At 67.3% G+C, this 115343-nt stretch carries 103 protein-coding genes (1 of these 103 cut by a window edge); 35 read left to right on the plus strand and 68 right to left on the minus strand.

What is annotated here, in order from left to right:
• Positions 1-77: 77 nt before the first annotated feature.
• Complete coding sequence (gene cfa, locus J0A90_RS03575) at positions 78-1229, plus strand: cyclopropane fatty acyl phospholipid synthase (protein ID WP_207037095.1); 1152 nt, start codon at positions 78-80, stop codon at positions 1227-1229.
• A gap of 89 nt (positions 1230-1318) precedes the next feature.
• Here the strand turns inward: cfa and J0A90_RS03580 are convergent, their stop codons facing one another.
• The 7 genes from J0A90_RS03580 to J0A90_RS03610 form a co-directional block, all read right to left on the minus strand.
• Positions 1319-6217 (minus strand): hypothetical protein, encoded by a 4899-nt coding sequence (locus J0A90_RS03580; protein WP_207037094.1) that lies wholly within the window; start codon positions 6215-6217, stop codon positions 1319-1321.
• Entirely contained in the window at positions 6214-7218 is a 1005-nt protein-coding gene (locus J0A90_RS03585) for a hypothetical protein (protein WP_233076470.1), read from the minus strand. Before J0A90_RS03585 ends, J0A90_RS03580 begins: the two co-directional genes overlap by 4 nt.
• 2 nt (positions 7219-7220) lie before the next feature.
• Positions 7221-8633, minus strand: a complete 1413-nt coding sequence (locus J0A90_RS03590; protein ID WP_207037093.1) for a hypothetical protein — start codon at positions 8631-8633, stop codon at positions 7221-7223.
• 247 nt (positions 8634-8880) lie between these two features.
• Positions 8881-9516: a glutathione S-transferase family protein gene (locus tag J0A90_RS03595; protein ID WP_207037092.1), complete on the minus strand. Its 636-nt coding sequence runs from the start codon at positions 9514-9516 to the stop codon at positions 8881-8883.
• Positions 9517-9552: 36 nt separating this feature from the next.
• Positions 9553-10251, minus strand: coding sequence for a YafY family protein (locus J0A90_RS03600; protein ID WP_207037091.1), 699 nt, complete (start codon positions 10249-10251; stop codon positions 9553-9555).
• A gap of 29 nt (positions 10252-10280) precedes the next feature.
• Positions 10281-11966 carry a SulP family inorganic anion transporter gene (locus J0A90_RS03605; protein WP_207037090.1) on the minus strand — a complete coding sequence of 562 codons (1686 nt, stop codon included), beginning with the start codon at positions 11964-11966 and terminating at the stop codon, positions 10281-10283.
• A gap of 210 nt (positions 11967-12176) precedes the next feature.
• The gene (locus J0A90_RS03610; RefSeq protein ID WP_207037089.1) at positions 12177-12437 is read right to left on the minus strand and encodes a helix-turn-helix domain-containing protein; all 261 of its coding nucleotides are present in this window, start codon (positions 12435-12437) and stop codon (positions 12177-12179) included.
• Between the two features lie 245 nt (positions 12438-12682).
• Here J0A90_RS03610 and J0A90_RS03615 point away from each other — a divergent pair, with 245 nt between their 5' ends.
• A complete protein-coding gene (locus J0A90_RS03615) occupies positions 12683-13669 on the plus strand; it encodes an aldo/keto reductase (protein WP_207037088.1) in 987 nt (328 codons plus the stop codon).
• Positions 13670-13881: 212 nt separating this feature from the next.
• Positions 13882-15072 carry an amino acid aminotransferase gene (locus J0A90_RS03620; RefSeq protein ID WP_207037087.1) on the plus strand — a complete coding sequence of 397 codons (1191 nt, stop codon included), beginning with the start codon at positions 13882-13884 and terminating at the stop codon, positions 15070-15072.
• A 119-nt stretch (positions 15073-15191) separates the two neighbouring features.
• On the opposite strand, the gene J0A90_RS03625 is transcribed toward J0A90_RS03620, so the two are convergent.
• A complete protein-coding gene (locus tag J0A90_RS03625; RefSeq protein ID WP_207037086.1) occupies positions 15192-15641 on the minus strand; it encodes a hypothetical protein in 450 nt (149 codons plus the stop codon).
• 113 nt (positions 15642-15754) lie between these two features.
• The gene (dkgB, locus tag J0A90_RS03630) at positions 15755-16567 is read right to left on the minus strand and encodes a 2,5-didehydrogluconate reductase DkgB (protein WP_207037085.1); all 813 of its coding nucleotides are present in this window, start codon (positions 16565-16567) and stop codon (positions 15755-15757) included.
• A 126-nt stretch (positions 16568-16693) separates the two neighbouring features.
• Between dkgB and J0A90_RS03635 the strand changes: the two genes are divergently transcribed.
• Positions 16694-17815 carry an NAD(P)/FAD-dependent oxidoreductase gene (locus J0A90_RS03635; RefSeq protein ID WP_207037083.1) on the plus strand — a complete coding sequence of 374 codons (1122 nt, stop codon included), beginning with the start codon at positions 16694-16696 and terminating at the stop codon, positions 17813-17815.
• 134 nt (positions 17816-17949) lie between these two features.
• Here J0A90_RS03635 and J0A90_RS03640 read toward each other — a convergent pair whose 3' ends face one another.
• The 17 genes from J0A90_RS03640 to leuC form a co-directional block, all read right to left on the minus strand.
• Positions 17950-18531, minus strand: a complete 582-nt coding sequence (locus J0A90_RS03640; RefSeq protein ID WP_035470334.1) for a YceI family protein — start codon at positions 18529-18531, stop codon at positions 17950-17952.
• 63 nt (positions 18532-18594) lie between these two features.
• A complete protein-coding gene (locus tag J0A90_RS03645) occupies positions 18595-19149 on the minus strand; it encodes a cytochrome b (protein ID WP_207037081.1) in 555 nt (184 codons plus the stop codon).
• A 152-nt stretch (positions 19150-19301) separates the two neighbouring features.
• On the minus strand, positions 19302-20504 hold the full coding sequence (locus tag J0A90_RS03650) for an O-succinylhomoserine sulfhydrylase (RefSeq protein WP_207037078.1): 1203 nt from the start codon (positions 20502-20504) through the stop codon (positions 19302-19304).
• A 69-nt stretch (positions 20505-20573) separates the two neighbouring features.
• Positions 20574-22103 (minus strand): amidophosphoribosyltransferase, encoded by a 1530-nt coding sequence (purF, locus tag J0A90_RS03655; RefSeq protein WP_233076474.1) that lies wholly within the window; start codon positions 22101-22103, stop codon positions 20574-20576.
• 28 nt (positions 22104-22131) lie between these two features.
• Positions 22132-22743: a CvpA family protein gene (locus J0A90_RS03660; protein ID WP_207037077.1), complete on the minus strand. Its 612-nt coding sequence runs from the start codon at positions 22741-22743 to the stop codon at positions 22132-22134.
• A complete protein-coding gene (locus J0A90_RS03665) occupies positions 22743-23474 on the minus strand; it encodes an SPOR domain-containing protein (RefSeq protein WP_207037075.1) in 732 nt (243 codons plus the stop codon). Before J0A90_RS03665 ends, J0A90_RS03660 begins: the two co-directional genes overlap by 1 nt.
• A gap of 84 nt (positions 23475-23558) precedes the next feature.
• The gene (locus tag J0A90_RS03670; protein WP_207037073.1) at positions 23559-24827 is read right to left on the minus strand and encodes a folylpolyglutamate synthase/dihydrofolate synthase family protein; all 1269 of its coding nucleotides are present in this window, start codon (positions 24825-24827) and stop codon (positions 23559-23561) included.
• 1 nt (position 24828) lies between these two features.
• Complete coding sequence (accD, locus tag J0A90_RS03675; protein ID WP_207037071.1) at positions 24829-25758, minus strand: acetyl-CoA carboxylase, carboxyltransferase subunit beta; 930 nt, start codon at positions 25756-25758, stop codon at positions 24829-24831.
• Positions 25759-25864: 106 nt separating this feature from the next.
• Positions 25865-26692, minus strand: coding sequence for a tryptophan synthase subunit alpha (gene trpA, locus J0A90_RS03680; RefSeq protein ID WP_207037069.1), 828 nt, complete (start codon positions 26690-26692; stop codon positions 25865-25867).
• A 14-nt stretch (positions 26693-26706) separates the two neighbouring features.
• Positions 26707-27978, minus strand: coding sequence for a tryptophan synthase subunit beta (trpB, locus tag J0A90_RS03685; protein WP_207037068.1), 1272 nt, complete (start codon positions 27976-27978; stop codon positions 26707-26709).
• The gene (locus J0A90_RS03690; RefSeq protein WP_207037066.1) at positions 27932-28597 is read right to left on the minus strand and encodes a phosphoribosylanthranilate isomerase; all 666 of its coding nucleotides are present in this window, start codon (positions 28595-28597) and stop codon (positions 27932-27934) included. Before J0A90_RS03690 ends, trpB begins: the two co-directional genes overlap by 47 nt.
• Positions 28598-28661: 64 nt before the next feature.
• Positions 28662-29630, minus strand: coding sequence for a tRNA pseudouridine(38-40) synthase TruA (truA, locus tag J0A90_RS03695; protein WP_207037064.1), 969 nt, complete (start codon positions 29628-29630; stop codon positions 28662-28664).
• 23 nt (positions 29631-29653) lie between these two features.
• Entirely contained in the window at positions 29654-32542 is a 2889-nt protein-coding gene (locus J0A90_RS03700; protein ID WP_207037061.1) for a FimV/HubP family polar landmark protein, read from the minus strand.
• Between the two features lie 200 nt (positions 32543-32742).
• The gene (asd, locus tag J0A90_RS03705) at positions 32743-33858 is read right to left on the minus strand and encodes an aspartate-semialdehyde dehydrogenase (protein ID WP_207037060.1); all 1116 of its coding nucleotides are present in this window, start codon (positions 33856-33858) and stop codon (positions 32743-32745) included.
• A gap of 223 nt (positions 33859-34081) precedes the next feature.
• Positions 34082-35161: a 3-isopropylmalate dehydrogenase gene (leuB, locus tag J0A90_RS03710; RefSeq protein WP_207037059.1), complete on the minus strand. Its 1080-nt coding sequence runs from the start codon at positions 35159-35161 to the stop codon at positions 34082-34084.
• Positions 35162-35215: 54 nt separating this feature from the next.
• On the minus strand, positions 35216-35860 hold the full coding sequence (leuD, locus tag J0A90_RS03715; RefSeq protein WP_207037058.1) for a 3-isopropylmalate dehydratase small subunit: 645 nt from the start codon (positions 35858-35860) through the stop codon (positions 35216-35218).
• Positions 35861-35891: 31 nt separating this feature from the next.
• Positions 35892-37352, minus strand: a complete 1461-nt coding sequence (leuC, locus tag J0A90_RS03720) for a 3-isopropylmalate dehydratase large subunit (RefSeq protein WP_207037057.1) — start codon at positions 37350-37352, stop codon at positions 35892-35894.
• 200 nt (positions 37353-37552) lie between these two features.
• Here leuC and J0A90_RS03725 point away from each other — a divergent pair, with 200 nt between their 5' ends.
• Both J0A90_RS03725 and J0A90_RS03730 read left to right on the plus strand, forming a co-directional pair.
• Complete coding sequence (locus tag J0A90_RS03725; protein ID WP_207037056.1) at positions 37553-38452, plus strand: LysR family transcriptional regulator; 900 nt, start codon at positions 37553-37555, stop codon at positions 38450-38452.
• A gap of 38 nt (positions 38453-38490) precedes the next feature.
• The gene (locus J0A90_RS03730) at positions 38491-39948 is read left to right on the plus strand and encodes a hypothetical protein (RefSeq protein ID WP_207037055.1); all 1458 of its coding nucleotides are present in this window, start codon (positions 38491-38493) and stop codon (positions 39946-39948) included.
• A 167-nt stretch (positions 39949-40115) separates the two neighbouring features.
• On the opposite strand, the gene aroC is transcribed toward J0A90_RS03730, so the two are convergent.
• Complete coding sequence (gene aroC / locus J0A90_RS03735; RefSeq protein WP_207037054.1) at positions 40116-41207, minus strand: chorismate synthase; 1092 nt, start codon at positions 41205-41207, stop codon at positions 40116-40118.
• 38 nt (positions 41208-41245) lie between these two features.
• The gene (gene prmB, locus J0A90_RS03740; RefSeq protein WP_207037053.1) at positions 41246-42193 is read right to left on the minus strand and encodes a 50S ribosomal protein L3 N(5)-glutamine methyltransferase; all 948 of its coding nucleotides are present in this window, start codon (positions 42191-42193) and stop codon (positions 41246-41248) included.
• 188 nt (positions 42194-42381) lie between these two features.
• Between prmB and J0A90_RS03745 the strand changes: the two genes are divergently transcribed.
• The gene (locus J0A90_RS03745; RefSeq protein ID WP_207037052.1) at positions 42382-42978 is read left to right on the plus strand and encodes a Smr/MutS family protein; all 597 of its coding nucleotides are present in this window, start codon (positions 42382-42384) and stop codon (positions 42976-42978) included.
• A gap of 101 nt (positions 42979-43079) precedes the next feature.
• On the opposite strand, the gene J0A90_RS03750 is transcribed toward J0A90_RS03745, so the two are convergent.
• The 3 genes from J0A90_RS03750 to J0A90_RS03760 all read right to left on the minus strand — a co-directional run bounded on the left by J0A90_RS03750 (position 43080) and on the right by J0A90_RS03760 (position 46022).
• Positions 43080-44153 carry a patatin-like phospholipase family protein gene (locus J0A90_RS03750; protein ID WP_207037050.1) on the minus strand — a complete coding sequence of 358 codons (1074 nt, stop codon included), beginning with the start codon at positions 44151-44153 and terminating at the stop codon, positions 43080-43082.
• A 169-nt stretch (positions 44154-44322) separates the two neighbouring features.
• The gene (locus J0A90_RS03755; RefSeq protein ID WP_207037049.1) at positions 44323-45228 is read right to left on the minus strand and encodes an alpha/beta hydrolase; all 906 of its coding nucleotides are present in this window, start codon (positions 45226-45228) and stop codon (positions 44323-44325) included.
• On the minus strand, positions 45219-46022 hold the full coding sequence (locus tag J0A90_RS03760; protein ID WP_207037047.1) for an alpha/beta fold hydrolase: 804 nt from the start codon (positions 46020-46022) through the stop codon (positions 45219-45221). The genes J0A90_RS03755 and J0A90_RS03760 overlap by 10 nt, the downstream gene beginning before the upstream one ends.
• 300 nt (positions 46023-46322) lie before the next feature.
• Between J0A90_RS03760 and J0A90_RS03765 the strand changes: the two genes are divergently transcribed.
• Positions 46323-47270: an AEC family transporter gene (locus tag J0A90_RS03765; RefSeq protein WP_207037045.1), complete on the plus strand. Its 948-nt coding sequence runs from the start codon at positions 46323-46325 to the stop codon at positions 47268-47270.
• A gap of 193 nt (positions 47271-47463) precedes the next feature.
• Here J0A90_RS03765 and J0A90_RS03770 read toward each other — a convergent pair whose 3' ends face one another.
• The 17 genes from J0A90_RS03770 to J0A90_RS03850 all read right to left on the minus strand — a co-directional run bounded on the left by J0A90_RS03770 (position 47464) and on the right by J0A90_RS03850 (position 68693).
• The gene (locus J0A90_RS03770; protein ID WP_207037043.1) at positions 47464-48207 is read right to left on the minus strand and encodes a FadR/GntR family transcriptional regulator; all 744 of its coding nucleotides are present in this window, start codon (positions 48205-48207) and stop codon (positions 47464-47466) included.
• A 126-nt stretch (positions 48208-48333) separates the two neighbouring features.
• A complete protein-coding gene (locus J0A90_RS03775; RefSeq protein ID WP_207037041.1) occupies positions 48334-49134 on the minus strand; it encodes an NAD(P)-dependent oxidoreductase in 801 nt (266 codons plus the stop codon).
• Positions 49135-49194: 60 nt separating this feature from the next.
• Positions 49195-50475 carry a TRAP transporter large permease gene (locus tag J0A90_RS03780; protein WP_207037038.1) on the minus strand — a complete coding sequence of 427 codons (1281 nt, stop codon included), beginning with the start codon at positions 50473-50475 and terminating at the stop codon, positions 49195-49197.
• 2 nt (positions 50476-50477) lie between these two features.
• Positions 50478-50996 carry a TRAP transporter small permease gene (locus J0A90_RS03785; protein ID WP_207037037.1) on the minus strand — a complete coding sequence of 173 codons (519 nt, stop codon included), beginning with the start codon at positions 50994-50996 and terminating at the stop codon, positions 50478-50480.
• Between the two features lie 77 nt (positions 50997-51073).
• On the minus strand, positions 51074-52075 hold the full coding sequence (locus J0A90_RS03790) for a TRAP transporter substrate-binding protein (RefSeq protein ID WP_207037034.1): 1002 nt from the start codon (positions 52073-52075) through the stop codon (positions 51074-51076).
• 213 nt (positions 52076-52288) lie between these two features.
• On the minus strand, positions 52289-54238 hold the full coding sequence (locus tag J0A90_RS03795; RefSeq protein ID WP_207037033.1) for a GGDEF domain-containing protein: 1950 nt from the start codon (positions 54236-54238) through the stop codon (positions 52289-52291).
• A gap of 219 nt (positions 54239-54457) precedes the next feature.
• Positions 54458-55786, minus strand: a complete 1329-nt coding sequence (locus J0A90_RS03800; protein ID WP_207037031.1) for an enolase C-terminal domain-like protein — start codon at positions 55784-55786, stop codon at positions 54458-54460.
• 59 nt (positions 55787-55845) lie between these two features.
• Complete coding sequence (locus J0A90_RS03805) at positions 55846-56976, minus strand: mandelate racemase/muconate lactonizing enzyme family protein (protein ID WP_285950007.1); 1131 nt, start codon at positions 56974-56976, stop codon at positions 55846-55848.
• A gap of 317 nt (positions 56977-57293) precedes the next feature.
• Positions 57294-58325: a LacI family DNA-binding transcriptional regulator gene (locus tag J0A90_RS03810; protein ID WP_207037029.1), complete on the minus strand. Its 1032-nt coding sequence runs from the start codon at positions 58323-58325 to the stop codon at positions 57294-57296.
• A gap of 15 nt (positions 58326-58340) precedes the next feature.
• Positions 58341-58814 (minus strand): phosphohistidine phosphatase SixA, encoded by a 474-nt coding sequence (gene sixA / locus J0A90_RS03815; protein WP_207037028.1) that lies wholly within the window; start codon positions 58812-58814, stop codon positions 58341-58343.
• Positions 58811-59908, minus strand: a complete 1098-nt coding sequence (locus J0A90_RS03820) for an NAD(P)H-dependent glycerol-3-phosphate dehydrogenase (protein ID WP_233076475.1) — start codon at positions 59906-59908, stop codon at positions 58811-58813. The genes sixA and J0A90_RS03820 overlap by 4 nt, the downstream gene beginning before the upstream one ends.
• Positions 59909-60019: 111 nt before the next feature.
• Complete coding sequence (locus J0A90_RS03825; protein WP_207037026.1) at positions 60020-61462, minus strand: NAD(P)(+) transhydrogenase (Re/Si-specific) subunit beta; 1443 nt, start codon at positions 61460-61462, stop codon at positions 60020-60022.
• A gap of 16 nt (positions 61463-61478) precedes the next feature.
• Positions 61479-63050 carry a Re/Si-specific NAD(P)(+) transhydrogenase subunit alpha gene (locus J0A90_RS03830; protein ID WP_207037024.1) on the minus strand — a complete coding sequence of 524 codons (1572 nt, stop codon included), beginning with the start codon at positions 63048-63050 and terminating at the stop codon, positions 61479-61481.
• 566 nt (positions 63051-63616) lie between these two features.
• A complete protein-coding gene (locus J0A90_RS03835; RefSeq protein WP_207037022.1) occupies positions 63617-65077 on the minus strand; it encodes a YdiU family protein in 1461 nt (486 codons plus the stop codon).
• A 204-nt stretch (positions 65078-65281) separates the two neighbouring features.
• The gene (locus tag J0A90_RS03840; RefSeq protein ID WP_233076476.1) at positions 65282-66148 is read right to left on the minus strand and encodes a glucosaminidase domain-containing protein; all 867 of its coding nucleotides are present in this window, start codon (positions 66146-66148) and stop codon (positions 65282-65284) included.
• A gap of 187 nt (positions 66149-66335) precedes the next feature.
• Complete coding sequence (htpG, locus tag J0A90_RS03845) at positions 66336-68234, minus strand: molecular chaperone HtpG (RefSeq protein ID WP_207037020.1); 1899 nt, start codon at positions 68232-68234, stop codon at positions 66336-66338.
• A 114-nt stretch (positions 68235-68348) separates the two neighbouring features.
• Positions 68349-68693 carry a YkvA family protein gene (locus J0A90_RS03850; RefSeq protein WP_207037018.1) on the minus strand — a complete coding sequence of 115 codons (345 nt, stop codon included), beginning with the start codon at positions 68691-68693 and terminating at the stop codon, positions 68349-68351.
• A 192-nt stretch (positions 68694-68885) separates the two neighbouring features.
• On the opposite strand from J0A90_RS03850, the gene J0A90_RS03855 reads away from it, so the two are divergent.
• Positions 68886-70865 carry a transglycosylase SLT domain-containing protein gene (locus J0A90_RS03855; protein ID WP_207037015.1) on the plus strand — a complete coding sequence of 660 codons (1980 nt, stop codon included), beginning with the start codon at positions 68886-68888 and terminating at the stop codon, positions 70863-70865.
• 117 nt (positions 70866-70982) lie between these two features.
• On the opposite strand, the gene J0A90_RS03860 is transcribed toward J0A90_RS03855, so the two are convergent.
• Positions 70983-71561, minus strand: coding sequence for an exopolysaccharide biosynthesis protein (locus J0A90_RS03860; protein WP_207037014.1), 579 nt, complete (start codon positions 71559-71561; stop codon positions 70983-70985).
• 98 nt (positions 71562-71659) lie between these two features.
• On the minus strand, positions 71660-72076 hold the full coding sequence (locus tag J0A90_RS03865; protein ID WP_035471070.1) for a TM2 domain-containing protein: 417 nt from the start codon (positions 72074-72076) through the stop codon (positions 71660-71662).
• Positions 72077-72606: 530 nt separating this feature from the next.
• On the opposite strand from J0A90_RS03865, the gene J0A90_RS03870 reads away from it, so the two are divergent.
• Positions 72607-72813: a cold-shock protein gene (locus J0A90_RS03870; RefSeq protein WP_035471072.1), complete on the plus strand. Its 207-nt coding sequence runs from the start codon at positions 72607-72609 to the stop codon at positions 72811-72813.
• Positions 72814-72948: 135 nt separating this feature from the next.
• Here the strand turns inward: J0A90_RS03870 and J0A90_RS03875 are convergent, their stop codons facing one another.
• From J0A90_RS03875 to J0A90_RS03890, 4 genes are all read right to left on the minus strand, one after another.
• Positions 72949-73389, minus strand: coding sequence for a nucleoside deaminase (locus tag J0A90_RS03875; RefSeq protein ID WP_207037013.1), 441 nt, complete (start codon positions 73387-73389; stop codon positions 72949-72951).
• A gap of 225 nt (positions 73390-73614) precedes the next feature.
• On the minus strand, positions 73615-74535 hold the full coding sequence (gene yegS / locus J0A90_RS03880; RefSeq protein WP_207037012.1) for a lipid kinase YegS: 921 nt from the start codon (positions 74533-74535) through the stop codon (positions 73615-73617).
• Between the two features lie 141 nt (positions 74536-74676).
• Positions 74677-75843: a multidrug effflux MFS transporter gene (locus J0A90_RS03885; RefSeq protein ID WP_207037011.1), complete on the minus strand. Its 1167-nt coding sequence runs from the start codon at positions 75841-75843 to the stop codon at positions 74677-74679.
• A 109-nt stretch (positions 75844-75952) separates the two neighbouring features.
• Entirely contained in the window at positions 75953-76156 is a 204-nt protein-coding gene (locus J0A90_RS03890; RefSeq protein WP_207037010.1) for an MgtC/SapB family protein, read from the minus strand.
• Positions 76157-76296: 140 nt separating this feature from the next.
• Here J0A90_RS03890 and J0A90_RS03895 point away from each other — a divergent pair, with 140 nt between their 5' ends.
• From J0A90_RS03895 to J0A90_RS03905, 3 genes are all read left to right on the plus strand, one after another.
• Positions 76297-77145, plus strand: a complete 849-nt coding sequence (locus tag J0A90_RS03895) for a formate/nitrite transporter family protein (RefSeq protein WP_233076477.1) — start codon at positions 76297-76299, stop codon at positions 77143-77145.
• 140 nt (positions 77146-77285) lie between these two features.
• Positions 77286-77963: a hypothetical protein gene (locus tag J0A90_RS03900; RefSeq protein WP_207037009.1), complete on the plus strand. Its 678-nt coding sequence runs from the start codon at positions 77286-77288 to the stop codon at positions 77961-77963.
• Positions 77964-77986: 23 nt separating this feature from the next.
• Positions 77987-78535, plus strand: a complete 549-nt coding sequence (locus tag J0A90_RS03905) for a FlgO family outer membrane protein (RefSeq protein WP_207037008.1) — start codon at positions 77987-77989, stop codon at positions 78533-78535.
• Between the two features lie 88 nt (positions 78536-78623).
• On the opposite strand, the gene J0A90_RS03910 is transcribed toward J0A90_RS03905, so the two are convergent.
• Positions 78624-80330, minus strand: coding sequence for a 2-isopropylmalate synthase (locus J0A90_RS03910; protein WP_207037007.1), 1707 nt, complete (start codon positions 80328-80330; stop codon positions 78624-78626).
• 256 nt (positions 80331-80586) lie between these two features.
• On the opposite strand from J0A90_RS03910, the gene J0A90_RS03915 reads away from it, so the two are divergent.
• The 4 genes from J0A90_RS03915 to J0A90_RS03930 all read left to right on the plus strand — a co-directional run bounded on the left by J0A90_RS03915 (position 80587) and on the right by J0A90_RS03930 (position 84006).
• Positions 80587-81072 (plus strand): Lrp/AsnC family transcriptional regulator, encoded by a 486-nt coding sequence (locus J0A90_RS03915; RefSeq protein WP_207037003.1) that lies wholly within the window; start codon positions 80587-80589, stop codon positions 81070-81072.
• A 156-nt stretch (positions 81073-81228) separates the two neighbouring features.
• On the plus strand, positions 81229-81744 hold the full coding sequence (locus tag J0A90_RS03920; RefSeq protein ID WP_207037001.1) for an invasion associated locus B family protein: 516 nt from the start codon (positions 81229-81231) through the stop codon (positions 81742-81744).
• 439 nt (positions 81745-82183) lie between these two features.
• Positions 82184-83152, plus strand: coding sequence for a tripartite tricarboxylate transporter substrate binding protein (locus tag J0A90_RS03925; protein WP_207036999.1), 969 nt, complete (start codon positions 82184-82186; stop codon positions 83150-83152).
• Positions 83153-83208: 56 nt separating this feature from the next.
• Positions 83209-84006 (plus strand): HpcH/HpaI aldolase/citrate lyase family protein, encoded by a 798-nt coding sequence (locus tag J0A90_RS03930; RefSeq protein ID WP_207036997.1) that lies wholly within the window; start codon positions 83209-83211, stop codon positions 84004-84006.
• Positions 84007-84114: 108 nt separating this feature from the next.
• Here the strand turns inward: J0A90_RS03930 and J0A90_RS03935 are convergent, their stop codons facing one another.
• Positions 84115-84390, minus strand: a complete 276-nt coding sequence (locus J0A90_RS03935) for a DUF1127 domain-containing protein (protein ID WP_207036995.1) — start codon at positions 84388-84390, stop codon at positions 84115-84117.
• Positions 84391-84914: 524 nt separating this feature from the next.
• Positions 84915-85118 carry a putative motility protein gene (locus J0A90_RS03940; RefSeq protein ID WP_035471105.1) on the minus strand — a complete coding sequence of 68 codons (204 nt, stop codon included), beginning with the start codon at positions 85116-85118 and terminating at the stop codon, positions 84915-84917.
• Positions 85119-85259: 141 nt separating this feature from the next.
• On the opposite strand from J0A90_RS03940, the gene J0A90_RS03945 reads away from it, so the two are divergent.
• The 4 genes from J0A90_RS03945 to aldA all read left to right on the plus strand — a co-directional run bounded on the left by J0A90_RS03945 (position 85260) and on the right by aldA (position 88857).
• Entirely contained in the window at positions 85260-85919 is a 660-nt protein-coding gene (locus tag J0A90_RS03945; RefSeq protein WP_207036993.1) for a hypothetical protein, read from the plus strand.
• 81 nt (positions 85920-86000) lie between these two features.
• A complete protein-coding gene (gene nfo / locus J0A90_RS03950; protein ID WP_207036991.1) occupies positions 86001-86849 on the plus strand; it encodes a deoxyribonuclease IV in 849 nt (282 codons plus the stop codon).
• Between the two features lie 90 nt (positions 86850-86939).
• Positions 86940-87227 carry a hypothetical protein gene (locus tag J0A90_RS03955; protein WP_207036989.1) on the plus strand — a complete coding sequence of 96 codons (288 nt, stop codon included), beginning with the start codon at positions 86940-86942 and terminating at the stop codon, positions 87225-87227.
• A 154-nt stretch (positions 87228-87381) separates the two neighbouring features.
• A complete protein-coding gene (gene aldA / locus J0A90_RS03960) occupies positions 87382-88857 on the plus strand; it encodes an aldehyde dehydrogenase (RefSeq protein WP_233076478.1) in 1476 nt (491 codons plus the stop codon).
• A 123-nt stretch (positions 88858-88980) separates the two neighbouring features.
• Here the strand turns inward: aldA and pepN are convergent, their stop codons facing one another.
• The 4 genes from pepN to J0A90_RS03980 form a co-directional block, all read right to left on the minus strand.
• The gene (pepN, locus tag J0A90_RS03965; protein ID WP_207036988.1) at positions 88981-91632 is read right to left on the minus strand and encodes an aminopeptidase N; all 2652 of its coding nucleotides are present in this window, start codon (positions 91630-91632) and stop codon (positions 88981-88983) included.
• A 382-nt stretch (positions 91633-92014) separates the two neighbouring features.
• Positions 92015-92428, minus strand: a complete 414-nt coding sequence (locus J0A90_RS03970; RefSeq protein ID WP_370635719.1) for a YbaN family protein — start codon at positions 92426-92428, stop codon at positions 92015-92017.
• A 207-nt stretch (positions 92429-92635) separates the two neighbouring features.
• Positions 92636-93121, minus strand: coding sequence for a YajQ family cyclic di-GMP-binding protein (locus tag J0A90_RS03975; RefSeq protein WP_207036986.1), 486 nt, complete (start codon positions 93119-93121; stop codon positions 92636-92638).
• 49 nt (positions 93122-93170) lie between these two features.
• Positions 93171-93653, minus strand: coding sequence for an N-acetyltransferase (locus tag J0A90_RS03980; protein ID WP_207036985.1), 483 nt, complete (start codon positions 93651-93653; stop codon positions 93171-93173).
• 230 nt (positions 93654-93883) lie between these two features.
• Between J0A90_RS03980 and J0A90_RS03985 the strand changes: the two genes are divergently transcribed.
• The gene (locus J0A90_RS03985) at positions 93884-95374 is read left to right on the plus strand and encodes a RimK family protein (protein WP_207036984.1); all 1491 of its coding nucleotides are present in this window, start codon (positions 93884-93886) and stop codon (positions 95372-95374) included.
• Between the two features lie 71 nt (positions 95375-95445).
• Here the strand turns inward: J0A90_RS03985 and J0A90_RS03990 are convergent, their stop codons facing one another.
• The 5 genes from J0A90_RS03990 to J0A90_RS04010 all read right to left on the minus strand — a co-directional run bounded on the left by J0A90_RS03990 (position 95446) and on the right by J0A90_RS04010 (position 99819).
• Positions 95446-96306: a DUF2797 domain-containing protein gene (locus tag J0A90_RS03990; protein WP_051895686.1), complete on the minus strand. Its 861-nt coding sequence runs from the start codon at positions 96304-96306 to the stop codon at positions 95446-95448.
• Positions 96294-96560, minus strand: a complete 267-nt coding sequence (locus J0A90_RS03995; protein ID WP_207036983.1) for a YeaC family protein — start codon at positions 96558-96560, stop codon at positions 96294-96296. Before J0A90_RS03995 ends, J0A90_RS03990 begins: the two co-directional genes overlap by 13 nt.
• A 94-nt stretch (positions 96561-96654) precedes the next feature.
• On the minus strand, positions 96655-97509 hold the full coding sequence (locus tag J0A90_RS04000) for a rhomboid family intramembrane serine protease (RefSeq protein ID WP_207036982.1): 855 nt from the start codon (positions 97507-97509) through the stop codon (positions 96655-96657).
• 449 nt (positions 97510-97958) lie between these two features.
• Entirely contained in the window at positions 97959-98936 is a 978-nt protein-coding gene (locus tag J0A90_RS04005; RefSeq protein WP_207036975.1) for a metallophosphoesterase, read from the minus strand.
• A 1-nt stretch (position 98937) separates the two neighbouring features.
• Positions 98938-99819, minus strand: coding sequence for an NAD(+) kinase (locus J0A90_RS04010; protein ID WP_207036974.1), 882 nt, complete (start codon positions 99817-99819; stop codon positions 98938-98940).
• Positions 99820-100167: 348 nt separating this feature from the next.
• Between J0A90_RS04010 and J0A90_RS04015 the strand changes: the two genes are divergently transcribed.
• From J0A90_RS04015 to J0A90_RS04050, 8 genes are all read left to right on the plus strand, one after another.
• Positions 100168-100533 carry a hypothetical protein gene (locus J0A90_RS04015; protein WP_207036973.1) on the plus strand — a complete coding sequence of 122 codons (366 nt, stop codon included), beginning with the start codon at positions 100168-100170 and terminating at the stop codon, positions 100531-100533.
• A gap of 11 nt (positions 100534-100544) precedes the next feature.
• Entirely contained in the window at positions 100545-102641 is a 2097-nt protein-coding gene (locus J0A90_RS04020; RefSeq protein ID WP_207036972.1) for a pyrroloquinoline quinone-dependent dehydrogenase, read from the plus strand.
• 395 nt (positions 102642-103036) lie between these two features.
• The gene (locus tag J0A90_RS04025; protein WP_207036971.1) at positions 103037-104329 is read left to right on the plus strand and encodes a DUF3100 domain-containing protein; all 1293 of its coding nucleotides are present in this window, start codon (positions 103037-103039) and stop codon (positions 104327-104329) included.
• A gap of 88 nt (positions 104330-104417) precedes the next feature.
• Positions 104418-105578, plus strand: coding sequence for an amidohydrolase (locus J0A90_RS04030; RefSeq protein ID WP_207036969.1), 1161 nt, complete (start codon positions 104418-104420; stop codon positions 105576-105578).
• 61 nt (positions 105579-105639) lie between these two features.
• Positions 105640-106569 (plus strand): NAD(P)-dependent oxidoreductase, encoded by a 930-nt coding sequence (locus J0A90_RS04035; RefSeq protein WP_370635760.1) that lies wholly within the window; start codon positions 105640-105642, stop codon positions 106567-106569.
• On the plus strand, positions 106566-108125 hold the full coding sequence (locus J0A90_RS04040) for an aldehyde dehydrogenase (protein WP_207036965.1): 1560 nt from the start codon (positions 106566-106568) through the stop codon (positions 108123-108125). Before J0A90_RS04035 ends, J0A90_RS04040 begins: the two co-directional genes overlap by 4 nt.
• Positions 108126-108294: 169 nt before the next feature.
• Positions 108295-109470: an aminotransferase class V-fold PLP-dependent enzyme gene (locus J0A90_RS04045; RefSeq protein WP_207036963.1), complete on the plus strand. Its 1176-nt coding sequence runs from the start codon at positions 108295-108297 to the stop codon at positions 109468-109470.
• Between the two features lie 85 nt (positions 109471-109555).
• Positions 109556-110428 (plus strand): VOC family protein, encoded by an 873-nt coding sequence (locus J0A90_RS04050; RefSeq protein ID WP_207036961.1) that lies wholly within the window; start codon positions 109556-109558, stop codon positions 110426-110428.
• A 34-nt stretch (positions 110429-110462) separates the two neighbouring features.
• Here J0A90_RS04050 and J0A90_RS04055 read toward each other — a convergent pair whose 3' ends face one another.
• Positions 110463-111386 (minus strand): LysR family transcriptional regulator, encoded by a 924-nt coding sequence (locus J0A90_RS04055; RefSeq protein WP_207036959.1) that lies wholly within the window; start codon positions 111384-111386, stop codon positions 110463-110465.
• A 266-nt stretch (positions 111387-111652) separates the two neighbouring features.
• On the opposite strand from J0A90_RS04055, the gene J0A90_RS04060 reads away from it, so the two are divergent.
• The 4 genes from J0A90_RS04060 to J0A90_RS04075 are packed head-to-tail and all read left to right on the plus strand — an operon-like array spanning position 111653 to position 114446.
• Positions 111653-111976, plus strand: coding sequence for an antibiotic biosynthesis monooxygenase (locus J0A90_RS04060; protein ID WP_207036957.1), 324 nt, complete (start codon positions 111653-111655; stop codon positions 111974-111976).
• Between the two features lie 23 nt (positions 111977-111999).
• Positions 112000-112656, plus strand: a complete 657-nt coding sequence (locus J0A90_RS04065; protein WP_233076479.1) for a cell wall hydrolase — start codon at positions 112000-112002, stop codon at positions 112654-112656.
• Between the two features lie 31 nt (positions 112657-112687).
• Complete coding sequence (epsC, locus tag J0A90_RS04070; RefSeq protein WP_207036955.1) at positions 112688-113434, plus strand: serine O-acetyltransferase EpsC; 747 nt, start codon at positions 112688-112690, stop codon at positions 113432-113434.
• Complete coding sequence (locus J0A90_RS04075) at positions 113418-114446, plus strand: DUF1853 family protein (protein WP_207036953.1); 1029 nt, start codon at positions 113418-113420, stop codon at positions 114444-114446. The genes epsC and J0A90_RS04075 overlap by 17 nt, the downstream gene beginning before the upstream one ends.
• On the opposite strand, the gene J0A90_RS04080 is transcribed toward J0A90_RS04075, so the two are convergent.
• A complete protein-coding gene (locus J0A90_RS04080; protein WP_207036951.1) occupies positions 114385-115272 on the minus strand; it encodes an EamA family transporter in 888 nt (295 codons plus the stop codon). The genes J0A90_RS04075 and J0A90_RS04080 overlap by 62 nt on opposite strands.
• Before the next feature lie 17 nt (positions 115273-115289).
• On the opposite strand from J0A90_RS04080, the gene J0A90_RS04085 reads away from it, so the two are divergent.
• Positions 115290-115343, plus strand: partial view of a DUF6314 family protein gene (locus J0A90_RS04085; protein ID WP_207036948.1) — the 5' end (the start) only. The gene runs 414 nt beyond the window's last position; the window shows 54 of its 468 coding nt (coding positions 1-54); the start codon lies at positions 115290-115292; its stop codon lies beyond the right edge, outside the window.

The following is a 115343-nucleotide window of genomic DNA, read 5'->3' on the forward strand; positions in this document are numbered from 1 at the left end:
TCGGCTTTCATCGCATGTACGCCCAGGCATTGCCGTGCGGCCGGGGGAGCGCCACGCGCCCCATGCGAGGAACGACGATGATCAGTAATTCACCCATGGCCCCCGTGGCCCTACCCGATACCCGCGCCCGCCACACCATCGAGAAGATGCTGGAAGGCTCCGGCGTCACCCTCAACGGCAGCCAGCCCTGGGACATTCGCGTCCACCACCCCGATCTGTTCGCGCGTATCGTGCGTCAGGGCTCGATCGGCTTCGGCGAAGCCTACATGGATGGCTGGTGGGAGTGCGAACGCATCGACGAGATGATGCACCGCCTGCTGCGCCACGGGCTCGGCGGCGCCGCCCACACCCCCGCCGGGCGGCTGCTCTACCGCCTGCGTTCGAGCTTCATGAACCTGCAGAGCAAGGCACGCGCCTATATCGTCGGCCGCGAACACTACGACCTCGGCAACGACCTGTTCACGCGCATGCTCGACGCCACCCTGTGCTACTCCTGCGCCTACTGGAAACAGGCGACCACGCTGCACCAGGCCCAAGTCGCCAAGCTCGACCTTGCCTGCCGCAAGCTGGCACTGGAACCGGGCATGCGGGTGCTCGACATCGGCTGCGGCTGGGGCAGTTTTGCCGAGCACGCCGCGCGCCACTATGGTGTCGAGGTGACCGGCATCACCATCTCCGAGGAGCAGGCCAAGCTGGCCCGCGAGCGCTGCGCGACGCTGCCGGTGGAGATTCTGCTGGAGGATTACCGCGATCTCGACGGCGAATTCGACCGCATCGTCTCGATCGGCATGTTCGAGCACGTCGGCCAGCGCAACTACGCCACCTATTTCGACACCGTCACCCACCTGCTCAAGCCGGGCGGGCTATTCATGCTGCACACCATCGGCTCCAACACCAACGAGGTGAGCGCCGACCCCTGGATCAACAAGTACATCTTCCCCAACGGCGTGCTGCCCTCGGTGCAGCAGATCAGTGATGCCAGCGAGGGCAAGCTGGTGATGGAGGATTGGCAGAACTTCGGCCCGGATTACGACACCACCCTGATGGCGTGGCAGGAGAACCTGCTTCGCCACTGGCACGAGATCGCCGATCGCTACAGCGAGCGCGTCAAGCGCATGTTCCTCTACTATCTGGGCGCCTGCGCCGGGGCCTTCCGCGCCCGCGAGCTGCAGCTGTGGCAGGTGGTGTTCTCGCACGCGCGCCAGGGGCGCTACGACGCTCCGCGTTGAGCTGAACCAGGTGCTGAACTGAGCGCCGCGCTGAGCTGGGCCCTGCGCGGCCTCTCGCCGAGGCCACGCAGCGCTTAGGCCACCCGGCGCTATTCGGCAGTCGCCGGGGTAACGTGGATGCCGAACAGGCTCGCCTCGCCGCTGCCGCGCCCGGTCTCCTCGGGCGCGACCTGACGCCCGTCGCGCACGATGACGTGGCCGCCCTGCCCCTGCTGACCGCCGATCACACTGCCCACCAGATAGGTGGGGAAGATGCTCGGGTCGTTCTCGTAGTTGGGGTTGTGGATCAGCCCGATCATCTGGAAGCGCCCGCGGGTGTTGCGCAGCGACTCCAGCGAGTCCTGGATCAGACGCCGGTGGGAGAGCTTGGAGAACAGCCCGTCGAGCAGAATCACGCTCTCGCGGCTGGCCCGGGCGCGGCGCTTGTGGCTTCCCGGCAGTTCGCGCAGCTCGCGCTCGATGGCGAACTCCGAGAGCTTGACCAGCCACATCAGCGATACCGCCTCGCGCTGCCCTTCCGACATGTCCTCGTTGAGCGAGAACAGCCGTCCGTGCGGGCGGATCGCATCGTGCTTGATGCGGATGCTCACCGCCTGGAACAGCCCTCGATAGATGCGCCGGCGAATCTGCCGGGTCAGCTCGTCGTCGCGCCCGCCCTTGTTCTGAGCAGCCTCGCCGGACTGCTCCAGACGCCGGCGCTGCACCGCCAGGTGGGCGTCGATATCCGCCAGCAGCTGCTGGATCAGCTCGCGCACGGCGTCGTCGGCGATCAGCGCCGCCTTGACCTCGAAGTAGGCGCCGCCGTCGCTCGAGCGGCTCGCCACCCGCTTGAGGATCTCGAGATTGCCGGCGGCATCGATGATGATCGAACTCAGGCGCTCGACCAGCGTGTCCTCGATCTGCTCGCGTGAGGCGTGCAGCCGGGTAACCCGGGTGCGGTGCTCGTCGAGCTGGCCCTGGAGCTGACGATGGAGCCCGCGCAGCGACTCCAGTGCCTCGTGGCTGACGCCCTCCAGGGTGCCCAGACGCGCGCGCTCGGACTCGTTGAACAGCCGGCTGGCGCTGGCCGCTTCCAGTGACAGCGCCAGCGCCTTCTCGCGCGCGCCGACATCGCGGGCCTGGCGCTCGCGGTTGCGCGCGCGCTCGCCCAGATTGAGCCCGCCCAGGCCATCGAGCAGGGTCTGCTGACAGGTCTCGAACGCCGCCGGGTCGAAGGCATCGCTATCGTCCGGGTCGAGTGAGGCGTGCGCCCAGCGCCGCCAGTCGGCCAGGGCGGCATCGAGGCATTCGGCTTCGGCGTGGTCCTGCGGCCAGCCGGCGCCGGGGTCGGCCAGGGCGCGCTCGGCCCAGCCCTCGGGCAGTTGGCGCAGCACCTCGAGCCAGGCCACGGCGAGCTGGTCGGTGATATTGAGCGCCTGCTGATGGCGTGCCAGGCGGCTCTCCAGCGCCTCCTGCTCGCGGCCGTTGTGGCGGCGTTTGTCGCGGGTCTCCTTGAGCGTCTGCTTGAGCCGCCCAATATCGCGCTCCAGGGTGCGGTTGCCGCCCTTCTCGTCGCGCACGTCGAGGAAGGCACGGATGCGCCCGAAATCGAAGTCGGCGCGCCGGCTGGCAGCGGTCAGAGCGACCTGCAGCGCCGCCTCGCGCTGCTCGGCCTGCTGCATGAAGGCCGGGCCGTCCTCGGCGACGAAGTCCGCCAGGCGGCGCAGGCGCTCGCGCTCGCCGTCGGCGAACAGCTGGCGCAGCTGCTCGCGGTGGCTGTCGCGGCGCGCGTCCAGCGCCTCGCTCTCCAGCGTCAGCTCGGCCAGGGTCTCCTCGAGCTCGGCCGCCTCCTCGGCCACCGCAGCGAGGCTGGCGTCGATCTCCTCCAAACGCTCGACGCCGCCGGCACTGGCGAAGCGCTCCGCTGCCAGCCAGCCTTCGCCGTGGGTCTCGAACTCCCGCGCCAGACGTTCGCGCTCGGGGGCGTGCTCGGCCAGGCGCTGCTCGACCTGGGCGCGCGCCTGGCGCGCCGCGGCGAGCGCTGCCTCGCCCCCCTCTTCGAGGAAGCGCTGGTAGTCGTCGATCGCCTTCAGCGCGGCCTCGCCGAGGCGCGGCGTCAGCGCCTCCTGGTCGGCGAGGAGGCGAGCCTGGCGCTCCTCCAGGGCCGCCAGTTCCACCGCTGCCTCGCGGCTCACGGCCTCGGCTGCGCGCAGCGCCAGAGCGAAGCGTTCGCCGTGCGGGTCGAGACGCTCGATCTCGGCGCCCAATGCCGCCAGGCGCTGGCGGTCGATCTCGAGACGCTGCTGGGTCTCGTCGCGCAGCGCAGTGAGATAGGCCGGGTCGAGCGCGGCCTTGACCGCCAGCGTCTCCACGCCCTGGATCGCCCCCAGCGGCAGCTCGCCGCGGGCCAGCGTGGCACGCAGCCGCTCGCCTTCGAGCACAGGCACCCCGCAGCCCCCATCGATCAGGCACTGCGCCGCCTCGCGCGCCGCGTCCTCGCCCTCGACCACCGGCGCGAACAGCTGCCCCGCGGCCTGGGCCAGCCAGTCGCGACGCACCTGGGTGTCGGCCTCGGCCGCGGCCAGCACCTCGTGCAGCGGGCGGAAGGCGATCTCGCGCGCCTCGAGCAGGCGCTGCGCGTCGCTCTCGGCCGCCAGCCGCGCCAGCGGGTCGCCGCTCAGGCTCTGCAGATAGCGCTCGCGGGCGTCGATCGCCTCTTCGAGCCCTTCACGCTCGCGCAGCAGCCGCGGATAGCGCGCCTTGGCATCCTTGAGCCACGCCTCCGGCGACTGCTCGCTGCAGTCGCCGAAGTCCGCCTGCGCCTGCACCAGACGTTCGAGCTCGCCGCGCTGCTGGCTCAGTTCGTGCAGCCGGTCCTGACACTCCCGCGACTGGCGATAAAGGATGTCGCGCAGATGTACCGGCGCGGCGTCGGCATGCCAGTGGCGGTAGCGCTCGGCGGCATCTTCCAACGGCGCCAGGCGTTCGAGACGCGCGTCGAGATCCGCCAGCTCGCGCCGCGCATCGGCCAGGATCTGCTCGTGCTCGCTCAGCGCCGCGCGCCGCGCGTCCCAGAAGCCGATCGCCGAGTGCGCCGGCCACTGTTCATTGAACGCCTGCCACGCCTGACGTCCGGCGGCCAGCGGCGCCAGTTCGCCCTCTAGGCGCTGGCGCTGCTCGCGCCGCGCCTGCAGCGCTTCACGGGCCCGTTCACGCTGCGCGTTGAGATTGGCGGCCTGGGCGTCCCACTCCCCTAGTTCCGCTTCCAGCGTCTCCTGACGCTCCTGTTTGAGGGCCAGCACCGCGTCCGGCGTGGCGTCGGGATGTTCGCGTTCGAAATCCGCGTACCACTGCGCCGGCTGCTTGAGCTCGCCCATGCGCCCGAGGTGCTCGGCATGCTCGCGGCGCGCCTGTTCCAGCGCCTCGCCGGCGGCCTCGCGGGTCGCCTCGGGGGTCTCCAGCTCGGCTTCGCTGAACAGCCCCTCGGCAAGCGCCTGGGTGTAGACGCTCTGGTTGTCGATAAAGTCGCGCTGACGCGACTCCAGCTGCTCGCGCTCCTGCTCCAGGCGCTCCAGCGACTCGTCGAGCTGCTCGGCGTCCAGACGCAGCGAGCGGCGATATTCGCGGTCGGCGATCACCTCTTCACGGAAGCGGTTGCCGTCCAGGCCCTCGAACGCCTCGGCGGCCTCGTCGAGCACGCCCAGGGCGCGGTAACGCGCGGCGTCATCGGCGAAGGCGTGGCTGTCGGCGAGCCAGGCGCGCGCCTGATCGAAGGCGACATGGCCGATGTCGCGGGCCACGATCCAGCTCGCCTGGGGCAGATGCACCAGGCGGCGGTGGGTGTCGACCCGCGCCCCGCGCTCGGAGAGCGCCAGGCGCACATTGCGCTCGGCCTGGCGGCTCAGCTTGGCCAGCAGCCAGGTGGAGACCCGCGGGCGCTCGGTGTCGCCGATCGCCCAGGCCAGCCCGCTCGCCGCCTCGGCGACGCCGTCTCCCAGCGTCTCGGCATCCTCGCGCTGGCCCGGCAGCCCCGGCAGCGGCGCCAACGCCTGGCCGCCGAGCAGCCGCTCGGCCTCGAGCAGCGAGGCGTCCAGCGCGGCCAGCTGGCGCCGTGACTCGAGCAGGCTCTCGCCCTCTTCGTTGAGGGTGGCGAGCCGCTCGACCTTGTCGTCGGCGCGCTGCTGGTCGCTCTCGGCCTCGGCCAGGCGGTGGCGCAGCTCGGTGATGCGGGTGCCGGAGTTGAGGATGACGTCCTCGATCAGCTCCTCTTCCTCGTCGGTCTCGCCGCGGGTGGCCCCGGAGAGAATCTGCGGCGCCAGCACTTCATAGAAGAATGCCTGATCGGCCTTCTCGCCAGCCCGCGGCTTGATCGCGTTGAAGATCTGGCTCTTGTCGGCCCCGCCCTCCTTCTGGAACGCCGCCAGCTGGGCCAGCTCGCGCCGCGAGATGTGCACCCCGACCGCCTCCAGCCACTCTTCGCGGTTGGTGGCACGGGTGACCCCGTGGGCACGCATCAGGCTCTGGAAATCGGCATTGGCGTAGAGCGCCAGCTTGCCGTCACGGGTGATATGGTGCACCGGCACGTCGGAGAGCTGACCCGGGTAGTGGTAGAACACTAGGCCGCTGCCATCGCTGTAGCCGTACATGCCGAAGACGAAGGTCTCGCCGGCGACCTCTTCGCCGGCCACCGCGAGCATGTCGTCCTGCTGGGTGCTGCCCTGCTGGGCGCGGAACTCGACCCGCAGATGGGTCCAGCTGCGCGCTTCACCGGCGACCTTGGAGGGCGAGCACTTGCGCCGCGTGCGCGTGAGCAGCTGGCGGTCGCGCGAGAGCATGCCGATCAACGCCTCGGCCATGGTGGTCTTGCCGAAACCGTTCTCCATGCTGATCGCGCTCGACTGCCCGCGCAGATCGATCAGCAGGTGGCGCATCTTGGCTTCCCACGGCGAGGCGATATCACCGTGCTTGTTGAGCAGGTTGGCGATCTCGATGCGGTGAATGACGCTCATTGACGCGGCTCCTCGTCTTCCTGGTCACCGGGGGCCTTGTCTTGAGGCCCGGCGGCTGCGGCCTCGTCTTCCGCGGCGATGGGCTCGTCCACCGCCCTGGCGTTGGCCTCGCTCTCTTCAACGGCGCCGGGCCGGGCTTCAGCGGAATCGGGCTGTACTTCAGCGGCATTGGGCTGGGCTTCAGCGGCGCTCGGTTGAGCGACCGCTTCGGCCTCAGGCGCCTCTGCCGTCGCCAGCAAGCGCTCGCCGTCGCTACCCTCGGCGGCGGTCAGTTCGATCAGATGGGTCAGGTGGTGGACGCCGATCTGCTCGGCCTCGAGCGCCCCCAGCAGCGTCTGCTGCCACACGTCCTCGTCGCCGGACTCGCGCACCAGGTCGAGATGCCCGGCGCGTACCAGCAGATCGATGAACGCCTTGACCCGGCGCGGGATATCCTCGCCGCGCTCGTCAAGCAGCACCCGGCTGTTCTCCGGGGCGCTCTCGCCCAGCCCGCGCAGGATCTCGAGCTGATCGCGTACCAGCTCGACCAGCTCACGGGTGACGAAAGTCGCCTCCTGATAGCGGCTGACATCGGAGAGCGCGCGGTTGAGTCGGGTGTAGATCAGGGTGTGCAGCAGCAGCCACAGCTGCAGATACCACAGCGCCAGCTCGGCACGGCTCTCCTGGCGCAGCTTGAGCGCCTCGAACACCGCATCGCGGGTATAGAGCGGCGGCTGCTCCAGCTCAGGGTCCGGCAGCAGCGCGAAGAAGCGCGAGCCCGGCGCGATACCGGGATAGTCACCGGCCTCGAACACCTTGAGGCGCATGCCCTGGCCGGCGAGAAAGTCGCGCAGTGCCTCGCGCTCGCTCTCCTGGGCGTCGTCGATCAGCGCGCAGACATCACGCTCGGAGAGCTGGCCCTCGCGCGCGGCGCGCCGCTTGCGGCCACCGCTGGGGACGCGCTCGGCGGTGCGATAGCGCAGCAGGTAGGCGACCACTTCGCCCATTTCCATCATGTTCATAGTCAAACGTCCTGGTCTGGCAGCGTCGTCTCGCGTACGCGCAGCGACGGTGTGACGGCGCCTTCGATCCGGCGCCCGTCGGGCAATTCGATGGCGAAGGGCGTGTCGTCGATCCCCACGCTGAGCTGGTCGTCGAGCAGTTGGGTATCGACGAAGGTGTTGAGCAGCTGGGGCAGACAGTCGAGCGCTTCGTCGTCGAAGCGGTGCCAGCCCTCACGCAACGCCTCGGGCAGCGACAGCGGCGCCTGGCGCAGACGCTGGCGCAGCGCCGGGCCGCGCGCCTTGAGATAGCGCGCCAGCAGCGGATCGGCCCCGGGCCGGTCGCCGGCCTCGTCGAACACCAGCGCGGCACCGCTGCGCTCGGCGCGGCGGGTCTCCACCAGCGGCAGCAGCGTCTCCACCCGGGGCATCGCCACCTGCGTGCCCAGCGGCATCATGCGCGCCACTACCGCGTCCTGCAGGCGCTGCGGCGGCGGCGCCAGCAGCAGGCGCTGGGCCAGCCCGGCGAAGTCGATCACGCCCATCGACTGGATGCGCCCCTCGGCGATGTCGGAAAGCAGCTCGGAGAGGCGCCGCGACAGGTTCTCGATGGCGTTGAGCACGCGCCCGATCGCCCCCGAGAGCATGCGCAGGTCCCACTCCGTCTCCTGCTGCTCGGCCCAGTGGGCGAAGTGCTCGGCGACGCCAGGAGCGGCGAGCTGGGCGCGGGCACTCAGCAGGGTGTTCTGGATCGTGCTCAGGGCGTTGTGGTAGTGGCGCTCGTTCTCCTCCAGCGCCGCCAGCTTGCCCTCGTGGGTGGGGTTCTCGCGCACCCGGCGCAGCTCCTGGGTCAGCGCACGGATCGCCATCAGGATCTGCTGGGTGATATCGGGCACCCGGGCATAGTCACCCCGTGACAGCGCCGCCACCACCTTGGCCGCGTCATACTCGGAATAGAGCAGATCCTCGACCTGACTGGCCAGGGTCACCGCCTGGCGCCCACTCGGGGTGAGACGCACCTGGCCGGTCTGACCCTGCTTCTCGATCAGCGCGGTGCGCTTGGTACTGCGCACACTGCGCTCGCCCGGGGCCAGATCGTCGCCGGCGGGCCCGGCCTGCCACTCGCGATAGTGGATCTCGCTGGGGGTGGCGAGCAGATTGATCACGAAACTCAGATCGTCCGCCGGCAGCGACGGGTACTCGCCGCGCAGATGCGACAGGCAGCGGCGCTGGGTGACGAAAGCGCTGTTGGTGGCGAAATCCACCTCGAGCAGGTAGTCGAGCAGCAGGCAGCCCAGGTCGAGCCAGTAGCCGTCACGCAGGCCGCGCCGCTGCTCCTGGGTGACCTGGACAAAGGGCGAACCCGGCTCGTGGGCACTGTCATGCAGATCGAGCAGCCGCGTCGTCGCGACCAGCAGCTTGTTCCAGGCGGTCATGTCGACTCCAGACAGGAAAAACCGCACCCGCCCATGGCGCTGCCGCGGGTGCTCGTGAAGCGCCGCATTATGCCAAGGTTACGGTTTCAGGTCATGACGATCCGGGTAACGGTGCGCTTACCGACTCGACGCGCGCCGCCCCTGCTGATCGCCGCCGCAGGCGGGTGACTCCGCCTAGCCGAGGTGATGGACGCTATGCCGCCAGGCCTGTCGGGAGCGGGGCCACTGAGACAGTAGCCCCGCATCTCTACAGGGCTGTCGGGTCAGACGCGGCCATCAACTCGGCAATTCTCGCCTCGGCCCGCTTTTTGGCGGGACGCTCCAGCAGCGGGGCGACGTAGGCGTAGAATTCCGGCCGACGCGGAATCGCGTCGAACGTCATCCCGAAGTCGAGCAACGACACCAGATAGACGTCCGCCGCACTGAAGCGCTCACCCGCGACAAAGGCGCGTCCGGCCAACCAGCCTGCCAGTACGTCATAGGTCATCTCGAACGACCCGTAGCCAGACTGTCGCTGCATCTCGGGGGTATCGGCTTTCCAGCCGACGGCATGGTCGGACATGGCCGGTTCAGCACAGGCAGCGGTAAAGAAAAGCCAGCGGTAATAGTCGCCACGCGCAGCCGATATCGGCGCCAGGCCAGCCTCGGGGAAGGCGTCAGCCAGATAGGCGCAGATCGCCGCCGCTTCGGTGACCACGACACTGCCGTGACGAATGGCGGGCACCTTGCCCATGGGATTGATGGCCAGGTAATCGGGCGCTTTCATGGTGGCGCCGAAACTCAGCACTCGGGTCTCGTAAGGCTGGCCGACTTCCTCCAGCATCCATTGCACCGTATTACCGCGTGACTGGGGGTTGGTGTAGAAGATCAATTCCGGGCTCATGGTGTTCTCCTGGCGTCTGGTGGGTGTCAGGAGACTCTAGCGCTCACCACTGTCAGTTTTTGTCAGTAGGGTTTTGCGCCACTCCTTCATCATCTGGTGACGGCGCCTGGGGGTTCTCTCGGGCAATATGCTGGCCCCGAGGATGCGATCGATGCGGAAGTGACGATAGGCATTACGCAGCTCACACCAAGCGGTCAGCACCCGGATCGAATCGAAGAAACCCACGTTCACCGGCCACACGATCCGTTCTGTCCTCGCCCCTGTCTGGTCGGTGTAATCCAGAGACAGTTTGCGCTCCTCGTTCAGAGCCTGACGAATCAGGGGCAGGTCTTCCCGCGTCGAGGGCTCCCAGTTGGGGACGATAACCAGGGCATCGTCCTCGAAACGATGGCGCAATGCCGCGGGCAGAACCGCTTCGATCTTGGCCATGGCCTCCCGCGCCGCCAGCCCCATGGGCCCGTCGGTACGCTCTCCGGCCCATTTGAGGCCCAGCGCCAGCGCTTCGATCTCCTCGGCCGAGAACATCAGCGGCGGCAGCAGGAAGCCGGGATTGAGCACATAGCCCACGCCCGCCTCACCGTCGATCGACGCGCCTTGCTGGCGCAGACTGGCGATATCTCGATAGAGTGTACGCACGCTGACACCGGTCGCCTCGGCCAACACGCTGGCGCTCACCGGGCGACGATGACGACGCAATACCTGCAACAGGTCGAACAGACGTTCGGAACGGGACATATCATCACCCAGGATGGACAAGCGTGCCGTCAGCCGCGCAGCTTCTTCACCGCTGCTTCGATGGACCGTTCATAGCGCACCAGCGGTGGCCGCACGCCGTTGGCGAACAGTACCCGGCGCATGTCACTGCGGGTGCCGGTCAGGGCGATGCGGATACCGGCACGGCGCGAGGCGCTGAGTACGCCCTCCAGGGTACGGGCGGCGCTGACATCGATGAAGGGCACCTGGCTGAAATCGAGAATCAGCCCGCGGTGGCGATCGGACACCCGCGAAAGGATCGACTCGATCGAGGTGGCGGCGCCGAAGAACCAGGCGCCGGAGAGCCGATAGACCACCAGCTCGGGATCGGCAGGCGAAAGCCCCGGGTCATGGTAGTCCAGGCTCGCGTCGGCCACGTCCTCCGGCACCCAGGGCATCTGCGCCGCCCCCACGCTGTGCGACATGCGCTGGATGAACAGCAGCGCACCGAGCAGCGTGCCGGCCAGAATTCCCTCGGTCAGGTCGCGGAAGACGGTCAGCAACAGCGTGATCAGCAGCACCGCGGCATCCCCCCGCGACGCCCGCAGCAGGCTGGCGAAAGCGTGCTTCTCGACCATGTTCCAGGCCACCACCGCCAGCACCCCGGCCAGGCTCGCCAGCGGGATGTAGTTCAGCAGCGGCGCCGCCACCAGAATGAACAGCAGCAGCAACAGCGCATGCAGCATACCGGCAATCGGGCTTACCGCGCCGGCGCGCACGTTGGTGGCCGTGCGCGCGATGGTGCCAGTGACACAGATACCGCCGAACAGCGCCGAGGCGATATTTGCCGCGCCCTGCGCCACCAGCTCGCAGTTGGCGCGATGACGCCGCCCGCTCATGCCATCCGCCACCACCGCCGAGAGCAGCGACTCGATCGCCCCCAACAGCGTGAAGGCCACGGCGCTGGGCAGCACCTCTATCAGCTGGTGCCAGGAGAGTGCCGGCAGCGACGGCATCGGCAGCGTTTGCGGAATCCCGCCGAAGGCGGAACCGATGGTCGCCACCGGTAGATCCAGCAGCGTCGCCGCCACCGCCGACACCGCGATCGCCACCAGCATACCCGGCCAGCGCGGTCGCCAGCGTTTGACCACGACGATGCTCGCGATGGTCGCCAGTGCCAGTGCCAGCGTGGTCGGGCTGGCCGTGGGCAGCGCCTGCCAGATCGCCGGTAGCTTCTCCAGCAGCGGGCCGGGCTCTTGCCCGGCGAAGGTCAGCCCCAGCAACGGCTTGAGCTGGCTGGCGAAGATGATCAGCGCGATCCCGGCGGTAAAACCGACCGTGACCGGATAGGGAATCAGGCGAATCAGACTGCCCAGCCGCAGCCAGCCGATCATCGCCAGCATCACCCCGGACAGCAGCGTGGCCAGCAGCAGCCCGGCCATGCCATGCGCCTGCACGGTCGCCGCCACCAGCACGATGAACGCGCCCGCCGGCCCGCCGATCTGAAAGCGGCTGCCACCCAGCAGCGAGACCACGAAGCCACCGACGATCGAGGTGTAGAGCCCCTGAGCGGGAGAGGCGCCGGAAGCCATCGCAATGGCCATCGATAGCGGCAGCGCGACGACGGCCACGGTCAGCCCGGCAACCAGGTCGGCGCGCAGCTTGGCGAGCCCGTACCCTTCACGCAGTACGGTCACCAGCTTGGGGGTAAAGAGCGCCGCGAAACCCGGCGCCTTGGCGGTGCGGACATGCTTCATGGTGGGCGAGGCCTCTAGCGTCGAGCGTGGAAGGTGATATCGGCGGGATCAGGCGCTGTCTGAAAAGTCGACGAGCGAAGGCCAGGCAAGGCAAGGCAAGGCAAGGCAAGGCAAAAATCGGCGAAAACGCGGAGTTTACGGGGTGTAAATGAGCATTTTGAGTCGATTTTTAACGCCGCATGGGTGAGCGCAGTACTTTTCAGACAGTGCCTAGGGCCCGCCGGGCGCGGTCTTGAGACGCACACCGCGCCCGCTGGCCTGGCTGATCGCCTCATCGCCGATCAGCTCGACACCGGCACGCTCCAGCGCCTCCACCACCTTCGTCAGGCTACCGATGACGCCGCGCACGGTGCCGGGGCTGGCTTCCATGCGCTGGATGGTGGGTACCGAAACGCCCGCCAGCGCCGCCAGGGCACGCTGATCGATGCCCAGCAGGGCGCGGGCGGCACGCATTTGAGGACCGGTGATCATTGCACGCTCCACCCATTGAGACTTGATACGCACTCAGTCTAAAGCATCGATAGTCGTTTCTAAATATCTTTACTGATATCTCAGATATCAGAATAGACTTTTTTTTCACTACCTATCGGGTGATCCCTCGTCCCCTGAGGCTCCGCGTTAGTCAGGCCTTGCGCTATGCGCTAGGTAGGTCTTGCACCACGCGCTATCCGCTGGCTGCTAAGTTGGAAGGCGTACACGCATTCGGGAGCCCCATCATGCAATATCGTCGTCTCGGCCAGACCGGCCTCAAGGTCTCTCCACTGTGTCTCGGCACCATGACCTACGGCACGCCACGCTGGCGCGACTGGGTGCTCGACGAGGCCCAGAGCCGGCCCTTCATCCAGCAGGCGCTGGAGGCCGGAATCAACTTCTTCGATACCGCCGACATGTACTCCGACGGCGAGTCCGAGCGCGTGGTGGGCAAGGCGCTCAACGACTTCGCCCGGCGCGAGGAGGTCGTGGTGGCGACCAAGGTCTACAACCCCACCGGCAACCGCTCGCCCAACGAACGCGGGCTCTCGCGCAAGCATGTTCACCACGCCATCGATGCTTCGCTCGGCCGGCTGGGGATGGAGTACGTCGATCTCTACCAGACCCACCGCTGGGACTACGACACCCCCATCGAGGAGACCATGGAAGCGCTGCACGAGGTGGTCAAGGCGGGCAAGGCGCGCTATATCGGCGCCTCCAGCATGCACGCCTGGCAGTTCGCCAAGGCCCAGCACGTCGCCGAGCGCAACGGCTGGACGCGCTTCGTCACCATGCAGCCGATGGTCAATCTGATCTACCGCGAGGAGGAGCGCGAGATGCTGCCGCTGTGCCGCGACCAGGGCGTGGGCGTGATCCCCTGGAGCCCGCTGGCGCGCGGCATTCTCGCCGGCAGCAAGGCGGTGGGCAGCGAGGGCAGTACCACCCGTGCGCGCAGCGACGAGCAGATGCGCGCCTGGAACCTGGGCCAGGATCGAGACGCCCCGGTGATCGAGGCGCTGGGCCAGGTGGCCGCGAAGCGTAACCTATCGCCGGCCCAGGTCGCCCTGGCGTGGCTGTTGCAGAAACCCGGTATCACCGCGCCGATCGTCGGCGCCAGCAAGGCGCATCATCTCGATCAGGCGCTGGGGGCACTCGATATCACCCTGAGCGAGGACGAGATCGCCTCTCTGGAGGCGCCCTACGTGCCCCACGAGGTGGTCGGCTTCAGCTGAGCCGAGCTCAGCGCTCGCCGCCTTGTCGGCAGCGGCGGCTGCGAGTCTCGCGGCAGCGCCAGCGAGTGGCGCGGGCGCAGGCGCGGTGGCATCATGAAACCAGGCGGTCCGCGAGGCCGCCGATCCACCGCTGAATTTGTACGATACGCCAGGCCGGTTACACCACCGGCCTATCACCATGGCCGCCAGAATCGACGAGGTAGTGCACGCCAATGTTTGAGAAGATCGAGCGCGTTCCCGGGGATGCCATTCTCGGGTTGATCGAAGCCTACAACCAGGATAGCAATCCGCAGAAGGTCGATCTCGGCGTCGGCGTCTATCGCGATGCCCACGGCCATACGCCGATCATGCGCGCCGTGAAGCAGGCCGAGGCGTATCTGCTGGAGCACGAGCAGACCAAGAGCTATATCGGCTCGCACGGCGATCCGCGCTACGGCAAGGTGCTGCTGCCACTGGTGCTGGGCGCCGACTCCCCCGTGCTGGCGGCCGATCGTGCCAGCGCCACGCAATCGCCGGGCGGTACCGGCGCGCTGCGGCTGGCGGCGGACTTCATCAAGTCGAACCTGCCGGGCAAGCGCATCTGGCTCTCCGACCCCACCTGGCCCAACCACCTGGGCATCTTCGACGCCGCCGGCATCGAGATGCGCAAGTACCCCTATGTCAGCGCCGACAACCGCCTCGACTTCGACGCCATGCTGGCGACGCTCAAGGAGGTGCCGCAGGGTGACGTGGTGCTGCTGCACGCCTGCTGTCACAACCCCTCGGGCTTCGATCTCGACCGCGAGCAGTGGCAGCAGGTGCTGGAAGTGGTCAAGTCGCGCGGCCTGCTGCCGCTGGTGGACTTCGCCTACCAGGGCTTCGGCGAGGGGCTGGAAGCGGACGCCTACGGCGTGCGGCTGATGGCCGAGAACCTCGACGAGGTGCTGATCACCAGCTCCTGCTCGAAGAACTTCGGCCTCTACCGCGAACGCACCGGCTGCCTGATCGTGATCGCCAAGAATGCCGAGCAGATGCAGAACGTACGCTCGCAGATGGCGATCGTGGCGCGCGAGAACTACTCCAACCCGCCCTCCCACGGTGCCGCCGTGGTCACCGAGATTCTCGAGTCGGCGGAGCTGGCGCGGGTATGGCGCGAGGAGTTGACCGAGATGTGCGACCGTATCAACGGCCTGCGCAGCGATCTGGTCGCCGCGCTTGCGCCCTACGGTCTCGACAAGCGCTTCGCCCACGTCGCGGCTCAGCGCGGCATGTTCTCCTACACCGGGCTGAGTGCCGAGCAGGTCAAGCGCCTGCGCGACGAGTTCAGCATCTACATGGTCGGCTCCGGTCGCGCCAACGTGGCCGGCTTCACCAGCGAGAACCTGCCCTACGTGGCCAAGGCGATCGCCGCCGTGGTCGACTGACGGAGCCGAGACAGCAGCGGTACCGAAAGCGCATCAACGCAGAACGCCCGGCCACTGGCCGGGCGTTTTCGTTTTGCGTTATCGGTATGGAAACCAAGATACGGTAAGCGCGCGCCGGGTCACTCGGTGGGCGCGAGGGTATCCGAGCCCATCGCTTCGCGGAAGCGCTGATGGGTAATGCCGCCGGCCTCGGGGTCGGCGAGCCGCTCGAACAGCGCCTGCTGATTGGCGCTGACCGCTTCGTCACGGTCGATGACGCCATCATTGTCGACGTCGAGCTGGTCGAAGCTCAGCGCATTGGGGCGCTGATCCACCGGTGTCTGGGCGCCGCCGTCGGTAAAGGCGGCGTTGTCGCGCCCCACGCCGCCGGATTTCTCGATCGACTCACGGTCCACTTGGGACGCATTGGCCGGCGGCTGCGGCTGGCCGCTGTCGGCCTTCACCCTCAGGCTCGAGTCATCGCCGCCATCGGCGCTGTCGGCCGTCTGTGCCAGGGCCGGCAGCGCACTGCCCGCGGCGAGCAAGCCGATACCCAGACCCAGGGCCCAGGGACGTGTCCAAGAACGCATGGCAGATCCTCTCAAGACGATGTCCTGTTGAGACCTCTGCCGAGCAAAAAAATTCGCGCAGCGTCCCCCTCGGACCCGGCGGCCCGAGGGGGTCGATACTATCTGAGGCGGGCTTACTCGTCCCAGTCAGGGGCAAAATCAGGATCGGCAATACGCTCACCGCGGTCGAGACTATCGATCTCGGCGATCTCGGCGTCGCTCAAGCGAATCTCCAGCGCCTCGAGATTGGCCTTCTGGTGTTCTGGCTTGGTCGACGACGGAATGACGATGATATCCCGGGCGGCGACCCAGGCCAGAGCGATCTGCGCCGGGGTCACCGCATGGCGCTCGGCGATGCGCTGGAGCACGTCATTGTCCATCACCCGGCCCACCGCCAGCGGCATGTAGGCGGTCACCTCGAGCCCCTTGGCCTGACAGTGCTCGACCAGCGCACGGTTGGCCAGAAACGGATGCACCTCGATCTGATTGGTCACCAGATGCTCGCCGCCGGGCAGCGCCAGGGCCTGGTCGATCTGCGCGATGGTGAAGTTGGACACCCCGATATGCCGGGTCAGGCCGCGCTGGCGACAGGCGTCGAGCGCGCCCAGATAGTCCGCCATGGGCACCTTGTCTTCTGGCGAAGGCCAGTGGATCAGGGCCAGATCGACCTGATCGAGACCAAACGCTTCGAGACTCTGTTCCAGGCTGGCGGTGAGCGCCGCCGGCTCGAGCTGATCCCACCAGATCTTGGTGGTGATGAAGAGCTCGTCGCGGGGAATCCCGCTCTGGCGCACCGCCTTGCCCACCGCCGCCTCATTGCCATACATCTGGGCGCTGTCGAGATGGCGGTAACCGAGGTCGAGCGCCGAGGTCACCGAGTCGATGACCGCCTGCTCCTTGAGACGATAGGTTCCCAGACCCGGCTGCGGCAGAAGATGACGTGACATGAAGCTACTCCTCGAATCGTGCGGGGGGTAAGAAAACCAGCGAAAAGCGGTGCCCGCCTCGCCCGCATTCGGGCACCGTGCCTGACCATGCTAGACTCAAGTTCGGTTTTCTGCCCGGATCGAGGCATGTCAGACGCCACGCCCTCCTCTCCTCGCCAGCAGCTGCTTCTCGTCGGCAATGGCGATGCCCACCTGCATGTCGCCAGCCACGCGCGCGAGCTGGCGCAGGCGGGTATCGACGTCACCCTGATCACGCCAGAGCCGTTCGCTTTCGCCGACTGGCTGGGCGGCATGCTCGGCGGCGAGTGGCAGCTCGACGACGTGCGCCTGCCGGCGGCACGCATCGCCGCCCACGGCGCCACCCATGTCGCCGCCAGCGTGGTCGCCGCCGACCGCGGCAACCGCCGGGTGACCCTGGATGACGGCCAGCGCCTCGACTACGACTGGCTGTCGATCGATCTGCCCGCGGTGGTCGACGCCCAGGCCATTCCCGGCTTCTACACCGCCCAGGGCGTCTACGGCGCCAGCGCCGATTCTCTCTGGGCGCTGCGCCAGCAGCTCGAGAGCGAACTGGCCGACCCCGCCCGGCGTCTGCCCAATGTCGCGGTGCTGGGCGGCGGTGCCCTGGGGGTGGAGCTGGCGGCCAACCTGCTCGCGCTGGGAGAGCGCTACGGTCGCCCACTGCCGGTGGCGCTGATCGGCAACGAGCGCCAGCCGCTGCCCGATGCCTGCCGCCGCGCCAATCGCTGGCTGACCCGGCGCCTGCAGCGGCGTGGCCTGCGCCTCGAGCTGGTGGCCACGGCCGCGCGCTACGAGCGCGACAGCCTGATCCTCGACGACGGTACCGCCGTCGACGCCGACCTGCTGCTGGTGGTCGAGGCGCTGCGTCCGCCGCCGGCGTTCGCGGTCTTCGGGCTGGCCCATGACGCCCAGGGCCGGGTGGAGGTCGATCCGCGCCAGCGCAGCCGCGAAGATCCGCGGGTGTTCGTCAACCAGGCCAGCGCCCCCGGCGAGCCCTCCCGGCGCGCCACCCGCGAGCGCGGCGCCAACCTGCTCGCGGCACTGCTGGCGCTGGGCGAGGCCCCCACCCAGGCGCGGCCCCATGCCAGCCAGTGGAAGGCACTCAATCTGGGCGATCTGCGCGATATCGCCTGGCGCGGCTCGCTGTGGTGCCGCGGGCGTTGGGTACGCCGGCTCAAGCATCGCCGCGACCGCCGCGAGGTGGCGCGCTATCTGGACGACGCCTGACCCGATCACGTCCACGCCGGCGCTCGCGCCGACATCCAAGGAGATTGCCGCACAAAAACGCGACCCCGGCACCAGGCCGGGGTCGCGTCAGCGAACGGCCACCGCGCGCCAGCGCGGTGGTCTCGGGTCATCGCTTACTGACGGATGCCTTCGAGTACCACGTAGAGATCCACGCTGCGCATCGGCTCCGGGAACTTGCTCATGTCGATATCGAAGTCGGCCAGGTTGAGCGTGGTGGTCGCCTCGAAGCCCTGGCGATAGCCGCCCCACGGATCGTCGCCGCCGCCGATATGATCGACGTCGAAGGTCACTTCACGCGTCACCCCGTGCAGGGTCAGCTCCCCGGTCATCTCCCCTTCTTCGCCATCGTCATCGATCTGAAAGCCGGTGGACTTGAAGCTGGCCTGCGGATACTTGCCGGCATCGAGGAAGTCGCCGCTCAGGATGTGCTTGTCACGCTCGGCGTGATTGCTGTCGAGGCTGTCGACGTCGACCTTGACCTCAACGCTGGACTGCTCGGGCGCCTCGGGGTCGTAGCTGAAATCGCCACTGAACTGCTTGAAGTCCCCCAGAATATAGGAGTAGCCGAGGTGGCTGATCTTGAACTGGATGAAGGCGTGCTGGCCTTCGCTGTCGATCTTGTAGTCGGCGGCCTGGGCCTGAGCCAGCGGTAGCGCGGCAGCGACCAGGGCGGCCAGGGCAGTCTTCTTCAGCAACATACGAGAGTCCTCGAGGATTGGGCTCTTGGGGGTGGAGTGAGCGCCGGTGGCGGCCAGCACTCAGCGACGCCGCGCGGCGCGCGTCGTCAGCATTCGGGTCAAGGTGTCCTGACGGTCGAACCAGTGGTGCTTGAGCGCGGCCAGGGTATGGCCAACGGCGAGAATCACCAGCGCCCAGGCAGCGTACCAGTGCACCTTCCCCGCCACCACCGCCTGATCCGGCAGCCCCGACACCAGCGCCGGCACGCTGAACCAGCCGAACACGCTGATGCCTTGACCCTCGGCGGTGGAGATCAGATAGCCCGAGAACAGCACCACGAACAGCAGCAGATAGAGTAGCCCATGGCCGGCATGGGCGGCACGCCGCTCGAGCGCACCGCCGTGGGCGCGCGGGGTGGGCTGGGTCAGGCGCCACGCCACCCGCGCAAGGCTCGCGGCCAGCAGCAGGATACCGATCGATTTATGCCACCACGGCGCCAGATGGTACCAGGTGTCATAGTAGCCCAGGCCGGTCATCCACCAGCCCAGCGCGAACAGGCCGAGCACCGCCAGCGCGCTGAGCCAGTGCAGCGCGATGCTGATCCTGCCCCAACCGCTGTGAGAATTGCGCCACATCGCTCTGCCCCCGGTCCACGTTTCGCCTCAGCATACGGGGAATGACGCACGCCGACAGCCAGAGCCGGGGAAAACGATTGATGACGAAAAGGAAATGATAGATACGAAAAAGCCCGCCGTAGCGGGCTTTTCGGTCAACTACCCCGGCTGACTTACGCCAAGGTATCCAGGCCTCGGGCCAGGTCAGCCTGCAGGTCTTCCAGCGTCTCCAGCCCCACCGCCAGGCGGATCAGCCCGTCACTGATGCCCGCGGAGGCGCGCTGGGCATCGCTCAGACGGCCGTGAGTGGTGGTCCCCGGATGGGTGATGGTGGTCTTGACGTCACCCAGGTTGCCGGTGATCGACATCACCCGGGTGTGGTCGATCACATGCCAGGCGGCCTCGCGCCCGCCCGCGATCTCGACCCCCATGACCGCGCCGAAGCCGAGCTGCTGACGCTGGGCCAGGGCGTGCTGGGGATGGCTGGCGAGACCGCTATAGTGGACCCGCGCCACCGCCGGCTGCTGCTCCAGCCACTCGGCCAGGGCCTGGGCATTGCGACTGTGGGCGTGCATGCGCAGGCTCAGCGTCTCCAGCCCCTTGAGGAAGATCCAGGCGTTGAACGGGCTCATGCACGGGCCGCAGGTGCGCACCACACCGAACAGCTGCTCCAGCTCCTGGTTGCGGCCGACCACGGCACCGCCGATCGCCCGCCCCTGCCCATCGAGATACTTGGTCGCCGAGTGGATCACCAGATCCGCGCCCAGCGCCAGCGGACGCTGCAGCGCCGGAGTCAGGAAACAGTTGTCGATCGCCAGCCAGGCCCCGTGGCGGTGGGCCAGCTCGGCCAGCTGGGCGATGTCGACCAGCTCGTTGAGCGGATTGGAGGGCGTCTCGGCGAACAGCAGCTTGGTCTTGGGCGTGATCGCCGCTTCCCAGCCGGCGAGATCGTTGAGCTCCACATAACGCGGCACCACACCGAACTTGGCCAGGTACTTGTCGAACAACGCAATGGTCGAGCCGAATACCGAGCGCGACACGATCACCTCGTCGCCGGCCTGCAGCAGTGCCAACACGGTCGAGAGGATCGCCGCCATGCCCGAGCTGGTGGCAACGCAGCGCTCACCGCCCTCGAGCGCCGCCAGGCGCTGTTCGAAGTTGCGCACGGTGGGGTTGGTGAAGCGCGAATAGACGTTGCCGGGCTCCTCGCCCTTGAACTTGCGCGCGGCCTCGGCGGCGCTGCCATAGACGAAGCTGGAGGTGGGGAAGATCGGCTCGCCGTGCTCCTGCTCATGGGTGCGTTCATGGCCGGCACGGATCGCCAGGGTCTCGAGGCCGAGCGAGAGGTCGTCGTCCGGGGCGTCATCTAAGGGCATGCGGGTACACTCCTGAATATCGTCTAGGTCCAGACTGAGGCGGCCCCGCCGGTGGCGGGGCGCACCGGTTCAGTCGTCCGAGCTGTCGTTGTGCAGGTCGACCACCGCATTGACACGCTCGCGGCTCTCCTTGGCCGCATCGCTGCGAGCGGCCTCGAGCGCGGCGAGATAGGCCTGGTCGATATCGCCGGTGACGTAGCTGCCGTCGAACACCGAGCAGTCGAAGTCGTCGAGGGCCGGGTTGACCTCGCGGCAGGCCGCCTTGAGATCCTCCAGATCCTGATAGATCAGGCGGTCGGCGCCGATCAGCTCACCCACCTCGGCGTCGCTGCGGCCATGGGCGATCAGCTCGGAGGCCACCGGCATGTCGATGCCGTAGACGTTGGGGTAGCGCACCGCGGGGGCGGCAGAGGCGAAGTAGACCTTGTTGGCGCCGGCGTCCCGAGCCATCTGGATGATCTGCTTGCAGGTGGTGCCGCGCACGATCGAGTCGTCCACCAGCAGCACGTTCTTGCCGGCGAACTCGCTGCCGATGGCGTTGAGCTTCTGGCGCACCGACTTCTTGCGCTGGGTCTGCCCCGGCATGATGAAGGTACGGCCGATGTAGTGGTTCTTCATGAACCCTTCCCGGAAGGTCACCCCGATGTGCTGCGCAAGCTCCAGCGCGGTAGTGCGCGAGGTGTCGGGGATCGGGATCACCACGTCGATGTCGTGCTCCGGCCATTCGCGCTGGATACGGTCGCCGAGCTTGCGCCCCATCTGCATACGAGTGCCGTAGACGTAGGCACCGTCGAGCTTGGAATCCGGGCGCGCCAGATAGACGTGCTCGAAGATGCACGAGGTCAGCCGGGGGCGATCGGCGCACTGCTGGGTGTGCACATTCTTGTGCATGTCGACGAAGATCGCCTCGCCCGGTGCCAGATCGCGCACCAGCTCGAAGCCGCTGACATCCAGCGCCACCGACTCGGAGGCGATCATCACCTCCTGACCCGGGCGCCCTTCGGCGTCGACGCCCTCGCGGGTGCCGTAGACCACCGGGCGGATACCGTGGGGGTCGCGGAAGGCGACCAGCCCGAAGCCGCTGATGATGGCGACCGCGGCGTAGCCGCCGCGGCAGCGCCGATGCACCCGGCGCACCGCATCGAAGATATCCTCGGGGGTGAGGTAGAGCCCCTGCTTGCCCAGCTCGTGGGCGAACACGTTGAGCAGCACCTCGGAGTCGGAACTGGTGTTGATGTGGCGCAGATCGGAGGAGAACAGCTCCTGCTTGAGCTGGTCGGAGTTGGTCAGGTTGCCGTTGTGCGCCAGGGTGATGCCGTAGGGCGAGTTGACGTAGAACGGCTGCGACTCCGCCTCGCTCGCCGAGCCCGCCGTGGGATAGCGCACGTGGCCGATCCCCAGATTGCCCTGGAGACGCTTCATGTGGCGAGTGTGGAAGACATCCCGCACCAGCCCGTTGTTCTTGCGCAGCAGAAACCGACCGTCATCCCAGGTCATCATGCCGGCGGCGTCCTGTCCGCGGTGTTGTAAAACCGTCAGCGCGTCATAGATCGACTGATTGACCGCTTCATTGGCCATGAGGCCCACGATACCGCACATGCCGCCTTACCTCGCTTGATTGCGCCCCTCAGGGCGCCGGTTGCGCGGCCGGCGCGCCACCCGGAGGTGGCACGGCGCGGCCGCTCTGCTCGACTGTCGAAGTCGTCGTACCGGGCAGCGTCAGTGGCAGACGCCGCATGGCGTCCTCCGCCTGCGACGCATCCACGTTCCAGCCCTCGAGCTGAACCACCGCCCAGGCCCGCAGCGATTCGAACGCCGGGCGCAGCTGGGCCTGCTGCCAGGCGCTCAGCTGAGCCAGAGGGGTCAGCCCGATCACCACGGTGGCGATCACCAGGATCGCCGCCCCCCGGGCCAGGCCGAAGCAGGCCCCGGCGACCCGGTTGAAAAAACCCATCCCGACCCACTCGATCGCCGCGTTGAGCAGGCGGATGACGAAGCCACACACCATCACCACGACGAAGATCACCAGGACGAAGCCGAGGACCAGGCGCGCGTCCGGGTGTGAGATGTAGGGTTCGAGCATCTCCCCCAGCGGCTGGGCGAAGACCCGCGCCGCGAGCAGTGCAACGATCCACGCCCCCAGGCCCAGCGCCTCGCGTACCAGGCCGCGCATGAAACCTGCCAGCATCGAGATCGTCAATACCAGCAGGAAGGCGTAGTCGAGCCAGGTGAGAGTCATCAGCTACCCGGTTTGCGAATCAAGAGTCCCGACAGGTTGGCGGACTGCTTGAGTTCGGCGCGCGCCTTCTCGCCCGCCTCCGAGGAGGCGAAGGGCCCGACGTAGACCGAGGTCAGGTTGTTGTCGCGCGGCTGCGAATAGGCGGCGAAGCCCTGCGCCTTGAGCTTGGCCGCGAGCCGCGTGGCATTGTCCTTCTGGCCGAAACTGCCGACCTGCACCACCCAGCCGCCATCCTTGCTGGCGGCAGTGCGCGCAGGCGTGCTGGGCGCCGGTTCGGGCTTGGCCGGGGCCGGCTTGGCGGCCGGCGCCTGGCGCTCGGCCGGCTGGCTGGTGTCCGACTGCGCCAGCTCGGCGATCGGGTCGGTGCGCGGCTGGGTCGCCTGCGAGCCACCGCCCGTGGTGGCCGCGCCGCTGCCGCCGCTCTGGCCGGTGTCCGCCGACTGCCCGAAGCTGTCGTCGTCGCCTCCGCCTAGCTGGGCACGGGTATCGGGCTCGGGCACCGCGCCGGTGTCGCCGCTGCTGTCGCGCTGAGCCACCGAAGCGGGTGGCTGCGGGGCCTCGATGATGCGCTGGCGCGCCTCTCCCCCATCCACCGGCTGCTCGATCACCATCACCGGCTCCGGGCCCTGCTGACGCGGCTCGGGGTCGTCGAACAGCATCGGCACGAAGATCGCGCCCAGCGCCACCAGAATGACCGCACCACTGATCCGTTCACGCCATCCGTACTTCATGAGACCTCCTCAAGCGGGCCTGTTCGAACCCCGGTCATCCATTGGCCGGGGCGATGAAAAATGCCGATCCGGTACACCGCGCCCTCAGTCGACCGCCGTCAGCGCGCCGAGGGCTTCGGCCACGGTCAGGAAGGAGCCGCATACCAGCACCTCCTCGTCGGCGTCGAGCCGCTCACGCAGCCACGCTACGCCGGCCGCCGGCGAGTCGCAACGGGCCAGCAGCGGCGCCCCGGCGGCCTCGATCGCCTCCCCCAGCTTGGCCGCCGAGCGCCCGCGCGGGCCGTCGAGCCCGACCGCGACCCAGGCGTCGACCGCCGGGCCGAGCGCCGCGATCAGCGCTTCGGCGTCCTTGTCGCCGAGCACGCCGAGCAGCCCGATGCGCCGCGTCGGTCGCGGGCGCGCCGCCAACCGCTCGGCCACATAGGCCGCCGCGTGGGGGTTGTGCGCCACATCGAGACACCAGTTGCCCAGCCACTGTAGACGCCCGGGCAGCGATACCGTGGCGAGCGCTTCGCGCACGGCATCGCCCAGCGCGGTGACGCCGAGCAGCGTCAGTACCTGCAGCGCCACCGCGGCATTGTCCAGCGGCAGGCCCGGGTCGGGCAAGCTATCGAACTCATAGCGCTGGCCCTCGGCGTCACTGCCCTGCCACTGCCAGCCGCCATCGCGTGCCTCGGGCGCGAACGCCTGGCCCAGCCAGTAGGCCGGCGCTGCCAGCGCCTCGAGGCGCGCCGAGACGCTGGCGGGGAGCTGGCGACTGCCGAGCACCGCCGGGCGCCCCTGACGCAGGATGCCGGCCTTCTCGAAGCCGATCCCCTCGAGATCGTCACCCAGGAAGTCGGCGTGGTCGTGGGCGATGGTGGTGATCACCGCGATATCGGGGTCGACCACATTGACCGCGTCGAGGCGCCCGCCCAGCCCGACCTCCAGGATCGCCAGCTGCGGCTGGCGCTCGGCGATCGCCCACAGCGCCGCCAGGGTGCCGGCCTCGAAGTAGGTGAGACTCACCGCCTCACCCGCCAGGCGTGCGGCCTCGACCCGCTCGAAGCCCGCGACCAGCAGCGTATCATCGGCCGGCTCGCCGTCGAGACGCAGGCGCTCGTTGTAGCGCAGCAGATGGGGAGAGGTGTAGCAGGCGGTGGAGAGGCCGTGGCACGCTGCAAGGCGTTCGAGCAGCGCCACCGTCGAGCCCTTGCCGTTGGTGCCGGCCACGGTGACCACCTGCCCCGCCAAAGGCCGCTCGTTCAGCCCCAGGCGCGCCGCCACCTCAGCGACCCGTTCGAGGCCGAGTTCGATGGCGACGGGATGCTGGCGCTCGAGTCGCGCCAGCCATGCATCCAGCGCCGCGGACATCTCAGCGCGACGCCTGGGAGGCGTCGGCCCCGTCCGGCAGCGGCGAGAAGTCCGCCCCGGCCTCATCACCCAGCGACGGCTGGTGGGTCAGGATACGCAGCACGTTGCCCAGCCGCGCCCGCAGCTCGGGGCGCGCGACGATCATGTCGACGGTGCCGTGCTCGAGCAGGAACTCGCTGCGCTGGAACCCTTCCGGCAGCTTCTCGCGCACGGTCTGCTCGATCACCCGCGGGCCGGCGAAGCCGATCAGCGCATTGGGTTCGGCTACGTTGAGATCACCGAGCATCGCCAGCGACGCCGAGACACCGCCGAACACCGGATCGGTCAGCACCGAGATATAGGGCACCCCGGCCTGCTTGAGCTTCTCCAGCGCGGCGGACGTCTTGGCCATCTGCATCAGCGAGAACAGCGCCTCCTGCATGCGCGCGCCGCCGGAAGCGGCGAAGCACACCAGCGGGATCTCCTGTTCCAGCGCCAGGCTCGCCGCGCGCACGAACTTCTCGCCGACGATCGCGCCCATGGAACCGCCCATGAACGAGAACTCGAACGCCACCGCGACCACCGGCAGGCCGTCGAGGGTGCCGCGCATGGCGATCAGGGCGTCGTTCTCGTCGGTCTCCTTCTGCGCCGCCGAGAGGCGATCCTTGTACTTCTTCGAATCGCGGAACTTGAGCCGGTCGCTCGGCTGCAGGTCGGCGGCGATCTCCTCGCGCCCTTCGGCATCGAGGAACCAGTTGAGCCGCTTGCGTGCCGTGAGTCGCAGGTGGTGCTGGCACTTGGGGCAGACGTTCTGGTGTTTCTCCAGCTCGGGGAGATAGAGCACCGAATCGCAACTCGGGCACTTGCGCCACAGGCCGTCGGGCACGCTGGCGCGGCGGTCGTTACGCTGGGTGCGGCTCATCGACGGGACGATCTTGTCTAGCCAGCTCATGTCGGGAGAGATTCCATCAGTTTAAGGAAACGGGTCCGCGCCGGCGGTCAGCCACACGCCGGCGCGACACGGAAAGCGCAGATGATACCAGAATGCCCTGCGCAGCTCAGGCGCGCGCGTCGCGATCCAGCGCCTCGCGCATCTCGCCGAGGATCTCGCGCAGCGCCTGCGGGATCGTCTCGGGGGTATCGGCGCGCTCGGCGATACGTCCGACCAGGGCGCTGCCGACGATGACCCCGTCGGCCACGCGACCGATGGCCGCCGCAGTGGCGCCGTCACGGATGCCGAAGCCGACGCACAGCGGCAGCTCGGTGAGCGCACGCAGGCTCGCCAGCTGCGATCCCACAGCCTCGGCATCGAGGGTCGCCGCGCCGGTGACGCCCTTGAGCGACACATAGTAGAGATAGCCCTGGCCGTGGTGACAGATCGTCGTCGCGCGCTGCTCGGAGGTGGTCGGCGCGAGCAGGAAGATCGACTGCAGACCGTGGTCGGCGAACAGCGCCGCGTTGTCGCCCATCTCCTCCGGCGGCATGTCGACCGCGAGCACGCCGTCGACGCCGGCATCCCGAGCCTGACGCGCGAAGGCCGCATAGCCCATGCGCTCGATCGGGTTGAGGTAGCCCATCAGCACCACCGGGGTCTCGCTATCGCGTTCACGGAACGCCGCCACCATCTCCAGCACGTGGCTCAGCCGGGTGCCGTGGACGAGCGCGCGCTCGCACGCCTTCTGGATCACCGGGCCGTCGGCCATGGGGTCGGAGAACGGTACGCCCAGCTCGATCACATCGGCGCCCGCCTCGACGCAGGCGTGCATGAAATCGACGGTGTGCGCCGGGGCCGGGTCACCGGCGGTGATATAGGGAATCAGCGCCTTGCGCCCCGCTGCCTTGAGCGCGGCGAAGCGCCGGTCGATACGATTCGCGTGTTGGTTCATGTCGGTCCCCGCCGTCAGAATTCGATGCCGTCGATCTTGGCCACGGTATGGATGTCCTTGTCACCGCGCCCGGAGAGGTTGACCACGATGTGCTTGTCCTGCGGCAGGCTGGCGGCCAGCTTCTTGGCGTGGGCCAGCGCGTGGGCCGACTCCAGCGCCGGCATGATGCCCTCGACCCGGGTCAGCTCACGGAAGGCGGCGAGCACCTCGTGGTCGTCGGCGGCAACGTATTCGACCCGCCCGACATCCTTCCACAGCGCGTGCTCCGGGCCCACGCCGGGGTAGTCCAGACCCGCCGAGACCGAGTGGGTATCGGCGATCTGACCGCCCTCGTCGGACATCAGATAGGTGCGGTTGCCGTGCAGCACGCCGCGCGGCGCGTTGGCGGTCAGCGGCGCAGCGTGGCGGCCGGTGGCGAGGCCATCGCCGCCGGCTTCGACGCCGTACATGGCAACCTCCTCGTCCTCGACGAAGGGATAGAACAGGCCCATGGCGTTGGAGCCGCCGCCGACGCAGGCGACCAGCGCATCCGGCAAGCGCCCGATCTGCTCCAGCGACTGGCGCCGCGCTTCGCGACCGGCCACGGCGTTGAAGTCACGCACCAGCATCGGATACGGATGCGGACCCGCCACGGTGCCGATGATGTAGAAGGTGTTGTCGACGTTGGTGACCCAGTCGCGCAGGGCCTCGTTCATGGCGTCCTTGAGCGTGCGCGAGCCGGACTCCACCGGCACCACCTTGGCCCCGAGCAGGCGCATGCGGTAGACGTTGAGCTTCTGACGCTCCACGTCCTCCGCGCCCATGTAGACCTCGCACTCGAGCCCCAGACGCGCGGCCACGGTGGCGGTGGCGACACCGTGCTGGCCGGCACCGGTCTCGGCGATCACCCGCGGCTTGCCCGAGCGCTTGGCCAGCAGCGCCTGGCCGATGGTGTTGTTCACCTTGTGCGCGCCGGTATGGTTGAGATCCTCGCGCTTGAGCCAGATCTGGGCACCGCCGATCTCGCGCGACCAGCGCTCGGCATGATAGAGCGGCGACGGCCGGCCCACGTAGTGGGTCAGGTCACGGTCGAACTCGGCCTGGAAGTCGGGGTCGTGCTTGAGGCTCGCATAGATCTTGTCGAGCTCTTCCAGCGCGAAACTCAGCGTCTCGGAGACGAAACGCCCGCCGTAAGGGCCGAAGTGGCCGCTCGCATCGGGCAGTTGCGTCAGGTCAGAAAATCGGCTCACGAGTGGACCCTCATGGTGTCGCTGCGTGGATGATGGTCGCGCCGGCGGCGCGGACATGCTGGCAGAAGGCTTGCATGCGCTCGGCATCCTTGATGCCGTGGCACGCTGCGCCGGTATTCGAGCGCGCCTCGACGCCACCGGAAACGTCGACCGCATAGGGCGCGACGCGGGCGATGGCGGTGGCGACGTTGTCCGGCGTCAGACCACCGGCAAGGATAACAGGTTTGCCCAGATCACCGGGAATGCGCGACCAGTCGAAGGTCTCGCCGGTGCCCCCCGGCACCCCGGGGCGGTAGGCGTCGAGTAGCAGCGCGCCGGCGCCGGCATAGCGCTGGGCAGCTCGCCTCAGATCGAGGTCGTCGCGCATGCGCAGCGCCTTGATCCAGGGCTTGGCGAAGCGCGCGCAAAAACCCGGCGACTCATCGCCATGGAACTGCAGCAGGTCGAGATAAGGCAGTGCCGCCTCGACGCTGGCCGCGTCGGCATCGACGAACAGCCCCACCCGGGTGACGAAGGGCGCCACCTCGGCGCTGAGCGCGGCCAGCCGCGAGGCATCGATGGCACGGGCACTGCCCGCCCACAGTACGAAGCCCAGAGCGTCGGCGCCGCAGGCCACGGCGGCGTGGATATCCTCGCGCCGAGTCATGCCGCAGATCTTGATTCTCACCTGACTCATGGGGTCGTCTCTTCTGGGACATGGCACGCCGCGTGGCCGGCGTGGTGGCTGTCGGCCGCGCTCTTCACGAGGCAGACTCGGCTGCACGAGCATCGGGATGGGTATCGACCACGTTCCCCTCGGCGTCGATCCACTTCGGCCATACCCGCCGCCGGCGCATCAGCGGCGTGTCGGGAATCAGGTCGCGGTCGCCGGTCCAGTCGCCGCGGAACGCCAGCATCTGCGGGCCCAGCGGCTCCTCGGGCAGGGCGAAGCGCTCGTCGAAGCGCACATCGACGAAGTGCAGCCCGCAGGCCGGCGCGGTGACGTTGCCCAGGGTGCGGTCCTTGAGCGCCAGCAGCTCGGCGGGATAGGACTCGGGCTGTTCGCCGCGCCCCACCGCCACCAGCACCCCGGCGATATTGCGGATCATATGGTGCAGGAAGGCGTTGGCCTGCACATCGATCACCACCAGGGTGCCGTAGCGACACACCTCGATGGCATGCAGATGGCGGATCGGCGTCTTCGACTGGCAACCCGCCGCGCGGTAGCTGGAGAAGTCGTGCTCGCCCACCAGCACCTGGGCGGCCCGATGCATGCGCTCGGCATCCAGCGGCTCGCGACACCAGGTGGCGTGGTGGCGCTCCATCACCGGGCGTGTCGGCTGATTGAGGATGACGTAGCGATAGCGCCGGGCCAGCGCCGAGAAACGGGCATGGAAATCATCGCTCACCGGCACCAGCCAGCGTACCGCGATATCTCGTGGCAGGGTGGCGTTGGCGCCGAACAGCCACGCTTTCTGGGTACGCGGCGTGGGCGCGTCGAAGTGCACGATCTGGCGCGTGGCATGCACGCCGCTGTCGGTGCGGCCACTGCACAGCACCTTGACCGGCGCCGCGGCGATCCGCGACAGCGCGGCCTCCAGGGTGCCCTGAACCGACTCGGCGTGGCTCAGCCGCTGCCAGCCGCAGTAGCGGGTGCCGTCATACTCCACGCCGAGGGCCAGGCGGCCGCTCAGCGCCTGGGTATCGTCCTGCCGGGTAAAAAACGCCATCGAGACCTGCAACGCGGGAAAACTTAGGGCCGACCATTATCCCGATGCACCGGCTCGAATTCCACCTCCTCGACCTCCCAGCCGACGGGTATTCCACGCTGCAGCGAGGTATCCCCCGGGGCAACGCGATGTCGGGGCGTCTCCTTTTCGCTCGACGAGTGTCCGGGCACGGTATGTTCCCCGGACGTAATACCGGGAGATGTCTTGTCGGGAGATGTCGTGTCGGAAGACCTATTGGCGGAAGACGAGTTTCCAGAGGACGTGCTCTCGAACGACGCGCTCTCGGAGAACGTATTGTGCGTAGACGTCTCCCCGGCGGCCGGGCTTGCAGGTGCGCTGCCGCGAGCGAATACGCCGTCGGGGGCGGCCGTACCACTCGGTGAAGGCACCTCGGCGGGCGCCGGCTCCCCCAGCGGACGCCAGGTTTGCGCATCGAGATCGAGCGGTGGCAGCTCGATCTCGGGAGAGTCGTCACGCGTCGGAGCGGATGGCGTCGGTGTCGCCTCATCGAACTCCAGCGTCGGCGGCTGGTAGTCGATACGCCACGCCTGCGGCGCCAGGTCATCGCCCAGGGCCAGCGCCGCGCTATCTCGCGCAGCGGGCAGAGGATTCTCGCCGCGCTCGGCAGCAGATCGATCTGCCGTGACTGGCGATCCCGCCCCCAGCGTTTCCGTGGACACCTCGAAGTCGTGCGGCAGGGGTTCGAGTGCCAGCGTCGGCGCGGCATCGCCCGGCGGCTCGCTATCTTCTGCGCCGCAGCCCTCAGAGCCAGATGGCGCCGACACGCTACCGGTGGACGCCGAATCGGAGGAAGGCGTCTTCTCGGGCGCGGATGGCACGTCAGGCGCAGGCGTGGTGTCGGACAAGGACGGCGCTTCAGATAAGGACGGCGCTTCCGGCGAGGCCACGGTGTCGGGCGGTGATGATTGAGGCAGGGGTGACTGGGGCAAGGGCGACGTCTCGCCCCCCAGCGCAGCGTCGAACAGCGCATCTACATCCTCGACCCGCGCCAGCGAGAGCGCTTCCTCGTCCTCCGCCAGCAGATTGGCCGCGGCAGTGTCGGCTGCCGCGGCCTGCGCGTGATCGGTGGCCACCGCCCAGCTCTCATCGATATGGCGGGCACGGTAGTCGGCGGCCAGCGCTTCCGCGGTGCGCCGCTGCTCGCGGCTGGCGCTGTCGTCGAACTCGGCCAGCACCTGCTCCATGGCCTCGATCTCATGCAGCTCGCCGAGCGCGCGAATCAGGCTCAGCCGATGGCGCGGATCCTGCTCCAGCCGCGGTTCGAGCCACTCGCGGGCAGCGGCAAAGCGGCCATAGGCGATATAGATATCCGCCTGACTGATCGCCGCGGCGCCCGTCTCGGTCTCGGCGGTGTCCCGCTGCGCGCCGCGGCGCTTCCCGCCGCGCTTGATGCACGCCAGCAACTTACCCGGCACCCGGCGGCGGAGTTCGCCCGAGGTTTCGACGTGCGTCTCGGGCGGGTGGCCTTGCACCTCGGCCTCGCCAGTGTGCGCTGCCTGGACGCGGGCGCGGCGACGCTGCCACAGCAGGGCCCACAGCAGGCCGAGTATCGCCAGCGCGCCGAGCAGCGGCGCCCAGGACACGACACGCTGCCATAGGCTCGTTGCGGCCGCGCTGGCGTTCGGCGCCGGGGACACGGGAGACGTCGAGGATGCCGACGGGGTCAACGGTGTGGACTTGGCCAGCGATGTCGCCGCCGCAGACGATGAGGCGACATCCTCAGCCGCCGCCTCGCCAGCCGTTGGCGTCGACCCCGACGCCGCGCCGCCATCATTCGCGGTAGACGCCTCGGTGGCTGTCCCAGCCGAAGTCGATGACGTCGAGGTCGAGGTCGAGGTCGATGAGGTCGGCGTCGATGAAGCCGGGGCCGAGGAAGCCGAGGCATCGCCGCTCGATCCCGCCAACCCCTTGGCCGCCACCATGGCCGCCTCGCCCACGTCAGCACTCGCGTCGCGCGCCAGCGCCTCGCCCGCCTCGAGCGGCGTGGCGCGTGCGGCGAGCGTCGCCCGCAGCTGATCACGCTGGCGCTGAAGATCGGCGATGGTCGCCTGCTGCCGCTGGGTCTGCTGGGTCAGCGCGGCGACCTGGCGCGCCAGCGCCTCAGTGTCATCCGATCCTGGCGCCCGCGCCGGACGCTGCTGCCCCACCCTCTCAGACCCTGCCGGCGATCCGGGGTCCATGTCGGTCGCCGCCTCACGCAGCGCGCGAAGCGCCTGCGGGGCCTGATCGGCCAGCGCCGCGACCGTGTCCGCCGGCGGCACGTCGAGACGCACGCCGGCACGCAGGCGGTCGAGATTCCCGTCCACAAAGGCACCGCGATTGGCGCGATAGAGCGCCAGCATGGCCGCCTCAAGGGAGACACCCCGATGCGGCGGCAACGCGGCCGCCAGGGTCGAGAGCGTGGCACCGGGCGCGACCGTCAGCGTCTGCGGCCAAGCGGCGGCGCGACTCCCCGCAGACGAAGCGCCGGCAGCCGCCGGCGGCGGCCGTGTCGCGGCATAGTCGGGAGGGTCGAAAAGCAGCGACACGTCGCGCTGCCACTGCCCTTGGGGCCAGCTCACGGTCAGCAGCAGATCGAGGTAGGGTTCGCGCACGCGCTGGTCACTGTCGAGCACAATGGCGAGCCCGCCATCACGCTTCACGACCCGCGCGCTGATGCCATCGCCGAGAGCGTCCGGCGTCAGCCCGGCACGCCGGTAGGCCGCCGCGTCGGCCAGCGTCACCGTTACCTGGGCGGGCTCCAGCTTGGCGCTCGCGGTCAGCGGCAGCACCGCATGCAGCGGCCGATTGAGCGGTGATACCGTCAGCGGCTCCCCGATGCCCAGGGCGTGTACTCGAGTAGCCAGCAGCAGCCCGCAACCGCCGATGAAGAGCGTGACCCATGACCGCATGCTGTCTCCGCCTGCACGATGGTTTCAAAGAGAAGTGTTCGCCTGCATGATCGGCCAGCGCCACACAATCTTTAACATCGCGTTACGCGAAAACAACGCAACCCGCCAACCCAGATTCTCCTGCGCGCGAACGCAAGAGCCCCACCGGCGCGGGCGCCGGCGGGGCTCTTGGGTCGGCTGACGCGTGTCAGCGCATCGGTTCAGGCGTGTTCGCGCACGATCCGCAGCATGCGCTTGAGCGGCTCGGCAGCCCCCCACAGCAGCTGGTCGCCGACGCTGAAGGCGGTCAGATACTCGCCGCCCATGGCGAGCTTGCGCAGGCGCCCCACCGGGATGGTCAGCGTGCCGCTGATCGCCGCCGGCGTAAGCTGCTCGATGGTCTGGTCCTTGTCATTGGGCACGACCTTGACCCACTCGTTGTGCTTGGCCAGACGGTCTTCAATCTCGTCGAGCGGTACGTCCTGGCGCAGCTTGATGGTGAACGCCTGGCTGTGCGAACGCATGGCGCCGATCCGCACGCAGAGGCCGTCGATCGGAATCGGCTGACTGCCGGTGGCGAGGATCTTGTTGGTCTCCACGCCGCCCTTCCACTCTTCCTTGCTCTGCCCGTTCTCCATCGCCTTGTCGATCCACGGCAGCAGGCTGCCGGCGAGCGGCGCGCCGAAGTTGTCGGTGGGGAAGGCGCTGCTGCGCAGGGTCGCGGTGACCTCGCGGTCGATGTCCAGAATCGCGCTGGAGGGGGTCGCCAGCTCCTGGGCCACGGCACCGTTGAGCGCCCCCATCTGGGCCAGCAGCTCGCGCATGTGCTTGGCGCCGGAGCCGGAGGCCGCCTGATAGGTCATGGAGGTCATCCACTCGACCATATTGGCTTCGAACAGCCCGCCCAGCCCCATCAGCATCAGGCTGACGGTACAGTTGCCACCGACGAAGGTGCGGGTGCCCTTGGCCAGTTGGGCGTCGATCACGTGGCGGTTGACCGGATCGAGCACGATGACCGAATCGTCGGCCATGCGCAGGGTGCTGGCGGCGTCGATCCAGTAGCCCTTCCAGCCCGCTTGGCGCAGCGGCTGGTAGACGGCGGTGGTGTAGTCACCGCCCTGGCAGGTCACGATCACGTCCATCGCCTTGAGTTCGGCGATATCGTTGGCGTCCTTGAGTGCCGGCACGTCCATGCCGATGTCCGGCCCCGGCTGCCCGGTCTGGGAGGTGGAGAAGAACACCGGCTCGAGACCGGCGAAATCGTTGTCATCCAGCATGCGCTGCATCAGCACGGAACCGACCATACCGCGCCAGCCGACGAATCCGACTTTCAACATAGATTGGTTACCCCGAAGGCGGAGGGAGCCACGACCGACCACGGCGGTTATTCCCCGGCCGGCACGGCTCCGCTTCCATGAACGTCTGCCATGACGCGCGTCACGGCCCCCCTCAAAAGAGTCTCAGTCTAGCAGCCCGCCGGGCTCGGCGCCGATCCGCCGCAGGCGCCAAGCGCCTGAAGGCGACGACCGTGCCTGCGCGCGGGCCGCAGGCGCGGTGGCATCAAGCGTTGGCGAACGCGGCCACCACGGCATCACCCATCTCCACGGTGGAGACCTGGCGGGTACCGGGATAGGCGATGTCGGCGGTGCGCAGGCCGGCATCCAGCACCTGCCCCACCGCGCGCTCGATGCGCTCGGCCAGCGCGCTCTCGCCGAGCGAGTAGCGCAGCATCATCGCCACCGACAGAATCGTCGCCAGCGGATTGGCCAGCCCTTGACCGGCGATGTCCGGCGCGCTGCCGTGGCACGGCTCGTACATGCCCTGCTGGCGCTCGTTGAGCGACGCCGAGGGCAGCATGCCGATGGAGCCGGTGAGCATCGCCGCGGCGTCGGAGAGAATGTCGCCGAACATGTTGCCGGTGACCACCACGTCGAACTGCTTGGGCGCGCGCACCAGCTGCATGGCGGCGTTGTCGACGTACATGTGCGACAGCTCGACGTCGGGATACTCGCGTGCCAAGCGGTTCATCACCTCACGCCACAGAATGGTGACCTCGAGCACGTTGGCCTTGTCCACCGAGCAGAGCTTGCCGCCGCGCTTGTGCGCCATCTCGAAGGCGACCCGGCCGATGCGCTCGATCTCCGACTCCGAGTAGACGTAGGTGTTATAGCCCACGCGCTCGCCGTTGCGCGTCTCGATGCCCCGCGGCTGACCGAAGTAGATCCCCCCGGTCAGCTCGCGCACGATCATGATGTCGAGCCCGGAGACCACCTCGGGCTTCAGCGTCGAGGCCTCGGCCAGCTGCGGGTAGAGCAGCGCCGGGCGCAGATTGGCGAACAGGTTGAGGTTCTTGCGCAGCCCCAGCAGGCCCTTTTCGGGACGCTTGGAGAGATCTTCCAGCGTATCCCACTTGGGCCCACCCACTGCGCCCAGCAGAATAGCGTCGGCGGCCTTGGCCTTGGCCAGGGTCGACTCGGGCAGCGGATGCCCTTCGGCGTCGTAACCCGCGCCACCGACCAGCCCCTCATCGAGCTCGGCATCGAGCCCGGCAGCCCGGCAGGCGTCGAGCACCTTGACCGCTTCGGCGGTGATTTCCGGCCCGATACCGTCACCGGGCAATACCAGAATCTTCTTGCTCATGCGTAATCCTTGAAAACCCGCCTGGAGAGCGGTGTCGATGCGGGTGTCAGTCAATCAAGCGTCGCGAAACAGCCACGGCTGCGCCTGGCGATGACGCTGTTCGAAGTCGCGGATCGACCCCGCCTGTTCCAGCGTCAGACCGATGTCGTCGAGCCCTTCCAACAGGCAGTGCTTGCGGAACGGATCGACCTCGAAGGTGATCGTTTCGCCGCTCGGCGTGGTCAGCTGCTGGCGTTCGAGATCGACGTCGAGGCGATAGCCTTCGCTTGCTTCGGTCTCCTGAAACAGGCGCTCGACGGTCTCCTCGTCGAGGGTGATCAGCAGGATGCCGTTCTTGAACGAGTTGTTGTAGAAGATATCGGCGAAGCTGGGCGCGATCACCACGCGGAAGCCGAAGTCGTCCAGGGCCCAGGGGGCGTGCTCACGCGAGCTGCCGCAGCCGAAGTTGCGCCGCGCCAGCAGCACCTGGGCACCGCGGTAGCGTGGCTGGTTGAGAACGAAATCGGGGTTGAGCGGACGGCTGGAGACGTCCTGGCCCGGATAGCCCTCGTCGAGATAGCGCAGCTCGTCGAACAGGTTGGGGCCGAAGCCGGTACGCTTGATCGACTTCAGGAACTGCTTGGGAATGATCAGGTCGGTATCGACGTTGGCCCGATCGAGCGGCGCCACCAGTCCCTGCAAGTGTTCGAATTTCTTCATCGTCGTCACTCCTCGTGATTGGGGCCGGGTCTCAGGCGCTGAGCGCGTCGTCACGATCCCGCGCGCTGCCGGGGTCGTAATCGCGCACGTCGACGAAGTGCCCTTCGATGGCGGCAGCGGCGGCCATCGCCGGGCTCACCAGATGGGTGCGCCCGCCGTAGCCCTGGCGCCCCTCGAAGTTGCGGTTCGAGGTCGAGGCGCAGCGCTCGCCGGCGCCCAGCTTGTCGGCGTTCATCGCCAGGCACATGGAGCAGCCCGGCTCGCGCCACTCGAAGCCGGCCTCGATGAAGATCTTGTCGAGCCCCTCGGCTTCGGCCAGACGCTTCACCAGACCGGAGCCCGGCACCACCATGGCGAGCTGGACGTTGTCGGCGACCTTGCGCCCCTTGGCCACCTTGGCCGCTTCGCGCAGATCCTCGATACGCGAGTTGGTACAGGAGCCGATGAACACCTTGTCGAGGCGGATATCGGTGATCTTCTGGCCCGCCTCGAGCCCCATGTACTCGAGCGCGCGCTGCATGCCTCGCGCCACCGTCTCGTCGTCGGCGGTGGCCGGGTCGGGCACCTCGGCGGAGACGTTGACCACCATCTCCGGGCTGGTGCCCCAGGTCACCTGCGGCTCGATGGCGGCGGCGTCGAGCTCGACCACCTTGTCGAAATGGGCGTCGGCGTCGGAGACCAGCTCACGCCATGCCGCGACCGCCGCCGGCCACTGCTCGGCGCTGGGGGCGAAGGGGCGCCCTCGCAGGTACTCGATGGTGTGGTCATCCACCGCCACCAGGCCGACCCGGGCACCGGCCTCGATCGCCATGTTGCAGATGGTCATGCGGCCTTCCATCGACAGCTCGCGAATCGCACTGCCGGCGAACTCGATGGCGTAGCCGGTACCGCCGGCGGTGCCGATACGGCCGATGATCGCCAGCACGATATCCTTGGCGGTAACGCCGAGCCCCAGCTGGCCCTCGACGCGCACCTGCATGTTCTTCATCTTCTGCGCGATCAGGCACTGGGTGGCGAGCACGTGCTCGACCTCGGAGGTGCCGATACCGTGGGAGAGCGCGGCGAAGGCGCCGTGGGTGGCGGTGTGCGAGTCGCCGCAGACCACGGTCATGCCGGGGAGCGTGGCGCCCTGCTCCGGCCCAACCACGTGGACGATGCCCTGACGCTCGTCATTGATGCGGAACTCCTCGATATCGAAGCTCTCGCAGTTGGCATCCAGGGTCTCGACCTGGATGCGCGAGACGTCATCGACGATCCCGGCGTTGCCGGCGCTGCGCTCCTTGGTCGTGGTCGGCACGTTGTGGTCCGGCGTGGCCAGGTTGGCGTCACGGCGCCACGGCTTGCGCCCGGCCAGACGCAGCCCCTCGAACGCCTGCGGCGAGGTGACCTCGTGCAGCAGATGACGGTCGATGTAGATCAACGCCGAGCCGTCGTCGCGGCTGGTCACCAGATGCTGCGCCCACAGCTTGTCGTAGAGCGTTTGGCCTGCCATGTCTCGATCTCCTCCGTCGCCCGTCTCGACGCGGTTGCGCGACGCTGTCGGTATGCCGCGAGCGACCCGGCCACGGGCCGCTCGGGGTTGGGAGAGCCAAGATACGCCCGAGCCATGCATAAAAGCAATTCATCTTGATTATGCTTTGAATTCCACACCAGAATAGATGCATTCACCAGCCGCATCGCGAGGGCCACACCATGGACACCCAGAGCCTGCAGGCCTTCATCGCCGTTGCCGACACCGCCTCTTTCTCGCTGGCCGGCGAGCGTCTGCACCTGACCCAGCCGGCGATCAGCAAGCGCATCGCCGCGCTCGAGGCGCAGACCGACGCCAAGCTGTTCGACCGTATCAATCGCCGCGTCAGCCTCACCGAGGCCGGCCGCCTGCTGCTGCCGCAGGCGCGCCGGATCCTGCAGCTGGTCGAGGAGAGCCGGCGCCAGCTGCACGACCTCAGCGGGCAGGTCGCCGGCAGTCTGACCCTGGCCACCAGCCACCATGTCGGTCTGCACCGCCTGCCGCCGGTGCTCAAGGCCTACACCCGGCGCTACCCGGGGGTCGATCTCGATCTGCGCTTCCTCGACTCCGAGCAGGCCTATCAGGGCGTGGTCTCGGGGGCGATCGAACTGGCGGTGGTGACCCTGGCACCACGCCCCAACCCGCAGGTGGAGTCGGTACCGGTATGGACCGACCACCTGCGCTTCGTCGCCGCCCCCGAGCACCCGCTGGCCGGGGCCGGTCGCGTCTCGCTCGGCGAGTTGGCCAGCCATCCGGCGGTGCTGCCCGGCCCGCTCACCTTCACCCGTGACATCGTGGTCGATGCCTTCTCCCAAGCCGGCCTCGCGATCAGCGTGGCGCTCTCCACCAACTATCTGGAGACGCTCAAGATGATGGCGGGCATCGGGCTGGGCTGGAGCGTGCTGCCGGAAAGCATGATCGACGCCGAGGTGACAGTGCTGGCCGTCGACCACCCGCCGCTGGTGCGCCGTCTGGGCTATCTGGTGCATCGCGAACGCACCCTCTCCAACGCCGGCCGCGCCATGCTCGCCCAGCTCGAGGCGGCGCGCCCCGACCTCGCCGAGGCGCCCGATCACACCTAAGCTTCAGCGGACCGAGCGAGACACGAGGAGCACACGACATGGCCGCGTCAGCGTCATCCGCGCCCCGCAGCGGCGTGCGAGAGCCGGAGCAGGCAAGCCGTGATGACAGCGCGAGCGAGCGCGAATCCAGCCGCCCGCCGCAGCGCCTGGGCCTGATCCCGGCCCCGGAGCTGCCCGAGCGTATCGCCGCCGGGCTGGCCGAGGAGCTGCCGACGCTGCTCGCGCGCCATACCGACGACCGCCACGCCTGGCGGGTCGAGTGCGTCACCGACCCGCTGATCGGTGCCGACGGCACCGGTGCCGAGTTGATCCAACAGGCCGCCAGGCTCAAGCGCGAGCACGGCTGGGACTACGCGCTATGCATCACCGATCTGCCGCTGTTCCGTGACGGCCGGCTGGTCGTGGCCGAGGCCAGTGAGGCGTGCGGGGTGGCGGTGATCTCGCAGCCGGCCCTGGGCGCCTCGCCGCTGCACGACCGGCTGCGCGAAGCCACGCTGCACCTGATCAACGAGATGCACCACGGCAGCGACCCCGACGATCGCGAGCGCCAGCAGGCGCACGTCGACCGCAGCCGCCGCACGCGCCGCGCCCACGGCATCCGCAACGCCAGCGCGCGCCAGCTGATGGGCTCGCGCCTCGCCGAGTGGCTGACGCCGATCCGCCGGATCACCCCGGACGACCAGGCGGGCGACGAGAAACGGCCACAGGCGCGCGAAACGGATCAACCCGAGATCGACGTGCGCTTCGTCTCCGCCGCCCCCTTACGCGGCCATCTACGCCTGCTGGCGGGCATGGTGCGCGCCAATCGGCCATGGACCATTGTGCCCGCCTTCCGGCGTATCGTGGCGGTGGCCTTCGCCACCGGCGCCTACGGGCTGATCTTCCCTACCCTGTGGCGCCTCAGCGCCGCCTACGAAGGCTACCGCTTCGTGCTGCTGATGGTCGCCGCGATCACCGCCATGGTGATCTGGCTGATTCTCGATCACGGCCTGTGGGAGCCCCAGCGCTATACCGGCTCGCCGCATCTGACCCGGCTCTACAACCTGACCACGCTGCTGACGCTGCTGCTGGGGGTGGGCTGCTACTACGCCATTCTCTTCGCGCTGTTTCTGGTGGCGGTGATCCTGTTCGTCCCCGCCAGCCTGCTCGAAGCCACGGTCGAGTCCTCCATCAGCTGGTGGAACTTCCCTGCGCTGGCGTGGCTGGCGACCTCGGTGGCCACCGTGGCCGGCGCCCTGGGCTCGAGCCTGGAGAGCGACGAGACCATCCGCGGCGCCACCTACGGCTACCGCCAGCAGCTACGTCAGCGCAAGGTCAAGGCGCGTCAGCAGCAGGCGCAGGAGGAAGGCCACCAAGGCAGCGACCGCGATGGCGAGGAAACAACGGGCACGGAAGAGAACCGCGGCCGCGGGAGTGAAGCGCCCGAGGAAGAGCGCGGGGGTGGTGAAGACGCGGGTCGCAGGCGCGATCGTCGCGAGACGCAGGGCGGCGAGTGATCGCCGCCCCGACCGTGTCCAGCGCCTAGGTGCTGTCTGAAAAGTCGACGAGCGAAGGCCAGGCAAGGCGAAAATCGGCGAAAGCGCGGAGTTTACGCGGTGTAAATGAGCATTTTGAGCCGATTTTTAACGCCGCATGGGCGAGCGCAGTACTTTTCAGACAGTGCCTAGAGTTGGCCCAGACGCGGGGTACCTACCCGCACATCGGCATTCTGACCCCGGTGGCGCAGCCAGTGATCCATCAGCGTCAGCGCCATCATCGCCTCGGCGATCGGCGTGGCGCGAATCCCCACGCAGGGGTCGTGACGCCCCTTGGTGATCACCTCCACCGGCGCGCCGTCGACATCGATCGAGCGCCCCGGCTGGGTAATGCTGGAGGTCGGCTTGAGCGCCAGGTGCGCCACCAGCGGCTGGCCGGTGGAGATACCGCCGAGCACGCCGCCGGCGTGATTGGAGAGAAACCCCTCCGGGGTCATCTCGTCACGGTGCTCGCTGCCGCGGCTGGCGACCACACCGAAACCGTCGCCGATCTCGACCCCCTTGACCGCATTGATGCCCATCAGGGCGTGGGCCAGGTCAGCGTCCAGGCGGTCGAAGACCGGCTCGCCCAACCCCACCGGCAAGCCTTCGGCAACCACCGTGATCTTGGCACCGACGCTGTCCTGGTCGCGACGCAACTGATCCATGTACGCCTCGAGCTCGGGCACCTTGTCCGGATCGGGGCAGAAGAACGGGTTGTCGTCGACGCCTTCCCAGCCCTTGAACGCGATCTCGATCGGGCCGAGCTGACTCATGTAGCCGCGCACGCGCACGCCCTGCTGCGCCAGCCAGGCCTTGGCGATGGCCCCGGCGGCCACGCGCATCGCGGTCTCGCGGGCGCTGGAGCGGCCACCACCACGATAGTCGCGGATGCCGTACTTGTGGTGATAGGTGTAGTCGGCATGCGCGGGGCGGAACTGCGCCTGGATCTTGGAGTAGTCCTTGGAGCGCTGATCGGTGTTCTCGATCGCCAGCCCGATCGGGGTGCCGGTGGTGCGCCCCTCGAACACCCCGGAGAGGATCTTCACCTGGTCCGGCTCGCGCCGCTGGGTGGTGTGGCGCGACGAGCCCGGACGCCGCCGGTCGAGATCGCGCTGCAGATCGACCTCGCTGAGTGCGAGCCCCGGCGGGCAGCCATCGACGATGGCGCCCAGCGCCGGGCCGTGACTCTCACCGAAGGTGGTGACGGTGAACAGTTTGCCGAAGGTGTTGCCGGACATGCGGGTTCCTCGGAGAAAAGGGAGCGAAAGCGAATCGATCAGGAGGCGGCGAACTGGGCCGCGTGGGCGTCGAGGGTCTCGGCGTCGAGCACGAAGACACCCTCACCGCCGCGCTCGAAGTCGAGCCACAGGAACGGCACCTCGGGGAAGGCGGCCTCGAGGTGGCGCTGGGAGTTGCCGACCTCGACCACCAGGATGCCGTCGTCGCTGAGATAGCCACGCGCTTCGCGCAGGATGCGACGCACGATATCCAGGCCGTCGCTGCCCGCGCCCAGCGCCAGGTCCGGCTCGTGGCGGTACTCCGCCGGCATCGCCGCGAGGTCACGGCTGTCGACGTAGGGCGGGTTGCTGACGATCAGATCGTAAGTCTGACCGGCGACGCCCTCGAACAGGTCGGAGGCCACCGCGCGCACCCGGCGGCCCACGTCGTGACGCACGATATTGGCCTTGGCCACCGCCAGGGCGTCGGGGCTGATGTCGGCCAGATCCACCGCACAGGTGGGTAAAGTCAGCGCCGTGGCGATGCCAATGCAGCCGGAGCCGGTGCACAGGTCAAGCACCCGCGCCGGCGGCGTGGCTTCGAACCAGGGCGCAAAGCCCGCCTCGATCAGCTCGGCGATGGGCGAGCGCGGAATCAGCACGCGTTCGTCGACCTCGAACGGGTAGCCGGCGAAGAACGCCTCCCCCAGCAGATAGGGCAATGGCCGACGGGTCTCGATACGCTGCCGTGCCAGGCCCACGATGCGTTCGCGCTCTACACCGAGCAGGCGCGCGTCGAGCACCGCCGGGTCGGCATCCCACGGCAGGTGCAGCGCCCCGAGCACCAGCGCCACCGATTCGTCCCAGGCGCTGTCGGTGCCGTGGCCGAAGTGCAGGCGGTGGGCGAGAAACTCACTGGTGGCCCAGCGCAGGCAGTCGCGAACGCTGATCAGCTCGCTGGCGAGGGCGTGATCGGTGAGCGTCAGGGTGGTCGCCGGGCTGGACATGGGTCGGGCTCGCAAATGGCTGAAAAACGGACGACGATTGTACCCGCAAGGGTCGGCGCTTCACAGCCGGGCATGCGTCCGCGATGACAATCCTTTACCCTTGCGCCCGCGGCGCGAACGCGCCCGGTGCGGCCCGATGGCAACCTCCGGCCGGCATCGACCGAGATGGCAGACAGAGGTAGAACGGCATGACGCAGATTTCCGGCGACGATCCCTCAGGTGGTGACGACGCCGATCTCGGCGCCTTTCGTCAGGCGCTTGAGGCGGCCGGCGTGAAGAAGCTCGAGATCAATCGCGCCGATACCGGACGCCGCCGCCGGCACGCGCTCAACGCCACGGCACGCCGTGAGGCCGCCGAACAGGCGCCACCGCAGGCGCTCTCCACCCTCTCCGATGGCGGCGTCGAGGCGGTCACCCCGCATCAGTCGCTGGCCTTCGCGATTCCCGACCTGCCGCCACGCACCTTCGCCCAGCTCAAGCGCGGACGTATTCCGTGGGAGGGCGGGCTCGATCTGCACGGCTATACCCTCGACGAGGCGCGCCTGGAGCTGGAGTCGTTCATCGACGACGCCATCGCCAACCGCCTGCGCTGCGTGCTGGTGGTCCACGGCAAGGCGCGCGGCACCAGCGCCGGGGGCGCCGCCTATCCGGTGATCAAGAGCCACGTCAACACTTGGCTCAAAAACTGGTCACGGGTGCTCGCCTTCTGCTCCGCCAGCGAGATAGACGGCGGCACCGGCGCGCTCTACGTGCTGCTGCGCACCCGCGGCGGCGAGCCCGAGTGAGACCAGGCGTTCACGCCTGGTGTTCACTTCTGGTGTTCACGTCTGGCCCTCGCTCAAGGCATTCACTTCTGACATTCACTTCCAGGGCTCACTCCTGGCACTCACTCCTGACGTTTGGGCGATGACAGCGGCAACGGCATCTCCGTGCGCGAGCCACCGCTGCTGAGCGGATGCCGGCGCGCATTGACCGGCTCGCCGCTGGCGCGGGTCTGATCGCGCTGCGCCTCGTGGCGATCCAGCGCCTGGGCGGCGAGATAACGGCCGAGCTCGATCAGCGCTTCGGCACGGTGGAATTCATAGGCCCCGCAAACGCTCTTGGGCACCTCGATCAGCACGTCCGGCGGGTAGCCTGCGATCTTGTACTTGGCCAGGGCCGCCTGGGTGATATCGAATGACGCCAACATCATGTCGAGTTTGCTCCAGGCGCGCTCGGTCTGGCTCGACCAGGTATCGCCGGCGCTCTCCTCCTCGTCGCTGAAGGAGGAGATCATGCCCTGGACACGGTTGCGCACGCCCCCCAGCCAGCCGCTGAAACTCTTGCCCGCGGCCTCGCGCTCGCGCTCACGCTGCTCCTCCTCGGCGGCGCGCTCGGCCGGCAGCAGCGCCTCCAGGCTGATCGGCCGTGGGGTCTGTGCGGTGGCGTTGACCGCGAGCACGATATCCGCCGCCACCGAGACCGTGGGGATGATCGGCAGCGGGTTGAGCAGCCCACCATCAACCAGCACCTGGCCGTGCTCCTGCACCGGAGTGATGATCCCGGGGACGGCGATGGAGGCTCGGATCGCGCGCAGCAGCGAGCCGCTCTGGAACCATACCTCGCGCTGGCGCGTAAGATCGGTGGCCACCGCGGTGAACGGCAGCGGTAGCGCTTCTATCTGGATATCGCCGACCAGCGACTTGAGCTTGGTCATCACCTTGCCGGCGCGCATCGCGCCCATCGCACTCCAGGTGATGTCGACCAGCCGCAGCACGTCGAAGTAGTCGAGCTGACACACCCAGTCGCGGTAGCCCTCGAGCTGGCCGGCGGCGTGAATGCCGCCGATCAGCGCGCCCATCGAACAGCCGGAGATCGAGACGATCTCGTAGCCGCGCGCCTCGAGCTCTTCGATCACGCCGATGTGGGCGTAACCGCGGGCACCGCCGCTGCCCAGCACCAGTGACACGCGTGGTTTCATCGTCCGTCTCTCCTGGCTGTCGCCTGTACGTCTGTCTCTATGGTGGCAGCGCTCGCTGCGGATGCCCGCCTGCGCCCTGCCTTCCTGATCACTATTCTGCCGTTCTGACCGCTGCCCTGCCGTTCCGAACGCTGCTATGCCATCTTGATCGCTGCTCTAGGCCGAGCGCTCACTGCGGCGGCGAGATATCGTCCAGCCGCGCAAAGCGTACGATCTCCGCCGCCACCTCCGCCACCCGCGTGCGCTCGAGATGCAGATGGTGGCCGCCGCTCAGCACCCGCCGCTGCAGCCGGCGCACCCGCTGGCAGCTCTCGGCCAGCAGCGCGCGCTCGCCGAGCACCCCGGCGGTGGCCTGGATCAGCAGGGTCGGCGCGGTGATCTCGTCGAGCATCGCCAGCATCTGCTCCGGGCTCAGACGCAGCAGCGAAGGCCAGACCAGGCGCCGGTCGCTGCGCCAATAGAGCAAGCCATCCTCGCCCCGGCGCAGCCCGCGCTCGACGATCGGTCGCGCGGTATCGGCATCCAGGCGCGTGCGGCCGCCGTTGACCCGGGCCTCGAGCGCTGTTTCCAGCGTGGCATATCCGTGCTCGCCGCGCCGTGGCCGCCGACGTGCGCGCAACCCCAGCCGCAGCTGCTCCGGCGCCTGCTCCGGGGTGGTGGTCAGCGGCGCGAGGCCATCGATCAACACCAGCCGGGCCACCCGCGCCGGCAGCGCGGCGGCGAGCAGGCTGGCCACTCCCGCCCCCATGGAGTGGCCGAGCAGCGTCAGCGGCGCCGGGCCCAGCGTCTCGACCACCTCGACCAGCTCGGGTAGATAGCCCCAGGGCGAGTAGTCGCCGCCGTCACCGCGGTGCGGTGAGCGGCCGTGGCCGGGAAGATCGAGCGCCACCACTCGGACGCCCAGCGCCTCGGCCAGCAGCGGCGCCAGACGCGCGAAGGTCGCCGCGTTGTCGAGCCAGCCATGCAGCGCCAGCCACACCGGTGCGTCCGTCGCCCCCCACACCTGCGCCGCCAGCCCGGCCTCCCCCAGCGTCGTCTCTATCGGCACCGCGTTCGCGCTACGGCTCAATGGCATGCCGCGCCCTCCAGCATCCGATCGAGCGCGGCCAGCAGCGCCGCGCGGGTCGCCTCGGGATGCTCGAACGGAAACATATGGCTGCCGGGCACGCAGTCGAGGGCGAGCCCGGCGCGCGCAAGCTGGCGCCGCCGCGCCTGGTTAAGCAGAGTCGAATCCTGACCGGCGATCACCGTGAGTGGCACCTCGAGATGCTTGAGCACACCGGCGAGGTGATCGGGGAGATGGCGAAACACCGCAGCTTCATGGCGCGGTGCGAACAGCAGGCGGGTCGCCCCCTGCTCATCGAGCCGAGTGGCACCGCTGACATAGTCGGTCAGCGCCGCCTCGGTGAAACCCTTGAACAGCGTGTGCTGACGCAGCGAGTGACGCATCGCCTCGCGGCTCGGCCAGTACTCGCGACGCTTGAGCGTCTTGCCGGCCGGGGTGATACGGTCTATGAATCCGGTCAGTTTGGCCAGCTTGAGCAACAAGGCATCGCGCCCGATCAGCAGCGGCGGGTCGAGCGCGACCACCGCCCGGAAGTGCTCCGGCGCGCGACAGGCGCCCATGATCGAGAGCACCCCGCCCATCGAGTGACCCACGGCGATCACCGGCCGGCCCACCGCGCGCACCGCGTCGAGATACTCATCGCACAGCGAGCGCCAGTTGCGGTCGACCGGGAAATCGGGATGGTGGGCCAGGCGCTCCAAAGGGTGGAGCTCGAAGCGCTCGCCCAGCGGCGCCAGCAGGGTGCGATAGCTGGCGCCGGTGAAGCCATTGGCGTGCGCGAAGACCAGGGGTTGAGGCAGCATCGATCGTCGAATTCCCGTAAACTGTCGCCTTTTCGTCGAACGGCCACCGGCATCGGCCGGCATCGGGAGAGCGCCCGGGCGGGCGCTCTCCGGGCGTCTTCATCCGCGTGCCGACGTTCGTGCGTTCGTTGTCCACACGGGCGCTCGTGTCACATGAGCGCTCGCGCTTCATAGAAGGATTGTAACGTGTCCCGCAAAGGTTCCCACCGCGACACTCGTCTGAGAAATCGGCTGTTCTGGGCCGTCATCCTCGCCGCCCTGGTGGTCGGCTTCTGGCTGGTTCGCGGCGGAGAGTAACCCATGGGCCTGCTGGCGGCATTCACCCATACCCTCGAGATCACCCTACCGGTCTTTCTGATGGTGTTCCTCGGTCTAGGGCTCAAGCGCCTTGGCTGGATCGATGCCGCCTTCATCAACACCGCCTCGTCGCTGGTGTTCCGGGTGACCATGCCGACGCTGCTGTTCCTCAGCATCATCCAGGCCGATCTCGACAGCGCCCTGCAGCCACGGCTGATTCTCTACTTCGTCGGTTTCACCCTGGCGAGCTTCTGCCTCGCCTGGCTCTGGGCGATCTGGCGTCACCCCTACGTCGAACGCGGAATCTTCACCCAGGGCGCTTTCCGTGCCAACAACGGTATCGTCGGTCTGGCCCTGGCGGCCAGCCAGTACGGTGACTACGGGCTCTCCGTGGGCGGCATTCTGGCCGGCGCGGTGATCGTGGTCTACAACGTGGTCTCGGTGATCGTGCTCTCGATCTACAGCGAGGACGTGCCCACGGACCTGCGCTCACTGGCGCGCAATCTGGCCAAGAACCCGCTGATCCTGAGCGTGGTGCTGGCGATTCCGGTGGCACTGCTGGGGCTCGATCTCCCCACCTGGCTGCTCACCTCCGGCGGCTATCTGGGCTCGATGTCGCTGCCGCTGGGGCTGATCTGCATCGGCGGCACGCTCTCGATCACGGCGTTCAAGCGCAGCAGCACCATCGCCCTGGATGCCAGCCTGTGGAAGCTGGTGTGGGTCCCCCTGCTGGGCGTTCTCGGCGCCCTGGCGCTGGGCATCCGCGGGCCGGCCCTGGGCATTCTGTTCCTGTTTTTGGGCAGTCCCGGCGCAGCGGCCTCTTTCGTCATGGCCAAGGCGTTCAAGGCCAACGACAAGCTGGCCGCCAATATCATCGTGATCACCACCTTCGGCTCGATGTTCAGCCTGAGTCTGGGGTTGATCGTGCTGAAGTGGCTGGGGCTCGTCTAGGCTTTGTACGAAAACTGCCTGCGCTCGACAATACGGCGTTAAAAATCAGCTCAAAATGCTCATTTACACCCGTAAACTCCGCTTTTTCGCAGATTTTTGCCTTGTCTTGTCTTCGCTCGCCGACTTTTCGTACAAACCCTAGGCCCACGCCGGAAACGCCGAGGGCAGGGTTCGCCGCGGCGCAGCGGCGGGGTCAGCTGCGAGGAATATCCTGATAGGCGGCATAGTTGTCGTACGCGCGCTGGAGATGTCGCAGCATGGCGTCCCGCGCTGCTTGCGGCTGCCCCGCCACGATGGCCGCGAGCACGTCGGCATGCTCACGCGCCACGCGCTCGAGGTAGTGGGTCATGGCCGCCGAGTCGAGCTCCACTGCCACCAGCTTGGTCCGCGGAATGGCCCCTTCGTGAAGCTGATCGTAAAGGGCGACGAAGAACGGATTGTGGCTGGCTTCGACGATGGCGCGGTGGAAGTGATAATCCTCTTGGCGCGCCTGGCCGCCTTCACGGCTGGCGGCCACCAGCGCCTCGTGGGCGCGGGTCAGCGCCTCGATGTCGGCATCACTGCGCCGCTCTGAGGCCAGCGCCGCGGCCTGAGAGTCCAGCACCAAGCGCAGTTCTAGTACGTGGAGAATGTCCTCCACCGTGGTGGCACTGATGCGCCGCGCCGGGAAGGCGCTGGCCGGCGCCGAACGCAGCACCCGGGTACCGATGCCGCGGCGAGTCTCCACCAGCCCCATCGACTTGAGATGGGCGATCGCCTCGCGCACCGCGGTACGGCTGACCCCGAACATGTCGCACAGCTGGCTCTCGGTGGGCAGCTTGTCGCCCACCGGAATCTTGCCCTCGGTGATCAGGGCTTCGAGCTGGCGCGCGATCTGGCGCGACAGGCTCTCCTGCATCGAGATGCGCTGCACGCTGAAGGCCTGGGTCTGCTCCATCGTTTCTTCTACCTATGCTATGCCGAATATCGTCGTGCCGCTTCACTACCCTGCGGGCCGCTAGCGTGGCCGCACCTTGACCGTCGATTGGCGCTAGCATACCAGCTCGCAGGTGGTGGACGTCATTCACCCCTCGTCGGGGTGACCAAGGGCGACGAACTTGCCCCCCTGGAAGCGCACCGCCGGATCACTCGGGTCGAGCCGGCCGTCGGCGGCCTCGACCGCCTCGCGCCAGGGTGCAGAACTCTGACGCGGGCGCCAGCCGAGGAACTGTGCATGGCGATTGTCCCACCACTGCTCGGCGTTGTCGGACGCGCCATAGACCACGGTGTGACCCAGCTGCGGCGCGGCGAAGGCGCGTGCCAGCAGGTCGACGAGATCCTCCACCCCGAGCCAGGTCGCCAGCATGCGGGTGTCCTTGGGCTGGGGAAAACAGGAGCCGATACGCAGACTCAGCGTCTCGATGCCGAACTTGTCGTGATAGAGGCTGGCGAGGTCCTCACCGAAACACTTGGAGACGCCGTAGAGCGAGTCGGGGCGGTGCGGTACCTGGCTGTCGAGCCGGGTGGTGCGTGGATAGAAACCGATGGTGTGGTTGGAGCTGGCGAAGACCACTCGCGGCCGGCCGTGGCGTCGCACCGCTTCATAGAGGTTGTAGACGCCGACGATATTGGCCGGGAGGATCTCGTCCCACGGCCTCTCCACCGAGATGCCGCCGAGATGGATCACCCCATCGCAGCCCGCGACCAGCTCCGCTACGGCCGCGGCATCCGAAAGCTCGCAGGTGACGATCTCCTCATGGGCGGCGGCCGCGCCCGGGTCGACGATATCGGAGAGCCGCACCTGATGCGCCAGACGCGCGAGATGGGGTCGAATCGCCTGCCCCACGCCCCCGGCGGCACCGGTCACCAGTAATCGATTGAGCATGCTGAAACTCCTTCATGTTCGATGGCACAGCGGATAGCGCCCGGCGTACCGGGCGCGAATTCACTGCAGCAGATGGGGCAGCGTCAGCGAGATCGCCGGCACATAGGTGACCAGCATCAGCACCGCGAACAGCGCCAGGTAGAACGGCCAGATGGTCTTCACCGTCTGTTCGATCTTGATCCCGCCGATCGCGCTGCCCACGAACAGGCAGCCCCCCACCGGCGGCGTACACAGCCCGATGCCCAGGTTCATCATCATCAGGATGCCGAACTGGGTCGGGTCCATGCCGAACTGCTGCGCCACCGGCAAAAAGATCGGAGTACAGATCAGGATCAGCGGCGCCATGTCCATGATCATGCCCAGCGCCAGCAGCAGCAGGTTGAGCATCAGCAGCACCACGATCGGGTTGTCGGAGACCGAGGTCAGCCCGTTGGCGAGCATCTCGGGCACGCTGTAGAGCGCCAGCAGGTAGGAGAACGCCGAGGCGCAGCCGACCAGGATCATCACCAGCGCGGTAGTCTTGACCGCCTGATAGACCGCGGTCTTGAACGCCGCCCAGCGCAGCTCGCGGTAGACCAGGCCGGTGACCACGATAGCGTAGAGCGCACCAAAGGCGCCGGACTCGGTCACCGTGAGGACACCCGAGAGCACGCCGCCGACGATGATCACCGCGGTGAGCAGACCCGGCAGCGAGGCGCAGAAGCTGATCAGCAGCGCCGCCCAGCCGGGAAAGGTTTCGCCGCCGTAACCGCGCTTCACCGCCACCACGTAGGCCGCCACCGCCAGCGCCAGACACATCAGGATGCCCGGCACGATCCCGGCCACGAACAGCTGGGTGACCGAGATCCCGCCACCTGCGGCCACCGCATAGAGAATCATGTTGTGGCTGGGCGGGATCACCACCCCGGCGATCGACGAGGTGACCGTGACATTGACAGCGTAGTCGGTGTCGTAGCCCTTCTCCTTCATCACCGGAATCAGGATCGAGCCCAGCGCCGAGGTATCCGCCACCGCCGAGCCGGAGATGCCGCCGAACAGCATCGAAGAGGTGACGTTGACCATGCCCAGGCCGCCGCGCATGCGACCCACCGCCGCCGAGGCGAAACGTACCAGCCGCCGCGAGATACCGCCGTGGAGCATCAGCTCGCCGGCGAAGATGAAGAACGGGATCGCCAGCAGCGAGAACACCGAGATCCCCGAGACGATGCGCTGAAAGCCGACGAACAGCGGCAGCCCCTCGTAGAGAAAGGTCACCACTGCCGACAGCCCCACCGCGAAGGCGATCGGTGCGCCCACGATCAGGCCCAGCGCGAACACCCCGAACAGAATGATCAGTCCCATGGTCAGTGCCCCTTGCGTGTCGAGAGCGCGCGCTGGATCAGCTCGGCGCCGGTGAAGATCACCAATAGCACCCCGCAGGCCACCAGCGGTGCCGAGCGCCAGCTCTCCGACAGCCCCAGCATGGGGATCGGGCGGTCGGCGTTGTTGAGCATCATCAGCCACCCCTGCCAGGCCATGACACCGCCGAAGGCGATCACGAAGGCGTCGGCGATCAGCTGCATCAGCAGGCGCAGCGGGCGTGGCGCACCCTCGCGCAGGAAGTCGATGCTCAGGTGGGAACGGAACCTGACCCCGGCGGCAGCCCCCAGGCAGGTGATGTAGACCACGATCAGCAGCGACGACTGCTCGATCCAGGTCGGGGTGTCATTGAGCACGTAACGGCCGAAGACCAGCCAGCCAAACGAGAAGATCAGAAATACCAGCAGTACGCCGGCGACGATCAGGCAGAGTCGCGCCAGCGTATCGAGCACCTTGTCACACGCCGAGGTGCCAGCGGCCACGGGCGGCTGGGAGTCGTTCACGGTGAGATCCTGTCAACTGCGGCGAAGAGGCGGCCAGCGCGCCTCCCGGCGGAGACGCGCCGACCTCGCGAGGGCAATCAGGGGGTCTGACGAATCTGGTCGATCAGCGAGGCGAGCTCGGGGTGCTTGTCGGTGAATGCCTGGTAGAGCGGCTCCATGCGCTGCTGGAAGGCAGCCTTGTCCTTCACCTCATTGATCTTCACCCCCGCCTTCTCGACGATGGCGCGGCTCTTGGCTACCCGCTCCGCCCATAGCCGGCGCTGCTCCTGGGCGGCGTTCTCGGCGGCGGTGCGCACGGCGCGCTGGTCGGTGTCGGAGAGCGCCTCCCAGCTCGACTTGGCCACGCACAGGCATTCGGGAATGATCAGGTGCTCGGTGAGCGAATAGTACTTGGCCACTTCGTAGTGGTTGCTCGACTCGAACGAGGGGAAGTTGTTCTCGGCACCGTCGATGACCCCGGTCTTGAGCGACTGGAACACTTCGCTGTAGGCCATCGGCGTGGCGTTGCCGCCCAGGGCATCGACCATCTGCACGTAGAGATCGTTGTTCATCACTCGCAGCTTGAGGCCCTTGACGTCGTCGGGTGTCTCGATCGGGCGTTTGGTGTCGTAGAAGCTGCGCGCGCCGGAACCGAACCAGGAGAGCGCGATCAGGTTCTTCTCGGCCAGGGCGGCGGCAAAGCGCTTGCCGATGTCACCATCCATGACCCGATACATCTGCTCGACGTCCTTGAACAGGAACGGCAGCGAGAGCACGTCGGTCTCGGGCACCACCGGGCCCATCGGCCCCATGTTGAAGTTGCCGAAGTCCAGCGCGCCGCTACGGGCCTGTTCGATCGCATCCGGCTGATCGCCGAGGACGCCGTTGTTGTAGACCTTGGGCTCGACGCGGCCGTCGGTGGTCTTGGCCACTTCCTCGGCGAAAGACTTCAGCGCCAGCGAGTTGGGGTAGCCGTCGGGGTGCACGTTCCACCCGCGCCAGGTCGCCGCCTGGGCACCCAGGCTGGCGCCCAGCAGCACGCCGGCGGCGGCGAGAGAGAGGCAGGTACGCGAGACACGCGAGGAGAAGAGTGAGGTCATGACGCGCTCCATGTCGAATGGGCGCAGCCGCCGAGGCCGCCGTCCGGCGTCTTCGCCAGATCGATCGCGACGCCGCACAGGCCGCAATGTTGTTATCGTCGCCGCCAACATTGCCATACATCATACTTATTCAGACATTAGACTTTGGCATCCTCGCGGCGCTGCCGAATGTGTCACATGGCCGCGCTCTTCAGCGCTATTCCGATGCCGGCCTCATCGCTCTCCCCGGCGCTCGTCCGGGTCTCTCGCGACCGCCTGCGACTTCTTTTCCGCCGAGGTTCCCTCCTCGGCCTGGTCATGCCGGTCACGCTCCCCAGACGCTGCGTGCCGATGCCGAGTACCGCCGTTGGCCAGGTGGGACTTACAGTCTCCGCTCTGCTCGCCATCTTCACGCTGCAGACACGGCTCGGCCGACGCCGAGTAGAGCGTCACCGTACTGCGGCCGTCGCGCTTGGCGCAGTAGAGCGCTTCGTCGGCCAGTCGCAGCAGGCCGTCAGGGCTTGCGCTGTGGATCGGGAAGCTGGCAATGCCGGCCGAGAAAGTGACACGCCCCAGGCTCATGTCGCCACGCTTGAGTGGTGCCGCCGAGAGCCGGCCCAGCAGCCGCTCGAGACGCGCAGCCAGCGCCGTCGGCGAGGCATGGGAGAGCAGCGCGAACTCCTCGCCGCCCAGGCGACAAACGCTCTCGCCCGCTTCCTTGCTCGCCTTGAGCAGCGTCGCCACCTCGACCAGCACGCTGTCACCGGCATCGTGCCCGAAGCGGTCGTTGATGCGCTTGAAGTGGTCGAGATCGACGATCGCCAGGGTCAGGCATTCGCCACTCGCCACCGCCCGCCGGCACGCCTGGGCGTAGGCCGCGTCGAAATGGCGTCGGTTGTAGAGCCCGGTCAGGGCGTCGCGGTAGGACAACCCTTCGAGTTCCTCGACCAGGCCCGCCAGCTCCGCGGTACGCAGCGCCACCTGCTGCTCCAGCGTCTCGTGGGAGCGCGCCAGTTCGCGATGGACCCGATGGTAGCGATGCAGCGAGATCGCCACGCAGGAGAGCGAGAAGGCCAGCGTGCCGAAGCTCAGCGGTATCGGCTGCCACGGGATGAAGCCATGCGCCACCAGGATGTCGGCCAGCAGCAGCGGTGCGAACACGGCGAAGCTCAGCACCACGGTGCGCTGGGTACCGTCCAGCACCCGCCACTGCCATAGCGCCAGCGCCAGCATCGTCGGCAGTGTCAGCACCAGCAGCACGTCGAAGATGGGAAAGGTCAGCGAGAGGTTGATCACGCCGCCCTGGACCAGGCCGACCACCAGCAACACGTAGGCGAGATGCAGCGCCCATAACCGCCGCATCCAGCGCCGCGCACTGCCCTTGAGCCAGTGGGCGAGGATCAGCCCGGTCGCCACCGGCAGCATGTAATAGCTGAAGGCCCGGATCAGATCCCACCCCAGCGGGTTGCCGGCGATCAGCTGCCGCGCCGGCGCCTCGGCCAGCAGCATCAGACCCGAGGCACCGGCGAACAGCGCGATGGCACCGAAGCTGCGCCGCTCGACGCCGCTGACGGCGAAGATCGCGGCGAATACCGACAGTGCCAGCGCCAGCGCGCTGACCGCCACGTCCCAGGCCGAGCGCCGGATGATCTGACGATAGGCCTCTCCGCGCTCCATCAGGTAAACCTGGCCCCACAGACCGATGCTGGTGTAATCGGAGAAGACGCGCAGCCAGAGGGTCTGCCCGCCGAAGTCGTGGGGCAGCGCGATCATGTGCCAGGGCCAGCCGGCGAAGGTGACATGATCGCCATCATTGAAGTCGCCATGCTGGTAGATCAGTTGGTCGCCGAGATAGACCTGCGCGATCAGATCGATGCTGGAGATGAACAGCACCGGGTCGTGCCATTGATTGTGCGGCAGACGCAAACGGAACCACACCTTGTCACGGCCGTCACGCTGCGGTGGGTTGGCGGGAAACGCGATCGGCTGCCAGCCACGGTCGTCAGCGTGAAGCCAGGCCGGCAGCCCGGCGCCATCCCGCGGCGAGTCGCCCCAGCGGTACTCCCAACCGCTGGGCTCGATGCTCGGCGTCTCGCCCCGGGGCTCGCGGGTGGCCCAGCTCCAGGCCACCCACATCCCGATCAACAGTACGCACAGGCCGGTGACGGCGCCAATCACGCGCATGATGAGCTCCCCCCTCAAGGAAGCTCATAGTGTCATGAAACCAAGTGTCAGGATAAGTATCAAAAGGTGATTTGACTGCACGGCCTCCACTCGCCCAGTGCTCCTGTCTGCTCGCCCATGGCCGGACGCGCGACTACGTCACCACCATACTTCCCCCGTATTGCCACTCATACCACCGCTCATGGCGCCTCTCATGTCACCCCTCGTGCGACTGCCAGCTCAGCGCACCAGCGCCGGGCGCTTGGGATCGAAACGCCAGCCATCGATCAGATACTGCATCGCCATGGCGTCGTTGCGACTGCGCACATCCAGCGAGCGGTAGAGCGCGTGGGCCTGTTCGAGCTGCGCCATGTCCAGCTCGACACCCAGACCGGGCGTGGTGGGCACACGCAGCTTGCCGTCGCGGATCACCAGCGGTTCGCGGGTGAGGCGCTGGCCATCCTGCCAGATCCAGTGGGTGTCGATGGCGGTGATCTCCCCCGGGCAGGCGGCGGCGACGTGGGTCATCATCGCCAGCGAGATATCGAAGTGGTTGTTGGAGTGCGAGCCCCAGGTCATGCCCCACTCGTGGCACAGCTCGCCGACCATCACCGCCCCCTGCATTGTCCAGAAGTGACAGTCCGCCAGCGGAATATCCACCGCATTGAGCGCCACCGCGTACTGCAGCTGCTTGAAGTCGGTGGCGATCATGTTGGTGGCGGTCTTGAGACCGGTACGCTTCTTGAACTCGGCCATCGTCTCGCGTCCGGACCAGCCCGCTTCCTGACCACAGGGATCCTCGGCGTAGCTGAGCAGATGCTTGATCGGCTCGAGCACGCGCACCGCCTCGTCGAGCGTCCAGGCCCCGTTGGGATCGAGGGTCAGACGCGCCTCGGGGAAGGCGTCGTGCAGCGCGCGGATACACTCCGCCTCCTCCTCGCCGCGCAACACGCCCCCCTTGAGCTTGAAATCCTTGAAGCCGTAGCGCGCATGCGCAGCCTTGGCCAGCTCGGCGACCGCGTCCGGCGTCAGCGCCTCGCGACGTCGCACTTCATCCCAGGCGTCCACCGGGTCGTCGGCTTGCGGATAGGGCAGATCGGTCTTGGCCGGATCGCCGAGCAGGAACAGATAGCCCAGCGCCTCGACCTCGTCGCGCTGGCGGCCGAAACGCCCCAGCAGGTCCGCCACCGGCTGGCCCAACGCCTGCCCGTAGAGATCGTAGAGCGCCGACTCGATCGCGGTCAGCACATGCACCGCCACGCGCAGATCGAAGGTCTGCTGGCCGCGCTCCTCACGCCCGTTGCCGGCCAGCGCCAGCCGCGCCCGGTTGAGGACCTGCTTGACCTGGTCGATACGCGCGCCTTCGACCAGCGCCCGACACTGCTCCAACCCGCGCAGGATACCCTCGCTGGAGGGGATCTCCCCCACCCCGCGCTGGCCGCTGTCATCCTCCAGGATCAGCACGCAGCGAATGAACCAGGGGGCATGGCCGCCACTCAGATTGAGCAGGAAACTGTCATAGCCGGCCACCGGCACGACCGACATCTTGGTGATCTTGGGGAAACTCATCTCGCACTCCTGGGTATTTGATCGTTGCGGGAACGCTGAAAACATTGATTCAGTGTTTCCTAGCCGCGTTTGCCGAATTCGGCGCTATCCACTGTCCACTGACGCGCCTGCTCGGTCAGGGTGAAGCCGAGACCCGGGCGGTCGGGCACCAGCATGCGCCCGTCGCGGGTCTCGAGGCGCTCGTTGAACAGCGGCTCCAGCCAGTCGAAGTGCTCGACCCAGGGCTCGCTGGGATAGGTCGCCGCCAGGTGCAGGTGAATTTCCATGGCAAAGTGCGGTGCCAGCTGCAGGCCGGCGCTGCTGGCCAAGGTGGAAAGCTTCAGAAACGGCGTGATACCGCCGATGCGCGGCGCATCCGGCTGGATGATATCGGCGCTGCGATGGTCGATCAGCGCGCGGTGCTCGGCGACGCTGGCGAGCATCTCGCCGGTGGCGATCGGCGTATCCAGGGCGCTGGCCAGTGCGGCGTGCCCTTCGACGTCGTAAGCGTCGAGGGGCTCCTCGATCCACACCAGGTGGTAGGGCTCCATGGCGCGGCCGAAACGCAGCGCGGTGGCACGGTCCCACTGCTGGTTGGCATCGATCATCAGCGGCACGTCGTCACCCAGGTGGCGGCGTACCGCCTCGACACGCTGCAGGTCGGCCTTCATGTCGGGCTGGCCGACCTTGATCTTGACCCCTTTGATGCCGCTCTCCAGCGAGCGGGTGGCGTTCTCCTTGACCTCTTCGATCGGCGTATGCAGGAAGCCGCCGGAGGTGTTGTAGCACTGCACCGAGTCGCGATGGGCACCGATCAGCTTGGCCAGCGGCAGCCCCGCGCGCTTGGCCTTGAGATCCCACAGGCCGACATCGACCGCGGCGATGGTCTGGGTGGCAAGACCGCTGCGCCCCACCGAAGCGCCGGCCCATACCAGCTTGTGCCACAGCTTGTCGGTGTCGTTGGGGTCTTCGCCGAGAATCGCCGGCGCGATCTCCTTGGCATGCGCGAACTGGCCGTAGCCCCCGGCACGCTTGGAATAGCTGAAGCCGATGCCGCGATGACCGTCACGCGTCTCGATCTCGGTGAACAGAAACGACACCTCGGTCATCGGTTTCTGGCGTCCGGTCAGCACCTTGGCATCGCTGATCGGCGTCGCCAGGGGCAACAGCACGTGGGAGAAACGGATCCAACTGATGGCATCGTTGTTCATCGCGGCACCTAGTCTCGTGGGTCGTCGCAGGGGGAGAGATCTGGCCACGGCGACGTTCTCGGGCTCGTCGGCAAGTTGAATGATTGCGCTATCATTCAGCCGCCGTCAGAGGTCGTTGGACACGGATAGTAGCGCGGGGCATTTGTATGACAAAGATGCCGACAAGCAAATTACGACCAAAGCACTAGGTGACAACGCGTGCATGAGCGTCGCCGCGCGATGCCTCCCTGCGTTATGGATCGCTTGCAGAGTGAGTTCGTCGAGGGCTTGGGGTTGGTGCGAAAAATCGGCGAGCGCAGGCGGCTTTCGTATAAAGCTCAGGTGGTGGCGCGGTCGACCAGGCTGAAACCGATATCCTCCACCGCCCCGCTGCGCTCGAACTGGGGGCGCGCCATGCGTTCGAGCAGCTGCTCGGCGGCGCGGCGGCCGATGGTGGCCCCATCGATGCGTACCGTGCTCAGCGCGGGGAAGCTGGCCGCGGCATAGCTGCTGTCGCCGAAGCCCATGATGGCCAGATCATCGGGGATCGAAAGCCCCCGACTCTGGGCCTCGGCGATCACCCCCAGGGCGAGGATATCGGAGCTGCAGACGATCGCCTCGAGGGCATGGTGATCGAGCAGTTCGGCCGCCATCTCGCGCCCCCAGGGCATGCTCGAAGGGGTACCCACCCGGCGCAGCGGCAGCGCCTGCTGCCCCGCCTCGGCGAGGCGCTCGCGCAGGCCGTCGATACGCCGCTCGGCGCGGGTGTCATCGGCGCTGATCACGCCCAGACGGCGATACCCCCGCGCCAGCAGATGATCGGCCACGGCGCGCCCCACGGCGTGGTGGGAGAACCCGATCAGCATGTCGATGGGGTCGTCGCTCATGTCCCAGATCTCGACCAGCGGGACCCGACTGGCCGCCAGCCGTTGCCGGGTCAGAGCCGAGTGGTGGCAGCCGGTGAGCACGATGCCGTCGGGGCGGCGGCTGAGCACCGTCTCGACCACGCCCTCCTCTTCGGCAGGGGTGTAACCGACCAGGCCCAGCAGCACCTGGTAGCCGCGCGGCACCAGCAAGCCGGTGACCGTCTGCACCACCTCGGCGAACAGCGCATGCGCCACCGTCGGCACCATGAGTGCCACCAGGCGACTGCGGCTGGAGGCCAGCGCGCCGGCGACCTGGTTGGGCACATAGCCGGTCTCGATGACCGCGCGGCGCACCCGCTCGCGGGTCGCCTCGCTGACCAGCTCGGGACGATTGAGCGCCCGCGACACCGTCATCGGTGCCACGCCGGCGACCCGCGCCACGTCGGTCAGACGGGCGCTGCCGGTGGCCCGGGCCGAGCGCGGCTTGGCATCATGCTCACTCACTGCGCGGCGCGCGCCTCAACCATGGGGTGGCGCAACGAAGGCGCCGAGGCGAGCGCAGCCCGCCGCCCACACCTCGCCCTCGAGCAGCGCCACCCCGGCGGTGGGAAAGCCCATGGCGGCGAGTGGCCCGCCATCGACCAGACGTCCGGCCAGGGTGCCGACCAGCGGCATGTGGCTGACCAGGATCAGCGGGGCTGGCGATGCTCCCAGCTCGCTCAGGCGCTCGATCAGCGCCGCGACGTCATCCTCCGGCGTCATGCCGTCGCGGGTGTCGACCGGGATGCCCAGCGCCGCGGCAATGGGTTGCGCGGTCTGCTGGGCGCGCCGATACGGGCTCGCCCACAGGGTCGCTGCCGCCAGCTCCGGGCGGCTGGCGAGCCAGCGCGCCGCCGACTGCGCCTCGCCTTCGCCACGCGCGGTCAGGCAGCGTTCGGCGTCGGGTACGCCGGGGCCCGCCTCACCGTGGCGCACGATCGCCAGCCAGCTCATGCGTCACCGTCCGGTGCCAGCTGATGGGCCTGCGATACCGCCTCGCGCGAGAGCATGAACTCGACGTCGCTGCTCTGTTCGTTCTCCATCAGCGCCCGCGCCATGTCGCGCGCCGGCACGCCGTCGAACATCACATGATGCAGCCCCTGGGCCAGCGGCATGTAGATGCCCTCCTCGCGCGCCTTGGCGCACACCAGCTTGACCGTGTTGACGCCCTCGGCGACCTGGCCCAGGGCCGCGATCGCCTCGTCGAGGGTCGCACCCTCGCCCAGCGCATAGCCGACGCGATAATTGCGCGAGAGCTTGGACGAACAGGTGACGATCAGATCGCCGACGCCGGAGAGCCCGAGAAAGGTCATGGGATTGGCACCCAGAGCCACCGCGAAGCGGCTCATCTCGGCCAGCGCGCGGGTCATCAGCATGGCGCGGGTGTTCTCGCCCATGCCCAGCGCCGCCGCCATGCCCGCGGCGATGGCATAGATGTTCTTGAGCGAGCCGCCCAGCTCGGCGCCGTAGCGGTCGTTGCCGGCATAGACACGGAAGTAGCCGCAGCCCAGCGCGGCCTGGACATAGGCGCGGGTGACCGCGTCGTCGCTGGCGATCACCGTCGCGGTGAGCTGCTTCTGGGCGATCTCCGCGGCCAGGTTGGGCCCCGAGAGCACGCCGATGTGCGACGAACCGGTCTCCTCCTCGATCAGCTGACTCATCAGCTTGAAGCCCTCGGCCTGGATCCCCTTGGTGGTGGTCACCAGGATCTGCTCCGGGCGCAGGTGCTCGCGCGCCTGCTCGAGCACGCTGCGAAACGCCTTGGAGGGGATGGCGATGAACACCACCATGGCCTCGGCCACGGTGGCGGCCAGATCGGTGGAGGCCACCACCGCCGGGTTGATCGGGTAGTCGGGCAGATAGCGGCCGTTGCGGTGCTCGTGATTGATCTGGTCGACCAGCGCCGCATCGCGCAGCCACTGGCGCACCGTGGCGCCGTTGTCGGCAGCGATGCTGGCGATGGCGGTACCGAAACTGCCGCCGCCGAGCACGGCGACCCGCATGGGCTCCGAGGAGCGGGAAGCTGACTGCGAGTAGGATTCTGACATGGTCGATCCGTGGCCACTGAACGATGCCGACAGTGTAACGAAAATCGCCCCGGACGGGGGTGCCGTCGCGGGGCGAAATGCGCTCGGATCAGAGTCGCGCGCGGCGCCGCCTCAGTCGATCATCGGCACCAGGGCGTCGATGCTGCCGCGGGCGTCGCCATAGAGCATGCGCGTGTTCTCCTTGAAGAACAGCGGGTTCTCGATACCCGAGTAACCGGTACCCTGGCCACGCTTGCACACGAACACCTGCTTGGCTTCCCACACCTTGAGTACCGGCATGCCGGCGATCGGGCTGCCCGGATCCTCCTGCGCCGCGGGATTGACGATATCGTTGGAGCCGATGACGATCACCACGTCGGTGCTGGCGAAGTCGTCGTTGATCTCGTCCATCTCCATGACGATGTCGTAGGGCACCCGCGCCTCCGCCAGCAGCACGTTCATGTGTCCGGGCAGGCGCCCCGCCACCGGGTGGATGCCGAAACGCACGTTCTTGCCCGCGGCGCGCAGCTTGCGCACCAGCTCGCTCACCGCGTTCTGGGCCTGGGCCACCGCCATGCCGTAGCCGGGCACGATGATCACGCTGTCGGCGTCGTTGAGCGCACTGGCGACACCGCCGGTGTCGATCGATACCTGCTCGCCCTCGATCTCCGCGGCTTCGCTCTGGGTCGCCCCGAAGCCGCCCAGGATCACGCTGACGAAGTTGCGGTTCATCGCCTTGCACATGATGTAGGAGAGGATCGCGCCGGAGGAGCCGACCAGCGCCCCGGTGACGATCAGCAGGTCGTTGGAGAGGGTGAAGCCGATCGCCGCCGCGGCCCAGCCCGAGTAGCTGTTGAGCATCGACACCACCACCGGCATGTCGGCGCCGCCGATCCCCATGATCAGGTGCCAGCCGATGAAGAAGGCGAGCAGTGCCAGCAGCACCAGGGTCCAGGCCCCGGCACCGTTGAAGTAGCCCACCGCCAGCAGCACGCAGAGCAGCGCGGCGCCGGCATTGAGCAGATGCCCTCCCGGCAGCTTGTGCGGCTTGCCGCCGATCTTGCCGGCCAGCTTGCCGAACGCCACCACCGAGCCGGTGAAGGTCACCGCGCCGATGAACACGCCCAGCACCACTTCGATCTGCAGGAAGGTGAGCTCCAGCGGGGTCTTGTGGGCCAGGGTCGCGGCGAACGCCGAGAACCCTTCGACGTCGATCCCGGCGACACGGGTGGCCACCACCCGGGCGCGCTCCATCTCGGCGTTGAAGCCGATGAACACCGCCGCCAGGCCGACCACGCTGTGCAGCGCGGCGACCAGCTGCGGCATCTCGGTCATCTCGACCCGGCGCGCCAGCCAGGCGCCGGCCAGGCCGCCGATCAACATCAGTGGAATCAGCCAGCCGAGCCCGCCGACGCCGGGGCCGAGCGCGGTGAACACCACCGCGATCGCCATCCCCACGATGCCGTACCAGACCGCCCGCTTGGCCTTCTCCTGATTGCTCAGCCCGCCCAGCGACAGGATGAACAGGACACTCGCCGCGATCGCCGCGGCGGAAACGAACTCGTGTTGCAACATCATCTCTCTCCGCGGGTCAGGATTTCTGGAACATGGCGAGCATGCGTCGGGTGACCAGGAAGCCCCCGACGATGTTGATCGAGGCGATCAGTACCGAGATACCCGCGAGCAGCCCGACCAGCCAGTTGCCCGAGCCGATCTGCAGGATCGCCCCCAGGATCACGATCCCCGAAATGGCGTTGGTCACCGCCATCAGCGGCGTGTGCAGCGAGTGGCTGACGTTCCAGATCACCTGGAAACCGACGAAGCAGGCCAGCGCGAAGACGATGAAGTGCTGCATGAACGAGGCCGGCGCGACCATGCCCAGCAGCCACATCAGCACGCCCCCGGCCGCCAGCAGGCCGACCTGACGCTTGGTCTGGGCAAGGAAGGTGGCGTGCTCGGCGGCGCGCTTCTCCTCCGGCGTCGGCTCCTTGGGCTTGGCCTTTGGCTTGGCCGCGCCGATCGCCTTGACCTTGGGCGGCGGCGGCGGGAAGGTGATCTCGCCGGCATGCGTGGCGGTGGCGCCGCGGATCACGTCATCTTCCATGTCATGGACGATGACGCCATCCTTCTCCGGCGTCAGATCGGTGAGCATGTGGCGAATGTTGGTGGCGTAGAGCAGGGATGCCTGGGTCGCCATGCGCGAGGGGAAGTCGGTATAGCCCACCACGATCACGCCGTTGTCGGTGACGATCCGCTCGTCCATCACCGTCAGATCACAGTTGCCGCCCTTCTCGGCGGCGAGATCGACGATCACCGAGCCCGGCTTCATCGCCGCCACCATCTCCTCGAGCCACAGCTTGGGCGCCGGGCGCCCGGGAATCAGCGCGGTGGTGATGACGATATCGACCTCAGGGGCCTGCTCACGGAACAGCGCCAGCTGCTTCTCGCGGAACTCCGGGCTCGAAGGCGAGGCGTAGCCGCCGCTGCCCGAACCGTCCTGGCTCTCCTCGAAGTCGAGGAACAGGAACTCGGCGCCCATCGACTCGATCTGCTCGGCGACTTCCGGGCGCACGTCGAAGGCGCGCACCACCGCCCCCAAGCTGGTGGCAGTGCCGATGGCGGCAAGCCCGGCCACGCCGGCGCCGAGCACCAACACCTTGGCCGGCGGCACCTTGCCGGCGGCGGTGACCTGACCGGTGAAGAAGCGCCCGAACTGGTTGCCGGCTTCGATCACCGCGCGGTAGCCGGCGATGTTCGCGGTGCTCGAGAGCGCATCCATCTTCTGCGCCCTCGAGATACGCGGCACCATGTCCATCGCCACCACGGTGGCGCCCTTCTCACGGCAACGCGCCAGGCGCGCTTCGTTCTGCGCCGGCCAGAAGAAGGCGATCAGCGTCTGCCCCTCGCGCAGCCGCTCGATCTCGGCATCGAGGGGCTCGCGTACCTTGATCACCACCTCGGCGGATTCCCACAGCGCTGCGGCATCGTCGACCAGGGTCACCCCGGCCGCCTGATAGGCATCGTCGCTGAAACCGGCGGCGACACCCGCGCCGCGCTCGAGCAGGCACTCGTGCCCGAGTTTCTGGATCTGCTGCGCGCTCTCGGGCGTCAGGGCGACCCGCGCCTCGCCCTTGGCAATCTCTTTGGGGGCGCCAATTCTCATGCCGCCACCTCGCACAGCGACGGCGCCACGCCGCCGCTCAGGTCGGATTCGGCCAGGCCGCGCGGGGCAAGCCCTGCGCAGCGCCAAAACGGACACGGCATCGCTCGATCGGCCATGCGTCGGTTCTCCTGTGGGGTCGAGATAAGGGCGCTCTCCCCCGCACCTGCGGTGCCGCCGAACGCCGATCGACGGCCGTTCAGCAGCGCCACTGGCGCAAGGGAGAGCGCCTGAATGAGCCCAAGTGTTCGATAAAGCCGACGGCGGGATCAAGACGCACGCAGAAAAACCAACCCGCTCAATATTTTATGGTGACCATAACTGAATCGTTATGCTTGAAATACAAGACAAACCATTGATTAAAAAGATAAAAAACAGACCCTGGGAATGATTTATCGATGCCATAACGCATCCCTTATTCGTCCCAATTGGCGGCTTTCTGCGCGCCGCCATCATGGAGAGGAAGGGTCAGGGGAAAATTACCGGGGCTGGAAGCCTCTGCGCCAAGTCCCGGGCGGGACCTGGCGCAGGCGAACTCGAGACAGGCTCAGGAAGCGCTCGCGATAGGCTCAGGAGGAGCAGGAGAGGCACACCGGCGGCGCGCTGGCCGCCGGCGCTTCGGCCCAGGCGGCCATGCCCGGGCGTGCCTCGAACGGCGACGCCAGCAGCTCGCGGAAGGTGCGCAACGGCTCGGCATCGCCGGCCTGGGCCGCTTCGATCACCTGCTGCGCCAGGTGGGTGCGCAGCACGTAGAGCGGGTTGACCCGGCGCATCGCCGCCAGCCGCTCGGTGTCGCCGCGGGACTCATGCGCGAGACGTGCCCGGTAGCGCGCAAGCCACTCATCGAGCTGGGAATCAGCGACCTCTTCACCGAGCACCAGCCCACCGGCGACATCGCTCTCGGACAGGGCACGGAAGCTACGGTGGAAATCCGCCTGCGCCCGCCCCAGCATCTCCAGCCAGTCGTCGATCAGCGACCCGTCCTCCTCGCGCTCGACCTCCAACCCCAGCCGGGCGCGCATAAGGATGGCGTAGGCCGCCTGCAGCGTCGGCTCGTAGCTGTCGAGGATCTCGCGCAGGCGCTCGGGGGCGATCAGCGGCGTCAGGCACTGGGCCAGTACGGTGAGGTTCCACAGCGCGACGCCGGGCTGATGGTCGAAGGCGTAGCGCCCGCTGGCGTCGGTGTGGTTGGGGGTGAGCTGGGGGTCGTAGCGGTCCATGAAGGCATAGGGGCCGTAGTCCAGCGTCAGTCCCAGGATCGACATGTTGTCGGTATTCATCACCGCGTGCACGAAGCCATAGGCCTGCCAGCGCGCGATCAGCTCCGCGGTGCGGGTCACCACGTCCTGATAGAGCGCTTCCAGCGGCGCCGGCTGGGCCGCGAGCTGCGGCCGATGACGCTCGATCACGTGGTGCATCAGGCGCGCGAGATCGTCGCTGCGTTTCTGCTGGTAGAGCCACTCGAAGTGGCCGAAGCGCACGTGACTCTCGGCCAGCCGCAGCAGGGTGGCGCCGGGCTCGACCCGCTCGCGCATCACCTTCTCGCCGTTGACCGCCACCGCCAGCGCCAGGGTGGTGGGAATACGCAGGCCGGCCATCGCCTCACCGGCAAGATACTCGCGGATCGACGAGCGCAGCACCGCGCGACCGTCGCCGAAGCGCGAATACGGCGTCTGCCCGGCGCCCTTGAGATGCAGATCGCACGGCCCCTGCGGTGTCAGTGCCTCGCCCAGCAATAGCCCACGACCGTCGCCCAGCGCCGGGTTATAGGTGCCGAACTGGTGCCCGGTATATTTCTGCGCCAGCGGGTCCATGCCCGGCAGCATGGTCGCGCCGCTCATCAGCGCGGTGAGCTGGTCGCGGTCGATCGCCTCGGGGTCGAGGCCGAGGCGCAATGCCGCCGTGGGGCTCAGGTCGAGCACCCGCGTCTCGGCCCATACGCTGGGCGTGACCCGGGTAAAGAAGTCCTCCGGGAAGCGCGACCAGACGTTATCGAAAACCAGCGCGTCGAGACCGTTGTCAGCCGTCATGCCGTCCTCCTCGAAGCGGGGTGTGTAGTGGCGGGATCGTGGTGGGGATGACGCTCTAGCTTACACCCTCACCCCGCGGCCCTGCACACCAGCCAGCCCTGCCACCAGCCGGCAGCGCAGGCAGACCCCGCCGGGCGCTGCCCGAGGGCCGGCGCGAGGCGTGGCGAGACCGTGATGTGGCAAGACACCGTGGTGAAGGCCGGATCAGGCGGGGCTGGCGTCGCTGTCGCTGGCATCCAGACCGTGATCGCGAATCAGCTCACCATTGGTGCGCAGGAGTGCCAGCAGCTGCTGCTGATAGTCGGGCGAGGTGGAGTAGTTGTGCAGCTTGCCGATCAGCCGCTCGGCGGAGATCGAGCGTCCGCGCGTGGCCAGCGTCATGCGCTCCTGGCGCAGCTGGGAATAGGCGCCGTGGGTATTGAGATTGTGCAGATAGGCGCGCACGCCGTCACGCACGCTGTCGAACACCTGGAAACGCCGCGAGGTGCCGTTCTGGGCGATACCGCAGCCGGGCGAGAAACAGCGCATGCCGAACAGGTTGTTGCTCTCGCGGGCAATGCGCGAGGTGCCCCAACCGGACTCCTCGACGGCCTGGATCACCACCATCTCCAGCGGAATGGTATTGACCCGGCTGAGCAGCTCCGGGCTGACCTGGCCCGGTTTGCAGCTCACCCCATAGGCGTCGCACAGCCGCGCCAGACGCGCCTTCTCGTCGTCACGCAGCGGATTGACCTGGGTGCTGATCGCGAACAGCCAGTTGCGGTCGCGCTGGATCTGCGCATTCTCGGCCTGGACCAGCGGCACCAGCAGCCCGAGGAAGGCCGCCTTGCGCTTGGCGCCGGCCTTGTACTCGCGCAGATCGGGCAGCTCGCTGACCGGGTCCAGGGCTGGCTGGGTGACGCTACTGTAGAGGGTGGGCGCAGTTTCGGATGCCGGTTCGGCCTGAGCCGACATCGGAAACGGGGCTTGCGCCAGGGTCAGTACGGCAGTCAAGGCCAGAGCGGTAGCACGACGACTGAGCCCCGGCCGGCGGGTCGATCGCCCGCCGGCTGGGGAAAAGGATCGCGACATGGTGGCGCTCCTCGTATGGAAAGATGGCAGCAGGCTAACAGCAATTCGCCGCCAAGTTGAGTAAATAACGTGCAAAATCGTCATTAAGGGTGTGACTTTTTCGGTCCCGAAAAGCACTCGGCCGGCCCCGAAACGGGGCCGGCCGAGCCAGCGGACGTGGCGCCGAGCGAGGTCGGCGCCGGGACGGTCAGGCGCTCAGCAGCGTGTTGAGCCGCTTGACGTAGGCCGCTGGGTCATCGAGATGACCGCCCTCGGCGATCACCGCCTGATCGAGCAGAATGCGCGACAGATCGCTGAAGCGGTCGCCGTCGGCGGACTCCAGTCGCGCTACCAGCGCATGCTCGGGGTTGAGCTCGAGGATCGGCTTGACCTCGGGCAGGGTCTGGCCTGCGGCCTCCATCAGCCGGCGCATCTGGAAGCCCATCTCGTGCTCGGGCAGCACCACGCAAGCCGGTGAATCGGTCAGCCGGTGGGTCACACGGACCTCCTGGACATCCTCGCCCAGCGCCTCCTTGACCCGCTTGACCAGATCTTCCTTGGCCTTGGCGGTCTCCTCCTGAGCCTGCTTCTCGGCCTCGTCGGCCATGTCGTCGAGGTCCAGGTCACCCTTGGCCACGTCGGCCAGCGACTTGCCGTCGAATTCGGTGAGATGGCTCATCAGCCACTCGTCGATGCGGTCGTGCAGCAGCACCACCTCGATGCCCTTCTTGCGGAAGATCTCCAGGTGCGGGCTGTGGCGCGCGGCGTTGAAGCTGTCGGCGACGATGTAGTATATCTTCTGCTGGCCCGCCTTCATGCGCTCGACGTAGTCCGCCAGCGACTGATCCTGCACGCTGCTGTCGGTGTGGGTGGTCGAGAAGCGCAGCAGCTCGGCGATCTTGTCGCGGTTGGCATAGTCCTCCGCCGGACCCTCCTTGAGCACGCTGCCGAAGGTGTTCCAGAAGGTCTGATAGGCCTCCTTGTCCTTGGCCAGCTTCTTGAGCATGTCCAGCGCGCGCTTGGTCAGCGCCGATTTCATCGAGTCGACCTGGGGCGACTTCTGCAGCAGCTCGCGCGAGACGTTGAGCGGCAGATCCTTGGAGTCGAGCACGCCCTTGACGAAACGCAGGTAGAGCGGCAGGAAGGCTTCGGCATCATCCATGATGAAGACGCGCTGGACGTAGAGCTTGAGCCCGCGCACGCCGTCACGCTGATACAGATCGAACGGCGCGCGCTCCGGCACGTAGAGCAGGCTGGTGTACTCGAGCTTGCCCTCGACCTTGTTGTGGCTCCAGGTCAGCGGGTCGCTGAAGTCATGGGCGATGTGCTTGTAGAACGCCTTGTACTCGTCGTCGCTGATCTCGGCCTTGGGCCGCACCCACAGCGCGGTCGCCTCGTTGACCGTCTCCCAGCTGACGGTCTCGCTGCCGTCGATCTCGTTGCCCTCTTCGTCACGGGCCTTCTCGACCTTGGGCATACGCACCGGCACATCGATGTGGTCGGAGTACTTGCGCACCAGATTCTTGAGGCGGAAGTCGTCGGCGAACTCCTTGGCGTCCTCCTTGAGGTGCAGCACGATCTCGGTGCCGCGCTCGGGGCGCTCGATATCGGCAATGGTGAACTCGCCCTCGCCCTTGGAGCGCCACTCGACGCCTTGCTCGCTATCGGCACGGCGGGTACGCACCACCATCTCATCGGCGACGATGAAGCCGGAGTAGAAACCGACCCCGAACTGGCCGATCAGTTTGGCGTCCTTCTGCTTCTCGCCGGAGAGCTGCTTGAGGAATTCGGCGGTGCCGCTCTTGGCGATGGTGCCGAGGTTCTGGATCACCTCGTCGCGGCTCATGCCGATGCCGGTGTCGCGCACGGTAACCGTGCCGGCGTCGGCATCGTGTTCGATCTCGATCCTGAGTTCCGGGTCCTGACCGTAGAGCGCGTCGTTCTCCAGCGCTTCGTAACGCAGCTTGTCGCAGGCGTCGGCGGCGTTGGAAATCAGCTCACGCAGGAAGATCTCCCGGTTTGAGTACAGGGAGTGGATCATCAAGTGCAACAGCTGCTTGACCTCGGTCTGGAAACCGAGCGTTTCTTCTTGAGTGGCAGTGGTCATCGGTGAGCCTCTTGACACGGTTGCGAAGTAAAAAGACCAAGGAAATGAAGACGATCAGCGATATGGGGGTGGCCGGTGGCTTTTCAACCACCGCCGTTTCAGGCCCCGCGATTCTCAGCCACCGCGCTGCGGCGCGGCGGGATCGTCGTCCCAGCCCTTCCAGCGCCGGTAGCCGTCGAGCGCGTGATCGACCCGGGTAAGCAGCCAGCCGACGATGAAAACGTCGTCGACCAGGCCGATCACCATCAGGAAGTCGGGGATCAGGTCGAGCGGCGAGACCAGATAGACCAGCGCCGCGGCCATCCAGGCGAAGGCCGCCCACGGCACCGGTCGGTAGCGCCCGCGCACCACGTCGGCGGTCATCGGGCCGAATACCCGGAAAGCCCGGCCGATACGCGCCAGCGCGCCGCCGCGCTGCTTGAGCCGCGAGAGTTGAGTCAACCAACGCCAAGGTGTCATACGCTCGGCCTCCTTGAGAAAAGCGCCGCTTATCGGGCGATGGGCAATGGCGCCCTGAGGCTATACATGGTTACGATTGTGCCTGGATTCAACGCCGGAGGCGGTGGCGCGGCCATGCCGCCCCGGCGCACGACATCCACGCTGGCGGTCTAGCCTGGCGTGAGATGCACCGACCCGACGAGAGAGTTCGCAATGCCCGCATTTCTTCAGCGTAGTCTCGGCAAGCGCCAACCCTGGCTGCGCCGCTGTTTCGCCGGTGTCCTGGGCCTGGCCCTGGCAGCCCCGGCGCTGGCCGCCACATCGAGCGACGACCTGGTGATGAAGCAGGCGCTGGACGCCGCACGCGACCAGCGCTGGGACGCCATCGATCAGGCCGCGATCCAGGATCACGTGCTCGCCGGCTACGTCGAGTATCACCGCCTGCGTGCGCGGCTGAGCACCGCTTCCGCCGCCGAGGTCAACGCCTTCATCACGCGCTACGGCGACTCGCCGCTGGCGGAATGGATGCGCGGCACGGCACAGACGCGCTTCGGTCAGCAGGGTCGCTTCGCCGACCTGCTGGCGATCAGCGACGGCGAGCCCGATGGCGCCATTCGCCAGTGCTACTACTATACCGCCCTGCTCGACCGTGACCCCGCCCGCGCCGCGGCCGGGGGCGAGGCGCTGTGGCATGTCGGTGCCTCCCAGCCGGACGCCTGCGATACCCTCTTCGCCACCCTCACCCAGCGCGGCGTGCTCACCGACGAGGACACCTGGGAGCGCATGATGCTGGCCTGGGAAAACGGCCAGAGCGGCCTGGTGAGCTACCTCGAGCGCAGCCTGGGAGATGCCTGGCAGCCCGCCATCACCCAGTTCGAACGCGTCAGCGCCAACTATGCCGCGGTCACCCAGATCCCGCAGGACCTGGGGCCCGGGAAAGGCGCCGCCGGCGCGCTGACCGCTGCCACCATGTACGCTTTCACCCGCGCCGACACCGAGGCCGCGCTGGAGGCGTGGCGCAAGATCGCGCCGCACGCCGCGCTGAGCGACGCCCAGCGTCAAAGCGTCGAGCGCGATCTGGCGTTCTACTCCATGGTTCGCGATGTCGCCAACAACCAGGGCTGGGTCGACGCCAACCTGCCGCGACTCGCCGATGCCGATCTGATCGAGCTGCGCATCCGCAATGCGGTGACTTCGGGCCATTGGCAGAACGTGGTGCGCTGGACCCAGGCGCTGCCCGCCGAGGCGCGCGGTGATGCCCACTGGCAGTACTGGCTGGGGCGCGCCCAGGCGGCACTGGGCAATGACGAGGCTGCGCGACGTGCCTATGCGAACGCGGCCAACGAGCGCAGCTTCTTCGGCTTCGCCGCCGCTGACCGTCTGGGCCAGCCCTACCATCTGCAGATGAGTGACACCCATGTCACCCCGCTACAGCAGGAGCTGACCAACATGCTGCCGGTGGTCCAGCGCACCGAGGCGCTGATGCGCATCGGCGAGGAGGGTCTGGCGCGCAGCGAGTGGTATACCGCCGCCGCCCGTGATACCGCGGAGCAGGCCGCGGCCCTGGCCGACTACGCCATCCGCCAGGGCTGGTACGCCATGGCGGTGCAGACCACCATCGCCGCCAAGCAGTGGGACGCCCTGCCGTGGCGCTTCCCGGCCGCCTATCGCGAATCCTTCCTGCACTGGGGCGAGCGCCAGCAGGTCGACCCCTTCCTGCTGATGGGCATCGCCCGCCGCGAGAGTGCCTTCAACCCCGAGGCGATGTCGCCGGTGGGCGCCCGCGGGCTAATGCAGCTGATGCCGGGGACCGCCGATCACGTGGCGCGCCAGCTCGGCATCGCCGCGCCCAGCACTAGCGAGCTGTTCCAGCCGCAGACCAATATCCGCCTCGGCAGCAGCTATATCCGCAGCATGCTGGAGCGCTATCGCGGCAATCGCATCGCCGCCACCGCGGCCTACAACGCCGGCCCCCAGCGGGTCGACCGCTGGCTCAGCAGCGCCCCGCGGGAGTTCGACCGTTTCGTCGAGAGCATTCCGTTCCGCGAAACCCGCGACTACGTGCAGGCGGTGCTCGCCTATCGGGTGATCTTCGAGAGTCTCGCCAAGCAGGGTGATACCCAGGGCGTGGCCATGCTGACGCCGGCCGAGCGCCAGGGGCGCTACGACCCGACCCTGATCGCCAGCAACTGAAACGCTGCTAGAGGTCTGAAGGAGAGTCGGCCAGGCCCTGCGACCCGCGCAGGGCCTGGCCAAAGATGGCAAGAGCACCGGGCCTGCATCGCATGGCTGTGCTCCCGAGCGCAGAGACTACAGCAGCCAGATCCCCAGCCCGAGGCCGCCGCCGAGGGTGATAAACAGCCCCGCCAGCATCATCAGGCCGTCACCGGCGGTCAGCCCCAGTGCCATCACTACGATCGCCAGCGCCGGCAGCGCGGCCGCGAATGGCAGCAGCTCCAGCGGCATCATCGACAGCCCCAGCAGGGTCATCAGCAAGGCCAGCAGGCGCTGGGTCAAGCTGCCCAGCAGCCACGTCAGGCGCGGCTGCAGCAGGCGGTCGATGCGTCGGGTCCAGGGCTTGGCCCGCGCGGCGATGCGATGCCAGCGGGCGTGACTGATGCCCCGCTGGGCAAGCCGCCGGGGCAGCCAGGGCGCGCCCCGCCCGAGCACCAGCTGGATCGCCATCAGCGCGATGAAGATCCCGCACAGGCTGGGCACCCCCGGCACGCCGCCGGTGGGCAGCAGCGCGATCAACCCCGGTATCAGCACCACCGGGCCGAAGCCGCGGGAATTGAAGGTCTCGGCGATGTCGCCGAGGGTGATGGTGTCATCCTCGACGCGCTCGTCGAGGGTGTCGAAGATAGCGGTGAGCTTCAGCCGCTCCGCCATGCGTCACCTCCCTGTGACGTTGAAACGCTTTAACTTTGAAACGCTTTAACTTTGAAACCCTGTGATGTTGAAAAGAGATGCGGCCGCACCGGCCAGGGTCAGAGACCGCGGCGCGCGTGCTTGAGCGAGATCTGGTCGTTGAGGGTCCAGAAATCGTAGAGCACGCCGAGCAGGAAGAAGCCCCCGGTCACCAGATAGAGCAGACCGGTGAGCCACTTGCCCATGTACATGCGGTGGATACCGAAGACACCCAGAAAGGTGAGCAGGATCCACGCCAGGGTGTAGCTGATCGGGCCGGCGCGGAAGCGCAGATCCGCCTGCCGATCCATGGCCGGGATCAGGAACAGATCGATCAGCCAGCCGATGCCGAGCAGCCCCAGCGTCAGAAACCATAGGGTACCGGTCACCGGCTTGCCATAATAGAAGCGGTGAGAACCGGTGAAACCGAAGATCCACAGCAGGTAGCCGATGATCTTGCTGTGAGTGTCGTTGAGTGCGACTTCGCCTCGTGCCACGGGAACAACTCCTGAACTGTCCAAACACGTATACCGCGAGCACGGCTCGCGGTGAGCGACAGCTTACCCGAGAGCCCTGCCGTCATGCACCCTGCGCTTGCCTAGCGCGCCGGCAAGGGGGTCGTGGCGGCAGACGTTCGCCAGTCGATTCCGCTAGCCTGCCGCGAGCGGTGCAATCCAATCGTCATATGCATATGGCCAACTTCTTAAAAAGGGTTAATAAAACCATACCCGGTGCCGCGATCGCCCCGGAAAAAAGGCGCGGGAGGGCTGTAGACGTGCACGTTTTTTCCATCTATGGTGCTTTAGCGGGGTATGGAGATCACTCGACCAAAGTCAAGCCGGCAATGCTTGACGGTCAGAATGACCCCCATGCATCATCCGCTGCGTAGGTTTGCAGGTAGAATGTCGTCAGTTGTCAGTCGCTCGTCGAACTCCTCTTGCGCATTCCCCCCTCGTCTTACCACGCATTTCGAGCTTCCCGTGGGGGGTGCTCGGCTTCATTACTAGGCAAGTTAAGGAAATCGACAATGGCAACCGGCACTGTCAAATGGTTCAATGACACCAAAGGCTACGGGTTCATCTCCCCCGATGACGGCGGCGATGACCTGTTCGCACACTTCTCCGAAATTCAGGCAGAAGGCTTCAAGACCCTGCAAGACGGCCAGAAGGTCACCTTCGACGTCACCCAGGGCAAGAAAGGCCTTCAGGCCGCCAACATCAAGGTCAGCGGCTGAGTTAGCCCGCCCTTGAGAAGAAAGCCCACCTTAGCGGTGGGCTTTTTTATGCACGTCGTTTGCGTAGACGCCGAGCTCACCGGCAGCGCATTTCTGGACACCCTTTCATGCCGGTGTCGCCGGGCGCCGGCCGCCTCAGCTCTCGCCGATATCTTCGTTCCAGACCTCGGGGTGAGCGTCGATGAAGCGCGCCATCAGCTCGCGGCAGCTGGCGTCGTCGAGCACCTCCACCTCGACGCCACGTTCGCGCAACAGCGCCTCCTCGCCGAGGAAGGTGCGGTTCTCCCCCACCACCACCCGTGGAATGCCGTAGAGCAGGATCGCCCCGCTGCACATCGAACACGGCGACAGCGTGGTGTAGAGCACACTGTTGCGATAGACGCTGGCGGGCTGCCGCCCGGCGTTCTCCAGCGCGTCCATCTCGCCGTGCAGCACGGCGCTGCCGCGCTGCTGACGCTGATTGTGGCCGCGCCCGATGATACGCCCTTCGTGCACCAGCACCGAGCCGATCGGCACGCCGCCCTCTTCCAGACCCAGACGCGCCTGCTCGATAGCCGCCTGCATGAAGTCATCCATATCGTGCTCTCCTGATAGCTGGGGCCAATGATCGCTCAGTCATCTCTTGGAACGCCTTTCACAACCATCAGACGACGTGGGCCTATCCGGTGGCAGGGCGTCGCGAGGGCGCTGTGAACCCCTCCCTGGGCGCTACCTTTGCCATCCCTGGCAAAGGACCCTCGCTTTGCCCTGCCCCCGGCGCCCATCGTCAGATGGGGTTGGAAATGGGCTATTAGGCATCGCTCAGTCATCTCTCAACAACGGGCAGCGTGACGGCACCACCAGCGGCAGCGCCTCACCTTCGAGCGAGGCGCGGAAGCGGCGATAGCGGCGCGGCTCACCATCGAGGTTGAGCGGGAAAGCCCCGTCACTGTCGAACTCCACCCAAGGCACCCGCAGATAGCGGACGAACTCTCCGTCGTTGGGCAGATTCTCCAGCTCGTCGATGATGCGCTTGAGTTCGCCGAGCGAGCTGAAGTGGCGCACGAACAGCAGCTCCAGCAGGCCATCGTCGATCCGGGCCGAAGGCGCCAGCCGCTGGCCGCCGCCGGCCTGGGCACCATTGCCGATCGCCAGCATGAACAGCGGCACCCGCGCCTCACCCTTGGGCCAGCGCAGATGCCCCTCGAACGGCTGGTAGTTCCACGCCTTGAGCATGCCCATCAGCGAGTAGGCACCGCCGCCGAGCAGACGCTTGAGCGCGACCGGTGTGGAGGTGGTGATCTCGGCACCGAAGCCCCCGGAGGCAACGTTGATGAACGCCTCGTCGTCGAGCATGCCGACATCCACGCGTCGGGTATCGCCGGTCAGCGCCAGCTCGAGCGCAGCCGCCGGGGTCATCGGTAGCTCGAGACCATGGGCGAAGTCGTTGGCACTGCCCAGCGGCAGAATACCCAGCGCGGGACGCTGCTCGGCCGGATGGCGCATCAGCCCGGCGACGGTCTCGTTGATCGAGCCATCGCCGCCGCCGGCGACCACCCGGGAGGCGCCCGCCGCCACCGCTTCGTCGACCAGCCGGGTACCGTCACCCCCCTCCCAGGTGACGCGCACCGAAAGCTCGTGCCCCCGCTCACGCAGCGACGTCACCGCGCTGCGGATCTCTGGCTGCTGCGCGGACTTGCCGTTGAGTATCAACCACGTAGTGCCCTCGCCATGACTGGCCATACCGATCGAATCCTTTCCTTGGGGCGACGCTAGCGCCGCACCTTGTTCTTCCGCTGTCACCGCAATGCAGTCTAGCAGCCCGCCGCGGCAACGGCTGCTCGCCGTGGCGACGCCAGGCCGCTATGAGCTGCCTCGCCGCCCTCAACCCCAACGCCGCGCCAGGCACCACAGCAGCAGCCCGCCGCCGGTGCACAGCGCAGTGAGCGTGAACTGAGGCGCCAGCGGCGTCATCAGCGCCAGGGTGGCGACGATCGCCCCGCCGCCGAGCTGAATCGCCCCGAGCAACGCGGCGGCGGTGCCGGCGCGCTCCGGAAACGGCTCCAGCGCCAGGCTGGCCGCGGAGCCCAATATCATCGAGAAGCCCACCGACAGCAGTGCCACTGGCGCCATGAAAGTGGCCACCGAGAGCGCCACGCCCAGATAGAGCGCGGTGATCAACAGCCCCCCACCCATTACCACCAGCAGCCCGCGCTGCACCGTGGCTTGGCGCCCCCAGCGATGCATCAGGCGTGGCACGAAGAAGAACGCCAAGGTGCTCACCAGCGCGTTGGCGCCGAACCACAGGCTGAATACCCACTCGGGCTGGCCCAGCCGCCCCATCACGATCACCGGCGCAGCCGAAACGTAGACCAGAATCGCCGCCATCATCGTGCTCACCAACAGCGCATAATAGAGGAAGCGCGGGTGGGCGAGCACCGGACGATAGCGTGACCAGCGGTAGAGCCTGCGCTCGATCGGGGTATCGGCAGGCCGCGTCTCGCCGAAGCGCCACCAGGCACCGAGGCAGAGCAGCGCGGCGAACCCCATCATGAAAGCGAAGTTACTGCGCCAGCCGAAGGCTACGGTGAGCGCGCCACCGATCACCGGGGCGAGCGAGGGCACAAGCGTCAGCGAGCCGTTCAAATAGCTATAGAGCTTGGCCCCGGTCTCCGGCGGGTAGCTGTCACGTACCGACGCGAAAGCCACTGTGACCGTAGCGCAGGCGCCCAGCCCCTGCAGCACGCGGGCGGCGTAGAGCCACTCCAGGGTCGCCGCGCCGAGCCCCATCAGGGCGCCGGCGAAATAGGTCAGGGCGCCGCCGAGCAGCACCGGTCGGCGGCCGAAACGGTCGGCCAGCGGCCCCACCAGAACCTGTCCGACGCCCACGCTGAGCAAAAACAGCGTGATGGTCACCTGGAGCGCAGCAAACGGACGCTCGAACTCGCGCGCCATCGCAGTCAAGGCAGGCAGGTAGATATCGATGGCCAAGGGCGACAGCATGACTGCGCCCATCAGCACCCAAAACGGCGGACGTCCTCTGCCCTGCATCGCAACCTCGTCATCCCGGCAAGAGCGCCCACTCTAGCTGCTAGCACGAGGATGACAAGCATTCTCGTCGCCGCCCGACGGCGAGCGCGGGGTGGGCCGGAGATGACACTCAGCTGTCGCCGGCGGATGCCGGCTGAAACTCGCACAGCGTCGACAGACCGCGCAGATGCACCCTCAGCCGCCCCAGGCGGTCACCGGCGCGGGTGCGAAGCCCCGCCGGTCGGCCATGGAAGGTGCGCTCCAGGCCAATCGGGCTGCCTACCAGCCAGGCCATGCCCGGGTAGGTCAGAATGGTCGCGCTGACTGCCGACATTCGTGGCTATCTCCCTGTCTCATTTACCGCTATCGTTTCAACATCAGACACGTTCCAGCATGACCGCCGTCGTAGCCACGACTAGTTCGCGCGCGGCGGTCATGCCGTGCGTCCCGTCCATCGCTCGGAAGGATCCGACCTTGAACAAGCCCAACGACCTGACCCCGCCCAGCCGCGTCCGCGATGAACAGGAGGAGCACGACCTGCAGCTCGATGGCGACAATCTTCCCTCCCGCGCCGCCGCGGTCCACGAGAAGATCCGCGAAGAGGGCGAGAAGGAGCTCAACCGCACCGTCTCCGCGCTGGCGTGGTCAGCGGTGGCCGCCGGCCTGTCGATGAGCTTCTCGATGCTCGCCAAGGGGCTGCTGCGGGCCCATCTGCCGGATACCGACGTCGGCTTCCTGGTCGAGTCGTTCGGCTACACCATCGGCTTTCTGGTGGTGATCATGGCGCGCCAGCAGCTGTTCACCGAGAATACCGTCACCGCGGTACTGCCCGCGATGAGCCAGCCGCGCCTAAGCAAGTTTTTGTGTCTGCTGCGGCTATGGGGCGTGGTGCTGCTCGGCAACCTGGTCGGGGTGGCGATCTCGGCCTGGGCGATCCTCGCCCTGCCGATCTTCTCCGCCGAGACCCATCAGGCGTTTCTCACCCTGGGCGAGCATATCCTGGAGAACACGCCGATGCAGATGTTCGCCAAGGGCATCGTCGCCGGGTGGATGATCGCCACCATGGTGTGGCTGCTGCCCAGCGCCGGCAGCGCCAAGATCTGGGTGATCCTGATCGTCACCTACCTGGTGGCGATCGGCGAGTTCACCCATATCATCGTCGGCTCCACCGAGGTGATGTATCTGGTCTTCTCCGGCCACGCCGGCTGGTCCGAGTACCTCTTCCACTTCGGCCTGCCGACGCTGCTGGGCAACGTCTTCGGCGGCACCTTCATCTTCGCGCTGATCAGTCATGCGCAGATCCGCAGCGACGGCGAACGCTAGACAGCCACCAGAGGGCGCAAACCCTCGCCCTGGAAACGATTTTCCCCCGGCCGCGCTCAAGCCGAGCGCGTGCCCGCCGATACTTTCCGAAAGCCCCATACACCAAGACGCCGCGGCGATCGGACAGGAACTCTCTACACATGTCATTGAAACCTTGGGTGCTGCTCTGCGGCCTGCCGCTACTGAGCGGCTGCTTCGGCGTCAACACCTCCCAGGCCCCGCTGGCCACCACCTACCCGGCGACCACCCAGCAGCGCATGCAGGCCGCCTATCACTGGGAGGTGCTGGCGCGCCACGAGGCCAAGGCCATCATGGCCGACCGCCGGCTCGACCGGCGCGCGCTCTATCTCAAGCCCCCGGAGACCGAAACCGCTTTCAGCCGCGGCTTTCGCTCGCTGCTGACCAGCGAGCTGGTGAAACAGGGTGCTACGGTCAGGACCAGCGATCTCGGCGCGGCCACCGTCACCTTCGACGTGCAGGTCGTGACGCACCGGGATCGCCAGCCGATCCGTCCTCCCCAGGGCGCGCTGACCGCGCTGGCGGCGGGCATCGCGGTGGCGACGATTCCGTTCAACCAGTGGTACGAACCCTCGCTGGCGCTGATTCCCGCCGCCGGGCTGGTCGACTTGTTCAGCGGCAGCTGGACCTCGGAGAGCGACGAAGAGGTGATCATCACCGTGCAGGCCGACGAGTATCAGACCCTGCTCTACTCCTCCTCCAATCTCTACTACATCAACCCCGGCGATAGCGGCCAGTATGGCCGTGCGCCGGCCGCCACCGCCGAGCGGGGCCAGCTCAAGGTATCGTCACAATGGTAAGGCGCAGCACAGGGAGTTCCGCAATGTCCGTATCCGGCTGCGCTCGGCTTTGGCTGCTGGTGCTGGTGCTGGCGGCACTGGCAGGCTGCTCGATGCTCGACCCCAACGGCCGCCCGCACCAGCCGACCACGCTGGAGCGGGTCGACGCGGCGGCCAAGGCACTGGTCGAGAACAGCCGCGGGCGGCTCGATGACGGCGCACCGCTGGTCGCCACCACCTTCGTCGACGTCGACCACCTGGGGCAATCCTCGACCCTGGGCCGCACCCTGAGCGAGATGTTCGTCTCGCGGCTGGTCGAATCGGGTATGCAGGTGATCGAGGTCAAGCTGCGCAACAGCCTCTACATCGAAGAGAACACCGGCGAACTGATCCTGTCGCGCAACGTGCAGCGGCTGAGTCAGGACTACGATGCCAGCGCGGTGCTGGTGGGCACCTACGCCCAGGCCCAGGATCGGCTGTTCGTCAACGCTCGGGTGGTACGTATCGCCGATCGCGCCATCCTCGGCGCGACCAGCTTCGAGCTGCCGCTCAACAACGACCTGCGCACGCTGCTGCCGCCCAACTACCCCTGAACCGAGCTCACCGCGAGACGACCTCGACAACGCAGAAGGGCGCCCAGTGGGCGCCCTTCTCGTCTTGCGTCGTGGATGTCGGTGACGTTCAGTCGACGGTGGTCGCGCGGGCCTCGGTGCTCTGCGGCGCGCCCTGGGCCTCGGCCAGGTTGATCCCGGAGAGGATCGCCTTGAGCGAGGCACTGACAGTATCGCTGTCCTCGGCCACCGCGCAGATACGCTGACCGCCGACATTGAGCTGGACGAAGGCGATGGCATTGGCGTCGCTGTCGCCGCCCAGCGAGTGCTCGCTGTAGTCGATGATCCCCACGCTGGTACCGGTATGACGCTGCCAGGCATCGGTGAAGGAGGACATCGCACCGTTGCCCTTGCCCGACAGGCGCAGGGTCTCGGCACCCTGCCACAGGGTCACCTCGATGCCCTCTTCCTGCCCCTTGGAGAGACGGTAGTCGGCCAGCGACAGCGGCGCTTCGCGCTGGAAGTTGTCGAACATCACCTGGCGAATGATCTCGCTGGAGAGCTCGCTGGCGCGCACTTCGCTCTCCTTCTGCACGTACGGCGCCAGCGCCAGCATCATCCAGCGCGGCAGGCTGATGCCGTAGTCGCGCTCGAGCAGGAACGCCATCCCGCCCTTGCCGGACTGACTGTTGACGCGGATCACCGCCTGGTAGTCGCGGCCGATGTCGCGCGGGTCGATGGGCAGATAGGCCACCTGCCACGGCTCATCGGGGCGCTGCTTCTTGAGCGACTTGCGGATGGCATCCTGGTGGCTGCCGGAGAAGGCGGTGTAGACCATCTCGCCGACCCAGGGGTGGCGCGGATGCATCGCGATACCGGTGCACTCCTGCACCACCTGGATGATCTCGTCCGGGTTGGAGAGATCGAGCTCGGGGTCGATCCCCTGGCTGTAGAGGTTCATCGCCAGGGTGACGATATCCATGTTGCCGGTGCGCTCGCCGTTGCCCAGCAGGGTCCCCTCGACGCGTTCGGCACCCGCCAGCAGCGCGAGCTCGGCGGAGGCCGCGGCACCACCACGGTCATTATGAGTGTGCACCGAGATGATCACGCTGTCGCGATTCTTGATGTGCTGGCAGAAGTACTCGATCTGATCGGCGTGGTGGTGCGGTCCAGCGACTTCGACCGTGGTCGGCAGGTTGAGGATACACTTGTTGTCCGGGGTCGGCTGCCAGACATCCATCACCGCCTCGCAGATCTCCAGCGAGAAGTCGATCTCGGTGCTGGAGAAGCTCTCCGGCGTGTACTCGAAGCACCACTCGATCTGCGGATAGCGCGCAGCGTAGGTCTTGACCCAGGTCGCCCCCTGCACGGCGATATCGACGATCCCTGCGCGGTCCATCTCGAACACCCGCTCGCGCTGGGTGGTGGAGGTGGAGTTGTAGAGGTGGACGATCGCCCGTTTGGCGCCGACCAGCGACTCGAAGGTCTTCTCGATCAGGTGTTCGCGGCACTGCACCAGCACGGCGATGGTGACGTCCTCGGGGATCTGATCCTCTTCGATCAGCCAGCGCACGAAGTCGTAGTCAGGCTGGCTCGCCGAGGGGAAGCCGACCATCACCTCCTTGATCCCGACCTTGACGATCTGGTGCCAGAAACGCTGCTTCTGGGCCACGCTCATCGGCTCGAGCAGGGCCTGGTTGCCATCGCGTAGGTCTTCGCTGACCCAGATCGGGGCGTGATCGAGATCACGATCCGGCCACTGGCGGTCGAAGGCGGGTACCCGGGGAGCCGGGCGGTATTTTCTGTGATCGAAGGCGCGATGATCGAAGGCAGACATGGCAACCATCCTGACGAGGTAAATAGAGCCGACGGATTGTGGGGCGCGCCGTGGGCGCGAGCCCCGCTGTTGAGCCGCCGCGGATGGCGGCGGAAAGGGGGCCGGACCCCGGATGCGGGAGCCGGCCCTAAGCTGCTTGTGGCAGCAGAGACAGTGTACGGCTTTTATGCCGACAGGACATTGCGAAGATCGATCTTTCTCGACGCCAGATGGCATAATCTGCCAACGGAAACGAAAAACCAGACGGATATTGCCAATGAATACGCCACAGACTCTCGCACTCGATCGCTACGACCGGCGCATTCTCGAACTGATCCAGCAGGAGGGGCGGATCAGCAATCAGGAACTGGCCGAACGCATCGGGCTGTCGCCCTCACCCTGTCTGCGCCGCCTGCGCGCGCTGGAGGAGAGCGGCCTGATCCTCGGCTACCGCGCCCTGGTCGACGCGCGCCAGCTCGGCTATCGGCTAATGGCACTGGTGCACATCTCCATGGATCGCCACACCCCGGAGCGCTTCGCCAACTTCGAGCGTCAGGTGGCGGCGCTGCCCCAGGTCCAGGAGTGCCTGATGATCACCGGCCAGGAGGTCGACTATCAGCTCAAGATCCGGGTCGAGGACATGGACGACTATCAGCAGCTTCTGCTGCAGCACATCACGCCGATCGAGGGCGTCTCCGGCGTTCACTCCAACTTCGTGCTGCGACCGGTGTTCGAAAATCGCGGCGTGCCGGTGGCGCCCTGAGGGCGTAACCGACACCGACCGGCGTCGCCCAGGCCGCGACTGGCCACTCCGACATCGGGCGTGCTGGAATGAAGTGAACGCCGTCTCACGCCTCGCGTGAATTCGACCATACTCATGCATGACACCGCGTGACCGATCACAACACAGGAAAATGCCATGTCTTTGCGCCGTACCCTGCTCGCCTCGCTGCTGCCGCTGGCCGCCGCCATCATGACGCCGGCTCAAGCTCAGCAGCCGAGCGCACCGCAGGTCGATACCCAGCAGTTCCAGTCCTGGGAAGTGCGCTGCCCCAAGGGCGGTGAGCGCCAGAGCTGCGTGATGAGTCAGATAGTCAACAACCCCGACAGCAACGATCCGCTGATGCGCGCCATGGTCGGCCACCCGGCCCAGGCCGATGGCCCGGTCATGGTCTTCCTGCTGCCACTGGGCGTGCGCCTGGCACCGGGTATCCAGCTGCAGGTGGATGACAACGAGCCGGTGGGCATGCCCTATCAGGTCTGCCTGCAGCAGGGCTGCCGCGCCAATCTGGCGCTGTCGCCGCAGCTGCTCGCCCAGCTGCGTGGCGGCAACAAGGCCACCGTCAGCGCCATCGCCCCGGACGGCAAGCGCCTCGACATGGATCTTTCGCTGATGGGCTTCACCAGCGCCAGCCAGCGCATCGACTCGCAGTAACGCTTTTTCCCCTCGAGATATTCGGTCCGGCGCCCTGCGCCGGGACGATCTCGGCAGCGCCCCTGGCCGGCGCTGTGACCCCCTCCCTGGGCGCTACCTTTGCCATCCCTGGCCAAGGACACTCGCTTTGCCCTGCCCCCGGCACCCATAGTCAGCGGGGTTGTAAACACCCTCTTAGAGGGTGTTTACAAATTCGACGAGCGAAGGCAAGACAAGGCGAAATCGGCCGAAAAAGCGGAGTTTACAAGGGGTAAATGAGTATTTTGAGGTCGATTTCAACGCCGTATTGTCGAGCGCAGGCATTTTGTAAATACCCTCTTAGACGTTGGCGCAATTGTGCCCGCCCTGCCGGCTTGATATGACTTTGTGTGCAAAAGTCATCTCATCCCATTCCGCGCCGGCACGCCGCCCGCGCCCAAAATATCCCCCGAGAGGTTCCATGAACGTCAAGCGCACCTTGAAGCTCCTGCTCGCCGCCGCCGTGGTGGCCTCCCCGGCGGCCTGGGCGGAGTATCCCGACAAGCCCATCACCCTGATCGTGCCCTGGGCCGCCGGCGGCGGCACCGATGCCACCGCGCGGATCATCGCCAGCGCGCTGGAGCAGGAACTGGGCCAGACGATCAACGTGGTCAACCGCACTGGGGGCAGCGGTGTCGTCGGTCACACCGCCATCGCCAACGCCCGCCCGGATGGCTACACTCTGGGCCTGGCCACGGTGGAGCTGGACATGATGCATTGGCAGGGGCTCACCAGCCTGACCTACCAGGACTTTACCCCGATCGGCCAGATCAACTTCGACTCGGCCAGCCTCTCGGTGGGCAAGGAATCCCCCTTCAAGGACCTCGAGGATTTCGTGACGCAGGTCAAATCCCACCCGGCGGGCACCTATACCGCCTCTGGCACTGGTCTCGGCGGCATCTGGCACGTGGCCCTGAACGGTTTCCTGATGGATCAGGGCATCGCCGCCGGCAAGCTGACCTGGATTCCCAGCCAGGGGTCGGCACCGGCGATGACCGAGCTCGCCTCCGGCAGCATCGACGTGGTCGCCTCCTCGCTGCCGGAAGCGCGCGCCATGATCGAGGCCGGCGAGATTCGTAGCCTCGGCGTGATGACCCCGGAGCGCCTGAGCGGCTTTCCCGACATCCCCACCTTCCACGAGCAGCTCGGCAGCGACTTCAGCCTCGGCGCCTGGCGCGGTGTGGTCGGCCCCAAGGGGCTCGACGAGGCGGTGGTGAAGCGGCTCGAGACGGCGCTGAAGACGGCCTACGACAGCGATGCCTATCAGAACTTCATGGCCAAGCAGGGCTATGGCGTGGTGTGGCGTGATGCCGACGACTTCGAGACCCTGATGGCCGAGGACGATGCCAAGTTCGGCGAGATCATGAAACAGATGGGGCTGGCCCACTGAGGCCACCATCCTGACACCGGCGTCGCCGGACGCCGGACCACCAAGGACCGATACGCATGCAGCTCCCGCACAATCCGTTTTACGCCGCGCTGGATGGGCAGACCCGCTACGGCTGCTGGGCCGGCTTCGGCACCGGCTATGCCACCGAGATACTCGCCACCACCGGCTTCGACTGGCTGCTGATCGATGGTGAGCACGCACCCAATACGGTGCCCAGCATCCTGGCGCAGCTGCAGGCGGTGGCGCCCTACCCCTGCGCGCCGGTGGTGCGCTGCGTCAATCACGACCCGGCGCTGCTCAAGCAGTTGCTCGATATCGGCGCCCAGACGCTGATGGTACCGATGGTCGATAACGCCGAGCAGGCCGCGCAGTTGGTCGCGGCGACCCGCTACCCGCCCCGCGGCTTCCGCGGCGTGGGTGGTGGCCTCACCCGCGCCACGCGCTGGGACGCGATCCCCGACTATCTCGCCCGCGCCCACGAGACGCTGTGCCTGATCGTCCAGGTCGAATCCCGTGCCGGGGTCGACAACGCCGCCGCGATCGCCGCCACCGAAGGCGTGGATGCGATCTTCGTCGGGCCGATCGATCTCTCCACCGGCGTCGGCCATGTCGGCAACCCCAATCATCCCGACGTCCAGGCGATGATCCGCCATACCCTGGAGGTCACCAAGGCCGCAGGCAAGGCAGCCGGCATCCTGGCGCCGGCCGAAGCGGACGCCAAGCGCTACGCCGAATGGGGCTTCGACTTCATCGCCGTGGGTATCGATATCAGCCTGCTGCGTCGGGCCGCGATCGAGACGGTGTCGCGGTATAAAAAGGACGTCTCCCCGGCGTCCTCGAGTGTGGGCTATTGATGCCACACAAGCACCAATAGCGCGGGCAATTCCTGCCCACGCCAGGTCGATGAATCCACGTTTCAGGGTAATGAAAAGCCCCGGCCACACAGCGTGACCGGGGCTTCGCTAAGCGAGCGTTTCTCCACAATATCGACACACTCTTACTACTTTTTGCGGCGCCTCGGCAGCCGCTGTCTTCTGGCTATCGGTGATTGCCGATGCCGGCATCGCAGCCTGCGTCGGTTCAGTGGCGATCGGCACGATCGTGCCCTGCTCCGCGCGTAGACCGAGATCGCGCAGCATGTGGGCATCGAGATGGGAGAGCGCGCGCCAGTCCTGCCGGCGGCGACGTGCCAGGGCCAGGCGGGCCTTGAGCGCATCGATGAGAGTCTTGAGCGTCATACTTGTCCACTCCTTCAGGCGGAGGCCGGACAAGTATCGCGATCATGGCGGGGTGGATTTTCCACTCTCTATCGGCCGCGATACTCGTCGCGGCCGATAACGATCTGCTATCCCAGGCGCGCGACACAACGACGAACTCGACGATTGTGCTGGCGCACATTGATCGAGAACATCGAAAAAGTCGGGCGATGGAATAGGGTCATGATCGCGTCCAGGGAAAATGCCGAAAATCGGCAGAAATGCCGGCGTGTCTGAACGACATTCGCGGCCCTTTCGATTAAAAGCGAGAGCCGTTATACGCGTCAATATGCTTATCGAAAAAAGTGCTCGATATCCGTCGAGCGTGCGATAGAAAAAAACCGCAACCCCAGGTCATATATCGCCAGAGTCACGGTTCGGTAGTGCTGCAGGACAGGACGACACACATTCATCGTCGCAGCACGTCGATCATTGGCAGCATCTTGGCGTTGTCACACGATCAGGGATCGACGCCCGGCTCGGCCGAGTGACGACCCCACCATTGCTCAGGCGTAGGTGTTGATCTGGGTGCCAACGGTACCAGTGGCGGCCAGCTTGGGCTCCGGCGCCATCGAGTCCATCAGCTGCGCGACCTGCGCGGACTGATTGTCGAGCGAGCGCTTGAGCAGCGACGCCTGCATGTCCTGATCCTGATTGAACTGCTGCAGCGCGACTCCGGCACCGACGACAGCATTGACTGCACTATCCATAGGAGACTCCCTATTTCCTGTTCTCGGTTGAGAGGGATTACCCTCAGATCTTGTATCGGCGGCTGTCGCCTCAGGCTTTAGCTTATAGACTGCCGGTTTCGACACTCGGCACGCCAGTGCCCATGCGGAGGTGATGCTTCGATGATTCAGCTTTCACGATCGCTGCGCAAGCACAGTCCAATGCGCGTCGCCGCGATATTGGCCGCAACAGGCGTCGCGGCGGCGCTGCTGGCCGGCTGTCAGCCCCAAACACAGAGCGCCGCCGCCGGCAGCGGTGAGGCGCAGCGCACCTTCCATGACGCCGAGACCGGCGTGACCCTCGCCTACCCGGCGACGCTCGAGCGCGTCGACGGCAACGCCGACACACCGGCAACCGGGGGCTACTTCGACAACGGCAGCTGGCAGCTCGACGCCTCGGCCCCCGGCAAGACGCTGATCACGCTCGCCCTGCCCGGCTCGAACGCCATCACCACCGGGCTCTGGCGCCTGGGTGTCAGCCGCGACCCGGCGGCGGTGCGCCAGTGTCAGCGCCTGCCTGCCAACGCCCAGCGCCAGCCGGGCCCGAGCCCACTCGGCGGGGATGACGCCACTCTCTTCACGCAGAGCGACGCCGGCATGAACCACTTTCGCGAGGTCGAGAGCTATCGCCGCGTGATCGCGGCGACCTGCTACGCCGTCGATCTGATCGTCGAGGGCAGCAACGGGGAGGTCTACGATCCACCGCGCCAGGCGCCCTTCTCCCGCGATGCGGCATGGCAAGCTCTGCGCGAAATCAATACCGGCCTGCACCTGGACGGATGAGCGACCGCGCGCAGCCGCCGGCGCTGGCGGCTGTTAAACTCGAAGCCCAGCGACCCACGACGAGTGAAGAGTAGAGAAGCCATGAAAACCATCGGAGCGCACGTCAGTGCCGCAGGCGGCGTCGACCAGGCGGTGAGCCGCGCCACCGAGATCGGCGCCAACGCCTTCGCCCTGTTCACCAAGAACCAGCGCCAGTGGCAGGCCAAGCCGCTGGAGGCGAAGACCATCGAGGCGTTCAAGCGCGCCTGTGACACCCACGGCTTCGGCCCCGGCCAGATCCTGCCCCACGACAGCTACCTGATCAATCTGGGCCACCCCGAGCCGGAGGGCCTGGCCAAGTCCCGCGCCGCCTTTCTCGACGAGTGTCAGCGCTGCGAGCAGTTGGGGCTCGAGCTTCTAAACTTTCACCCCGGCAGCCATCTCAACAAGATCAGCGAGAGCGACTGCCTGGCGCGAATCGCCGAGTCGATCAACCAGACCCACGCGGCGACCGAGTTCGTCGTCGCGGTGATCGAGAACACCGCCGGCCAGGGCACCAATCTGGGCTTTCGCTTCGAGCATCTGGCCGAGATCATCGATCAGGTCGAGGACAAGTCGCGGGTCGGCGCCTGCATCGATACCTGCCACGCCTTCGCCGCCGGCTACGAGCTACGCAGCGCCGCCGACACTACCGCCATGCTCGATACCTTCGAGCGCGTGGTGGGGCTGCGCTATCTGCGCGGTATGCATCTCAACGACGCCAAGAGCGCCTTCAATAGCCGCGTCGACCGCCACCACAGCCTGGGCCAGGGCAATATCGGCAGCGAGGGCTTCGCCGCGCTGATGCGCGACCCACGCACCGACGATATCCCGCTGATCCTGGAGACCATCGAGCCGACGATCTGGCCCCAGGAGATCCAGTGGCTGCGCGACCAGCAGCTCGGCACCTGACACCTGACGTCTACAGCGAACGCCCACCTCTGATATTCATAGCTTGCGCGGCGGCTCGTACGCCGTGCCTCGGAACAGGACAACGACCCCATGGATGGATTCTTTCACTGGCTCGGCGATGCCATCGGCCGCGTCATTCGCACCGTCGTCGGCCTGCTCGACAGTGTGTTCGGCGGCCTGTGGCGCGCGATGGACGGCTTCGTCGACGGCCTCACCCAGGCGCTGGGCATCAGCGACTCGCTGTTAAGCCTCGGCGTGCTGGTGATCGGCGTGCTACTGCTGATCAGCGGCGTACGCGCCCTGCTGCGCGGCGGCGTGGTCGGCGGTGTGATCGGCCTGCTGCTGGGGCTGCTGGTGCTGGGCTGGCTGATCCAGTAGGACAGGCGTCGGCATCATCCTGCTGCCGACGTGCCCAATCCTGTGGCGCTTTGGGGTGCGGCTTGTCAGTCCGCCCTTCCTCTACCACCTTGAGAGTCCGGATACACGAGGCGGCGCCCGCGGGCGCCGCAGGACCGACAAGGAGGCGTCGAGCATGACCCAGTCAATGAAGTCATCCCACGAAGGTGTCGATCTCTACAACCAGTTCATCGACGGCGAATGGACCACCGGCGGCGGCGAGCGCCTGGACGTGCTCAACCCGGCCACCGGCGAGATCATCGCGCGTGTCTCCCTGGCCGACGAGGCGCTGGCCAACCGTGCCCTGGAGGCCGCTCAGCGCGCCTTCCCGGCATGGTCGCGCAAGACCGCGGTGGAGCGCGCCGATCACCTCTACCGGCTGGTCGAGCTGATTCTCGAACAGCGCCAGCGCCTGGCGCGGCTGATCACCACCGAGCAGGGCAAGCCGCTGGACGAAGCCGATGCCGATGTCGGCATGTGCGCCAATCTGATCCGCTTCGCCGCCGAGAACACCCGCCGACTGGAGGGCGACATCATCCCGGCGGACGACCCCGACGAGCAGATCTGGATTCAGAAGGTGCCCCACGGCGTGGTGGTCGGCATCACCGCCTGGAACTTCCCCGCCGCGCTGATCGGCCGCAAGCTCGGCCCGGCGCTGGCCGCGGGCAACACCATCGTGCTCAAGCCCTCGGAAGAGACCCCGCTGACTGCGCTGGAGATCGTCGAGCTGGCACGCCAGGCGGGCATTCCCCCGGGGGTAGTCAATCTGGTCAATGGCCGCGGGCGCGATATCGGCAATCAGCTGATCACCAGCCCGATCACCCAGCTGGTGAGCATGACCGGCAGCGTGCGCGGGGGCCGCGAGATCAACAAGGCGGCCGCCGAGCATCTCAAGATCGTGCGCCTGGAACTGGGCGGCAAGGCGCCGTTCATCGTGCTCGACGACGCCGATCTCGACCCGGCGGTGGATGCCGCCATCGCCTCGCGCTTCGACAACTGTGGCCAGGTGTGTACCTGCAACGAGCGCATGTACGTCCAGTCCGGCATCTACGACCGCTTCCTCGAACGCTTCAAGCAGCGCGTCGAAGCGCTCAAGGTGGGCAACCCGCTGACCGACGAAGACGTCGACATGGGGCCCAAGATCAACGCCGCCGAACTCGATAAGATCCACGCCATGGTCGAGCAGGCCCAGCGTGACGGTGCACAGCTGCTCACCGGCGGCAAGCGCCTGAGCGGTGGTGACTACGACAAGGGCAATTACTACGCCCCGACCATTCTCACCGGCGTCGACAACGACATGCAGATCATGAAGGAGGAGATCTTCGGGCCGGTGGTGCCGATCATGAAGATCGACGACTTCGAACAGGCGATGGCCTACGCCAACGCCTCCGAGTACGGCCTCTCGGCCTATGTGTTCACCCAGAACGTGCGCCATCTGATGGCGCTGACCCGGGAGCTCGACTTCGGCGAGATCTACGTCAACCGCGGGGCCGGCGAATCCGTCCAGGGCTTCCACAAGGGCTACCGCAACAGCGGGCTCGGTGGCGAGGACGGCAAGTACGGGCTGGAGGCCTACGTCAAGAACAAGACGATGTACGTGCACTACTCTTGATCCAAGACGCCTGACCCACATCGGCTGACAGTCATCGGCGCGGCTTCACGGTCGCGCCGTTCGGGGCAGCACAGAAAAACGGCCGCTCGATGAGCGGCCGTTTTGTGTTGCAGCGGCGCCGGATCAGGCGTCGGCCAGCGCGCGCTCGACCATCTCGTAGACATTGGGCGAGAGCTTCTCGCCGCGGATGCGTTCGAGCTCGGCCTTCATCAGCGCCTGGCGCGCCTCGTCGAAACGCTGCCAGCGGGTCAGCGGGGTGATGATGCGCGCCGCGATCTCCGGATTGAGACGATTGAGCTCGATCACCACGTCCGCCAGCAGCCGATAGCCCTGACCGTCAAGACGGTGGAAGTTGACCCGGTTCTGGGCGAAAGCGCCGATTAGGGCGCGCACCTTGTTGGGGTTCTTGAGCGAGAACGCCGGATGCTCCATCAAAAAGCGCACGCGCTCGATCACGTCCGGCTGGGGGCGGGTGACCTGGATGGTGAACCACTGGTCCATCACCAGCGGGTCGTGGGCCCACTGCTCGCCGAACGCCTTGAGCGCCGGCTCGGCCAGGTCGCTGCGATCACTGTGGGCGAGCAGCGTCAGCGCGGCGCGCACGTCGGTCATGTTGCCGCCCTCTGCGAACTGCGCCTGGGTCAGGGCGATCGCCTCGTCGTCGGCGATGCTCATCAGATAGGCCAGCGCGACGTTCTTGAGCTTGCGCCGACCGATCTGCTCGGGCGTCGGCGCATAGGGCTCGTCGGTCTGGTTGTCGCGATAGACCGCGAGGAAGGCATCGCGCAGCGCCCAGGCCAGCGACTGACGCACGAACTCGCGCGCGGCATGGATGGCGTCGACATCGACCACCGGCTGCTGCTCGGCGATATAGGCCTCCGAGGGCAGCGTCAGCATCTCCGCCAGCACCGCCTGGTCGTCACCGGGTTCGTCGAGCAGGCTGCGATAGGCCTCGACCAGGCGCACGTCCATGACCTTCTCGACCCCGTTGCGGTGCGCGGCAATGAGATCGTCCAGCGCCAGCATGGTCAGGCGCTGACCGGCATCCCAGCGGTTGAAGCCATCGCTGTCGTGGGTCAGCAGGAAGGCCAGCTCCTCGCGCGAGTAGGGATAGCGCAGCTTCACCGGCGCCGAGAAACCGCGCAGCAGTGACGGCACCGGCGCCTCCTCGACATCCTGGAAGACGAAGGTCTGCTCCGCCTCGCGCAGATGGATCACCGCATCCTTGCCCAGGGTCTTGCTGCCGCCCTGTCCATCGGCGAGCTTGAGAGTCAGGTCGTGACCCGACTTGGTTCCCACCAGGCCCAGCCGGATCGGCACGTGGAGCGGCAGCTTCTCGCTCTGCTCCGGGGTTGCCGGGGTGCGCTGGGAGAGGCGCAGATGATACTCGCCGGTGGCGTAGTCATACTCGCCGTGGGCGTCGATCTCTGGCGTGCCGGCCTGGGCGTACCAGCGCATGAACTGATCGAGGTCGAGCCCCGAGACCTCCGCCATGCAGGCGACGAAATCCTCGATACGCACCGCCTGGCCATCGAAGCGCGCGAAGTAGAGATCGCTGCCGCGGCGGAAATCCTCCCAGCCGAGCAGATGGCGCAGCATGCGCACCACTTCGGCACCCTTCTCGTAGATGGTCAGGGTGTAGAAGTTGGAGATCTCGATGTAGTGATCCGGGCGCACCGGGTGGGCGGTGGGGCCGGCATCCTCGGCGAACTGGGCGGTGCGGAAGAAGGAGACGTCTTCGATCCGCTTGACCGGGGCCGAGTTGACGTCGGCGGAGAAGGTCTGGTCGCGGAAGACGGTGAAGCCCTCCTTGAGCGATAGCTGGAACCAGTCGCGACAGGTCACCCGGTTGCCCGACCAGTTATGGAAGTACTCGTGGGCGACGATCCCCTCGACCCGCTGGAAAGCGGCATCGGTGGCGGTCTGCGGATGGGTCAGCACCGCCGCCGAGTTGAAGATGTTGAGCCCCTTGTTCTCCATCGCGCCCATGTTGAAGTCATTGACGGCGACGATCATGAAGCGGTCGAGGTCGTACTCGCGGCCGTAGGTTTCCTCGTCCCAGCGCATCGAGCGCTTGAGCGACGCCATGGCATGGTCGGTCTTGTCGAGATTCTCCGGCTCGACCCAGATCTGCAGCAGCACCTCGCGGCCGCTCTGGGTGGTGAAGTGATCCTCGACCTTCTCCAGGCTGCCGGCGACCAGCGCGAACAGATAGCTCGGCTTGGGGTGCGGGTCCTCCCAGGTGACGAAGTGCCGGCCATTGGGCAGCTCGCCCTGCTCCACCGGATTGCCGTTGGAGAGCAGCACCGGCAGCGATTCGCGGTCACCGATCAGCGTGGTCGAGAAGGTCGCCATCACGTCCGGGCGGTCGGGATAGAAAGTAATGCGGCGAAAGCCTTCCGGCTCGCACTGGGTGCAGTACATGCCGTTGGAGCGGTAGAGCCCTTCCAGCGCGGTGTTGGCATCCGGCGATATCTCCACCTCGGTATCCAGGCGGAAGCGCTCGGGCACCCGGGCGATGGTGAGGCTGTGAGCGTCGGCCTCGAACTCATCGGCCTCAAGGGGCTGGCCGTCGATGGCGACCTGCTTCAGCGTCAGGCCCTCGCCGTCGAGCACCAGCGGCAGCCCCGCCTCGCGCTCAGGGTGACGCTCCAGATGCAAACGCGCCTTCACTCGCGTCGCCGTCGGGTCGAGATCGAAGCTGAGCTCGGTGTGGGTCACGCGATACGCCGGCGGCAGATAATCCTTGAGATAGGTCGCTTGCATCTCAGACATGGCAACGCTCCTGGTCGAAAAAGGCAATCCGGGAACCGATGTCGCAAACCACATCGGCCGGGATGACACGAGACGAAAAAATGAACAGGCCCGGTACGGAAAGTCGACGGTGCAGCCGCTTCCGTGCAAGGCCGCGGGCGCGCGACCCAGCATCAAACCCGGGTCGCGCCCCGGACTGGCCCCATTCTAACCAGTTGGACGCAGCGATATCGAATCAGTGCAGCCGTCAGCGGCTAGGGGTTTGTAAGAAAAGTCAGCGAGCGAAGGCAAGACAAGGCAAAAATCGGCGAAAACGCGGAGTTTACGGGTTGTAAATGAGTATTTTGAGCCGATTTTTAACGCCGTATTGCCGAGCGCAGGTAGTTTTCTTACAAAGCCTACCTCAGCGGCGTTCGGAGACCGACTTCTCCTCCCACAGCTCGCGCACCGGGCACTGCAGGCTCGGCAGCGGGCGCGTGACGATCCACGCCGCCAGCGCCGCCAGGCCCAGGATCAGGCCGATCTTCAGCGCCAGCAGGGAGACCGTGAAGGCGATGATCACACAGGAGGCCGCCAACATGATCACGGCCATGATCTTGGCGTGCTTGGGGATGGCGCGCTCACGCTCCCACGAGAGGATCGGCGGGCCGAAGCGCGGGTGGTGACGAATCCAGTCGGCGAACCGCGGCGAGCCCTTAGAGGCGAGCCAGACCGCGGCCAGCATGAAGCAGGTGGTGGGCATGACCGGCAAGAACAGCCCGATGACGCCGAGCGCAAAGCTGATGGCGGCAAGAGTGACGAAAATGGCGTTGCGCATGCCGGACATCCCCAGGGTCGGCGAACTCGGGGCCTCGGGATCAGACGGGAGTCGTCGCCTAGCGAAGGCAGTGCACGCCCGCAGACCGAGGCCAATCGATACCTAGTGTAAACCAGGCCGCCCGACTCGCTCCAATCCACCCCCATGGAAAACGCCAATGCGGCTGATAGCGCCGAGCGAGAAGCGGGCCCTCTATGTCCGACGTGTTCAGTCGCGAAAGTTGTTGTACTGCAGCGCCAGGTCCGGGCCGCTCTCGCCCTTGAGCAGGGCGATGGCCTGCTGCAGGTCGTCGCGCTTCTTGCCGCTGACGCGCACCTTGTCGCCCTGAATCGCCGCCTGCACCTTGAGCTTGGCATCCTTGAGCTGCTTGACGATCGCCTTGGCGTCGGCCTGCTCCAGCCCCTGCTTGAGCTTGATCTGCTGGCGCGCCTTGACCCCCGAGGTCTGGGCCTCTTCGACCTCCATGCAGCGCGGATCGATGCCGCGGGCGATCAGCTTCGCGCGCAGCACGTCGATCATCTGCTGCAGCTGGAACTCGGCGTCCGCTTCCAGCGCGACGGTCTCCCCTTCAAGGGTGAAACTGGCATCGACGCCGCGGAAGTCGAAGCGAGTCTGGATTTCACGGTTGGCCTGATCGACCGCGTTGGTCGCTTCGTGACGGTCGAACTCGGAAACGATATCGAAAGACGGCATAGCTACTCCTCACCAAAAAAGACGGCGTGCGGTGACACACCGGTGGTCATCAGGTCTGCGACTCGGCGGCGCTGGCCGGCGCCGCGAGCTCCTTGTCCATGCGCCAGGCGGCACAGCCGTCGGCGTAGTAGTCGTCGATCCAGCGATGGGCCATGAACCCCATGCGCCGGTAGAGCCCCATGGCGACCCGGTTGTCCGCGCGCACCTCCAGCACCAGGCGCGTGCATTCGCGCTCGCGGGCGGCGGCCTCGAGTGCCGTGAGCAGCTCGCGGCCGAGACCGCTGCCGCGCGCCTCGGGGTCGACACAGAAAGAGTAGAGTCGCGCCATGCGGCTGTTGCGACGGAACAGCAATGTGCCGTAGCCGATCACCTGCTCGGACTCGCTCACCGCGAGCAGCGAGAGGGCATTGGCCCGGGTCAGCAGATGGGCGAGCTGGCGGCGACTGAAACGGTCGCCCTCGAAGCAGCGCTCTTCCAGCTGGAACAGCGCATCGCGATCGGCGGCACGCCCGGGGCGGAGGGTGCGAAGCATGATGACACTCGAGTCTAAGAGGCTAGGCGAACCTGGCGGAACGCGTTGGCGCTCACGCGACGGGCGACCCCGAAGCGCGGCGACGCTATGATGAAATTATTTCACGCCGGCAACGACTTGTCGCCGTTACTCGCGCATCGCATGCTGAGCGCCCACCCGCGGCTCCGAAGCCGCCGGCCAGTGTCGCCCGGCCTCACCCTGCCCTCCAGTCACCGAGGAGTTTCCGATTCATGTCACGCCTGCGCATCGTCGTCGACCGGCTGGCCGACTGGCAGCCCTACTACCCTTCCGAGGATCTGATCAGCGCCGAGGACTTCCTCGCCCTGGATGCGGCCGCCAGCGCGGACGACGCCACGCACGTGATCAACCTGTGCGCCAATCTCGACTATCTCGAGACCGGCTACTACGTCTCGCTGCTGGCCCAGGCCCGGGCCCAGCGGGTGCTGCCCAGCGTCGAGACGCTCAATCAGCTCTCGCGCAAGGCGCTGATCGACATGCAGCTGGCCGCTCTCGACCCGCTGCTGGCGGAGCTCGACAAGCGCGGTGCCCTGGCCGGCGACAGCCTGACCCTGCGCGTATTCTTCGGCGAGTGTCAGACGCCGGAGCTGGCGCGTCTGGCGCGGCGGCTGTTCGAACGCCTGCCCCACCCGCTGCTGGAGGCGCGCTTCGACAAGCGCCACGGCAGCTGGCGCCTGGCGCGGCTCAAGCCGCTGGCGCTGACCGCGCTCAAGAGCGGCGAAGAGGATGCCTTCGCCAGCGCCCTCAACCGCCACTCGACCAAGGTGTGGCGCACGCCGCGGGCACGCCGTCGCTACCGCTTCGATCTGGCCATACTGGTCGACCCGCAGGAGCAGTTGCCGCCCAGCAACCGCGGCGCGATCAAGCGCTTCATTCGCGCCGGCCGCCGCCTGGGCATCGATGTCAGCCTGATCACCCATCGCGACGCCGGGCGCCTGGCGGAGTTCGACGCCCTGTTCATCCGCGAGACCACGCGGCTCGACCATCACACCTACCGCATGGCCAAGAAGGCCGAGCACGAAGGCCTGGTGGTGATCGACGACCCGCAGTCGATCCTGCGCTGCACCAACAAGATCTATCTGCACGCCCTGCTCGGCACCCACAAGATCCCGGCACCTCGGGGGCAGCTGCTGCACCGCAGCGATCTGGAACGCCTCGACGACAAGCTCGCCAACCTGAGCTATCCGCTGGTGCTCAAGGTGCCGGACGGCGCCTTCTCCAAGGGTGTAGTCAAGATTCGCTCACGCGAAGAGCTGGCCGCGGAAGCCCCGCGCCTGTTCGCCTCCTCGGCGCTGCTGCTGCTGCAGGAGTGGCTGCCGACGGAGTTCGACTGGCGCATCGGCGTGCTCGACGGCCAGGTGCTGTTCGCCAGCCGCTACTACATGGCGCGCGGCCACTGGCAGATCTATGACCACTCCAGCGGCAAGACCCGCAGCGGCGGCTTCACCACCCACGACCCGTCGGAGGTACCCGCCGCCGTGGTCAAGGCGGCGCTACGCGCCACCAAGCTGATCGGCGACGGCCTCTACGGTGTCGATCTCAAGCAGATCGGCGATCGCGTGGTGGTGATCGAAGTCAACGACAACCCCAACCTGGATGTCGGGGTCGAGGACGTGGTGCTCAAGGATGCGCTCTACGAGCGGGTGATGGCGGTCTTTCTGAAGCGCATGGAGCAGCAGCTGGAGCAGCGGCCGCGGCGCTGAGCGCCGCGGGCTCGCTTTTTCAAAAGGCGTTTACGGATTCGACGACCGCTGTCGTCTCTGTAAGCGCCCGCTCAGGCGGCTTCCACGGTGACCTGATAGCCGGAAAACTTGCGCAGGTTGATGACCCCACTGTCGAGCATCAGATACTGCCCCTTGATGCCGGTCAGGGTGCCCTCGACCAGCGCCTGCTTGTCGAAATTGAACGACTGGATCTTGCGCGGCCAGCTCAGCACCGGATAGTCGATCGAGACCACCCCGGGGGTATCCAGAGCGCGGATCGCCTCGGCGCCGTGGGTCGCGCGCAGGGCGTCGAGCCCCGGCGCCACCGCGGCCAGCAGACGGTCGCGTTCGGCCACCAGGTCGAGCGGTTCGACCTCGCCCTTGAGCATGGCGCGCCAGTTGGTGCGGTCGGAGACATGGGCCTTGAACAGCGTCTCCACCAGCCCCGACTGCTGGCGCGTGGCCACCTCGAGGATCGGCAGCGCCTGGATCGCGCCCTGATCGAGCCAGCGCGTCGGCGTGTTGCTCGCCCGGGTGATACCGACCTTGAGCCCGGAGGCGTTGGCCAGATAGACGATGTGCGGGCGGAAGCAGTGCTGCTCGCCCCACTCGGGCTCGCGACAGGTGCCCTGGAAGTAGTGGCAGGTCTCCGGGCGCACCAGGCAGAGATCGCACTGGGCGAGCGTGCTGAAACAGGGGTAGCAGTAGCCCTGGCCGAAGCTCTTGCGCGTGTGCCGACCACAGTGGACGCAGTGGATCGCCCCGGCGTAGTGCAGCCGCAGGCGCTGGCCCAGCCGCGCGTTGAGCGCCAGCCCCGTCTCGCCGGCGCGCAGGCGATAGTCGGCCAGCCCCGACTCGGGCAGCCGCGCGTCCAGCTTGCGCAGCTGCCCGCTGACCCGGGTGTCGCCCTCGGCGAGGATCAGTTGATCCATTTGAGCGCCGCTTCCTCGGCCGTATCGTGGCCGCCGGAGGCGCACTCGTTACGCTCCAGATAGCCCACGCGCTGCGCGTCGGGCACCGCATGGATCACTTCATACTTGATCACCGCCTCCAGGCAAAGTTCGGTCTGCTCGGCACTGAGCACGCGGCCATCGGGCCACTTGCGCAGTTGGATCGCCTGCTTGAAGTTCTCGTACATCTCGGGGGTCATCTGCGCGACCATACGGTCGAAGTTCATCTCGGTCATACCTGCCTCATCTTGGCGCCTCACGCCTGTCTCTGTCGTTCGTCGCGACTCTTACCGCCGGGGGCTCGCCATGGCGCCGATCGTTCGCTGCCGGTCAGGCGGCGCGTCGCATCAGCCGTGCGGCGACCACCGCCATCAAAAGCCCCGCCAGCAGCCCGCCCAGGTGGGCCTCGTTGGCGACGTTGCCGAAGCCGATCGCGTCGGCCAGTCCGGTCATGGTAAAGACCATCCAGCCGAGCATGAAGACCACCAGCATCTGCGGCACGAAGTAGCCCTGCTCGGGACGCAGCCGCGACATCAGCCAGACGTAGCCGAGCAGCGCATAGTCGACGCCGGACATGCCGCCGAACAGCAGCGTGCCGGTGAAGTACTGGGCCAGGTTGGAGACCACCGCAGCGATCACCACGATCAACGCCAGCCAGCGCGAGCCCTGGAGCGCCTCGACCTGACGTCCGAAATACCACAGCCACAGCATGTTGAAGATCAGATGCATCCAGCCAAAGTGCAGCAGCGCCGGGGTGACCAGGCGCCAGATCTGCCCGCCGGCGAGGGCATCGCCCAGACTGCCGGCGACCAGCCCCTGGGCCGAGGGATGCACCGGCACGATGATCAGCGCGCGCAGAATGGCGTCACCGAACACGCTCATGCCGAGGAAGATCGCCACGCACAGCGCGATCAGCCCCGCCGCCAGCGGCGCCTGTCCGAACGCCTGGCCGGTGACGCTGGGGCGCCGACGGCGCGGCGTGGCTGCGGCTGCGGCTGCGGCGAGATCGCCGCGCTGCCAGCGCTCGATCAGCCGCACCGCCTCGTCGCGCTGCTCGGGATCGGCCAGCCACAGGATCTGTTGATCCTCCTGCTGGGTGAAACGGTGCCCGATATGCTGCTGCCACAGCGCCTGACGCAGCGCACGCGTATCCAGGTCGCCGGGCATGGCGAGAAGTCTGTACATGCAACCTTCCGAACCACGGGTGGGAGGAGTGACACACCAAGCCCGGGGGCCGGCGTATACCGCCATTCTACCCTGCCCGAGATGATCTGGGGATGAATGCCGCCGCAGTCGACGGCCGGGAGCACGCAGCGCGAGGCGTCAGAAGAAGTCGTGTACACGAGAGACATGGTGTACGAGAGACATGGTGCACGAGAGACGCGACACACCAGAAACGTGGTGCCCAAAAAGAAAAATCCGGCGGGAGGGCCGCCGGATAAGAGCAAGGGATCATTCAAGGGAACACTGATTCAGAGTGGCTTAGCGCGCAGGAGTTCCCGGGGCGGGGCAAAAAAATGCGATTTTTTTCCAGCGATAGCGCGTACACACCGAAAAACCCAGAAAAATCAGTCACCCGGCGCCGAAAAAAAATCGCAGATCTCTGCGGCGTATCGGTGCCAAAAGCCAGATCCCTAATCGGCGATACCCTCACGCGCCACATCCACCCACACGAAACGATCGGCATCGAGCCGCTGCTCGCCATCCCAGCGGTAGGCCACCAGCCGTCCGTATTTCACCGCGCTGTAGTCGAGACAGGCGATGTTGGCCCGCGGCAGCGCCGGCACGCCCTTGCACCAGTAGTGGCCGACGAACAGCGGCGGCGCCGACTCCGGGTACCAGGTCAGGCGTTCGCGCTCGGCATCGCTGAGGGCGCGATCCTCGAGCCCGTCGGGCAGGTTGTCCGGCTGGAACACCACATCGCCATAGGTGGCCGGCTCGCGACACCAGAAATGGGTGCGGAAGGCGCGCCGAGTGAAGCCGTCCCCCGAGCGGATCTCCACCCCCGGTGGCAGCGGCATCTGGGTACCGCGGGTGAGCCGGTCCATCACCCGCTGGGCGAAGGTGCCGGGCTGGGTCGACTCGATCAGGAAGTCGCGATCGATGCGCCCGTCCGGGCAGCGCGCCAGAAAGGCGTCGATCAGCGCCTCATCCCAGCAGGCGTGCACGACGCGCATGCCGTCGAGTTCGAGACACAGCGGCATGTCGAGAAACCACTCGAGGCAGCGCTCCCACTCCAGCGGATGCTGGTGGTACTGGGCCAAGGTGCGCTCGATGATGCGATTGTTGCGCGGCGAGTGAGAACGCAGCCACGCCTGGGTACTCCCCGGCGGTGACGGGTGGCAGTAGGCCAGTGCGTTGTACTCGTGATTGCCCATCACGATGTACGCCTCGCCGGCCTCGACCATGCGCTTGGCCACCGATACCGCCAGCCGGATCCGCGGCCCGCGGTCGATCAGATCGCCCAGGAACACCACCCGGCGGCGTGGATGGCGGTAGACACCGGCTTCCTCGCGATAGCCCAGCATCTCCAGCAGCCGCACCAGCGTGCGGCCGCAGCCGTGCACGTCGCCGATCAGGTCGTAGCCGTCCACCGCATCGCCCAGCGCCATGTCAGTCTCCCAGCCTGCTGCTCCACCCCAGCTTCGAGCGGCACGCCTCGAAGAAGCTGTGCCCGCGTGGGTGGATCAGGGTCAGGCGCTCGGCCTTGCGGCGCACATAGAGAATGTCACCGGGCTTGCACACCACACGGGTCTGGCCGTCGCAGCTGACATGCGGGTAGGCCTGGTTGATATCACCGATATGCACCCGAATCTCGCTCGCCGCGTCGATCACGATCGGCCGGCTCGAGAGCGTATGCGGGAACATCGGCACCAGGGTGATCGCCTCCAGCCCCGGGTGGACGATGGGGCCACCGCCGGAGAGCGCATAGGCGGTGGAGCCGGTGGGCGTGGCCATGATCAGGCCGTCGGAGCGCTGGGAGTAGACGAAGCGGTCATCGATGAACAGTTCGAACTCGATCATCCTCGCAGCCTTGCCCGGGTGCACCACCACGTCGTTGAGACTGGTGCCGGCACCGATCAGACGCTCGCCGCGATAGAGTTCGGCGTCGAGCAGGAAGCGCCGTTCGCTGTCGTACTGGCCGTCGAGCACCTCGGCCACCTTCTGCTCGACCTCGTCGGGGGAGATATCGGTGAGAAAGCCGAGCCGCCCGCGATTGATCCCGAGCACTGGGGTGGCGCTGGTGCACAGGGCCCGGGCCGCGCCCAGCAGGCTGCCGTCACCGCCGACTACGATCACCAGGTCGCACAGGGTGCCCAGCTCGCGCCGCCGCGCCTCGCGCTGGCCGTGAGCCTCCAGCAGCGCTGCCGTGCGATCCTCGATCACGATCTCGCAGCCGCGGCGCTCGAGGAAGATCAGCAGACGCTTGAGGGTCTCGACGACCTTGTCGCTGCCCAGGCGGCCGATCAGGCCGATGGTGTGGAACGCACTCATGCAACGGATCTCTGGCGGCGTATCGGCCGGCCATTATGGGGGCTGCCCGAAGAGGCGGCAAACCGCATGCTGCTCGGGTGCCGTCAACCCGGCGGCGTGCGTAAAAAAACGAACATGGCGCGGCTCGACACGCTAAAATTGCCTACCCTGTCGACAGGGACCACCACGCCTATCGACGGGGTAGCGTCCCCACGAGGGAATACCGCAAGGGAAATCCGCAGAGGGAACACCTCAGGGAAGGCAGGGCGCGTTCCGTCATCGCCTTTAGCGGTGCGTCGCCACGCTCAGCGGCCACGCCGCCGTTCGGCAAGGCGCGCCTGACTTCGCCATACAGGGAGATAGGGCAACATGCCATCATCGCAATCCAAACCACTCGGCGCCATCGTGCTGCTGCTGGCCGCGCTCGTCGGTGCGGCAGTCGCCGGTTACGCCTATGTCACCCCGCTGACCGGTGTCAACGGCTCGCTCGGCGCACTGGTCGTCATCTTCGCCTGCCTCGCGCTGGCGCTGATGGCACTGATCCTGATGCCGCTCAAGCATCGCGGCGGCCGCATCTTCTGGCGTCTGCTGGCTCTCATCGGGCTGATCGGCACCGGCTTCGCCGGCCTGCTGCTGCACCAGTGGGGCATCGCTGCCGCCATGGTGCTGGGCCTGATCGGGCTGATCCTCGATCTGCGCCGCCCCACCACCACCCGCCGCGCCGCACACGCTTGAGGAGCCGTCATATGCCGACTTTCGGAATCACCCCACAACGCCTCGGCACGGCGACCGCTCTGGCCCTGATGCTGGCGCCGCTGCCGCTGCTGGCCCAGGACGCTGACAGCGCCCAGGCCCAGGATAGCGTCCAGGCCCAGGACAACGACCAGAGCCAAGATGCCGCTCAGTCTCAGGACACGTCCCAGACTCAGGACACGTCCCAGACTCAGGACACGGCCCAGACCCAGCGCGCCGATATTCCGCTGGTCCCGACCCAGCCGACCTGGAACACCTTCCACGGTCAGAACAACGCCCAGAAATACAGCCCGCTCGACCAGATCAACGTCGACAACGTCGGCCAGCTTGAAAAGGTCTGGGAAGTGCACACCGGCGATGTCTCCGACGGCACCGGCGATCTTCCCGCCACGGTGTGGTCGGCGACCCCGATCTTCGCCAACGACACCCTCTATATCGGTACGCCCTTCTACCGCCTGCTGGCGCTGGACCCGGCCACCGGCGAGCAGAAGTGGAGCTTCGACACCCACTCCAAGCTCGAGGGTCTGACCCAACCGGTGCTCAAGAACCGTGGCGTGGCCTACTGGGAAGCCAAGGATCCGCAGCCCGGCCAGGCGTGCCAGAAGATCGTCTACATGGGCACCATGGACGCGCAGCTGTTCGCGCTCGACGCCGACACCGGCAAACCGTGTCAGGACTTCGCCGACAACGGCGTGCTCAATGTCAACCAATGGAACACCACCCACGCCAAGTGGCCGCTGTCGATCCTGCAGCCGCCGACCGTGGTCGGCGACCACCTGATCTTCGGCTGGGCCGGCAAGGACTGGGCCTTCGAGACCGCACCTCCGGGCACCGTGTTCTCGATCGACGCGCGCACCGGCAAGCGTGAGTGGACCTTCGAGGCACTGTCGCCGGAAATGCGCGAGAAGAGTGGCACCGCCAACGTCTGGACCCAGATGTCGGTGGACGAGGCCCACGGCCTGATCTATCTGCCGGTCTCCTCGCCCTCGCCCAACTACTGGGGCGGTAACCGCACCGAGTCGGCGCCGCTGGCGACCTCGACCACCGCGCTCGACGTCGACACCGGCGAGGTCGTGTGGTCGCGCCAGTGGGTGCACCACGATGTGTGGGACTACGACATCAACGCCGCGCCCACGCTGATGGACATCACCGTCGACGGCAAGCAGATCCCGGCGCTGATCCAGGCCACCAAGATGGGCTTTCTGTTCGTCGTCAATCGCCTGACCGGCGAGGACGTGTGGCCGATCGAAGAGCGTCCGGTGCCCCAGGGCGACGGCTCGGTGAAGGGAGAAGTCTACGCCAAGACCCAACCGTTCCCGACCAAGCCGGCACCGCTGCTCGACCAGTCGAAGAAGCCCAAGATCTGGGAACTCGCCGACATGGTCGGTGGCGGCCAGTGCTCGCGGCTGTGGGACGACCTCTACTATGAGGGCATGTACACTCCGCCGACCACGCAAGGCGAAGGCACCCTGGCCTACCCGGACAGCGCCGGCGGCGTGCAGTGGGGCGGCGTCGCCTTCGATCCGCAGAGCCAGACCGCGATCGTCAACGTCTCGCACATCGTGCAGACGATCAAACTCTACGATCGCGAAGCCTACGAGAAGGCGGACAGCGGCTCCGGCAACGAGAGCGGTTTCTCGCCGCAGGAAGGCGCGCCCTACGGCATGCGCCTGACCGTCGCCAGCAACTGGCTCGGCATGCCGTGCTGGGAGCCCCCGTTCGGAGAACTGGTGGCGCTGGACATGCACACCGGTGACGTCAAGTGGCGGCGTCCGATCGGCGCCTCGCAGCAGTACGGCTTCTTCATGCCGGAGCGCTGGGGTTCGCCGACCATCGGTGGGCCGGCAGTCACCGCCGGTGGGCTGATCTTCATCGGCGCCTCGATGGATGCCAAGCTGCGCGCCTACTCGCTGGAGAGCGGCGAGGAGCTGTGGTCCGACCAGGCCCAGGCGCCGGGCGTCGCCAACCCGGCGGTGTATGAGTATCAGGGGCGTGAATACGTCGCTTTCGTCGCCGGTGGCAACACCATCCTCAAGGATCAGGTGGGCGACCAGGTCGTGGTCTACGCGCTGCCGCAGGACAAGCAGTAAGCGTTAGCCACACCGCGAGATACAGGGGGAGCGCAATGCTCCCCCTTTTTGTGCCTGCCATACCTGGCAGGCCCCCTTCGGGCCGCCTGCGGCGTCCAACATCGTTCCCGACGATCTTGTGTGCCTGCCATCCCTGGCAGCCCCCCTTCGGGCCGCCTTCGGGCCGCCTTCGGCGTCCAACATCGTTCCCGACGATATTGTGTGCCTGCCATCCCTGGCAGACACCATCCGGGCCGTCGCTAATCGAGCCCGACCTTCGTCGCAGCGTAAAAATCAGAACACCCGCCGACTTTCATTAGAGCACCCTCTGTTCCGATACTCGATCAGGCGTCTGCGACACAGCCGAATGGTCAGTGCGCGGATGCGCCCCATCCAATAACAACGAGGTCGCGGCCATGTCCCTCCACCGACTGCTCGACTGGCGCCTGCATCTGATCGTGGTCATCGTGTCCCTGATCAGCGAGGCGATCGGTATTCTCAAGATTCCGCTGGGTCCCGGCACCCTGCTGCTGCTACCGCTGTTCTACGCCTTCATTCTCGGCGTGCTGCTCAACCCGCATCTGTTCAGCGCCACCCGACGCTACGTGCCGGAGCGCGTCAGTCAGGCGGCCACGCCGCTGATCCTGATCTCGATCATGCCGTTCATCGCGCGCTTCGGTTCGACCATCGGCCCAGCGATCGACCAGATCATCAGCGCCGGCCCGGCGCTGATCCTGCAGGAGCTGGGCAACCTCGGCACCATGCTGGTGGCGCTGCCCGTAGCAGTCCTGGTGCTGAAGATGGGTCGCGAGGCGGTGGGCGCCACCTACTCGATCGCGCGCGAGCCGAATATCGCCATCATCTCCGACAAGTACGGCCTCAAGGGGCCGGAAGGCGTCGGCGTGATGGGGGTCTACGTGGTCGGTACCATGTTCGGCACCCTGTGGTTCGCGCTGATGGCCGGCTATCTCGCCTCGCTCGGCGTGTTCGATCCGCGCGCTCTGGCCATGGCCTGCGGGGTCGGCAGCGGCAGCATGGTCGCGGCCTGCTCCGGCGCCCTCGCCGGTGCTCTGCCGGGCATGGCCGACGATCTGCTCGCCTTCGCCGGGGCCAGCAATCTGCTGACCTACGCCACCGGGCTCTACGTCTCGCTGTTCATCGCCCTGCCGGTAGCGGAGTGGCTCTATCGGCGCCTGGCTGGCAAGCGCCGCGGCGCCACCGAGGCGACCCCGGATGCCGAGATGACAGCTGCCGAGGTCGCCCCCGACGAGCGCCCCGAGCAGCACCTGGGCAAGACCGCTGCGGTACTCGCGGCAGCCTGTGCCGTGGGCTGGATCGCCAACACCGTCAATGGCAGTTCGCTGCTGACCGCGCTGCCGGGCATGACGATCCTCTACGTGATGACCCTGATCGGCCTGGTGCTGACCCGCATCGTGCCCTTCTATCTGCCCGGCGTGGCCTGGGTCTCGCTGGTCAGCATCGTGATGACGCTGCCCTTATTCCCCGGCAGCGCTTGGATCGTCGAGCGTCTGGCCGCGGTCAACTTCCTCGCCATCGTCACTCCGGTATTGGCGTATGCCGGCCTGGCCCTGAGCCGGCGCGAATTCAGCATGTTCCGACGCACCGGCTGGAAGCTGATCGTGGTCTCGCTGCTGGTCTTCACCGGCACCTACGTCGGCTCCGCGGTCGTCGCGCAAGTGCTGCTCTGAGCCACACCGCCACTCATTCACCACTGGCACTCGAGGCGCCGGTTCGCGATGTCGCCCCGGCGCCCGTCCCACACCGCAGGAGATGCGCATGAACCAGCCAGTCGCCTTTCCCGACGCCGCCACCCTGAAGGCGTGGCGTCACGACTTCCACCGCCATCCCGAGATCGCCTTCGAGGAGCACCGCACCCACGACCGGATCGTCGCCATCCTGCGCGAGCACGGCCTCGAGCCGGTCACCGGCCTGGGCGGCGGTACCGGCGTGGTGGTGACCATCGAGGGTCGCCGCGGCCCCGGCCCCAGCATCGGCCTACGCGCCGACATCGATGCGCTGCCGATCGAGGAGGCCAACGAGCTCGACTACCGCTCGACGATTCCCGGGCGCATGCACGCCTGCGGCCACGACGGCCACACCACCATGCTGATGGGGGCCGCCTGCGCCCTGGCCCGTGACCCGGATTTCGCCGGCACCCTGCACTGCATCTTCCAGCCCGCCGAGGAGAACGAGGGTGGCGCCCGAGTGATGGTCGCGGAGGGGCTGTTCACGCGCTTCCCCATGGACGCGGTCTACGGCCTGCACAACTGGCCCGGGCTGCCGGTGGGCGAAGCCGCGGTGCACGACACCGCAGTAATGGCCGCCTTCGACGTCTTCACACTGACGCTCAAGGGGCGCGGCTGCCATGCCGCCATGCCCCATCTGGGCGACGATACCCTGCTCGCCGCCTGCCAGCTGGCGACCCAGCTGCAGGGCGTGATCAGCCGCGAGACCCCAGCCCACCAGTCCGCGGTGCTCAGCATCACCCAGTTCCACGCCGGCGACGCCTTCAACGTGGTGCCCGGCACGGTGGAGCTGCGCGGCACCGTGCGCTGCTTCGACGCCGCGCTCAAGGCGCGCCTGGAGCAGCGCCTGCGTGACGCCGTGGCAGCCTGCGCGGCCTTCCACGGTCTCACCGCCGAACTCGACTACCAGGCGCGCTATCCGGCCACGCTCAACGCCCCCGAGCACGCCGCCCGCTGCGCCGAGGTGCTCGAAGGTCTGCCGCAGATCACCCGGGTCCACCGCGATCTACCGCCGAGCATGGGCTCGGAGGATTTCGCCTTCATGCTGGCCGAACGCCCCGGCGCCTATATCTGGCTCGGCAACGGCGACAGCGCCGCGCTGCACAATCCGGCCTACGACTTCAACGACGCCCTGGCGCCGCTCGGCGTGGCCTACTGGCAAGCCCTGGCCCGCGCACTGCTCGCGGCCTGAATCCGAACCGCACAGTCTCCCGAGCGCCACCCGGCGGCGCCTGAAACGGTGGGTCTGTGTCATCGCGACAGAGGTTATCGATATGAAAATCACCGTGATCGGCCTCGGCCAGATGGGCGGCAACATGGCCCTGACCCTGCACAAGGCCGGCTTCGACGTCACCGGCAGCGATGTTTTCGACACCGCGCGTGAGCGCCTTGCGGGCCTGGGGCTGGCAGTGGTCGCCCCCAGCGAGCTGCCCGCCAGCGATGTCTATCTGCTCTCGCTGCCGACCTCGGCCCAGGTACGCGAGGTGATCGAGCAGGCCCCCGGCCTGCTCGCCACGGCGCCCCGCGGCAGCGTCATCGTCGACACCTCCACCAGCGACCCGGTGGTCAGCCGCGAACTCGCCGCCAAGGTCCTCGAGGCCGGCCTCGAATGGCTCGACGCCCCGGTCAGCGGCGGCCCCAAGGGGGCGGCCAGTGGCCGGCTCGGCATGCTGCTGGGCGGCGAACCGGCAACGGTGGCACGCCTGGAACCGATGCTCGCGGCGATGTCGGCCAAGCGCACCCATGTCGGCGGCCCGGGTAGCGGCCACGTGGTCAAGCTGGCCAACAACTATCTCTGTGCCTGCAACCTGCTCGCCACCGCCGAGGCGGTGACGCTGGCCACCAAGGCCGGGGTCGATCCGGCAGCCTGTCTGGCCGGCCTCAACAGCGGTTCCGGACGCAGTGCGGTGAGCGAGGTCAACTTTCCCGAGTGGATTCTCTCCGGGCGCTTCGACTCCGGCTTCACCAGCGGCCTGATGCGCAAGGACCTGCGCCTGGCCCGGGATGCCGCCGCCGGTCTGGGACTCGATCTCGGCCTGCTCGAACGGGTGGTCGACGGCTGGCATGCCGACCCCGACCGGCCCGCAGACAGCGACGACTTCAACCATATCGCCTCGCCCCTGCTGGCGCAGGCGGGACTCGACTTCACCACCCTTGAACCGCGCGAGGAGCCTGCCCGATGAATGCCCTGGAGACCCAAGCCCGCGATCGTCTGGCCGATCTGCTGATGCGCTTCGGCCTGTCGCTGGAGCGCGGCGACACCCCCTGCAGCAACTGGATCGACGGCGAGCTGGTCAGTGGCGAGGGGGAATCCATCGCGCTGATCCACCCCGCCACCGGCGGCGCGCTGATCGACTACCGCGACGCCGATGCGGCACTGGTGGATCATGCCGTCGCCGCCGCGAGCCGAGCCCAGGTCGAGTGGATGGCGCTCACCGCCAGCGAGCGCGGCCGCCGCATGCTGAGCGCGGTGCGCCGCCTTGAGGGCCACGAGGAGACCCTGGCCCAGCTCGAGAGCGTGGTCGCCGGCAAGCCGATCCGCGACTGCCGCGGCGAGGTGGGCAAGGTGCGCGAGATGTTCGAGTACTACGCCGGCTGGTGCGACAAGCAGCATGGCGAGGTGATTCCGGTACCCACCAGCCATCTCAACTATGTGCGCCATGTCCCGTTCGGCGTGGTGGGCCAGATAACCCCGTGGAACGCGCCGATGTTCACCTGCGCCTGGCAGCTGGCGCCGGCGCTCGCGGCGGGCAACGGGGTGGTGCTCAAGCCCTCGGAACTGACCCCGTTCTCCTCGGTGGTGATCGCTCGCCTGCTCGAGTCCGGCGGCCTGCCGCGGGGGCTGATCAATATCGTCAACGGTCTCGGGCCCACGACCGGCGCGGCACTCACCGGACACGACGGCATCAGCAAGCTGGTGTTCGTCGGCTCGCCCGCCAGCGGCCGGGTGATCGCCGAAGCCGGCGCCCGGCGCCTGGTGCCGAGCGTGCTCGAACTGGGTGGCAAGTCGGCCAATATCGTGTTCGCCGATGCCAGGCTCGACGATGCCGTGGCCGGCGCCCAGGCGGCGATCTTCGCGGCGGCCGGGCAGAGCTGCGTGGCCGGTTCGCGGCTGCTGATCCAGCGCGAGATCTATGACGAGGTGGTCGAGCGGGTGGCCCGCGCCGCCAGCCAGATCGCGGTCGGCCTGCCGGAAGACGAGTCCACGCGCATGGGGCCGCTGCAGAACGCACGTCAGTTCGAGCGTGTCAGCGCCATGCTCGAACGCGCCCGCGCCGCCGGCGCCCGGGTCGTCACCGGCGGCTCGCGGCCTGCCGGGCTGCCCGACGGCGCCGATGGCTACTATCTGGCGCCGACTCTGCTGGCCGATGTCACCCCAGAGATGGAGATCGCCTGTGAAGAGGTGTTCGGCCCGGTGCTGGTGGCCCTGCCCTTCGACGACGAGGCCGACGCCATCCGCCTGGCCAACGCCACCCGCTTCGGCCTGGCCGGCGCGGTCTGGACCCAGGACCCGGCCCGCGCCCATCGCGTCGCCGCGCAGCTGCGCGCCGGCACGGTGTGGATCAACAGCTACAAGGCGATCAACGTGATGTCGCCGTTCGGCGGCTTCCGCGACAGCGGCTTCGGCCGCTCCAGCGGACTCGACGGCCTGCGCGAGTACAGCGTGCCCCAGAGCGTCTGGGTCGAGACCGCCAGCGAGGCCAGCGTCGCCATGGGCTACGGCGACGGCAAGGCGTGAGCGCCGCGCACGCTGGGTGCCATCACGGCTCAGCGTGCGCCACGCTCCTGACCTCGGGCGACAGAGATACGCCGCGCAAAACATGACCGGCATCTCATCAGGCGCTGGCGCCGCTCACGTTTCCACGTCAGGATAGCGCGACCCCACGAGCTACCGCTGGAGCCACGTGATGCGCGACACACTTCGCTATCTCAACAACGCCTCGGTGGGCCTCACCAGCCCCGGCGTATCAGCGCGGCTGCGCGACTGGCTGGAGGCGGAGGCGACAGCCTGGCCACAGCAGCGGGTCGAGAGCGCGGACTGGGACCTGCAAGCGACGCGCGAACGCGCCGCCGCGCTGATCGGCGCGCCGGCGACGCAGCTGGCGCTGGCCGAGAGTACCTCGCTGGCGATGGCGCGCGCCCTCGCCACCCTCCCGCTGCGCGGCAAGCGTGTGCTCGTCGCCCCGGGGACCTGGGCCTCCGATATCGTCATGCTCAAGCGCTTCGGCGGCGAGCCGCCGCGGGCGCTGGAGCTGCTCGCCACCCAGGCCGATGGCAGCCTCGATCTGGCCGCGATCGCTGCCCAGCTCGGCGAAGACGTGGCCGCTATTCTCGTCCCGCTGGTGACCAGTATCGAGGGCCGGCGCTACGACGTGGAGGGCCTGGGCGCGCTGGCGCGTCCGGCCCACTGCCCGCTGATCGTGGATGCCGCCCAGGGTCTGGGGCAGACCCCGATCGATGTGCGCCGGCTCGGCTGCGACGTGCTGGTGGCGACCACGCGCAAGTGGCTGCGCGGCCCGCGCGGCATGGCGCTGGCCTACTTCAGCCCGGCGGCGCTGGCTTCGATGCGCCCTAACCCGCTGGCCGAGATGGCCGGCCTGCGTCTCGATGCCGCCAGCCAGCGCTTTCTCGATCAGCCCCAGGCGCGCCGCTTCGACGCCTCCGATGTCTCGATCCTCAATCAGTTGAGCCTGACCGCCGCGATCGATGAGCTGACGGCGATCGGCATTGCCCCGCTGCGCGAGCACGTGCTGGGGCTCGCCGGGCTAGCCTACGAGCTGGCCCGCGCCCAGGGCCTGACACCGCTGCTGGCAGCCCCCGAGAGCGGCATCGCCACCCTGCACCTGCCCGAGGCGCAGCCGCTGGTGGTGGCCCAGCGCCTGAGCGCCGCCGGTATCGCTGCCAAGGTGTGCAACATTGCCGCCGAGCCGCTCAACGTGCGCCTGCCGACGGCCGGCGCCCTGGTTCGACTGGCGCCGCACTGGCACAACGACGCCGCTGATATTCACGCCGCCCTGGCCGCGCTGGCGGGGGCCAGACCAGACACCACGACCGCCGCCACACAGCCGGTATCGCTGACATGAACAGCGTATACCGAGGCAAAGCCGGATATACTCGAGCCATCACCGCATCCTCTTGCCGTCACCCTGCCCAGTACAGGAGTCCGCCATGAGCTTCGGCATCGATCACCCGCTCGTCGCCGTCGGCGATCTCGACCATGCCGCGGCTGCGGCGCGCAAGCTCGGCTTCAACGTCAACGCGCGCCACCAACACCCCTGGGGCACCGACAACCACCTGCTGTTCTTCAGCAACAACTTCATCGAGCTGATCGGTATCGGCCGCCCTGAGTGCCTCGACTATCAGGACGACAACGGCTTTCAGTTCGGGCGCCTGATCGAGGCGCGGCTCACCAGCGTCGGCGACGGCATCGCCATGCTCGCCCTCGACAGCGACAGCATTCAGCGCGACCACGCCCTGGTCGCCTCGCGCGGCTTCGCCGACGCACGTCCGATCATCTTCCGCCGCCAGGCGCATCTGCCCAGTGGCGGCGACACCGAAGTGAGCGTCGCGCTGGACATCCTGCACGACGTCGAGCGGCCGTTCCTGACCCAGTTCCTGTGCCAGCAGCTGCGCCCGGAGCTGTTTCGCATCGACCCGACGCTGGAGAGCCACCCCAACGGCGCCACCTCGATCACCGATATCTGGTATGTGAGCGACGACCCCACCCACGATATCGGCCACTTCGCGCGCATCCATGGCTGCGAGGCGATTCGCGGCGACGCCCGCCACTACGTCATCCATACCCACAAAGGCGACTGTCATCTGCTCGATCCGGCTACCCTAGAGGCGACCTTTCCGCTGCTGGGCGAACTCGACCCCCAGCCGCCCCGCGCCGTGGCGTTGTCCCTGGCGTGTCGTGATCTAGATGCGACCCAGGCGGCGTGGGAGGCGGACGGCGTCGAGTACCACGCTCAGGGCGTCAACCAGGCCGACATCGCGCCCCAGGCGCTGGGCACGCTGCTGCGCTTCGTCCAGCAGTGAGGGCGACGCCGGGTAGCGTAAGGAACCTGGCGCTTCAGCGCCGTGGGTCGTCGTGACGAAAGGCGTGCATCCAGGCGCTCAGATGGCGCAGCAGCTTGAGACTCGCCAGCGGCTGGCGCCGCCCGACCCGGGTGATCATGTGCGCCTGGGAGTGCTGAAACGACGCGCAGGCGACCCGCCGTGCAACCACGCTCTGGCTGTCGAGCTCATCCGCCACCGCAAAGCTGGGCAACAGGGTGACCGCCATGCCGGCTACCACCGCGCGCCGCAGTACCGCCATGGAGTTGGTCTCCATCGCCACCCGCGGGCGCAGCCGTGCCTGCTGGAAGGCTTCGTCGACCAGCCGGCGTACGCCGTGTCCGACTTCCCACAGTGCCATCGGCGCCTCGCTCAGGGTCTCCAGCGAGAGCGGCTCGGGGAGCGTGGCCAGCGCGTGGTCGCGGGGGCAGATCGCCAGCAGCGGTTGGCCGCTGGAGACCCAGAAGCGAATCTGGGGATGGACTCGCTCGTGGAACATCAGCCCGATATGCGCGCGGTCTTCCACCACCGACTCGATGATCTCATCGGTCCCGGCCTGCTGGATATCCAGGCGCACGCCACGGTAGCGCTCGGCGAAGGCCTTGAGCGGGGCGGCGATCAGATCGTCGATGAAACCCTCTCCCACCACCAGCGAGATGGTGCCGGTCTCCAGGCGCTGATGCGCCTCCAGGCTGGCGATGAACTGCTCGTCCAGCGCACCGCGCTGGCGGCAGTAGTCGAGCACCATCTCGCCCACCGCGGTGGGGCGAATGCCGCGCGGCGTACGCTCGAGCAGCGGCGCTTCGAAGGCGGTTTCGAGCAGTGAGATCTGGCGGCTAACCGCCGAGGGCGCGATATCGAGCCGCGCCGCAGCTTTGCGCAGCGAGCCGGACTCGACCGTGACGCGAAAATAGACCAGCCGCTGATGGGGAATGTCCATGGCGTATCATGGGCGCCGGGCGCGCCGCTCGTCTCGTATGATGGAGTGCCGAGATCAGTGTTGCCTCGATTAGGACACCTGCAGGCACTGTGCGTCAACGCCCGAGGTGCGCCGCCCCCGGTCGGGCACATCTCGCTTTTCGCGTAGAGTGCTGGCATGGTGAACGCTGCCGATGTCAGGTCTATCGGGCCGGACGCAGCGCGCGACTGTCATCATCCGCGCCCTTTATCTTTACCCCCCGTTTTCCGCATGGAGCCACGCATCCGATGTTCATCGCCATGAACCGTTTCCGCGTCAATCCCGAGCGCACCGAGGAGTTCGAGACCCTGTGGCTCGAACGCGAAACCCATCTTCAGGGACTGCCGGGATTCGTCGAGTTCCATATGCTACGCGGCCCCGCCGAGGAGGGTCATGTGCTCTACGCCTCCCACACCGTCTGGCGCTCGCGAGCCGACTTCGAGGCATGGACCCACTCGGAAGCGTTCCGCGCCGCCCACGCCAACGCCGGCCAGAGCCGCCGCGAGGGGCTCTATCTGGGGCCGCCCAAGTTCGAAGGCTTCGAGGTGATCCAGACCCTCGGCGCCGACTGACACCAGCAGCCAGCGTGATGCCTATGTCGTCGACACCTGCGCGCCGAAGTCTCGCCCAGGCCCCGAGGCCCCGTGCCTGGGTGCTGGCCCTGTGGATGCTGCTGGGTGTGATCGCCCCCACCACTCCACTGCTCGCCGCCGAGCCGCCAACGGCGCAGCGCGCGCTCGACAAGGCCGAGCAGCTGGAGCAGCGGGTGGTCGAGAACACGCGCACCAGCCCGGCGCCACCGGCGCTGCGGGTAACGCCCGAGGGCGCACGCGCGCTCGATCCGCGCGGCCAGGCCCCGCTGGACGACGCGCTGACCTGTCTGGCACGGTCGATCTACTGGGAGGCCAAGGGTGCGGGCGTGGTGGAAATGGAGGCGGTGGCCAACGTGGTGATGAACCGGCTGGGCAACCCGGCCTTCCCGCCGACCCTATGCGGCGTAGTACAGCAGGGCTCGGAGACCGGCAGCTGCCAGTTCTCGTGGTGGTGCGATGGCCGCCCCGACGAGGCGCGTGAGCCGCTGGAGTATGCCGCGGCACGCGAGATCGCACGTCGCGCGCTCAATGGTACGCTCAAGGATCGCACCCACGGCGCCGTGTTCTTCCACCAGCGCAGCATCACACCGTCCTGGGCCTCACACATGGTCAAGACGGCGCAGACCCGCGAATTCGATTTCTATCGCCTCCCCGGTTGACCCCGGCGAGCCACGCGAGGAGGCAGCGCACATGTCCGAGGCATGGATGGAACCGAGCAGCGATACCCTGTGGCCAACCCTGGCCGAATCGGCACGCAGCGCTGCCAGGCGCAATCCGCTGCTGACCCCGCTCTACCGCCGCTGCCTGCTCGAAGTCGATGATTTCGCCGGCGCCCTGGTCGAGATCGTCAGCGAAGATCTGGCCACCGTCGAGGTGGCTTTCGCCGAGTGTCATGCCGCGGTGGCGGCGTGCCTCGCCGCCCACCCCGAGATCGCCACGGCCGCGGCGCGCGATCTGCTGGTGCTGCTGCGCGAGGATGCCGCGATTCCCGAGCCCTTCACCCCGCTGCTGTTCTTCCCCGGCTATCGTGCGCTGCAGTGCCATCGCGTCGCCCACGCCTGGTGGCGGGCGGGCCTCACCGATCTCGCCAGCTTCGCCCAGTATCGCGCCGCCCACGCCTTCGCTGCCGATATCCACCCGGCGGCGCAGCTGGGCGCGGGGCTGTTCATCGACCACGGAGCGGGCATCGTGATCGGCGAAACCGCGGTGGTCGAGGACGATGTCACCCTGTTCCACGGCGTCACCCTGGGCGGCACCGGCAAGCTGAGCGGGGACCGTCACCCCAAGATTCGCCGCGGCGCCTTCCTCGGCGCCGGCTGCTGCGTGCTCGGTAACATCGAGGTGGGTGAGCGGGCACGCATCGGCGCCGGTGCCGTGGTCACCCGCCCGGTGGCGGCCGACAGCACGGTGCTGGGGCCGCGTGCCGCGCCGCGCTGAGCAGGCGTCGCCGGCGCCGACCGACCCGACCTGGGCTTTCCACCCCTGCACGCCGGCACTACGCGAGGATCTGGCCTGCCTCAGCGCGCCCTGGCTGCGCGATATCGCCTGGCTGTTGCACGCTCCTGACATGGCACGCCTGAACGTGTCCGGCCGCCCCACCCTGACCGAGCTCGGCCTGGCGGACGATACCGCTCGGCGGCGCTGGCTGGCAGCGCTGGCACCGCGACGGGAGGCGTTCCTGCAGCATCTCGATCAGCGCCGCTCGCAGCGTCTGGGCATCTACCACGAAGCACTGTGGCAGTGGATCCTCGGCGCAGCACCGCATAGCACGCTGCTAGGCCACAACCTGACCCTGCGCGACGGCAAGCGAATCACTGGTGAGCTAGACCTGCTCTATCGCTATCGCGGCGTCGAGCCGGCGACGATCGAGCACGCCGAACTGGCGATCAAATTCTTCCTCGGGTTGGAACGGGGGCCAGGAGATCGCCACGACGCCGCTCGCTGGATCGGCACCGGCAGCTTCGACTCGCTGGCGATCAAGTGCCACCGGCTGGCGCAGCGCCAGCTGCCCGCCGCCCGCGATGAGCCCGGGCAAGCCGTGCGCGAGGCCTTGGTGCCAAGCGCCGCGCTGCACCAGCGCATCATCATGCCGGGGTTCCTCTACCACCCCTGGGACCAGCGTCTAGCCCTGCCCGACCTGGCCAATCCGGATGTCTATCAGGGCCTGTGGTGTCACCAGCGGGCATGGCCGACGCTATGTGCGGCGTTACCAACGGCGACCCGCGGCCAGGTGCTGCTGAAGCCGCACTGGCTGGCACCGCCGCGTGGCGCCGGCCTCGCGCTGGCCGCGCTGGGGCAACTGCTGGAACGTCACTTCGCCACCACCCCGTCGCCGCTGCACCTGCGCCTGACGTTGCCGGACGGGCGTAGCTGCCGCCTGTTCGTGGTCATGGATGGCTGGCCGCCGGCGCTGCCGCTGCCACCCCGCGACGCGCCCAGCGCGCATTGAGCCATAGCGTGGCGAGTAGAATCGCCGCCCCTGCACTCAGGCGCAGCAGATCGGCATCGCGGTTCCAGATCACCAGATTGACCATCAGCCCGGCAGGGATCAGCGCGTTGTTCATGATCGCCAGGGTGCCGGCATCGACCCGACAGGCGCCCTTGTTCCAGAGGAAATAGCCGAGCCCCGACGCCACGACCCCGAGCCAACCGAGTACGCCCCACTGCAGCCCGGTGGTGGGCAGCTTATGGGCGTCGCCGAGCAGCAGGAACGCCGGCAGCGCCACACACAGCGCGCCGAGGTAGAACCAGCCGAAGAGATGGCGATGGGCGACGCCGGCAGGCAGCCCGCGGGCCAGATGGCGGTAGCCGACCTGCCCCAGAGCGAAGCAGACATTGGCTCCCTGCACGACCAGAAAGCCCAGCCAGTAGCCGGCATTGACGCCGTCGTAACGGATCACCGCCGCCCCGGCCACGGCCAGCGCCGCCATCAGCAGATAGCGCGGCGAGAAGCGCCGCGCCAGGAGGTCATCGATCAGAGTGATGTAGAGCGGCGTGAAGATGGTGAACAGCAGCACCTCGGGCACGCTCAGCAGCAGGAAGGCGTGATAGAAGAACAGGTACATCACGCCGAGCTGCAGCGCGCCGACACTCATCAGCCCCAGACGGCTGGCGCCGGAGATCGCCCGCGGGCGCAGCAGGGGCAGGAAGATCAGCGTCGCCAGCACGATCCGAGTCGCCACGGCGAAGTAGCTATCCACTTGCCCCGAGAGGTAGACACCGATCAGACTGAACGAGAAGGCCCACAGTAGCGTGACGCCGACGAGATACGACATTTAAGGTCAACCTTTTCATGACAGACGAGTTGACAGCCATTATACGGCTGCACACCCTGCTGCCCCAAGTC

Origin of the sequence: Salinicola sp. DM10, from assembly GCF_017306975.2 — a bacterium.
GTDB lineage: Bacteria > Pseudomonadota > Gammaproteobacteria > Pseudomonadales > Halomonadaceae > Salinicola.

Coding starts and splice junctions, on each gene's coding strand:
- cfa (WP_207037095.1), top strand. CDS start 78: ATGATCAGTAATTCACCCATGGCCCCCGTGGCCCTACCCGATACCCGC.
- J0A90_RS03580 (WP_207037094.1), bottom strand. CDS start 6,217: ATGAGCGTCATTCACCGCATCGAGATCGCCAACCTGCTCAACAAGCAC.
- J0A90_RS03585 (WP_233076470.1), bottom strand. CDS start 7,218: ATGAACATGATGGAAATGGGCGAAGTGGTCGCCTACCTGCTGCGCTAT.
- J0A90_RS03590 (WP_207037093.1), bottom strand. CDS start 8,633: ATGACCGCCTGGAACAAGCTGCTGGTCGCGACGACGCGGCTGCTCGAT.
- J0A90_RS03595 (WP_207037092.1), bottom strand. CDS start 9,516: ATGAGCCCGGAATTGATCTTCTACACCAACCCCCAGTCACGCGGTAAT.
- J0A90_RS03600 (WP_207037091.1), bottom strand. CDS start 10,251: ATGTCCCGTTCCGAACGTCTGTTCGACCTGTTGCAGGTATTGCGTCGT.
- J0A90_RS03605 (WP_207037090.1), bottom strand. CDS start 11,966: ATGAAGCATGTCCGCACCGCCAAGGCGCCGGGTTTCGCGGCGCTCTTT.
- J0A90_RS03610 (WP_207037089.1), bottom strand. CDS start 12,437: ATGATCACCGGTCCTCAAATGCGTGCCGCCCGCGCCCTGCTGGGCATC.
- J0A90_RS03615 (WP_207037088.1), top strand. CDS start 12,683: ATGCAATATCGTCGTCTCGGCCAGACCGGCCTCAAGGTCTCTCCACTG.
- J0A90_RS03620 (WP_207037087.1), top strand. CDS start 13,882: ATGTTTGAGAAGATCGAGCGCGTTCCCGGGGATGCCATTCTCGGGTTG.
- J0A90_RS03625 (WP_207037086.1), bottom strand. CDS start 15,641: ATGCGTTCTTGGACACGTCCCTGGGCCCTGGGTCTGGGTATCGGCTTG.
- dkgB (WP_207037085.1), bottom strand. CDS start 16,567: ATGTCACGTCATCTTCTGCCGCAGCCGGGTCTGGGAACCTATCGTCTC.
- J0A90_RS03635 (WP_207037083.1), top strand. CDS start 16,694: ATGTCAGACGCCACGCCCTCCTCTCCTCGCCAGCAGCTGCTTCTCGTC.
- J0A90_RS03645 (WP_207037081.1), bottom strand. CDS start 19,149: ATGTGGCGCAATTCTCACAGCGGTTGGGGCAGGATCAGCATCGCGCTG.
- J0A90_RS03650 (WP_207037078.1), bottom strand. CDS start 20,504: ATGCCCTTAGATGACGCCCCGGACGACGACCTCTCGCTCGGCCTCGAG.
- purF (WP_233076474.1), bottom strand. CDS start 22,103: ATGTGCGGTATCGTGGGCCTCATGGCCAATGAAGCGGTCAATCAGTCG.
- J0A90_RS03660 (WP_207037077.1), bottom strand. CDS start 22,743: ATGACTCTCACCTGGCTCGACTACGCCTTCCTGCTGGTATTGACGATC.
- J0A90_RS03665 (WP_207037075.1), bottom strand. CDS start 23,474: ATGAAGTACGGATGGCGTGAACGGATCAGTGGTGCGGTCATTCTGGTG.
- J0A90_RS03670 (WP_207037073.1), bottom strand. CDS start 24,827: ATGTCCGCGGCGCTGGATGCATGGCTGGCGCGACTCGAGCGCCAGCAT.
- accD (WP_207037071.1), bottom strand. CDS start 25,758: ATGAGCTGGCTAGACAAGATCGTCCCGTCGATGAGCCGCACCCAGCGT.
- trpA (WP_207037069.1), bottom strand. CDS start 26,692: ATGAACCAACACGCGAATCGTATCGACCGGCGCTTCGCCGCGCTCAAG.
- trpB (WP_207037068.1), bottom strand. CDS start 27,978: ATGTCCGCGCCGCCGGCGCGACCATCATCCACGCAGCGACACCATGAG.
- J0A90_RS03690 (WP_207037066.1), bottom strand. CDS start 28,597: ATGAGTCAGGTGAGAATCAAGATCTGCGGCATGACTCGGCGCGAGGAT.
- truA (WP_207037064.1), bottom strand. CDS start 29,630: ATGGCGTTTTTTACCCGGCAGGACGATACCCAGGCGCTGAGCGGCCGC.
- J0A90_RS03700 (WP_207037061.1), bottom strand. CDS start 32,542: ATGCGGTCATGGGTCACGCTCTTCATCGGCGGTTGCGGGCTGCTGCTG.
- asd (WP_207037060.1), bottom strand. CDS start 33,858: ATGTTGAAAGTCGGATTCGTCGGCTGGCGCGGTATGGTCGGTTCCGTG.
- leuB (WP_207037059.1), bottom strand. CDS start 35,161: ATGAGCAAGAAGATTCTGGTATTGCCCGGTGACGGTATCGGGCCGGAA.
- leuD (WP_207037058.1), bottom strand. CDS start 35,860: ATGAAGAAATTCGAACACTTGCAGGGACTGGTGGCGCCGCTCGATCGG.
- leuC (WP_207037057.1), bottom strand. CDS start 37,352: ATGGCAGGCCAAACGCTCTACGACAAGCTGTGGGCGCAGCATCTGGTG.
- J0A90_RS03725 (WP_207037056.1), top strand. CDS start 37,553: ATGGACACCCAGAGCCTGCAGGCCTTCATCGCCGTTGCCGACACCGCC.
- J0A90_RS03730 (WP_207037055.1), top strand. CDS start 38,491: ATGGCCGCGTCAGCGTCATCCGCGCCCCGCAGCGGCGTGCGAGAGCCG.
- aroC (WP_207037054.1), bottom strand. CDS start 41,207: ATGTCCGGCAACACCTTCGGCAAACTGTTCACCGTCACCACCTTCGGT.
- prmB (WP_207037053.1), bottom strand. CDS start 42,193: ATGTCCAGCCCGGCGACCACCCTGACGCTCACCGATCACGCCCTCGCC.
- J0A90_RS03745 (WP_207037052.1), top strand. CDS start 42,382: ATGACGCAGATTTCCGGCGACGATCCCTCAGGTGGTGACGACGCCGAT.
- J0A90_RS03750 (WP_207037050.1), bottom strand. CDS start 44,153: ATGAAACCACGCGTGTCACTGGTGCTGGGCAGCGGCGGTGCCCGCGGT.
- J0A90_RS03755 (WP_207037049.1), bottom strand. CDS start 45,228: ATGCCATTGAGCCGTAGCGCGAACGCGGTGCCGATAGAGACGACGCTG.
- J0A90_RS03760 (WP_207037047.1), bottom strand. CDS start 46,022: ATGCTGCCTCAACCCCTGGTCTTCGCGCACGCCAATGGCTTCACCGGC.
- J0A90_RS03765 (WP_207037045.1), top strand. CDS start 46,323: ATGGGCCTGCTGGCGGCATTCACCCATACCCTCGAGATCACCCTACCG.
- J0A90_RS03770 (WP_207037043.1), bottom strand. CDS start 48,207: ATGGAGCAGACCCAGGCCTTCAGCGTGCAGCGCATCTCGATGCAGGAG.
- J0A90_RS03775 (WP_207037041.1), bottom strand. CDS start 49,134: ATGCTCAATCGATTACTGGTGACCGGTGCCGCCGGGGGCGTGGGGCAG.
- J0A90_RS03780 (WP_207037038.1), bottom strand. CDS start 50,475: ATGGGACTGATCATTCTGTTCGGGGTGTTCGCGCTGGGCCTGATCGTG.
- J0A90_RS03790 (WP_207037034.1), bottom strand. CDS start 52,075: ATGACCTCACTCTTCTCCTCGCGTGTCTCGCGTACCTGCCTCTCTCTC.
- J0A90_RS03795 (WP_207037033.1), bottom strand. CDS start 54,238: ATGCGCGTGATTGGCGCCGTCACCGGCCTGTGCGTACTGTTGATCGGG.
- J0A90_RS03800 (WP_207037031.1), bottom strand. CDS start 55,786: ATGAGTTTCCCCAAGATCACCAAGATGTCGGTCGTGCCGGTGGCCGGC.
- J0A90_RS03805 (WP_285950007.1), bottom strand. CDS start 56,976: ATGAACAACGATGCCATCAGTTGGATCCGTTTCTCCCACGTGCTGTTG.
- sixA (WP_207037028.1), bottom strand. CDS start 58,814: ATGAGCTGGCTGGCGATCGTGCGCCACGGTGAGGCGGGCCCCGGCGTA.
- J0A90_RS03820 (WP_233076475.1), bottom strand. CDS start 59,908: ATGTCAGAATCCTACTCGCAGTCAGCTTCCCGCTCCTCGGAGCCCATG.
- J0A90_RS03825 (WP_207037026.1), bottom strand. CDS start 61,462: ATGTTGCAACACGAGTTCGTTTCCGCCGCGGCGATCGCGGCGAGTGTC.
- J0A90_RS03830 (WP_207037024.1), bottom strand. CDS start 63,050: ATGAGAATTGGCGCCCCCAAAGAGATTGCCAAGGGCGAGGCGCGGGTC.
- J0A90_RS03835 (WP_207037022.1), bottom strand. CDS start 65,077: ATGACGGCTGACAACGGTCTCGACGCGCTGGTTTTCGATAACGTCTGG.
- J0A90_RS03840 (WP_233076476.1), bottom strand. CDS start 66,148: ATGTCGCGATCCTTTTCCCCAGCCGGCGGGCGATCGACCCGCCGGCCG.
- htpG (WP_207037020.1), bottom strand. CDS start 68,234: ATGACCACTGCCACTCAAGAAGAAACGCTCGGTTTCCAGACCGAGGTC.
- J0A90_RS03850 (WP_207037018.1), bottom strand. CDS start 68,693: ATGACACCTTGGCGTTGGTTGACTCAACTCTCGCGGCTCAAGCAGCGC.
- J0A90_RS03855 (WP_207037015.1), top strand. CDS start 68,886: ATGCCCGCATTTCTTCAGCGTAGTCTCGGCAAGCGCCAACCCTGGCTG.
- J0A90_RS03860 (WP_207037014.1), bottom strand. CDS start 71,561: ATGGCGGAGCGGCTGAAGCTCACCGCTATCTTCGACACCCTCGACGAG.
- J0A90_RS03870 (WP_035471072.1), top strand. CDS start 72,607: ATGGCAACCGGCACTGTCAAATGGTTCAATGACACCAAAGGCTACGGG.
- J0A90_RS03875 (WP_207037013.1), bottom strand. CDS start 73,389: ATGGATGACTTCATGCAGGCGGCTATCGAGCAGGCGCGTCTGGGTCTG.
- yegS (WP_207037012.1), bottom strand. CDS start 74,535: ATGGCCAGTCATGGCGAGGGCACTACGTGGTTGATACTCAACGGCAAG.
- J0A90_RS03885 (WP_207037011.1), bottom strand. CDS start 75,843: ATGCAGGGCAGAGGACGTCCGCCGTTTTGGGTGCTGATGGGCGCAGTC.
- J0A90_RS03890 (WP_207037010.1), bottom strand. CDS start 76,156: ATGTCGGCAGTCAGCGCGACCATTCTGACCTACCCGGGCATGGCCTGG.
- J0A90_RS03900 (WP_207037009.1), top strand. CDS start 77,286: ATGTCATTGAAACCTTGGGTGCTGCTCTGCGGCCTGCCGCTACTGAGC.
- J0A90_RS03905 (WP_207037008.1), top strand. CDS start 77,987: ATGTCCGTATCCGGCTGCGCTCGGCTTTGGCTGCTGGTGCTGGTGCTG.
- J0A90_RS03910 (WP_207037007.1), bottom strand. CDS start 80,330: ATGTCTGCCTTCGATCATCGCGCCTTCGATCACAGAAAATACCGCCCG.
- J0A90_RS03915 (WP_207037003.1), top strand. CDS start 80,587: ATGAATACGCCACAGACTCTCGCACTCGATCGCTACGACCGGCGCATT.
- J0A90_RS03920 (WP_207037001.1), top strand. CDS start 81,229: ATGTCTTTGCGCCGTACCCTGCTCGCCTCGCTGCTGCCGCTGGCCGCC.
- J0A90_RS03925 (WP_207036999.1), top strand. CDS start 82,184: ATGAACGTCAAGCGCACCTTGAAGCTCCTGCTCGCCGCCGCCGTGGTG.
- J0A90_RS03930 (WP_207036997.1), top strand. CDS start 83,209: ATGCAGCTCCCGCACAATCCGTTTTACGCCGCGCTGGATGGGCAGACC.
- J0A90_RS03935 (WP_207036995.1), bottom strand. CDS start 84,390: ATGACGCTCAAGACTCTCATCGATGCGCTCAAGGCCCGCCTGGCCCTG.
- J0A90_RS03940 (WP_035471105.1), bottom strand. CDS start 85,118: ATGGATAGTGCAGTCAATGCTGTCGTCGGTGCCGGAGTCGCGCTGCAG.
- J0A90_RS03945 (WP_207036993.1), top strand. CDS start 85,260: ATGATTCAGCTTTCACGATCGCTGCGCAAGCACAGTCCAATGCGCGTC.
- nfo (WP_207036991.1), top strand. CDS start 86,001: ATGAAAACCATCGGAGCGCACGTCAGTGCCGCAGGCGGCGTCGACCAG.
- J0A90_RS03955 (WP_207036989.1), top strand. CDS start 86,940: ATGGATGGATTCTTTCACTGGCTCGGCGATGCCATCGGCCGCGTCATT.
- aldA (WP_233076478.1), top strand. CDS start 87,382: ATGACCCAGTCAATGAAGTCATCCCACGAAGGTGTCGATCTCTACAAC.
- pepN (WP_207036988.1), bottom strand. CDS start 91,632: ATGTCTGAGATGCAAGCGACCTATCTCAAGGATTATCTGCCGCCGGCG.
- J0A90_RS03970 (WP_370635719.1), bottom strand. CDS start 92,428: ATGCGCAACGCCATTTTCGTCACTCTTGCCGCCATCAGCTTTGCGCTC.
- J0A90_RS03975 (WP_207036986.1), bottom strand. CDS start 93,121: ATGCCGTCTTTCGATATCGTTTCCGAGTTCGACCGTCACGAAGCGACC.
- J0A90_RS03980 (WP_207036985.1), bottom strand. CDS start 93,653: ATGCTTCGCACCCTCCGCCCCGGGCGTGCCGCCGATCGCGATGCGCTG.
- J0A90_RS03985 (WP_207036984.1), top strand. CDS start 93,884: ATGTCACGCCTGCGCATCGTCGTCGACCGGCTGGCCGACTGGCAGCCC.
- J0A90_RS03990 (WP_051895686.1), bottom strand. CDS start 96,306: ATGGATCAACTGATCCTCGCCGAGGGCGACACCCGGGTCAGCGGGCAG.
- J0A90_RS03995 (WP_207036983.1), bottom strand. CDS start 96,560: ATGACCGAGATGAACTTCGACCGTATGGTCGCGCAGATGACCCCCGAG.
- J0A90_RS04000 (WP_207036982.1), bottom strand. CDS start 97,509: ATGTACAGACTTCTCGCCATGCCCGGCGACCTGGATACGCGTGCGCTG.
- J0A90_RS04005 (WP_207036975.1), bottom strand. CDS start 98,936: ATGGCGCTGGGCGATGCGGTGGACGGCTACGACCTGATCGGCGACGTG.
- J0A90_RS04010 (WP_207036974.1), bottom strand. CDS start 99,819: ATGAGTGCGTTCCACACCATCGGCCTGATCGGCCGCCTGGGCAGCGAC.
- J0A90_RS04015 (WP_207036973.1), top strand. CDS start 100,168: ATGCCATCATCGCAATCCAAACCACTCGGCGCCATCGTGCTGCTGCTG.
- J0A90_RS04020 (WP_207036972.1), top strand. CDS start 100,545: ATGCCGACTTTCGGAATCACCCCACAACGCCTCGGCACGGCGACCGCT.
- J0A90_RS04025 (WP_207036971.1), top strand. CDS start 103,037: ATGTCCCTCCACCGACTGCTCGACTGGCGCCTGCATCTGATCGTGGTC.
- J0A90_RS04030 (WP_207036969.1), top strand. CDS start 104,418: ATGAACCAGCCAGTCGCCTTTCCCGACGCCGCCACCCTGAAGGCGTGG.
- J0A90_RS04040 (WP_207036965.1), top strand. CDS start 106,566: ATGAATGCCCTGGAGACCCAAGCCCGCGATCGTCTGGCCGATCTGCTG.
- J0A90_RS04045 (WP_207036963.1), top strand. CDS start 108,295: ATGCGCGACACACTTCGCTATCTCAACAACGCCTCGGTGGGCCTCACC.
- J0A90_RS04050 (WP_207036961.1), top strand. CDS start 109,556: ATGAGCTTCGGCATCGATCACCCGCTCGTCGCCGTCGGCGATCTCGAC.
- J0A90_RS04055 (WP_207036959.1), bottom strand. CDS start 111,386: ATGGACATTCCCCATCAGCGGCTGGTCTATTTTCGCGTCACGGTCGAG.
- J0A90_RS04060 (WP_207036957.1), top strand. CDS start 111,653: ATGTTCATCGCCATGAACCGTTTCCGCGTCAATCCCGAGCGCACCGAG.
- J0A90_RS04065 (WP_233076479.1), top strand. CDS start 112,000: ATGTCGTCGACACCTGCGCGCCGAAGTCTCGCCCAGGCCCCGAGGCCC.
- epsC (WP_207036955.1), top strand. CDS start 112,688: ATGTCCGAGGCATGGATGGAACCGAGCAGCGATACCCTGTGGCCAACC.
- J0A90_RS04080 (WP_207036951.1), bottom strand. CDS start 115,272: ATGTCGTATCTCGTCGGCGTCACGCTACTGTGGGCCTTCTCGTTCAGT.